Origin of the sequence: Streptomyces bugieae (assembly GCF_036352915.1) — a bacterium.
Taxonomy (GTDB): Bacteria; Actinomycetota; Actinomycetes; order Streptomycetales; family Streptomycetaceae; genus Streptomyces; species Streptomyces endophytica.
This window is the reverse complement of record NZ_JAZBJP010000002.1, coordinates 738,339-850,099: the sequence shown is the minus strand read 5'-3', so window position 1 is coordinate 850,099 and position 111,761 is coordinate 738,339. Positions and strand designations below refer to the sequence as shown.

Here is a 111,761-nt window from a genome sequence, read left to right as displayed (position 1 = left end):
GTCTTCCCGTTGAGGTCACCCATGAGTGTTGGCCTTCCGTGTACGTGAGGCGGGCATGCGGCCGCCTATGACTGTGGCATGCGGGGGATTGCAGCGGTGCCGGCTTCGCCGCGCGAAGCACGTGGCGGGTGAGCGTGTCGCTCAGTCGCGGGCGTCCAGCGCCGTCAGGGTGGTCACGAAGACCGGCTCGTCCTGCTGCGTTCCGGTGACCTGGACGGTGGTGCTGCCGGGCAGTGCCGAGGGGACGCGCCGGGCCTCGATCTCACAGGCGACGCCGTGTTCGGCGTAGCGGCGGAATTCGGTGCCGACGGCGTACGGGACGAAGCCGCCGGGCGCGGTGCGGGCGCGGGCGGCCTGTTGGGCGGCGTCGAGCAGCACCATTCCGGGGATGTGGTCGTTCGCCGGGTTGACGACGGCGGCGTGACCGGGGGCGACGCGCAGCACCCAGCGGTCGGGCCGGTCGGTGGGGGAGAGCAGGACGTCGTGCTCGGTGGCGCTGCCGGTGAGGTGCGGTGCGACGGGGGGCAGCAGGGGGCCGAGGCCGCGCCGGGCGGTGAGGCGGTCGCCGCGGATCCGGTGGTAGACACCGGGCGAGGTGACGGTCACATTGGAGTGGCCCGTCGCGACGATCCGGCCCGCCTTACGGATGGTCATGTCGAACCGGCCGCTCACCAGGGTTCCGGCCCGCATCCGCAGCTTGCTGCAGGTGACGTCGATCGTGAGGGACGTGGGTCGGTCGCCCACGGCGAGGTGTTCGGGGTCCATGGTGTAGACGAGGTCGCCGAGGATGAAGTGGTGTCCGACCGGAACGCCGAGTTCGGTGTGGCAGATCAACAGCCCCGCCTGGCGGATGGTCTCGCCGGTGAGAATGGGATGATGACGGCCGTGGGGAGTGGTGAAGTACCCGTGGTCGTGGGGCCACTCGGCGGTCAGCGAGAAGTGTGCGTCGTCCACGCGCCGCCAGGAGGTGACCAGCACGTCGTCGAGGAGGGGGCGATGGACCCATTCCCGGGGGACGAGGGTGCGGGAGGGGGGCGGAAGGGTGTCGCCGGGGTTGCGGGGGTGGTGCAGTTGCTGCGGGGTCGTGGGCTGAGCGGTGCCGCTGACGTGCATCGTGTCGCTCATGACTGCCCCCAGGCGTCTCTACGGGATGAGGTCCATCGCTGTTAAGATACGTACCATCCGGTTTTATTTTCAATGCCGGGCTGAGGGAAGGGGGAAATACGCTGGTGGCGGGGCGACTTGACGTGGTGGCCACACCGGCGGAAATGGCAGATTTCGAGAGACAGGAGGCGTCCTGTGGCACAACAGGACCGTGCGATCAGGACCCGGCGAGTGATCTTGGAGTCGGCCGCCGCGGTGTTCGACGAGCAGGGCTATGACCGCGCGACGATCGCCGAAGTCCTCGAACGCGCCGGCGTGACGAAGGGCGCCCTGTATTTCCATTTCGCTTCCAAGGAGCAGCTCGCGCTCGCCATCCTCCAGGAGCAGGTGGTCGACATCGCCGTCGAGCCGCAGCCGATCAAACTGCAGGAATTCGTCGACTCCGGTCACGTGCTGGCCTTCCGACTGCGTACCGACCCGATTCAGCGCGGGGCCGCGCGGCTGGCCGTCGAGCAGGGCTCCAATCACCTGGACCGCAGGCAGTCGATGCTCGCCTGGAGCCAGTTCGTCGAGGCGTTGTTCGACGAGGCGAAGGGGCGCGGCGAGGTGCTGGAGAGCGTTGACGTGCGGGACACCGCCGAGCTCTTCGTCGGTGCCTTCGCCGGTTTGCAGATGATGTCGCAGGCGTTTTCCAACCGGGCCGACCTCTCCCACCGGCTGACCGTTTTCTTCCAGCACACGCTGCCCAGCATCGCCGTGCCCGCCATCCTCGCCAAGCTCCATCTCGACCCAGAGCGCGGGGAGAAACTGAATGCCGAACTGCAGCAGAAGGCGCAGTCCGCGGCGGGGACCGGCACCGGACTGGATGTCGTCGCGAGCTGAGGATCGCGCCGCCGGACGATTCACGTAAAACGCGGAATTCGGGCGGGGAAACATACCGCGCACGCGGTGTTGATCGATCGAGGTCCGGAGGCATTGCGAAGACCTCGGGAAGGTGTCGCGGAAAGGCCGCGGCGCCTTCTTCGTGCGTTGGATTGTCAGTGGTGCGCGCTTCACTGGTTCTCGTCGGTCCGGTGGGCGGCGTGAGGCAGATCACCGTGTGGTGCTGCGGATGCCTCGCGACGTGCGGAATAGTCCGCCGAGTGGAAACGTTCGTCATGCACGTATCAAGGGCGCCCGCCGGGTCGGCGCCCTGCCCCGTTCTTGATGACTCCTCATGACTTCTGACGACAGTCCTTCCGCCGCCTGGAGGCCGCACGCATGACGCAGACGACGACGGATCAGCTCCCCGGAAGGGGCGTGGGTGCCGTGGGCGCCGCCGAGACCCCCGCGGTGTCCGGACCGGCCGCGGACGGAGAGCGCAGAGCCGGCGGTGCCATCGTCCCGGTCCTCGCCTTCGCCGGCATCGTCGTCGCGGTGATGCAGACGCTGCTCGTACCGGTCATCAAGGACCTGCCGGTGCTCCTCGACACCGCGCCGAGCAACGCCACCTGGGTCATGACGGCCACTCTCCTCGCCGGTGCCGTCGCGACCCCCATCATGGGGCGGCTCGGTGACCTCTACGGCAAGCGGCGGATGCTGCTGACCAGCCTCGCGGTCATGGTCGTCGGCTCGGTGGTCTGCGGGCTCACCAGCGATCTGCTCACGATGATCGTCGGCCGGGTGCTGCAGGGCTTCGCGATGGGCGCGATACCCCTCGGCATCGGCATCATGCGCGACGCGCTGCCGCGCGAACGGCTCGGCTCGGCCATGGGGCTGATGAGTTCCTCGATCGGCGTGGGCGGCGGACTCGCGCTGCCCGCGGCCGCCCTCGTCGCCCAACACGCCGACTGGCACAGCCTGTTCTTCGGCGCCGCCGGACTCGGCGTGCTCTCCATCCTGCTCACCCTGCTCCTGGTGCCCGAGACGCCGGTCCGCGCCCCGGGCCGCTTCGACGTGGCGGGCGCCGTCGGGCTGTCCGCGGGGCTGGTGGCGCTGCTGCTGCCCATCACCAAGGGCAGTGACTGGGGCTGGAGTTCACCCACCACCCTCGGGCTGTTCGGGATCGCGGTGCTGGTCCTGGTGCTGTGGGGCGTGATGGAACTGCGCATCGCCGACCCGCTGGTGGACCTGCGCACCACCGCCCGCCGCGAGGTGCTGCTGACCAACCTCGCCTCGATCACGGTCGGGGTGGCCTTCTACGCGATCTCGCTGGTGCTGCCGCAGCTGCTGCAGCTGCCCGAGTCGACCGGCTACGGCCTGGGCGAGTCCATGGTGGTCGCCGGCCTGTGCGTGGCGCCGTTGGGGCTGACCATGATGCTGGTCGCGCCGGTGTACGCGCGGATCGCGGCCCGGCGCGGCCCGAAGGCGACGCTGCTGCTGGGCATGCTGGTCATCGCCGTCGGATACGGCGCGGGCATCGGCCTGATGAACGCCGCCTGGCAGACCGTCATCATCGCCGTGGTCGTCGGCGCCGGCATCGGGCTGGCGTACTCCTCGCTGCCCGCGCTGATCATCGGCGCCGTCGACGCCTCCGAGACCGGCGCGGCCAACGGCCTGAACACCCTGATGCGTTCGATCGGCACCTCGGTCTCCAGTGCGGTGATCGGCATGGTGCTGGCCCACATGTCCCAGCGGATGGGCCCGGCCACGGTCCCCACGATGGCCGGCTTCCGGGTCTCCTTCCTGATCGCCACGGCCGCGGTCGTCCTCGGCGTGGCGCTGGCCTCCTTCCTGCCGTCGCAGCGCAAGCCGCCCCGGCCGACCCTGGTCGCGCAGAGCACCGACGACGGCGACCACGGGGCCGGTCAGGGCACGGGCGACAACAACAACGACGACGACAACGACGACAACAACGACCGCGGGATCGACCAGGGCGCCGACGCCGACCCCGCCCGCGGAACCGGCCAGGGCGGCGACGAAGGTGGGGCCGCGAGCGACCCGCGGCCCGGATTCCGGGGCCGTGTCCTCGGGTCCCACGGCGGGCCGGTCCCCGGGGCGAGCGTCACGCTGATCGACCACCAGGGGCGGCAGGCCGGCGTCGCCACCACCGTGGCCGACGGGCGGTATGCGCTCGCCGCCCCGGCGGCCGGTACGTACGTCCTGACCGCCGCCGCGCCCGGACACGCCCCGTACGCCGCCTCCGCGACCTACCGCGGTGCGGGCGCGACCGCCGAGACGGATCTGGTCCTCACCGCCGGTGGCCGGCTCCACGGCACGCTGTGCGGCGGCCCCGGGGGCACCCCGCTCGCCGGCGGCGGCATCGTCGTCACCGACGCGACGGGTGAGGTGGTGGCCCGTACGGCCTCCGGGGCCGACGGGCGGTGGGAGGTGGCCGAACTCCCGCCCGGCGGCTACACCCTGGTCCTCAGCGCCCCCGGCCACCAGCCGCAGGCCCGTGCCGTGGAGGTGTCCGGTGGCGCCGGCCAGGAGCGCCAGGACGTCCGGCTGCGGCCGGCCGCCACCGTCCGCGGCACGGTGCGCGGGCCGGGCGGCCGCCCGCTGGCCGACGCCGCGGTGACCCTCCTCGCGGACGGCACGGTCACCGGGCACACCGTCACGGGACCGGACGGCGCGTTCGCCTTCTCCGGTCTGTGCGGGAGCCGGTACACCCTCACCGCGGCCGGCTACCCGCCGCACGCCGCCCCGATATCCCTCACCGGCGGCGCCGAGGAGACCCTCGACCTGACCCTCACCCAGCCGTCAGCGGCCGATCCCCAGCCGTCCACCGCCGACCCCCGGCCCTCCGTCACAGACGGCTGAGCCGAGGGGCGCGTACGTCCGGCCCGTACGCGCCCCTCCCTTCACCGCCCCGCCAACTGCCCCAGCGTCTCGTCGAATTCCTCCCGCAGGATCCGGCTCGCCCTCGCGCCGTCGCCGTCCGCGACCGCGTCGACCAGCGCCGCGTGCCGGGCATCGCCGGGCTGCGGGTCCCGGCCGCGCAGGTCCAGCAGCTCGACGAGGTCGATCAACCCCTGGCGCAGGGCGGGCACGAACTCCGTGAAGAGATCGGTCAGTACGGGGTTGTGCGCGGCCGCGACGACGGCCGCGTGCAGGGCGATGTCCGCGTCCACGAACGCCGCGGTGCCGGACCCGGCGGCGGTACGGCGGCTCTCCAGGGCGGCGCGCAGGGCGGCGACATCGTCGTCGGTGCGCCGGACGGCGGCCAGTTGGGCGGCCTGGACCTCCACCATGGCGCGCACCTCGTAGACGTCACCGACGGCCGCGCGGCGCAGCCGGGCGGGCCAGTCCTCGGTGGGCACGGTCGCGATCACGAACACCCCGGCGCCCTGGCGCGGCTGGACCAGCCCCGCACCGGCCAGCGCCCGTAGGGCCTCGCGCACCGTCGAGCGGCCGACGCCGAGGGTCTTGGCCAGGGTGGTCTCTCCGGGAAGCCGGGTGCCCACCGGCCAGTCGCCCCCGGTGATCTGGTCCCGCAGCCGCTGGGCGGCCTGTTCGACCAGGGGGCTGGGGCGGAGCGCTTCGAGCGGCATGCCGTGGTACCTCGCACCTTCCGAACAACTCAGGTTGTCTGAGGAGTTGATGTGTGGTTACTGTACCCGGCATGACGCTGCGTGGTCTCCTTCTCGGCCGCCGCGGCGGGGCTTGACGCGACCGGCACCCCGCCGCGGGGTTCGGTGCTGCCGGTCTTTCTCCGGCTCCTGTTGAAGGAACGCGATGTCCCACGAGATCCCCCACGAGATGTCCGGCCCCGACCGCGACACCAGCAACTCCCGTACCGGCCGCACCGATACCGGCACCTCCCTCGCACTCGCCCCCGCTCCCGCCCTCCGCACGCCCACCGGTCCGGTGCCCGCCGACGCGCCGGCGTGGAACCCGCAGCGCCACAGCGCGATGCCGTCCCACCGCTACCGGCCCGCGCACCAACGCGTCGAGGTACCGGTCACCACCCGCGCCTGGCCCGCCGCCCGGATCGAGCGGGCCCCGCTGTGGGTGCCGGTCGACCTGCGCGACGGCAACCAGGCGCTCGCCGAACCGATGGACATCCCGCGCAAGCGCCGGATGTTCGATCTGCTCGTCTCCATGGGCTTCAAGGAGATCGAGGTCGCCTACCCCTCCGCCAGCCGCACCGACTTCGACTTCGTCCGCCATCTGGCCGGAAGCGGCGCGGTGCCGGACGACGTCACCGTGGTGGTCTTCACCCCGGCCCGGCGCGAGCTGATCGAGCGGACCTTCGCCGCCGTGGACGGGCTGCCGCGCACCGTCGTGCACCTCTACACGGCCACCGCGCCCACCTGGCGCGAGGTGGTCCTCGGCCGCAGCCGGACCGAGGTGCGCGACCTGGTGCGGGACGCGGCCGCCCACATGGCGCGGCTGGCCGCGGCCCGCCCGCAGGCCGACATCCGGTTCCAGTTCTCGCCCGAGGTCTTCAACCTCACCGAGCCCGATCTCGTCCTGGAGATCTGCAACGGTCTGACCGAGCTGTGGGACGCCTCCCCGGAGCGCCCGGTGACCCATAACCTCCCGGCCACGGTGGAGGTCGCCACGCCCAATGTGTACGCGGATCAGATCGAGTACCTGCACCGCCACCTGGAGCGCCGGGACGCGGTCGTGCTCTCCGTACACCCGCACAACGACCGCGGCACCGGCGTGGCGTGCGCGGAACTCGCCGTCCTGGCCGGGGCGCAGCGCGTGGAGGGGTGCCTGTTCGGGAACGGCGAGCGGACCGGGAACGTCGACCTGGTCACCCTCGCGCTCAATCTGCACACCCAGGGCGTCGACCCGATGATCGACTTCTCGGACCTCGCGACCGTGCGCCGCACCGTCGAGGACTGCATCCGGCTGCCCGTCCACCCGCGGCACCCCTACGCCGGCGCCCTGGTGCACACCGCGTTCTCCGGCACCCACCAGGACGCCATCAGCAAGGGCCTGGCCCACCACGCCCGGCGCGCCGCCGAACTGGGCGTACCGGAGTCCGAAGCGCCGTGGACGGTGCCGTACCTGCCGGTCGACCCCGCGGACCTCGGGTGCAGCTACGAGGCGGTCATCCGGGTCAACAGCCAGTCGGGCAAAGGGGGGATCGCGCATCTGCTGCGGCTGCACCACGGGCTGGACCTGCCGCAGGGGCTGCGCCCGGACTTCTCCGGTGTCGTCCAGCGGGCGACCGATGACAGCGGGCAGGAGGCGACCCCCAAGGAGCTGTGGGAGCTGTTCCGCGGCACGTACCTCGCCCCGGGGGAGGAGGGGCCGCTGACCCTGGACTCCTGGACCGCGACCGAGCCCGCGCCGGGTGAGCACCGGATCCGCTGCACGCTGGGCCACGCCGGGCGCCGTGCGGACGCACGGCAGGCCGAGGGCACCGGCAACGGTCCGCTCGCCGCGTTCACCGCGGCGCTGGCCGCCGCCGGCCACCCCGCGGAGATCCTCGACTACGCCGAACACGCCCTCACCTCCGGGCCGGACAGCGCCGCCGTCGCCTACGTCCGGTGCCGCATCGGCGGCCTGACGTACTGGGGCGCGGGCCAGGACACCTCCGTCCTGACCGCCTCCCTGCGGGCCGTGCTCGCGGCCGTCAACCGGGCGGCGCGGGACCGGGGGACCGGAAGCGGCGACTAGCCGGTCGGTGGGCGGCGGACGCCGGCGCGCGCCCGCCGCCCACGCGGTGGCACTTTCCGCGGCAACGCTTGCACTTTCCGCCGGCACGCCTTGTCCGCCCGTACCGCGTGCTCAACGATGTGGCCGCCCGCGCGCCCGATGCGCGGGCCGGCCCACGGAAGGGGAGAGACGTTGCCGGGACACCCGTGGCTCGGACGGACGCTGCCGATACCTCAACTCACCGCAGGCGTAAGGAAGAAGGCCTCCCTGGCCGCCCTGATCCTGCTCGCGGCGCCGGCCGGACCGCCCGCCGCCCAGGCCGCGCCGGTGCCCGACGCCGGCCGGCGCCCCGCCCGCCACCAGGCCGGCACCACCTACTACGTCGACTGCGCCGCCGGCTCCGACGGCGCGGCCGGCACCGCCCCCACGACCGCCTGGCGGCGGACGCGCGCCGGCGTCCGCCGCCCAGGCAGCGGCGCCGCCCCGCGTATCGCGGGCGCCGGCGCACGGGCCGCGATACTGCTGGACAACGTCGAGTACTGGGAACTGCGCGACCTGGACGTGACCAACACCGGCCCGGCCACCACCACGGACCGGCGCGCCGGGGTGCTGGTCCGGCTGCACGACTTCGGCACCGGGCACCACCGGCATCGGGACCTCGTCGACCTGGGGCCGCCGCCCCGAACATCCCGATGGACCCGGCACCACGTTCGCGCCGGTCACCGGGCTGTCCGTGCACCACCACACCGTGCGCGACGTCGGCGGCGACGGGATCGTGGCGCAGAACGCGGTCGGCGCGCGGGGCGAGCACAACCTCGTCGACAACGAGGGCGGTTTCCTGCTGATCTGCAACGGCGCCGGAATGACCTCCGACCGCAACACCGTCCGGTACAACGTCAGCGTTGACGACCGCAACACCAGTGCGCCCTACGGCGTCATTTCGGTCGTCTGCGGACCCGCCACCCGCACCCTGGTGCACAACAACACCATCAGCACCACCGCCCCGGGCACAGCCATGGTCAGCGGCAACGGCCCCGGCGGGGTCACCTTCCGTGACAACCTCTTCGCCGGGGCGGCGGCCGGCTCCCCGATCAGCGACGGGCACAACACCTACGACCACAACCTGTACGCCCGGATCTCCGGCATCCCCGCGGGCGACACCGGCGCGGTCCGCGGCGATCCGCGGTTCGTGTCCCCGACCGATACCCGGCTGCGGGCCGGCTCCCCGGCGCTGGGGGCGGGGGTAACGGTGCCGAACGGGGGTAACCGGGATTTCCACGGCAACCCGGTCGCCGATCCGCCGAACATCGGAGCCGACCAGGGACCCGGGAAGTAGGCAGAACCTGGTGGTGCCGCGTCCGCAACTCGGGGATTTTCTGCGAGCCTGAGCGACGCCCCGGAATTCCGGCTGGTCAAAGACGTGCCGGCGCTATCGGCGCGCCGCCCGGGCCGGCTCGTTAGTGGTGTGTTAGTGCCTCGTTAGCGGACCGGCAGCGCCCGGGGCCACGCTGGAAGAGCAACCGACGGACCGTACGCAACCAAACGATGAGCTCGCACCTACCAGACGAGGGGGAGACACTCATGTCGCTCACCACCAAGACACTCGGCCGTGGCCGCCGTGTCGCCGCCGGATCGCTGATCGCCGTCGCGGCGCTCGCGCTCACCGCCTGCCAGGACGGGACCGGCGCCGCCTCCCGCCCCTCGTCGGCCGCCGCATCCGCCACCTCCCAGGAGGCCGGCAGCGGTGCCAAGCCCTCCGGCGGCACCCAGCAGTCGGCCGGTGGCGAGCGGCCCTCGGCGAACGCGGCGTCCACCGGCGGCAAGGCGAAGGGCAACGTGCCGGGCACCACGGAGTCGCGCGCCTCGGCCATGACGGCGTCGGACCGCTGCACCGCCGCCAACATGTCGCTGCGGCTGGGCGCCTCCGACATCGGCGCGGGCAACATCCACTACCCCCTGGTCTTCACGAACAACGGCAAGAAGGCCTGCACGCTGCGCGGCTTCCCCGGGGTCTCGCTGATCCAGCGGGACGGCTCGCCGGTCGGCAAGCCCGCCACCCGCGAGGGCGGCCCGGGCGGCGTGGTCCGTCTCCAGCCGGGGCAGAGCGCGCACGCCGTGCTGCACACCGTCAACGAGGGCGTGTCGGACACCCCGTGCTGGAGCCGTTCGCAGATCGTCTTCGTCTACCCGCCCGGGTCCAAGGAGTCGATGACCACCGGCAGCCGCGGGCTGCGGGTGTGCGGCGGCCGGTTCGACGTGACCGCGGTGGAGGCCGGTTCGCTGGGCTGACGCCGGCACGGCTTCCGAGGGCGCCCGCTCCTCCGGGCGCCCTCGCGGCATTTCCGGGCCCGTCACCGCAATGGCCCCGGACAACCGGCCGCGCGCCGAGCGGGGTGTTACCAAGGTGAACGGAAGTCCTGTACGGGGCTTTCGTGCAGATTCACCGAGGAGACCCCATGTCCGCAGCATCGAGCGTGGCCCCCCAGTCCGCCGCGGAGGGAAAGCCGTCCGCCGAGGACCAGCCGCCGATCCACATCCTCTGGATCAACGCCGGCCTGAGTTGCGACGGTGACTCGGTGTCGCTGACGAACGCGACCCAGCCGAGCATCGAGGAGATCGCGCTCAGCGTGCTGCCCGGCCTGCCCAAGGTGGCCGTCCACTGGCCGCTGATCGACTTCGAATGCGGGCCGGTCGGCGGCGCGGACACCTTCATCGAGTGGTTCTTCAAGGGCGAGCGCGGCGAGATCGACCCGTTCGTCCTGGTCGTCGAGGGGTCCATCCCCAACGAGGCCATCAAGCCGGAGGGCTACTGGTGCGGCTTCGGCGACGACCCGGAGACCGGCCAGCCGATCACCACCAGTGAGTGGATCGACCGGCTCGCCCCCAAGGCCCTCGCCGTCGTCGCGATCGGCACCTGCGCCACGTACGGCGGGATCCACGCGATGTCCGGCAACCCGACCGGCGCCATGGGCGTGCCCGACTACCTGGGCTGGGACTGGAAGTCCAAGGCCGGCATCCCGATCGTCTGCGTGCCCGGCTGCCCGATCCAGCCGGACAACTTCGCCGAGACCCTGGTCTACCTGCTCTACCAGGCCACCGGCGCGGCCCCGATGATCCCGCTCGACGACCAGCTGCGGCCCACCTGGCTCTTCGGCGCCACCGTCCACGAGGGCTGCGACCGCGCCGGCTACTACGAGCAGGGGCAGTTCGCCACCGCCTACGACTCGCCGAAGTGCCTGGTGAAGATCGGCTGCTGGGGTCCCGTGGTCAAATGCAACGTGCCCAAGCGGGGCTGGATGGACGGCATCGGCGGCTGCCCCAACGTCGGCGGCATCTGCATCGCCTGCACCATGCCCGGCTTCCCCGACAAGTTCATGCCGTTCATGGACGAGCCGCCCGGCAGCAAGCTCTCCAGCACCGCCAGCGCCGCGTACGGCGGTGTCGTCCGCAAACTGCGCGACATCACGGCCAAGACCGTCGACCAGGAACCCAAGTGGCGGCACCGCGGCGACCAACTGACCACCGGATTCCGCAGGCCGTGGTGACCGTACGGCCCGTGGCGCGGCCGAACCGGCCCCGCTCCCCGTACGGCACCCCCGCCACCCCGTCCGACCCCACCTCCCGCCTACAGAAGGGCAACGGCACACACGATGGCACCGACGACTAAGGCGGCCGGTGACGGCAGCGGTCTGACGGAGATGTCCTGGGACCCGATCACCCGGATCGTGGGCAGCCTGGGCATCCACACCAAGATCGACTTCAAGCAGAAGCGGGTCGCGGAGTGCTACAGCACCTCGTCGGTCTTCCGCGGCTACAGCGTCTTCATGCGCGGCAAGGACCCGCGCGACGCCCACTTCATCACCAGCCGGATCTGCGGCATCTGCGGTGACAACCACGCGACCTGCTCGGTGTACACCCAGAACATGGCCTACGGGGTCAAGCCGCCGAACCTGGGGGAGTGGATCATCAACCTCGGCGAGTCCGCGGAGTTCATGTTCGACCACAACATCTTCCAGGAGAACCTGGTCGGGGTCGACTACTGCGAGAAGATGGTCCGCGAGACCAACCCGGGCGTCTGGGAACTCGCCCAGCGCACCGAGGCCCCGCACGCCGACGAGCACGGCTACCGCACCATCGCCGACATCATGAGCTCCCTCAACCCCATCGAGGGCGAGTTCTACCGCGAGGCGCTCCAGGTCAGCCGCTACACCCGGGAGATGTTCTGCCTCATGGAGGGCCGCCATGTGCACCCCTCCACGCTCTACCCGGGCGGCGTCGGCACCATCGCCAGCGTCCAGCTCTTCACCGACTACCTCAGCCGGCTGATGCGCTACGTCGAGTTCATGAAGCGGGTCGTCCCGCTCCACGACGACCTCTTCGACTTCTTCTACGAGGCCCTGCCCGGATACGAGGAGGTCGGCCGGCGGCGCGTCCTGCTCGGCTGCTGGGGCGCGTTCAACGACCCCGAGCACTGCGACTTCACCTACCGCAACATGACGGACTGGGGCCGGAAGATGTTCGTCACCCCCGGCGTCATCGTCGACGGCAAGCTCGTCACCAACGATCTCACCGAGATCAACCTCGGCATCCGCATCCTGCTGGGCAGCTCCTACTACCAGGACTGGGAAGGCCAGGAGAAGTTCGTCACCCACGACCCGCTGGGCAACCCGATCGACGCCCGCCACCCGTGGAACCAGCACACCATCCCCGCCCCGCAGAAGCGCGACTTCGCCGACAAGTACAGCTGGGTGATGTCCCCGCGCTGGTTCGACGGCAAGGAGCACCTCGCGCTGGACACCGGCGGCGGGCCGATCGCCCGGCTGTGGTCCACCGCGCTCTCCGGACTCGTCGACACCCCCTACGTCAAGGCCACCGGCCACAGCGTCGTCATCGACCTGCCGCGCAGCCTCACCCGCCCCGAGGCCCGCTTCGAGTGGCGGATCCCCAAGTGGAGCAACGCGCTGGAACGCAACCGCGCCCGCACCTACTTCCAGGCGTACACCGCCGCCATGGCGCTGCACTTCGCCGAACAGGCCCTGGAGGAGGTCCGCGCCGGACGCACCCGCACCTGGGAGAAGTTCGAGGTCCCCGACGAGTCCATCGGCGTCGGCTTCACCGAGGCGGTCCGCGGCGTCCTCTCGCACCACATGGTCATCCGGGACGGCAAGATCGCCAACTACCACCCGTACCCGCCGACACCGTGGAACGCCAGCACCCGCGACAGCTACGGGACCCCCGGCCCCTACGAGGACGCGGTGCAGAACACCCCCATCTTCGAGGAGAACCCCCCGGAGAACTTCAAGGGCATCGACATCATGCGCGCGGTGCGCAGCTTCGATCCCTGTCTGCCCTGCGGCGTCCACATGTACGTCGGCGACGGCCGGACCGTCCGGACCGAGCACGTGCCCACCGGGCTGAGCGGACTGGCCGGATGAGCGCCCCCACCGACCGCCAGGCACCGCCCGCCCCCACACCGAGCGCCGAAGAGGCCGGCCGCCGCGTCGAGGAGGTCCTCGACCGGCTCACCCGGAACGGCGACCCCGAGACCGGCGCCGCGGCCGAGGAACTGGTCCGCGTCCTGATGGACTTCTACGGGGCCGGGCTCGCCCGCGTCATGCACCACCTGGAGCGCACTCCGGACGGCACCGGACCGCACCCCGCCCTGCGCGCCGCGCTGCTCGGCGACCCCCTGGTCACCAGCCTGCTCGCGCTGCACGATCTGCACCCCGAGGACACCGAGGCCCGCATCGGGCGGGCCCTGGACAGCGTCCGCGGCCGGCACCCCGCCGAGGCCGCCGGCTTCGACCCGGACACCGGCACGCTGCGGCTGCGGGCGGCCGGCTCCGGCGGCTCCGGCGGCTGCGGCTGTTCCGGCGAGGACGGGGCCGGCCGGCAGAGCGTGGAAGCAGCGGTCAGCAGCTTCGCGCCCGAGGTCACCACCGTCGAGTGGGAGGCCGAACCGGCCGCGGCCGAGCCGGTCCTGCTGCAGATCTCCCGCCGCCCGTCGGCCCCCGCCACGGCCTCATGACCGGCCCTCAGCCGGTGGCCACGCGCCTGGGACCGCACAACGCCCACCGGGGCCTGCGCCGCTTCCGCGCACCGGCCCCGGCCGCCCCCGAACGCTGCGAACTGTGCGGCGTGGTGCTCGCCGACCACAACCACCGCCACCTCGTCGACACCGAACGCCGGGCCCTGGCCTGCGCCTGCACCCCCTGCGCCCTGCTCTTCGAACGGCCCGGCGCCGGCCACGGACGGTTCCGCACCGTCCCCGACCGCTATCTCACCGACCCCGGCCACACCCTCGACGAGGCGGCCTGGGACCTGCTGCGGATCCCGGTCGGCGTCGCCTTCTTCCTCCGCCACACCGGCCTGGACCGGCTGGTCGCGCTCTACCCCAGCCCGGCCGGCGCCACCGAGAGCGAACTCGACCCCGCCGCCTGGGAAACCGTCCTCGCGGGCAGCCGCCTCGCCCCGCTCCTCCAGCCCGACGTCGAGGCCCTGCTGCTGCGCCGCACCGACGACCGCACCGACTGCTACCTCGTACCGATCGACATCTGCTACGAACTCGTCGGCCGGATGCGGCTGTTGTGGCACGGCTTCGACGGCGGCGCCGAAGCCCGCGCCGCGCTCACCGACTTCTTCACCACGGTCGCCCGCCGGGCCCGCGCGCCGAGGGAGGACGACCGGCCGTGACCGAGCTGTCCTTCGAGTGCACCGGCGTCCGCGCCGACCGCCGCGCCGCCGCCCCCACCCTCCTCTTCCGCCTGCGCCTCACCACCGCCGACCCCGCGGACCGGGTGCACGCCGTCGCGCTGCGCTGCCAGATCCGGATCGAACCGGCCCGCCGCGACTACCGGCCCGACGAGGCCGAGGCGCTCGCCGACCTCTTCGGCGACCGCTCCCGCTGGAGCAGCACCCTGCACCCCCTCCAGTTCGCCCAGGTCTCCCACGTCGTCCCCGGCTTCACCGGCACCACCGAGATCGAACTGCCCGTCCCCTGCAGCTACGACCTCGACGTCGCGGCCGGCCGGTACTTCCACGCACTCGCCGACGGCGAGGTCCCGCTGCTGCTGCTGTTCTCCGGCACCGTCTTCGCCGGTGCCGGCGGTTTCCGGGTCCACCCCGTCCCCTGGCACAAGGAAGCGCAGGTGCGGATGCCGGTGACGGTCTGGCAGGAGATGACCGAGACCCACTTCCCGGGCTGCGGCTGGCTGCGGCTGCCCCGCACCACCCTCGACGCGCTGCTCGCCTACCGCTCCCGGCACGCCCTGCCCTCCTGGCAGCAGACCGTCGAGGCGCTGCTCGCCGCGGCCGGCGACGACCCGCCGCCCCCGCCGTCCGCCCGGCACGCCCGGCCGTTCCCCGGCACCGCCGCCCGCCCGCCCGCCGAGAGGACCGCCCCATGACGACCGGCATCCGGCCCGACGAGACGGTGGACCGCTTCGCCGCCGCCCGCCAGGTGGCGGACGCCGTGCTGTTCGAGGGCTACGTGCTCTACCCGTACCGCGCCTCCGCCGCCAAGAACCGGCTGCGCTGGCAGTTCGGCGTCCTCGTCCCGCCCGGCTGGACCGCCGCCGGCGCCGAGCACTCCCACCAGCGCACCGAATGCCTGATGGAACCGCGGTCCGGCGCCCGGCTCTCGGTCGAACTGCGGTTCCTGCACGCCCAGCGCCGTACCGTCCAACGCCTGTGCCCGGACGGGGAGTTCGAGACCGTCGACGAGCTGGAACTGCCGGACCGGGTGCTGGTTCCCTGGGACGAGGCCACCGAGGAACGCCTCACCCTCGACGCCGCCGTCACCGAACTGACCGGCGCCGGCCGCACCTTGCCGTTCACCCGGCCGGCGAGCGAGGAGACCGAGCCGGTGCACGACGCCGACGGGCGTCTCATCGGCCGGCTGGTGCGCCGCCGCGCCCGGATCGACGGCCGGATCCGGCTGACCGCGAGCCCGCTCGACGGGCCGTACGCCGCGCTGCGGCTGACCGCGACCGTCGAGAACACCGGCGACTGGGCCCCGAACGGCACCGCGGACCGCACCGAAGCCCTGCCGCACGCGCTGATCGGCGCCCACCTCTTCCTCGGCCTGAGCGCCGGCCGCTTCCTGTCCCTGACCGACCCGCCCGAATGGGCCCGGACCGCCGTCGCGTCCTGCCGCAACGAGCACACCTGGCCGGTGCTGGCCGGCGAACCGGGCCGCGCCGACGTGGTCCTGTCCTCGCCGATCATCCTGGAGGACCACCCGGCCGTCGCCCCCGAGAGCCCCGGCGCGCTCTACGACGCCCTGGAGATCGACGAGATCCTCGCCCTGCGCACCGCGGCCCTCACCGACCAGGAGAAGCGCGAGGCCCGCGGCACCGACCCGCGCGCCGCCGACGTCATCGCACTCGCCGACACCATGCCCCCCGAGGTTCTGGACCGCCTGCACGGGGCCGTACGCGCACTGCGCGAGGTCACCGGCCCCGGCCCAACGGCCCCCGGCGACCAGGCCCCCGACGTGCCCGGCACCCGCCCCGACACCCCCTGGTGGGACCCCGGCGGCGACCGCGGCGTCGACCCCGCCACCGACCAAATCACCCTCGACGGACGGCAGGTCGGCGCCGGCAGCCGGGTGCTGCTGAAGCCCGGCCGGCGCCGCACCGACGCCCAGGACCTCTTCCTGCACGGCCGCGCCGCCCTCGTCGAGGCCGTGCTGCACGACGTGGACGGCGGGGTGCACCTCGCGGTGACCCTGGAGGACGACCCGGGCGCCGACATCCGGCGCGAACAAGGCCGCTTCCTGTACTTCCAGCCCGACGAACTCGCTCCCCTGGAGGACACGTGAGCGCCCCCGCCCCCGGCGCGGTCCGGCCGCCCGCCAAGACGCTGATCGCCGGCGTGGGCAACATCTTCCTCGGCGACGACGGCTTCGGTGTCGAGGCCGTCCGCCGGCTCGGCGAACACCCCCTCCCGGACGACGTCGAGATCGTCGACACCGGCGTACGGGGCGTCCACCTCGCCTACCAGATGCTGGACGGCTACGACACCGTGCTGCTCGTCGACGCCGCCGCCCGTGGTGCCGAACCCGGGACCGTCCACCTCCTCGACGCCACCGAACCGGCCACCCCGCGCCCGCGGGCCGCCGCCCTCGACGCCCACCACATGACCCCCGACGCGGTGCTCGCCCTGCTCGACACGCTCAGCGCCGGCACCGACGGCCGCCCGCCCCGCCGCGTCCTCGTCGTCGGCTGCGAACCCGCCGACACCGCCGAAGGCATCGGCCTGAGCGACCCGGTCGAGGCCGCGGTCGACGAGGCCGTGGGACTCATCCTGCGGCTGGTCGGGGCGGACGCGAAGGCAGACGCGAAGGCAGACGCGGACGCAGACGCGGACGCAGACACGGACGCAGACACGGACACCACCGAAAGGAGCACCACCCCATGCTGAAGCTGATCCTCGGCACGGCGGCCGCCGCCGTGCTCGCCCTCGCCCTGAAGAGCACGCTGCCCGACATCAGGCGGTATCTGCGCATCCGCGCCATGTGACCGCGACGGCGCTGCACCGAACGAAGGACGCCGCGGCGCCACCCCGGCGAGGCACCCCGGCCCGCCCGTGCCCGCGCCGTCTAATGAACCAGGGCCCGGGCGGGTCCCGCGGACCCGCGGACCGGCCCGGCGGCACCCGGAAGTCCCGCACCAGAGAGGGACCGATGCACGAGATGTCCATCGCGCTCGCGGTCGTCGACCAGGTCGACGGCGCGGCCCGGCCCGCCGGGGCCACCGCGGTGCGCAGCGTCCGCCTCCAGGTCGGCGAACTGGCCGGAGTGGTCCCCGACGCACTGACCTTCTCCTTCCAGCTCGCCTGCGCGGGCACGGTGCTGGAAGGGGCGGAACTCGACATCGAACCGGTGCCGGCCCGCGCCCGCTGCGGCGCCTGCGCCCGGACCTGGTTGCCCGGCATGCCCCCGCGGCTCACCTGCCCGGGCTGCGGCGGGACGGACACCGAGCTGCTGTCCGGCCGTGAACTGCAGATCGTCCGTGTGTGCTGGCACGACACCGCGCCGCACCCACCGATTTCCCAGGAGTGCTGAACCATGTGCCGTGTCGTCGACCTGCAGCAGGCGGTTCTCGCCAAGAACGACGCCTGCGCCCACACCCTGCGCGAGGACCTCGCGGCGCGCGGCACCGCGCTGGTCAACCTGCTCTCCAGCCCCGGCAGCGGCAAGACCGCCCTCCTGGAGCGCGAACTCACCCTCGCCCGCGACCGCGGCGTCCCGGTCGCCGCGCTCACCGCCGACCTGGCCACCGAGAACGACGCGGTCCGGCTGGCCCGTTCCGGAGTACCCGTCAAACAGATCCTCACCGACGGGCTGTGCCACCTGGAGGCCGAGATGCTCGGCGGCCACCTGCACGACTGGCTCCCCGCCGAGGCCCGGCTGCTGTTCATCGAGAACGTCGGCAACCTGGTCTGCCCGGCCTCCTACGACCTCGGCGAGACCCTGCGGGTGGTGCTGGCCTCGGTGACCGAGGGCGAGGACAAACCGCTGAAGTACCCCACCGCCTTCGGCCTCGCCCACCTGGTCGTGGTCACCAAGACCGACATCGCCGAGGCGGTCTCCTTCGACGAGGAGGAGTTCCGCGCCAACGTCGAACGGGTCAACCCCGGCGTCGAGGTGCACCTCACCTCGGTGCGGCAGGGCATCGGCGAGGGGGTGCTGCTGGACCGGGCGCTGGCGGCCCGCGACGGCGCGCCGGTCCACATCCCCGTGATGACCCGCACGTCCCACCACGTCCACGACGAGAGCGAACCCCAGCCGCAAGACGAGCACTCCGCCGACCTCGACACCGTGGCGTCGAGCCGCTCATGACCACCGGGCAGGTCGACCGGGCCCCCGCGGGCGCCCCCGCGCCGGTCACCGCACGCCGCAGGATCACCGTGCGCGGCGTCGTCCAGGGCGTCGGCTTCCGCCCGTTCGTCCACGGCCTCGCCACCGAACTGGGCCTGGCCGGTCATGTGACCAACACCGGCGAGGGTGTACTCGCCGAGGTCGAGGGCCCGCCCGCCGCGCTCGCCGCCTTCGGCACCCGGATCACCGGTGAGGCGCCGCCGCTGGCCGTCGTCGACGCCGTGGAGGGCGAGGACCTCGCGGTCACCGGCGACACCGGATTCCGCATCCTGCCCTCCCGCGGTCCGGGCCCCTCCCGCACCCTGGTCGCGCCGGACGCCGCCACCTGCGACGCCTGCCTGGCCGAACTCGCCGACCCGGCCGACCGCCGCCACCGCCACCCCTTCATCACCTGCACGCACTGCGGTCCGCGCTTCACCATCGTCACCGCGCTGCCCTACGACCGGGCCCGGACGACGATGGACCGCTTCCCGATGTGCCCGCGCTGCACCCGGGAGTACGCCGACCCGGCCGACCGGCGGTTCCACGCCCAGCCGATCGCCTGCCACGACTGCGGCCCCCGGCTGCGGCTGCTGCTCGCCGACCCCGCCGACCCCACCGCCGCGCCGCGGCCGGCACCGGACCCCGACCCGGTCGACGCCACCCGGCAACTGCTCGCCGCCGGCGCGATCGTCGCCGTCAAGGGCCTCGGCGGCTACCACCTGGTCTGCGACGCCACCGACGACACCGCCGTCGCCCTGCTGCGCCGCCGCAAGGCCCGCGGCGACAAACCCTTCGCCCTGATGGTCCGTCAGGTCGACGACCTCGCACACCTGGTACGCGTCCGGCCCGCGGAACGCGCACTGCTCACCGGGTCCCAGCGCCCGATCGTCCTGCTGCGCCGCCGTCCCCACCCCACGCCCGCCCCGGACGCGCCGCTGCCGTCCCCCGCGGTCGCCCCCGGCAGCCCCGACCTGGGCGTCATGCTGCCGTACACGCCGCTGCACCACCTGCTGCTCGGGCTGCCCGGCGACCCTCCGCCACGGTCGGCCTCGCCCGAGCGGGGGGACTCCCACGGCCCCCGGCTGCTCGTGATGACCAGCGGCAACCTCGCCGGCGAGCCGATCGTCACCGACGACGAGGACGCCGTGCGGCGGCTCGCCGGACTGGCCGACGCCTGGCTCACCCACGACCGTCAGATCCGCGTCCCCTGCGACGACTCGGTGGTCCGGGTCACCGACGACGGCGAGCCGCTGTTCGTCCGCCGCTCCCGCGGCTACGCCCCGTTCCCGGTCCCGCTCCCGGTCGCGGTCCGCCCCGCGCTCGCGGCCGGCGGCGACCTGAAGAACGTGCTCTGCCTGGCCGAGGGCCGCCGCGCCTGGCTGTCGGCACACATCGGCGACATGGACGACCTCGCCACCCAGCTCGCCTTCGAGCAGGCCGAGGCACACCTGGAGACGGTCACCGGGGTCCGCCCCCAGCTCCTCGCCGCCGACCGGCACCCCGGCTACCGCTCCGGCCAGTGGGCCCAGCGGCACACCGAAGGCCGTCCGCTGGTCCGCGTCCAGCACCACCACGCGCACATCGCCGCGGCCATGGCCGAACACGGCCTCGACGGCAGCCGCCCGGTCATCGGCGTCGCCTTCGACGGCACCGGCTACGGCGACGACCAGGCCGTCTGGGGCGGCGAGATCCTGCTCGCCGACTACGACGGCTACCGCCGCTTCGGCCGCCTCGCCTACGTCCCGCTGCCCGGTGGCGACACCGCCGTACGCCGCCCCTACCGGATGGCCCTGGCCCATCTGCGCGCGGCCGGCATCGACTGGGCCGCGGACCTCCCGCCGGTCGCCTTCTGCCCGCCCGACGAACGGCGGCTGCTCGCCCGGCAGCTCGAACGCGACCTCAACTGCGTGCCCACCTCCAGCATGGGCCGCCTCTTCGACGCGGTCTCCTCACTGGCCGGGATCTGCCACCACGCCGGATACGAGGCGCAGGCCGCGCTCGCCCTCGAAGCCGCGGCCCTGACCGCCGGCGAGGACCCCGCGCCCGGCTACGGCTTCGCCCTGCGCACCGGCCCCGACGCCCCGGCGGACCGCGCGGCCGCCGACACCGTCGCCGACCCGGCGCCGCTGCTCGCGGCCGTCGTCGCGGACGTCCGGGCCGGCACCGCGCCGGCGCTGATCGCCGCCCGCTTCCACACCGCGGTCGCCGGACTCGTACGGCACTGCTGCGCGCTGGCCCGGGAGCGCGCGGGTCTGACGACCGTCGTACTGACCGGTGGGGTGTTCGCCAACACGCTGCTCTCCGAGGCCGCCGCCCGGCTGCTGCGCCAGGACGGTTTCACCGTGCTGCGGCACCGCCGGGTCCCGCCCAACGACGGGGGCCTGGCGCTCGGCCAGATCGTCGTGGCGGCGCGCACCGCACCCGTGCACGGCGGGGTGGGCGTGCCCTGAACGGCGCCGCGGCCGCGGCGGACGACGCTTGATGACGAGGAGAGGCCCATGTGCCTGGCGGTACCCGGCAAAGTACTGGACATCGAGGAACGGGACGGCACCCGGATGGCCACCGTCGACTTCGGCGGCGTGGTCAAGGAAGTGTGCCTGGAGTACGTCCCCGACCTCCAGGTCGGCGAGTACGCGATCGTCCACGTCGGCTTCGCGCTGCAGCGCCTGGACGAGGACTCGGCCCGCCAGACCCTGGCCCTCTTCGAGGAACTGGGGCTGCTCCAGGAGGAGTTCGGCGACCCCTGGGAGGCGGCCGCCGCGGAGGCGGGCGCCGCACCCGCGGCCGTCGGCGGCGACACGGCGCGGGAGGCGCGGAAATGAAGTACATCGACGAATTCCAGGACCCCGAGCTGGCCCGCCGGCTGCTGGACGACATCCGGGCCACGGCGACCCGGCCATGGGCCCTGATGGAGGTCTGCGGCGGCCAGACGCACACCATCATCCGACACGGCATCGACCAACTCCTGCCGGAACAGGTCGAGTTGATCCACGGACCGGGCTGCCCGGTATGTGTCACCCCGCTGGAGGTGATCGACAAGGCGCTGGAGATCGCCTCCCGCCCGGACGTGATCTTCTGCTCGTTCGGCGACATGCTCCGGGTCCCCGGCAGCGACCGCGATCTGTTCCAGGTGCGCGGCGAGGGCGGCGACGTACGGGTGGTGTACTCCCCGCTCGACGCGCTGAAGACCGCCCAGCAGAACCCCGACCGCGAGGTGGTGTTCTTCGGCATCGGCTTCGAGACGACCGCCCCGCCCAACGCCATGACGGTCCATCAGGCCCGCAGGCTCGGCATCCGCAACTTCAGCATGCTGGTCTCGCACGTCCGGGTCCCGCCCGCCATCGAGGCGATCATGACCTCGCCCAGCTGCCGGGTCCAGGCGTTCCTCGCCGCCGGCCATGTGTGCAGCGTGATGGGCATGGCGGAGTACCCCGCACTGGCCGAACGCTTCCGGGTGCCGATCGTGGTCACCGGCTTCGAACCGCTGGACATCCTGGAGGGCATCCGCCGCACCGTCCGCCAACTGGAGCGCGGCGAGCACACCGTGGACAACGCCTACCCGCGCGCCGTCCGCAGCGAGGGCAATCCCGCCGCGCAGGCCATGCTCGCGGACGTCTTCGAGGTCACCGACCGCGCCTGGCGGGGCATCGGCACCATCCCCGCCAGCGGCTGGCGGCTCTCCGAGCGCTACCGCGACTACGACGCCGAACACCGCTTCTCCGTCGACGGCATCGCCACCCGCGAACCGGCCGCCTGCCGCAGCGGCGAGGTCCTGCAGGGACTCATCAAGCCGCACGAGTGCGAGGCGTTCGGCACCACCTGCACCCCGCGCACCCCGCTGGGCGCCACCATGGTCTCCAGCGAGGGCGCGTGCGCCGCCTACTACCTGTACCGCCGACTCGGCACCCCGCCCACCCCGCTGGAGGCGAGCCCCGTTGCCTGACACCCCGCACACCCCGCTGACGGCGTCGAACGCGTCGAACGCCGCCGCCGGCGCCCCCACCCCGGCCGACCGCGGACTGCCCACCGTCGACATCTCCGGCTGGACCTGCCCCACCCCGCTGCGCGACCAGCCGCGGGTCGTCATGGGGCACGGCGGGGGCGGCGCGCTCTCCGCCGAACTCGTCCAGCAGATCTTCGTGCCCGCCTTCGGCGGTGAGGTCCTCGCCCAGCTCGGCGACTCCGCGGCGGTCGCGCTGGGCGGCGCCCGGCTCGCCTTCTCCACCGACTCCTTCGTGGTCCGGCCGCTGTTCTTCCCCGGCGGCAGCATCGGCGACCTCGCCGTCAACGGCACCGTCAACGACCTGGCCATGAGCGGCGCCCGAGCCGCCTACCTCTCCTGCGGCTTCATCCTGGAGGAGGGCGTGGAGATGCCGGTGGTCGCCGGGGTCGCCGACGCGATGGGCGCGGCCGCCCGGGTCGCCGGGGTCGAGGTGGCCACCGGGGACACCAAGGTCGTCGAGGCGGGCCACGGCGACGGCGTCTACATCAACACCGCCGGCATCGGGCTGATCCCGGACGGCGTCGACCTCCGCCCGCAGCGCGTCGTCCCCGGCGACGTGGTGATCGTCAGCGGCGACATCGGCGTGCACGGCGTGGCCATCATGAGCGTCCGCGAGGGCCTGGAATTCGGCGTGGAGATCGAGAGCGACTGCGCCGCGCTCGGCGGGCTCGTCGAGACCATGCTCGCGGTCACCCCCGACCTGCACGTCCTGCGCGACCCCACCCGCGGCGGCCTGGCCGCGGCCCTGTGCGAGATCGCCACCGCCTCCTGCACCGGCATCGTCATCCAGGAACGCGCCGTCCCGGTACCGCCCGCGGTCGCCAACGCCTGCGCCATCCTCGGTCTGGACCCGATGTACGTCGCCAACGAGGGCAAGCTCGTGGCGTTCGTCCCGCGCGAGCACGCCGACGCGGTACTGGCCGCGATGCGGAGGCACCCCTTGGGTGCCGGAGCGGCGGTCATCGGCGAGGCGGTGGCGACCCACCCCGGCATGGTGGTGGCCCGCACGCCGCTGGGGGGGACGCGGGTGGTTGATCTGCCGCTGGGGGAGCAGTTGCCGCGTATTTGTTGACTTCCCACGTACTTGGCCGTCCCGCCGCGGTTGTTGTTCGCCGTTGCGCCTGCGGCGTGCTGGGTTGTGGTGGGTGTGGTGACGGGCCTCCGGGGCCGGGCGTGTGGACTGCTGACGCTTTACGTCCACACAACCGGCCCCTCCGGCCCGTCCCCTCCCGTTGGGGGAGAAGGAAACGATGGTGGGGGTGCACGTGATGCCCACACGCGTGCGGTCAACAGACAACGCACGCCCCCAACTAGCTCAGTAACTCCCACTCACGGGAGGGGCTGGACCGGAGGACGAAGTCTGGAGGGCCGGCACCGCACCCGAAAACACCACGCCCGCCGCCAGGCGCAACGGCGACCAAGCCCCGCGGCGGGAGAGACGGCTACGTGCGGGGCGCCGCAAAGCGCGCAACGGCGAACAACCCCGACGGCGGGACAGACGGGTACGTGGGGGGCTAAGCCTTCTGCAGCAGGTGGGAGCCGAACCAGTCGTCCTCGTCCCGTACGCCCGGCAGGACGAAGAAGTAGCCGCCGCCGATGGGGGTGATGAAGCGCGCCAGCGGCTCGTGTTCCAGGCGGCGCTGTACGGTCGCGAACTGGCGCTCCGGGTCCTGCTGGTAGCCGCAGAAGACCAGGCCGAGGTCCATCCCGCCTTTGTGGTCGAAGCCCTCGTCGTAGTTGTAACTGCGCCGCAGGAAGCGGGAGTCGTCCGTCTTGTGGGTGCGCGGGTTGGCCAGCCGGATGTGGGAGTCGAGCGGGATGATCCGGCCGTGCGGGTCATCCCGGTAGTCCGGCGCGTCCGTCTCGTGCCGGCCGTCCAGCGGCGCACCGCTCGCCTTGTGCCGGCCGAAGATCCTCTCCTGGTGCCGCAACGGCACCTTGTCCCACTTCTCCACGTGGAAGCGGATCAGCCGCAGCACCTGGTAGCAGCCGCCCAGCGCCCAGTCCGGCTCGCCGCAGGGCGGCGTCACCCACATCAGCCGGTCCATCTCCCGGCCCGAATCGGTGTCCGGGTTGACGATGCCGTCCTTGAAGCCCAGCAGGTTGCGCCGGGCCCCGGACGGGCGGGACGGGTTGAGGAAGGCGTTGGCCCGCCAGCGCGGCCGGAGCAGGCCATCCGTTTCCCGTGCCAGGTCGCGCAGGACGTGCACGATGGCGTCCGGGTGTTCGGCGCAGATCTGCAGGGACAGGTCGCCGTGGCAGCGGGACGGCTCCAGCCGGTCGTCGGGGAACGCCGGCATCGCCTTCAGATGGCGCGGCTTGTGCCCGGACAACCCGTAACGGTCGTCGAAGAGCGAGGCGCCCACGCCGAGCGTGATCGTGAGCGAGTCCGGCGTCGGGCGCTCCGACGACACCCGCTCGTCGCGCGGCTTCACCCCGCCCGTCAGGATCCGGGACCGGTGGGTGAGCTTCTGGAACAGTTCCACCAGACCGTCCCGGTCCTCGGCCAGTACGTCGAAGCCGATGAAACCCGCGCAGAGCTGCTGCGGCGTCACCACGCCGGCCTGGTGGTGGCCGTGGAACGGCACCCGGTCGGGCAGGTCCCGGCGGCCGTCCCGCGGCCCGGCCGCCGGCCGGCCCGCGGCGACCGCCTCGCCGCCGAGGCCCCCGGCGGCCGCCACCCCCGCGACGCCGGCCGCACACCTGAGGAATTCCCGCCGCCCGTCGCCCCGCGCCGCCGCACGCCCGTCTCCGGCCTGATCACATCTCATCGTCCCACCCATCCTGACTGCGTCATCCGGCACCTGCACATACCTGTGCGTGATGCTCGCCGCCAGGGGGGCGCGCGGCGGGACCAACACGGCCTCGGCGCCGGATATCACGCCTGGGACCCCCGCCCGGTCGCCCGAACGGCGCAGCCGGCCGCCGCTGCGCGCGCGGGGGCGCCGGGGCGCTTTTAGCGTCGCCCGTGTGACCTGCCCGAACACTGCGCGGGCCGGGGCCGGCACGGCACCCGGCACGGCCGCCCCACGCGGCGGGCGGGCACCGGCCGCGCCCCGCCCCCGACTCCAGGAACCCCCGCACATGAACGCCTTCACCGACGAGAGCACCCAGACCGCCGAGAGCCCGCCGGCCGGCGCGCGGACACCCAACGGCCGGCCGCGGCCGGCCGACCTCGGCATCCCGATGGACCTGGCCACGGTGCTCGGTGCGGAGCCGCCCGAGGATCAGGGCCCGCCGGACGAAGCACCGCCCGGTCTCACCTTCCGCATCGAGCGGGGGCACGCCGAACCCGAGGAACTCGCCGCGCTCACCGTCGTGCTGGCCGCCCGGCTCGCCGGACTGCGGGCCCTCGTCGACGGTCCGGAGCCCGTGGAGGAGGAACGCCCGGCCGACCGCCGGCACGCGCGGGGACACCGTCCGGGCCGTTCCGCCTGCTGGTCCGGCTGTTGGACCTGCGCCTGAGCCGTGGCCGGGCCGGGGCCGCGGTCAGCCGAAGAAGGCCAGCAGCAGCGCCACCGCCGTGACGACGACGGCGCCGACGACGAAGCCGAGGATCACCTTGCGCTGCCAGGGCGCGACGTATCCGCCGCGCAGCGCGCTGCCCATCCTGCCGTACTGGTCGATCCGCCCCATGGGTGTCAGCGGCTCCGTCGGGCCCTGCGGCATCCCCTGCGTCCAGTCGGGGCCCGCCTGCGGGTAGCGGCGGCGCCAGCTCTCGTCCTCACGCCATGGCAGTGTCATCCGGCTGCTCCTCGCCTCGTTCGCCGGCCACGGACGATCCCCCCGTGTACCGATCATCTGTTCCCACCTCAGTTCCTACCCGTTCCCGCCGGATGATGCGCGGAATCCAGCGCGCGGCGAGCGCGGCCGCGACGAGGAACCCCGCGGCGCCGATGACCACCGAGGTGTGCAGGCCCGCCACCAGGCCGCCGGCGACCAGCGTGCCGAACAGGGCCACGCCGAGCGCGCTGCCGGTCTGCCGGGCGGCGTTGAACACCGCGGCCGCGGCGCCGCTCCGCTCGCCCGGCGCGGCCTCCATCACCGCCGCGGTGGCGGCCGGCATGGTCAGCGCGGTCCCGAACCCGGCGGCCGCCATCGGCGCCACCAGCACCGCGTACGGCGTGCCCGGGCCCGCGGCCAGCCAGCCGGCCAGCCCGGCCGCGCCCACCACCAGGCCCACCACCATGGGCAGCCGCGGACCCGTACGGGCCGTCAGCCGCCCGGCCAGCGCCGAACCGGCCGCCACCACGCCCACCGCGGGCAGCAGCGCGCACCCCGTCCGCAGCGCGCTGTAGTGGTGCAGCTGCTGGAAGTACAGCGGGGCCAGGAACAGCAGCCCGTAGAAACCGGTGTTGAGCAGCACACCGATGACCGCGGAGGCGGAGAAGGCGGGCGTGCGGAAGAGCGTGAGCGGCAGCATCGGCGCCGGCGAGCGCCGCTCCAGCACCAGGAAGGCCACCAGCCCCGCCGCCCCGCCCGCGAACCCGCCGAGGACCGCCGGACGGCCCGGGCCGGGCGCCCCGGCCTCGATGCAGCCGGTGGCCAGCCCGCCCAGGCACACCGCCGCCGCGAGCTGCGCCGGAAGGCCACCAGCCCCGGCCGGGACCGGTCCGCCGGGGGCCGCGGCACGTACCGTACGGTCAGCAGCAGCGCGGCCAGGCCCACCGGCAGGTTCAGGAAGAACACCGACCGCCAGCCGAGCCCCGCGACGAGCACCCCGCCCAGCACCGGGCCGGCCCCCGCGGCCAGGCCGGCGACCGTGCCCCACGCGCCGAAGGCCCGGGCCCGCGCCGTCCGGCCCGGGTACGCCGTCCGCAGCAGCGCCAGCGAGGCCGGCACCATCAGCGCCGCGCCCAGGCCCTGCACCAGCCGGGCGAGGACCAGCACCGCGGTCGTCGGGGCCAGCCCGCAGCCGGCCGAGGCGAGGGTGAACACCACCAGACCGCCCAGGAACACCGACTTCCCGCCCAGCCGGTCGCCCAGCCCGCCGCAGAAACGCCTTCGGCGTCGACACCGACCGGCTGCCGCGCCGCCGCCCCTCGGTCCGCTACTGCGTCGACTGGGGCGAACAGCGCCACCACCTCGCCGGCGCGCTGGGCGCCGCCCTCACCACCCGGATGTTCGCCCTGGACTGGCTGCGGCACGGCACGTACCGGCGGGTGGTCCGGCTCACCGACTCCGGCCGGGAGGGCCTGACCACGGCCTTCGGGGTGCCGGCGGACCGGCTCTCCTGACGCGCCGGGGTCCCGTACCGCGGACGCGTGATTCCTGTCCGGTGCCGGTCAAGTAGGGTCCGGCGGACCGGGACACCGGCCGGACCCGGCCGGGACAGTGCGACGAGGAGTCTTTTGTGGCGGAGCGTCAGGTATCAGCGGGGGCGGACGGGGCAGGTGCGCCGGAAGTCCAGGCCGAGGAGCGCCGGCTGCGCCGTGACCTCGGCTTCTGGGGACTGACCGGCATCGGCTTCTCCAACATCGTCGGCTCCGGCTGGCTGTTCGCGGCCCTGTACGCGGCGCAGACGGCCGGCCCGGCGGCGCTGCTGTCCTGGGTCGGCGCGGGTCTGCTGTGCGGTCTGGTCGCCCTGGTCCTGATCGAGCTCGGCGCGTCCCGGCCGGAGGGCGGCGGCACGGTCCGCTGGCCGCTGTTCGCCAGCGGCCGACTGGTCGGCACCCTGATCGGCTGGTCGACCCTGCTGTCCGTGGGCGGCACCGCCGCCGAGATCAGCGCGATCATGCAGTACACGGCGCACTACATCCCCGGCCTCTACAACGGCCACACCCTCACCCTCGGCGGGCTCGGCCTGGCCGCCGGGCTCAGCGTGCTGCTGACGGCGCTGAACTGGTTCGCGGTGCGGATGTTCGCCCGGATGAACAACCTGATCTCGGTGTTCAAGATCGCCGTACCGGTCGTCACCGTGATCGCGCTGTTCGCCTCCGGCTGGCACTCCGGCCGGCTCACCGATCACGGCGGCTTCGCCCCGTACGGCTACGTGGCTTGCCTGACCGCGCTGGCCGGCGGCGGCATCGTCTACTCCGTCAACGGCTTCCAGGCCCCGCTGGACTTCTCCGGTGAGACCCGCAACCCCCGCCGCACCATCCCCGCGGCGGTCCTCACCGGCATCGGCCTGGCCGTGGCCATGTACCTCGCGCTGCAGCTGGCGTTCCTCTTCACCGTCCCCGAGAGCCTGCTGGGCCACGGCTGGCAGGGCGTCTCCTTCGACTCGCCGTTCGGCCAGCTCGCCCTGATCCTCAACCTGCACTGGCTGTCCAGCCTGCTCTACGCGGACGCGGTCATCTCGCCCGGCGGCTCGGCCTACGTCGGCGTGGCCATCGACGCCCGGCACACCTACGCGCTCGCCAAGAACGGCACGATCCCGCGGTACTTCATGAAGGTCAACGAGCGGTTCGGCGTGCCGCGCCGGGCGCTGGCGGTCAACCTCCTGGTCATCGTGGTCTTCCTGCTGCCCTTCGGCGGCTGGCAGGACATCGTGAGCGTCATGGGCGACATGTACCTGCTGATCTACGCCGCCTCGGCGGTCGCGGTCGCGGTGTTCCGCTCCGAGCCGGGCGGCGGCACCGCCGGCTGGGTGCCCGGCCTGCGCTGGATCGCGCCGGTCAGCTTCGTCGTGTCCAGCGAGTTCGTCTACTGGTCGGGCTGGAACGACCTGCGGCTGGCCCTGCCGCTGGTCCTCGCCGGCCTGCTGATCTTCCTCGTCATGCGCCGCCCGGGCGCCCGCGGCGCCACCGCGGCCGTGGAGAGCGACGGCGCCGGGCCGCGCCGCCCGCTCTCCGCCGAACTGCGCACCGGCGCCTGGCTGGTGGTCTACCTCCTCGCCCTGACCGCCCTCTCCGGACTCGGCACCTTCGAGGGCTCCGGCCGGCTGCCCGCCCCGTACGACTCGATCACGGTGGCCGTCCTCGCCGCCGGGATCTTCTTCTGGGCCGTACGGTCCGGTGTCCGCCACCTGGCGGTGAACCGCTCCGAGGCCGGGGAGGGCCCGGCGTCGTGAAGCGGAAGTCACCCCGCAGAAATATGATGAACCGGACAGGCGGGCTCCCCTCGCGGGCCCCGTGAGCCCAGGTCAGGAGGCCCCCGCGGATCCGCCGCACGGAGCGCGCCGCCGCAGTGGCCCATGCACCGATGCACCCGGGAGCGATCCATGCTTCGGCGTCGTCCCCCGCGGTCGGCGAGCGCCGACGATCTGCTGACCACGCTCGGGCGGCTGACCGCCCAGGCGCGGGAGGGCGCCGAGAAGCAGCGGGCCCGCGTGGAGCTCGCCGAGGCGCTGCAGCGCGAGATGCTGCCGGCCCGGCTGCCGCAGCTCCCCGGGCTGCGCGCCGCCGCCACCTACGCCCCGGCCCGGCACGGCCTGGACATCGGCGGCGACTGGTACGACGGCTTCCCGCTGCCCGACGGGTCACTGGCGTTCTGCATCGGTGACGTGCAGGGCCACGACGTGGAGGCGGCGGCCTTCATGGGCCAGATCCGGCTCGGGCTGCGGGCCGTCGCCGTGCACGCCGCCGACCCCGGCGAGGTGCTCAGCCGCGCCAACGACCTGCTGCTCTCCGTCGACTACGGGCTCTTCGCCACCTGCACCTTCCTCCGCTTCGACCCGGCCGGCTGGGAGCTGACCAGCGCCCGGGCCGGCCACGTACCGGCCATCTGGGCCACCACCGACGGCCGGTTCGGCCTGGCCGACGACCCCGGGGGCCTGCCGCTGGGCATCGTGCCGGGGGAGGAGTACCCGGTCACCCGCCGCCGGCTCGCCATCTCGGGCGCCTTCGCCCTGGTCACCGACGGGGTCGTGGAGGGACCGGCGTTCCCCATGGAAGACGGGCTGACGCAGGTGATGCGGCTGGTGCGGGCCAACGCGGGCAGCGATCCGGCGGCGGTCGCCGCGGCGGCGATGAGCGTGGCGGAACTGACCGGGCACACCGACGACTCCGCGGTGCTGGTGCTGCGCTTCGACGGCGCCGGCGGCCAGGAGTGGGTGAAGCGCGAGCGGGGCGCGCGTGTCGTGGCCGGCGCCCGGCCGCCGGCATTGTCTGATGGCTGATGTGGTGCGTACCGAGCAACTCCGCCGTCTCGCACCGGCAGCCCTGACGATCCTCGTCCTCGCCGCCGTCTACTACGCGTCCGCCCGGATCGGGCTGCTGGAACAGGTGGTGGTCGCCGGTGCCGTGGTCACGCCCTTATGGCCGCCCACCGGTATCGCGCTCAGCAGCCTGCTGCTGATCGGGCTGTGGACCTGGCCGGCCTTCTTCCTCGGGACGCTCCTCGTCGTCGCCTCGATCAGCCCGCTCGACGGATCCGTCCTCGCCATCATGACCGGCAACACCCTCGCCCCGGTGTGCGCCTGCCTGATGCTGCGCAAGGTGGGGTTCCGGACCGAACTGGACCGGCTGCGGGACGGCGTCGCGCTGGTCGCCCTCGGCGCGATCGCCGGCATGGTGATCAGCGCGACGTTCGGCAGCGGCACCCAGGTCATCACCGGCGCGCTGCCGGCCGGGGACTTCTGGCGCACCTGGGCGGCGTGGTGGGTGGGCGACGCGATGGGCGTCCTCGTCGTCACCCCGCTCGTGCTGGCCGCCCGCACCCTGCGGCCGCCCCGGGACCTGCTCCTCGTCCGGTCGGCGGAGGCGGCGGCCCTGCTGGTCGCCGCGGTCCTGGTCTCCCTCGTGGCGGTGCACAGCACGCTGTCGCTGCTGTTCCTGGTCTTCCCGGTGATCGTGTGGGCGGCGCTGCGCTTCCAACTGGCCGGTGCGGCGCCCTGCGTGCTGGTGGTGTCCGTGCTGGCGATCTCGGCGGCGACCGACCGCACCGGACCGTTCGAGGGCCAGAGCCTGCTGGAGTCCATGGTCAACCTGCAGGCGCTCAACGCCTCCGCCGCGCTCACCGCGCTGCTGCTGTCGGCGATCGTCACCGAGCAGATCGCCATCCGCCGCAAGATCGAGCTGGCCTGCACCGAACTGGCCGAGGTCGTCGACCGCCTCGCGCCGGGGGAGAGCCGCCGCCGCTGGCCGCCGGAGGAGGACGGGCGCTGAAGGGGAGGAACCCCGTGGGCCCCGAGGTCAGTCCCGCAGCAGTTCCCCCAGGTCGTAGCCCACCGGCTCCTCCAGCTGGGCGTAGGTGCAGCTCTCCGGCGTACGGTCCGAGCGCCAGCGTCGGAACTGGGCGGTGTGCCGGAACCTGCTGCCTTCCATGTGGTCGTAGGCCACCTCGCACACCCGCTCCGGGCGCAGCGGCACCCACGACAGGTCCTTGCCGCCGCTCCACCGGCTCGGCCCGCCGGGCATCCGCCGGGACGCGTGTGCCTCCTCGTCCGTCCACGCGCCCCACGGGTGCTCCGCGGCATCGTCCATCCGCAGCGGCGCCAGCTCCTCGACCAGGGCGCGCCGCCGGGCCATGGGGAACGACGCGCACACCCCGACGTGCTGGAGCTGACCGGCGTCGTCGTGCAGGCCCAGCAGCAGCGAGCCGACCACCGGGCCGCTCTTGTGCAGCCGGTAGCCCGCCACGACGCAGTCGGCGGTGCGGGAGTGCTTCACCTTGAACATCACCCGGTCACCGGGCCGGTACGGCAGGTCCAGCGGTTTGGCGATCACCCCGTCCAGCCCCGCGCCCTCGAACTGTGTGAACCAGCGCTGGGCCAGCTCCTGATCGGTGGTGGCGGGCGCGGTGTACACCGGCGGCCCGGCCGTCCGCAGCGCCTTCACCAGCGCCTCCCGGCGCGCGGACTGCGGCTCGCGCATCAGCGAGTCGGAGCCCAGGGCCAGCAGGTCGAAGGCGATCAGGGAGGCCGGCGTCCGCTCGGCGAGGGTGCGGACCCGGGAGTCCGCCGGGTGGATGCGCTCCAGCAGATCCTCGAAGTGCAGCCGGCCGTCATGGGCGATGACGATCTCGCCGTCGAGGACGCAGCGCCGCGGCAGCTCGTCCCGGACCGCCGCGATGACCTCGGGGAAGTAGCGGCTGAGCGACTTCGTCGTGCGGCTGGCGATCTCGACCTCCGTACCGTCGCGGAAGACGATGACCCGGAAGCCGTCCCACTTGGCCTCGTACTGCATGCCGGCGGGGATGCCGGACACCGGCTTGGCGAGCATGGGGGAGACCGGGGGCATGACGGGCAGGTCCATGGTCCCGATCCTGAGGGCTCGGGCCGCGTCCCGCGCGCCGGGCGGAACCCCCGGGCACCCTCTAGCGTGGAGGCATGACCGGAGGTCGGGCCAACGAGGCCGTCGAGCTGGACGTCGCGGGGCGCACGGTGCGGGTGTCCCACCCGGACAAGACGTACTACCCGGAGCGCGGCTTCACGAAGTTGGACGTCGCCCGCTACTACCTCGCGGTCGCGGACGGGGTGCTGCGCGGGCTGCGCGACCGGCCCACGACGATGCAGCGCTTCCCCGACGGCGTGGAGGGCGAGTTCTTCTACCAGAAGCGGGCGCCCAAGGGCCTGCCCGACTGGCTGCCCACCGCCCGGATCGCCTTCCCCAGCGGGCGGTTCGCCGACGAGATGTGCCCCACCGAGCCCGCCGCCGTGGTCTGGGCGGCCAATCTCGGGTGCCTGACCTTCCACCCGTGGCCGGTCCGCCGCGACGACACCGAGCACCCCGACGAACTGCGGATCGACCTCGATCCGCAGCCCGGCACCGACTTCGCGGACGCCGTACGGGTCGCCCACGAGCTGCGCGCACTGCTCGACGAGCACGGGCTGCGCGGCTGGCCCAAGACCTCCGGCGGCCGGGGCGTGCACATCTACGTACCGATCCGGCCGCAGTGGACGTTCACCGAGGTCCGACGGGCCGCGATCACCGTGGCCCGGGCCATGGAACGGCGGCTGCCGGACCTGGTCACGTCGGCGTGGTGGAAGGAGGAACGCGGCGCGAAGATCTTCGTCGACTACAACCAGATGGCCCGGGACCGCACGATCGCCTCGGCCTACTCGCTGCGCGCCCGGCCGCGCGCCACGGTCTCCGCCCCGCTGCGCTGGGAGGAGCTGTCCGACGCCGTGCCGGAGGACTTCGACCTGCGCACGATGCCGCCGCGATTCGCGGAACTCGGCGATGTGCACGCCGACATGGCGGACCACGCCTTCGGGCTGGAATCCGTCTTCGACCTCGCGGACCGGCAGGCGGCCGACGAGGGGCTGGGCGATCTGCCCTATCCGCCGGACCACCCGAAGATGCCGGGCGAGCCGCCCCGGGTGCAGCCGAGCCGGGCCCGCAAGCGCTGACGGCCCCGGCCGGTCCGGGACCGGATGCCCCGGACGGCCGTACCCGACCCGGCCGGCGCACTTCCGCCGCGGCCTCGCCGTTCGCACGCGGGAGGCGGTCCGTGGTCTGTCGCCGCGTATGCGCCTCCGCCCGCCGGACGAGATCATTCCGCACGTGGCGAACGAGAATGCGGGCCGGCCGTGAGCGAGTTCCCGATCGACTATGCGGCGGTCTTCCAGGCGCTGCCGGGCGCCGTGCTGCTGCTCACGCCGGAGCTGATGATCGCCGACGCCAACGAGGCCCTGCTGCGCCGCGCCGGCCGGCAGCGGCGACAGGTGGTCGGGCACCACCTCTTCGACGTCTTCCCCGACAACCCCCGGGACCCCGACGCCACCGGTACGCGCAATCTGCGGGCGTCCCTGGAACGGGTGCTGGCCACCGGCCTGACCGACACCATGGCCCTCCAGCGCTATGACGTCGAACTGCCCGGCCGGCCGGGCGTGTTCGAGGAGCGCTACTGGAGCCCCGTCAACGCACCGGTGCTCGACGCGGACGGGCGCGTGCGGCTGATCGTGCACCGGACGGAGGAGGTCACCGAGACCCTCCGGGCCGGCGCCCCGCGGGACCACGGCGGCGCCCCGCAGCGGATGACGGCCGAACTCTACGCCCGGGCCCAGGAGCTCCAGCAGCTCAACGACCGGCTCCGCCAGGCCCACGCCCGGGAACGGCTGGTGGGGCTGGCGCTCCAGGAGGCGATGCTGCCCGCGCCCCGCCCGGTGGGGCACCACCGGGCCGCGGTGCGCTACCGGCCCGCGGTCGGGGCGCTCAACGTCTGCGGTGACTGGTACGACCTGGCGGAGCTGTCCGGGGACCGGATGGCGGTGGCGGTCGGTGACGTCGTCGGCCACGGGCTGGAGGCGGCGTGCGTCATGGGGCAGCTGCGCAGTGCGCTGAGCGCCGCCACGCTGGTCACCCCGGGGCCCGCCCGGGCACTGGAGGTGCTGGGCATCTACGCCCGCTCGGTGGAGGGCGCCGAATCCGCCACCGCGGTGGAGGCGTTCATCGACTGGTCCAGCCACACCATCGCCTACAGCAGCGCCGGCCATCCGCCGCCGGCGCTGCTGCACCCGGACGGCCGGGTGGAGCTCCTGGACGGGGCGACCGATCCGCCGCTGGGGGCCCGGCCCGAGCACGTGGACCGCCCCGAGGCCCTGGTCTCCTTCGCCGACGACGCCGTGCTGGTGCTGTACACGGACGGGCTGATCGAGCGCCGCCGCGAGGACATCGATGTCGGGCTGGCGCGGCTGGCCGCCTCGCTGACCCGGCACCGGGGCGCCGGGGCGGAGACGCTCGCCGATGCGCTGCTGGCCGAGCTGCTGCCGCCCGACGGGGCGACCGATGACACCGCGCTCGTCGTCATCCGGCTCTGAGCTGTGCGTTCCCCGCCGGGCTTTGCCTTTTCATTGCCGCGACTGGAGCAATTCTTGGGGCCGTTGGAGTGGCTCTTCGTCGCGCCTGCACGGTTTGCGATCCCGCGCGGTACTCATCGGAATGTCAGATTTCCTGCCAAACAGGAGAAACGCAATGCGCAAGATCATAGGTCGCTCTGTGGCCGCCGCGGCGATTGCCGCCGCCACCGTCGTCCCGCTCGCCGGTGTGGCCTCCGCCGCCCCCCAGAGCCCGGCGGCGTCTTCGTCGGGCCACGACCACTTCGGCCGTGGCCACCACCGTCACCACCACCACGGCTGCCACCACCACCGCGGTTTCGACCGTTTCGGCTACGGCGGCTTCGGCGGCTACGGCAACGGGTACGGCAACGGCTTCGGCTACGGCAACGGCTTCGGCTACGGCCCGTTCGGCGGGTTCGGTGGTCTTGGCCTGCTGGGTCTCATCTGACCGGCAGTAGCAAGTCGGGGCGCCGCAGCGTTCGGCTGCGGCGGCCCGACGCTGCGGTCACGCGGCGGTGCCGGCCTCCTGCTCGGCCCGGCGGCGCAGCTCCTTCTTGTCCGGCTTGCCGGCATCGGTCAGCGGCAGCGCGTCGACGAACGTGAGGTGCGCCGGCTCGTACATCGCGCCGCGCTCCGCGCACACCATCGCGCGCAGCTCCGGCCCGTCGACCGTGCTCCCCGGTGCCCGCACCACCGCGGCGTGCACCCGCTCCATGCGGTCGGCGTCCCGGACCCCGTAGACGGCGCTCTGGAGTACCTGCGGGTGCGAGTTCAGCAGGTCCTCCAGCTCGGTGGTGTACACATGGCCGCCGACCACGACGATCATGTCCTTGATCCGGTCGACGATGGTCAAGTACCCCTCGTCGTCGAGGAATCCGATGTCGCCGGTGTGCAGCCAGCCGCCCCGCAGCACCTCCGCGGTCAGCTCCGGCTGCTTCCAGTAACCCTGCATGATCATGGGCGAGCGGACACAGACCTCGCCGTGCTCGCCGTTCGGCAGGTCGCGGCCCGACTCGTCGCGGATCGCCACCTCGACGTCGGGCAGCACCTTGCCCGCGGACCGCAGCCGGTCGGGCCGGTCCGGGTCGTGGTCCTCCTGGGTGAGGACGCTGATGCCGCCGGCCTCGTTCTGCCCGTACCCCTGCATCAGCACCGGGCCGAACGTCCGTATCGCGTCGGCTATCCGCGCCGGGGACGCCTGGCAGCCGCCGTAGGCCACCATCCGCAGGCTGGAGGTGTCGGTGCGCGGCCGGTCCGGATGGTCCATCAGCTGGTAGAGCAGCGGCGGCAGCAGGAACAGGTCGGTGATGCGCTCGCGCTCGATGGCGGCGAGCACCTCGGCGGGGTCGAAGTCGTCGAGCAGGACGACCGTGCCGCCGGCGTACAGGGTGCTGTCGGCCATCGCGCCGGCCGCGTGCGCCAGCGTCGTCGCGACCAGCTGCCGGCGCTCGCCCGGCTTCTCCGGCAGTACGCCGCGGAACCAGCGGGCCTGCTCGAAGGTGGTGCAGATGCCCTTGGGGTGGCCGGTGGTGCCCCCGGTGTGGCGGATCGTGCAGACGTCCTCCGGCCGGGCCAGGCTGGCGAACGGCTCGTCGGACTGCTCGGCCGCCAGCTCCAGCAGGTCCGTGCCGAGCTTCGCCGGACCGAGGACGAGGACGTCCGGCACCGGCGCCAACTCGGCTACCTCGGCGGCCCGTTCGGCGTACCGCGGGTCGACGATCAGCGCCCGGGTCTCGACGTCGCGGACGATGTCGGCCTGGGACTCGGCGGACAGCTTGTTGTAGAGGTGGTTGACCCGGGCGCCGATCAGGTTCGCCGCGTAGCGCGCGACCAGGGCCTCGGGGAGGTTGCCGCTCAGCAGGGTGACGGTGTCCTCGCGGGCCACGCCACGGGCCCGCAGCGCCCGCGCCATCCGGTGGACCAGGGCGCGGAACTCGCCCGCCGTTACCCGGCGGCCCTGATGGACCACGGCTTCGTGCGCCGGGTCGGAGCTAAGTACATCGAGGTTCTCCTCCACGTAAGTGCGGAATGTCCGGTCAGCGTTGGACATGATGTCGGGCTTCCTCCTGACGCCGGCGGGCCCGGTCGCGGCCGCCGGGTGTGATCACCTATCTTTAGTTGCTAGAGGCAACTAAAGATTCAGGGTAGTCCCTGGTGATCGACATCTCCAACTCGGAGGTACCGGCCGGGAGGTGGCGCGGCGGCCCGCGCGCCACCACGACGGGCATGACCTGCCCGTCCCGCCGTGCCACGGGTCCGCACGACGGCCGGAACCATCGCCCCGAATATCGTCGACAAGGTCGCCGAGCGGGCACCCGCGGCGGATAATGCTCCCTCGCGCACCGGGCGCCCCGGCCCTGCCGCTCCCGCTCTCCCTGCGGGGCCGTCCCGTGGCGAGAGATGATGGAGGGCAGCGGAAACACGGCGAGAATCGGCCGATGTACGGAGAGCGCCACGGCTGTCGGTCCCAGGGGGACCGGCGGAAGGAGTGCCTGAATGGGTGCGACCGACGCGTTCCCCGAGGGTGCCGCCCCGGTCGGGGCCACACCGGGGCAGCCCGGCGGCCTGCTCGACGTACTGGGCGTGGCCGCGGTGATGCTGGACGCGGACGGCCGGATCACCCTGTGGAGCCCCCAGGCCGAGCAACTCTTCGGCTGGACCGCCAAGGAGGCGCTCGGCCGGCCCGCCGCCAAGCTGCTGGTCCCGCCGGAACACCTCGACCTCGTCCTGCAGCTGTTCTCCAAGGTCATGGCGGGCGGCGAGAGCTGGGCCGGGGTCTTCCCCGTCCGGCACAAGGACGGCAGCACCCGGCTGGTCGAATTCCGCAACATGCGCCTGCTGGACGAGCGCGGTGAGACCTACGCCCTCGGCATCGCCACCGACCAGTCCGTGCTGCGCCGGGTCGAGCGCGACCTGGCGCTGTCGGTGCGCCTGGTGGCCCAGTCACCGATCGGCCTGGCCGTCCTGGACACCCACCTGCGCTTCGTCATGGTCAACCCGGCGCTGGAGCGGATCAACGACCTGCCCGCGGACCGGCACATCGGCCGGCACGTCCGGGAGGCGCTGTCGTTCCTCGACACCGACGTCATAGTGGACCGGATGCGGGAGGTCCTGGAGACCGGGCGGCCGCTGCTGGACCAGTTCACCGTCGGCCGCACGGCCGCCGACCCGCACACCGACCAGGCGTGGTCGGTGTCGTACTACCGGCTGGAGGACCCCGGCGGCCGGGTCCTCGGGCTCGCCACCTCCGTCGTGGACGTCACCGAACAGCACAGCGCCGCCACCGAGGCCGCCCGCGCCCGGCGGCGGCTGGCCCTGATCGCCGACGCCTCGGCGACCGTCGGCACCACCCTCGACGTCGACCAGACCGCCCATGAGCTCGCCGACGTCATCGTCCCCGAGCTCGCCGACCTGGCCGCGGTCGACGTCCTCGACGCCGTCCTGGACGGCCGGCGCCCGGCCGCGCTCGCCGCGGGCGGCCCGGCCCGCTTCCGTGCCCTCGCGGTCTCCGCGGCCTACGCCACCGACGCCGTCCGCGCCGCCGACCCCACCGGCCAGATCGCCTCCTACGACGCCGACCGGCTGATCACCCGCTGCGTCACCGACGCCCGCCCGGTGCTCGTCGCCCAGGTCGCCGACGACGACCTGCCGCACATCGCCGCCGACGCCGAGGGCGCCGCCCTGCTGCGCCGGGCCGGACTCCACTCCTATCTCGCGGTGCCGCTGATCGCCCGCGGTGAGGTGCTCGGCGCGCTCTCGCTCTACCGCGTGCGCAACCAGGTGCCGTTCGACGAGGACGACGCGGTGCTCGCCGTCGAACTGGCCTCCCGGGCGGCGGTCTGCATCGACAACGCCCGCTCGTACCAGAGCGAACGCCGGACCGCGCTCACCCTCCAGCGCCACCTGATGAACCACCGGCCGCCGCAGCCCACGGCCATGGAGATCGCCTACCGCTACCAGCCCGCGCAGGCGGCCAGCGAGGTCGGCGGCGACTGGTTCGACGCGATCCCGGTGGCCGGCGGCAAGACCGCCCTGGTCGTCGGCGACGTGATGGGCAGCGGCATCAACGCCGCCGCCACCATGGGCCAGCTGCGCACCACCACCCGCGCGCTGGCCGATCTCGATCTGGACCCCGCCGAGGTCCTCAGCCACCTCGACCACATCGCCGCCGGCCTCGACCCGGCCTTCGCCACCTGCCTGTACGCGGTCTACGACCCGGAGCACGGCCGCTGCCGGATCGCCGTCGCCGGGCATCTGCCACCCGTCGTGCTCCGGGCGGGCCGCCCGCCCGAGCTGCTCGACCTGCCCACCGGCGCCCCGCTCGGCGTCGGCGGTGTCCCGTTCGAGCAGACCACGGTCCCGCTGCACGACGGAGACCTGCTGGTCCTCTACACCGACGGCCTGATCGAAACCCGCGACCAGGCCATCGACGCCCGCCTGGACACCCTGCTCACCGTGCTCGCCGAGCCCGAGGGGGACCTGGAGGGGCTGTGCGACCGCCTGCTGAGCGAGCTGCGGGACGAGCACGGCCACGACGACGTCGCCCTGCTCATCGCCCGGGTCCGCACCGACGGGGAGTGACCGGGGCGCACCGAGGACCTGCCGGGCCCGGGAGCCGGAGGAATCCTGCGCCGGTTTCCGGATGCCGGGAGCAGAATCCGTACCCATTCCCCGGAGCCGCGAAATCCGCTTCCGTACGGCTGTTAGCGCATGGATCCATGTTCCAGGGTGGTCACTGACGACGGATTTCGTCGTCTCACACTCTTAACAAGGTATTGACGGACATCGACGGCGGGGGTTTTATTCGGTCACCGAAGCGGCGTCCGTGGTCAGCCGGACGCTCCCGCTCATGGCGCTCTGCCCCCACAAGGCGCCCCTCCTGGCCCCCGCACCGATGGGACACGGATAACCGATATGCCCTACACGCCTGTTGCCCCCGCAGCGTCCGAGCGGGACACCCGCAGTGCGGCGGAAGGAACCGCCGCCGCGCCCAAGCTCACCCGGTCCATCGGTGTGGTCGGCGGCACCCTGCTCACGCTCTCCTGCCTGACCCCGGCCTCGTCGCTCTTCGTGATCGTGCCGGACTCCTTCGCCAGCCTGGGCACCGGCACCGCCGTGACCATCGCCATCGCGGGCCTGCTCTGTATCGGCGTGGCCTTCACCTACTCCGAGCTCGGCACCCTGATCCCGAGCTCCGGCGGTGAATACGCGATGGTCGGCACCCTCATGGGCCGCCTCGCCGGCTGGCTGGTCTTCATCCTCTCGTTGATCGTCGTCATGATCGTCCCACCGATCATCGCGCTGGGCACCGCCGACTATCTGGCCCCGATCGTCCATCTCGATCCGCAGTACACCGCCGCCGGCGTGATGCTGCTGGCCACCGCCATGGGCCTGCTCGACCTGCGCGCCAACGCCTGGATCACCGGCATCTTCCTGGTCCTCGAGGTCGTGGCCTGCGCGGTCGTCGCCTTCCTCGGCTTCACCCACACCCACCGCTCCGCCTCCGTGCTCATCCACCCCGTCGTGGACGCCGGACACGGACACAGCACCGCCGTCACCGCCGGACTGATCGTGACGGGACTGGCCACCGCGCTCTTCATCCTCCAGGGCTTCTCCACCGCCGTGTACCTCGCGGAGGAGATGGAGAACCCGCGCCGCAACGTCTCCCGCACGGTCCTGTGGACCCTCGCCATCGGCGCCGCGGTCGTGCTGATCCCGGTGGTCGCGATCACCCTCGGCGCACCCGACCTGAAGACCCTCGGCGCCGGTGACGTGGCCGGCATGGTGCAGAGCTGGAGCAACTCCGGCATCGGCACCTTCGTCAGCCTCTGCATCGCCCTGGCCATCATCAACGCCACCATCGTGATGGTGATCCAGAACTCCCGGGTGGTCTTCTCCTCGGCCCGCGACGCCGCCTGGCCGACCGCCGTCAACCGCGCCTTCTCGCACGTCGGCCGGCGCTTCGGCTCCCCCTGGGTGGCCACCCTCGTGGTCGGCGTCCCCGGAGCGGCGCTCTGCTTCGTCAATCTCGACACCCTGAGCGAGGTCACCGGTGTCGCCGTCGCCGCGATGTACGTCTTCGTCGCCCTCGGCGCCCTGGTCTCCCGCCGCGGTGAGCACAAGCACCGGATGGCCTGGCGGATGCCGCTGTGGCCGGTGGTCCCGGCGCTGCTGATCGTGGTGCTGGCCTGGGTGCTCTACCAGCAGAGCGCCAAGAGCCTGCTCATCACCGGCGCCATCGTCGCCGCCGCCGCGGTCTACTGGGCGGTCTACCTCCGCCCGCGCCAGGCCACGCACTGGGTCATCTCGGTCCCCGAGGACGAGCAGGCGCCCGTGGAGGAGCCGACGACCGCCCCGCTGCCCGGTGTGACGGCGTAGCGGTACACACGGCCGGCACCCGACGAGGCCCGCCCGGAGCATCGCTCCCGGGCGGGCCTCGTCGTGTGTGCTTCGAGCGGTCGTGGCTTCAGCGGTCGTGTGGGGGTCCGAGCGGCGCTGAACCGACGACGGGCCCCCAGGTGCGCGTACGAGGGGCTCGTGCGCGCGCCTGGGGGCCCGGCTGCCGGCGTCTACCGGTCGGAGGGCTCCGCGGGGCGGGACAGCGCCAGCGCGTCCAGCAGCAGGCAGACGTGGTCGACGGCGTCCCGCCCGGCGGGGCCGTCGGCCACCGGGGCGTCGTCGAGCAGCGCGGCGGTGCCGTGCAGCAGCCTCACGAGCCGCTCGTCGACCGGGTCCGCCGGTGCCGGGTGCGCCAGGGCGGACCGGATCTGCTCGCCCGTCAGCGGCAGCCCGGTCTCCAGGAAGCGGAAGAGCGCGACGGCGACCCGCCGGTCGGCGTCGTTCGGCTTCCACCGGCCGAGCGCGTGGTGGTCGATGAGGGCGGCCGCGTCGGCACGGATCTCCTCGGGAACATGCATGCCCAAGAACGTCTCATACCGGCCCGCCGGCGCGTAGGCGGCCAAGGGGGTACCCGAACCCGTCGTCGCGACCGCCGCCGGAACCCGGCGAACCGTGCTGACCAGGCAACTTGTCCCGGTCCGTCGATCACCCGGGCGTCCCGCGCCGAAGGGACGCGGGAATAAACCTGTGGGGAGAGTTACATGGACGGCCGAGAACTCGGGTGCCCGTATGTCCCCTTCGTCGAGGACGTTCGCATATGTGCGTCAGTAAAACGTACCGAGGGGTCTTCCCGCCCTCTGGCGCCCGGACCCGGATCACGGGACGATCTGCGGACAGACCGGTGCGGCTCTGTCGCGTGCCGCGGGGCCGGCCGGCGGCGGTTGCGCTCCGCAACGCGCGGCTCGCCCACCGTATGCGGGAGGTGTAGAAAGAGGACATGGCCGGACGCTACGACCGCCCGCGTTCGGTTCTCAGGATGCGAACTGTCGCAGGCCAGGTCTTTCTCCTGCAGGTGGCGATCGTGGTCCTGCTCGTCGCCGCCGCCATGGCCGCCCTCGTGCTGCAGTCCCGGACCGACTCCGAACGCGAGGCCCGCAACAGATCGGTCGCGGTCGCCCGCACCTTCGCCAGCGCTCCGGGGACGGAGGCCGCGCTCAAGAGCCCGGACCCGACCGCCGTGCTCCAGCCGCGGGCCGAGACCGCCCGCAAGCTCTCCGGCGTCGACTTCATCGTCGTGATGAACACCGACGGCATCCGCTACACCCACCCGATCGCCAACCGGATCGGCAAGAAGTTCGTCGGCACGCTGCGGCCGGCACTGGCCGGCGGGATCGTCACCGAGCGGATCACCGGCACCATCGGGCCGCTCGTCCAGGCCGTCGTCCCCGTCTTCGGCCACGACGGCAAGGTCGTCGGGCTGGTCTCGGCCGGCATCACCATCAGGAAGGTGAGCGGCGTGGTCGACCAGCAGTTCCCGCTGCTGTTCGGCGCCGCGGCCGGCGTGCTGCTCCTCACCACCGGCGGCACCGCCCTGGTCAGCAGACGGCTGCGCCGCCAGACGCACGGCCTGGGCCCCGCCGAGATGACGCGGATGTACGAGCACCACGACGCGGTGCTGCACGCCGTACGGGAAGGCGTGATCATCGTCGGGGCCGACGGGCGGCTGCTGCTCGCCAACGACGAGGCCCGCCGGCTGCTCGGTCTGGCGGCGGACGTCGAGGGACGCCCGGTCGCCGACCTGGGGCTCGACCCGGACACCGCCCGGCTGCTGTCCTCCGGCCGGACCGTCACCGACGAGGTCCACCCGGTCGGCGACCGCCTGCTGGCCGTCAACCAGCGCTCCACCGCACAGGCCGGCGGCCCGCCCGGCAGCGTCACCACACTCCGCGACACCACCGAGCTCCGGGCGCTCACCGGCCGTGCCGAGTCCGCCCGCGGCCGCCTCAAGCTGCTCTACGACGCCGGGACGGAGATCGGCACCACCCTCGACGTGGTGCGCACCTGCGAGGAACTGGCGGAGTTCGCCGCCGCCCGGTTCGCCGACATCGTCACCGTCGATCTGGCCGAGGACGTGCTGACCGGCGAGGAACCCACCGACACCGCCGGCACCGGCACGGAGATGCGGCGCACCGCGGTCAGCGGCGCACCGCCGGACAGCGGGCTGTACCCGGTCGGCCACCTCGTCCGCTTCGACCCGTCCACCTCGGTGGGCTCCGGCATCGACCGCGGCGAACCGGTCCTGGAACCGGACCTGACCGCGTTCGGGGGCTGGCACCTGCAGAATCCCCAGCGCGCCCGGAGGATCGTGGCGCACGGCATCCACTCGATGATCGCCGTCCCGCTGCGGGCCCGCGGCGCCATCCTGGGCGTGGTCCTCTTCTGGCGCTCCCAGGAACCGGAGCCCTTCGAGGAGGAGGAGCTCTCGCTCGCCGAGGAACTGGTCGCGCGGGCCGCGGTGAGCATCGACAACGCCCGCCGCTACACCCGCGAGCACACCATGGCGATCACCCTCCAGCGCAGTCTGCTGCCGCGCGGACTGCCCGAGCAGAACGCCGTGGAGGCCGCCTACCGCTATCTGCCCGCGCAGGCCGGCCGCGGCGGGCTCGGAGGCGTCGGCGGCGACTGGTTCGACATCATCCCGCTGCCCGGCGCCCGGGTCGCGCTGGTCGTCGGCGACGTCGTCGGCCACGGCCTGCACGCCGCCGCCACGATGGGCCGGCTGCGGACCGCCGTGCACAACTTCGCCAACCTCGACCTGCCGCCCGACGAGATCCTCTGGCACCTCGACGAGCTGGTCACCCGCATCGACCAGGACGAGGGCGCCGAGGAGGCCGGCGGCTCGATCACCGGCGCCACCTGCCTGTACGCCATCTACGACCCGGCGTCCGGCACCTGCACCATGGCCCGCGCCGGGCACGTCCAGCCGATGGTGCTGCGGCCCGACGGCACCGTCGAGACCGTTGAGGTGCCGGGCGGGCCGCCGCTGGGCCTGGGGGGCCTGCCGTTCGAGACCTGGCAGGGCCGGCTGCCGGAGGGCAGCCGGCTGGTGCTGTTCACCGACGGGCTCGTCGAGGACCGCGACCGGGACATCGACGAGGGCACCGCGCTGCTCGCCCGCACCCTCGCCGACCGGCCCGGACGGACCCCGGAGGAGACCTGCGAGGCCGTGCTCCGCGCGCTGCTGCCGGAGAGCCCGAGCGATGACATCGCGCTGCTCGTCGCCCGCACCCGGGTGCTGGACACCGCGCACATCGCCGACTGGGACGTCCCGCCCGACCCCTCCGCGGTGGCCCAGGTGCGCGCCGCCGCGGTGCGCAAGCTGATCGAATGGGGCCTGGCGGCCGAGGCGTTCACCACCGAGCTGATCCTGAGCGAACTGGTCACCAACTCCATCCGCTACGCCTCCGGACCCATCGGCGTGCGTCTGATCCGCGACACCGCCCTGATCTGCGAGGTCTCCGACCGCAGCAGCACCTCACCGCATCTGCGCCAGGCCGCCAGCACGGACGAGGGCGGCCGCGGGCTCTTCCTGGTCGCCCAGCTCGCCGAGCGGTGGGGGACCCGCTACACCGCCGGCGGCAAGGTCATCTGGACCGAGCAGGCGCCGGCCGACGGCGAGCCGTTCGCAGGGGCGGACGATCTGCTCGCGGGGACCGTCGAGGGCGAGGAACCCGGCGCGTGAAACGCGCCGGCGGCGGCTGATTACTCCGACTCGCCCAATTAACGATGAGTCAGGTTTTAGGAGGTTCTGTGAAGGTGATCCCTGAAAAGGTCGATATACCTCTTTGATCCTCCTGAGGAGCAGACATGCGCATTCGCGCCGCGATCGCCGCTAGCGCCCTGGCCACCAGCATCGTCATGGGCGGTGCGAGCGCCGCCATGGCTTCCGGCAAGGACCATGGCTACAAGCACCACCACAAGCGCCACCACCACTACAACCACCACCGCGGTCACGGCAACTACGGTGGCTGCTGGCTGAACGCGGGCGTCAGTGACTTCTTCGGCCCGTACTTCAGCGAGGGCTGCCAGCACGGCGGCTACGGCTGGGACGGCGACCGCGACTGGAAGTGATTCCAGCAGCTTCCGGCCGGTGCCGGTCCCCGCGACCACGGGTCGCGGGGACCGGCACCGGCTCGTGTGCTGCGGTGTCCCTAGGGTCGCTTGCGGGGCGGTCGCAGCTCGGGCATCGCCGACAAGGTCCGCAGTGCGCGGAGGAAGGCGGTGCGGTCCGCGGCCGGCAGCCGGGCCAGTAGGCGTTCCTCGTTCTCCTGGATGGCCGCCTGGGTGGCGTCGCGCACCCGCCGTCCCTCGGGGGTGAGCGACAGCAGCCGTACCCGCCGGTCCCCGGGGTCGGGCTGACGGCGGATCAGTTCCCGGGTCTCCAGGTCGTCGAGGACGGCGATGATGCGGGTCTTGTCCGCGCGGATCGCCTCGGCGAGCGCGGCCTGGGTGCGGATCGGCGTCTCGTCCAGGTGCAGCAGGACCGAGTAGCCCCACATGGTCAGACCGTGCGCGTCGAGGGCCGGCTGTTCGGCGGCCATCAGGGCGCGGCCCAACGGCACCATCATCGCCGCCAGATCGGGGCGGGTCGCCCGTTCTCCGGAGGGGGCGCCGCGGTCGGCCGGGTTCTCGGTCATGGCACGAAAATACCCGTTGACAAATTCATGTGCGTGAGCAGATCGTAAGCGTATGCATATCAATGATGGCGCGGCTGGCGGCGCGCCCAGGGACTCCCGCGTCACGGATTCCCACCCCACGGACTCCCACCCCACGGACCCCCGCGCCGCGGACTTCGGCCGGCTCAAGTGGCTGCACGCGCAGGCGGTTCGCGGCAGCGTGACGCTCGTCCGCCGGGTCCGCCCGGAGGACCTCACGCGGCCGACCCCGTGCGCCGCGTGGACGCTGGCCGATCTGCTCGCCCATATGACCGTTCAGCACCACGGGTTCGCCGCGGCCGCGCGCGGCGACGGCCGCGATCCGGTGAACTGGGCGGTCCGCCCGCTCGGCTTGGACCCGGTCGCGGCATACGGCGCGGCGGCGGAGCTGGTCATCGCCGCCTTCGCGGCCGTCGACGACCCCGACCGCGAGTGCCACCTCCCCGAATTCACCACCGCCCAGGCCTTCCCCGCGCGCCGGGCGATCGGCTTCCACCTCATCGACTACGTGGTCCACAGCTGGGACGTCGCCCGCACCCTGGGCCTCGGCTACGACCCCGGCCCCGAACTCCTGCGGGCCGCCCTGCCGATAGCCCGCGCCGTCCCGGACGACGACTCCCGGCTCGCCCCCGGCAGTGCCTTCCGGCCCGGCCTTCCCGCCGACGGCACCACGGGCGAACTGGACCGCATCCTGGCGCTGCTCGGCCGCTCCCCGTCCTGGCACGCCCCCGAGGGTCCCGCCGTCCCGGCGGCTCCCGGCGACGCGTGACGGCCGGCTCCGGAGACGGGCCGTTCCGTTTTCAGCAGAATGGTGAACCAGGTGAACCGGCGCGGCCGCACCCCGCGACCACCCCCGCGACGAAAGGGCCTCCCACGATGGGCAGCAGCGACGGGCGGACCGGTGACCGGGCCGCCGCTGACGGCGTGCTCGACGTACCCGTCATCGACATCTCCGGCTGGGAGAACGGCACCGGCGCCGCCCGCGCGGCCCTCGCCACCGAGGTCGACCGGGCCGCGCGCACGGTCGGCTTCCTGCAGGTCCGCGGCCACGGCATCCCGGAGGACGCCGCCGGAGCCTTCGCCGATGCCCTGGACGCCTTCTTCGCGCTGCCCATGGCGGAGAAGCGGCGACTACGGGCGCCGTCCCCCGACATCAACCGCGGCTACACCCCGCCACGCACCGAGAAGCTCAGCCTGAGCCTCGGTGTGCCCGCGGCCGCCGAGGACCTCTTCGAGGCGTTCAACGTCGGCGCCGAGGCCTCGTCGTTCCCCGGTCTGGACCTCCCCGAAGCGCACTACCCGGCCAACATCTGGCCGTCGCTGCCGGGCTTCCGCCCGGCCGTTGACGAGTGGTGCCGCCGGGCCGGCGGCCTGGCCCGGCGGATGACCGGGATCTTCGCGCACGCACTGGGCCTGCCGGAGGGCCACTTCGCCCCGTTCACCGACCACTCCCTCGACGTGCTGCGGATGAACCACTATCCGCTCCCGGACCGCGAACTCACGCTCGACCGGGACCGGATGGGGATGGGCGCGCACACCGACTACGGCATCGTCACCGTGCTGTGGGCCGATCGCGTCCCCGGACTGCAGATCCTCGACGGGGACGGCGGCTGGCACGACGTCCTGCCGGAGCCCGGGTGTCTGCTGGTCAACCTCGGTGATCTGCTGGCCCGTTGGACCAACGACCGCTGGCGGTCCACGATGCACCGGGTGCTGCCGCCCGCCGACGAGCGGGGACGGGTCGTCCGGCGCCGCTCCGCCGCGTACTTCCACGACGGCAACTGGGACGCGGAGATCAGCTGCCTGCCCGGTTGTGTCCCGCCGGGTACCGCACCGCGCTACCCGCCCACCACGGTCGGCCGGCACCTGGCCGAGAAACTGGCGGGCTCCCGGGCCGGCCGCCGCAACGAGAACTCACCCCGCGAGGCCGCCCGTCTGCGGGCCGCCAGGAGCGAACGACCCCTGCCCGGGACCGCCGGCGACGGCGTCAACTCCGGTCCATCGCATGTGAGTTGACGTACCGCCGATGGGCGGCCGTGATCAGGCCCGCGGTCGCGAGTACGGCCAGGCCGGCGACCGTACCCAGGCCCATGAACACCAGCGGTTTGCTGCCGGCCGCGGCCAGGGCGGGCCTCGTTGGTGGCCCGGCGGGGGAGCGCTGGGCGGCCGCGGCCGGTGCGGCGGCGGCGTACAGCAGCGCGACGAGCGTGGCCGCCGCGGCGAACCCGCGGCGGAGTCGGCGCCGTGGAGGCGGTGGGTCGGACGCGGACATGGCGGGTCTCACCCCTGTCTGGGACGGGCGCGCTCCGGTCCCGGAGCGGTCGTGCGGCTCCCAGCGTTCCCGCCCGGGGGCGGGCGGGCGTGCCGTACGAGGCAGCGGAGTGACGGCGGCCGACCGTCCGGGTGAAGAGGGCGTCCCGCACGTGTGGACCGGCGGCCAACGATGCGCCCCCGGCGCGCCCGCACGCCACGGACGCACCCTGGACGCCCCCGCGCGCCGGCCCTAGCGTCCGGCGGCGTGACCACCCTTCCGACACCGCCCGACATCCTGTCCCCGGAGTTCGCCGCGGACCCCTACCCGGCGTACCGGGTCCTGCGCGAGCACTACCCGCTGCTCCACGACAAGGGCACCGACAGCTACCTCCTCTCCCGCTACGAAGACGTCCAACGCGCCTTCAAGGAGCCGGTGTTCACCACCGACAACTACGCCTGGCAGATCGAGCCGGCCCACGGCGGCCGCACACTGCCCCAGATGAACGGCCGGGAGCACGCGGTGCGCCGCGCCCTGGTGGCGCCCGCCTTCCGCGGCCGCGAACTGCGGGAGACGTTCCTGCCGGTCATCGAGCGCAACGCCCGCGAGCTGATCGACGCCTTCCGGGACGCCGAGGAGACCGATCTGGTGGCGCGGTTCGCGACCCGCTTCCCGATCAACGTGATCGTCGACATGCTGGGCCTGGACCGGGCCGATCACGACCGCTTCCACGGCTGGTACGCCGCGGTGGTGGCCTTCCTGTCCAACCTCTCCCAGGACCCCGAGGTCGCGGCCGCCGGACGGCGCGCGGGCGAGGAGCTCGCCGATTACCTCCTGCCGATCATCCGGGAACGCCGCGCGGCCCCCGGCGACGACCTGCTGTCCCGGCTCTGCACCGCCGAGGTCGACGGCGTCCGGATGAACGACCAGGACATCACCGCGTTCGTCAGCCTGCTGCTGGCCGCGGGCGGGGAGACCACCGACAAGGCCATCGCGCTGATCTTCCGCAACCTGCTGGCCCGCCCCGAGCAGTTCGCCGCGGTGCGCGCCGACCGGTCGCTGGTCCCCGCCGCGTTCGCCGAGACGCTGCGGTACACCCCGCCGGTCCAGATGATCATGCGGCAGCCCGCCGCGGACGTGGCCGTCAGCGGCGGCACGATACCCGCCGGTGCCACGGTCACCTGCCTGATCGGCGCCGCCAACCGCGACGCGGACCACTACGACCGGCCGGAGGAGTTCGACATCTTCCGTCCCGACCTCGGCCCGGCCGGCGCCTTCACCGCCGCCGCCCAGCACGTCGCGTTCGGCCTCGGCCGGCACTTCTGCGTGGGGGCCCTGCTGGCCCGGGCGGAGGTGGAGACCGGCGTCAACCAACTCCTCGACGCCTTCCCCGACCTGGCCTTCGCGGACGGTTCGCCGCCGGCCGACGCGGGCGTCTTCACCCGCGGCCCGCGCCACCTGCGGGTACGGCTGGGACGGGGAGCAGGAGGGCGGAGGACGGCCTGAGCGCGCCCCGGGCCCGTCCGTGCCTCACCGCGGCGGGGCAGCGAGATCGACGAGGAAGCCCACGAAGTCGAGTCCGTCGCGGCCGGACGTCCACCGGCGGGCCGAGGACAGCGGGGTGAGCGTGCCGCTGCCCGGCACCGGATGGCGGGTGCGATCGGGCTCGCCGGGCAGCGGCGCGAAGCGGCAGTGCACGGCGCTGATGCCGGTGACGGTGCCGCGGACCGGCGCCGACTGCTGGGGGGAGCCGCCGTGGTGCTCCTCGACCGCGTCGACCGTGGCCGCGGTCTCCGCGCCGAGCACCTTGGTCAGCCACTCCCGGTCCGGTGCGACGACCGCCCAGGACACCTCCGCGCCGAGGGCGAAGGGCTCGCCGCAGCACTCCATCTGCCAACTGTCCATCCACACCCTGGTGTTCATGCCTGTCGATTGTGCCGTCCCGGCTCGGCCGCGCGGTCCCGGGCGTCAGTCGTCGACGGCCGGCGGGTGGCGCAGGACGTACAGGCCGACGGCCACCGCGAGCACGATGACGCAGCCGGCGAAGGTGAGGCCGGCGCCGCGCAGTCCCAGTTCCATGGTGAGCGCGCCGACCCCGACCACCGGTAGCGAGATGCCGAAGTAGGCGACGAGGAAGAACGCCGAGATGGTGCCGCCGCGGTGCTCGGCGGGTGCCGCCCGCCCCACGGCGGTCAGTCCGGCGCGGAAGGCCAGGCCCTGGCCGGTGCCGCCGCACATGGCGCCGAGGACCAGCACCGGCAGTGAGATGACGGCCAGTGAGGTGGCCACCAGGGCCAGGCCGGTCACCAGTACCAGGCAGCCGGCCGGCAGGGCCTTGCGCACCCCGATCCGCCCGGCGAGGGACTGTCCGACGGTGGAGCCGAGGAACACGGAGAACACGATCGCCCCGGCGACGGCCAGGTTCGTCACGCCCAGCGTCTGACCGACGAAGCTCGGTGCGACGGCGGTGAACAGGCCCAGCAGCGCGAAGCCGGCGAACGCGGCGACGGCCGAGGGCGTGAACACGCCCCGTACCTCGGGCGGCAGCCGGAGCCGTTGGGGGCGCAGGCGGTGCGGCCGGTGCGGATCGCGGACGGTCTCCGGCAGCAGCCAGGTCGCCACGGCCGCCACCGCCAGCAGCACCAGGTGTACCGCGAACGGCAGGACCAGCGGCCAGGGCGCGTACTGGGCGAGCAGCCCGGACAGCAGCGGGCCGCAGCCGAGCCCGCCCATGTTCGCGGCGGTCGCGGCGAACCCGGCATGCGCCTCCTGGCCCGGCTTCGCCAGTTCCAGTACGGCCGCGGTGGCGGCGCCGCTGAACAGCCCGGCGGCGAACCCGGAGAGCACCCGGCCCAGGAACAGCAGGGGCAGCCCGCCCTCGAAGATGAAGCAGAGCGCGCTGGCCGCGGAGAGCGCCAGGGCGCAGAACAGCACCGGGCGCCGGCCCACGTCGTCGGAGACGTTGCCGGCGAGCAGCAGCACGGTGATCACGCCGAGGGCGTACACGGCGAAGACCACGGTCACCATGAGCTCGGAGAATCCGATCTCCTGGCGGTAGAGCCCGTACAGCGGGGTGGGGAGGGTGGTGCCGGCCATGCCGATGGCGAACACGCCCGCCGCCACGGCGTATCCGGGACGCCGACCGGTTGCCTTGCGATCGCTGATCATGGCCTCAACGTAGGCTCCGGCCGGCCGCGGCGTCGAGGAGCGCGGCGCGGAACGGCACGGTGCCCCCGCCGGGTGGCGGGGGCACCGCTGGACGGGCGTCCGGGGCTCAGTGCTTGGCCGACGGGGTGTTGGCCGCCGTCACGTTCACCGCCGCCCAGGCCGCCTTCACCGTCTTGTACTCGGTGCTGGTGGCGCCGTACAGGTCCTTGGCCGCGTGCAGCGTCGCGGACCGGGCGTCGTGGAAGTCGGTCGTGGAGACCATGTACCGGGTGAGCGCCCGGTAGAAGATGGCGAGCGCCTTGGTGCGGCCGATCCCGGTCACCCGCGAGCCGTTGTAGGTGGGGGAGTCGTAGGCGACGCCGCCGATCGTCTTCTTGCCGCTGCCCTCGGCGAGCAGGTAGAAGGCGTGCGAGGAGACGCCGGAGCCGGCGTGCACCTCGGTGTCGTAGGACGCCTTCGACCAGTAGTCGACGGTGCCCTCCAGCTTGTCGAGCGACGGCTTGTCCAGGCGGCGCAGGAACTTCTGCTCCAGGCCCAGCTTCTCGCCCATCAGGTAGTTCGGCGGGTTCTTCGGGTTGTTGGTGGCGAATTCCACCGCGCTGCCGAAGATGTCCGCCAGCGACTCGTTGAGCGAACCGGGTTCGCCGAACTGGTTGCCCTCCTCGTCGACGCGGGTGGGCTGGAGGTTGGCGGTGGCGTCGACCACGCCGTGGGTCAGCTCGTGGCCGGTGACGTCCAGGACGACCAGCGGCTTGGCGAACGTCTTGCCGTCGCCGTCGCCGTAGAGCATGCAGCCGCAGTCCGACGACCAGAAGGCGTTGCCCACGTTCTGGCCGAAGTGCACCAGGGCGTGCGCGCCGCGGCCGTCGTTCTTGATGCCCTTGCGCCCGAACGTCTTCTTGTAGAAGTCCAGGGTGCTGGTGATGCCGTACTGGGCGTCCACGGCGGCGGTGGCCCGGTCGCTCGTGGTGCCGTTGCCCCAGCGGTTGGTGGCGGAGGTGAACGCCTTGCCGCCGGAGAACTTCTCCAGCTCCTTGTCACCGGCGTCGCGGGTCTCGGTGTTGCCGCGCGTGCTGTCCTTGAGGACGAAGGACTTCTTGGCGGTCTGCGTCGTGGACAGCGGCACGCTGCCGACGAAGAAGGACGCGCCGGTGCCCTTGGCCGCGGCGGGGTAGCCGGGGGTGGTGGCCGCCTTGTCGGTGGCCGGCGCGGCGGGGGCGAACTGCCGGGTCGCGGGGTTGAGCCGCTCGCCCCGCTTGCGCAGCTTCGCCTGGAGGGCCGGCGACAGGAACGAGTCGTTGGCGGGGGTGTTGCTCAGCACCGCACCGGTGGCCGCGTCGAGGACGACCGTACGGGCGCCGCCGGCTTCGTCGGTGCGGCTGTCCGCCACCTCGACCTGGTAGGCCAGGGTGAGCCGGTCGTCGCGGGCGTCCACGACCAGTTCGGCCGTACCGGCCTGGCCCTCGGCCACCTTGGCGGCCTTCGTCTCGGCCTGACCGGCCGACAGCTTGGGGTCGGTGTCGGAGAGGTCGACCTGGTGCCGGTAGGCCCGGGTCACGCCCTCGTACGCCGAGTGGGCGCTGAGGTGGACGACGAGGTCGCCGCCGAGAACGGGCAGACCGCGGTGGGTGCGGACGAAGCGGACGTGCTGCCGGCCGTCCGGGTCGACCATCGTGTCGACGGCCTTGAGGGTGTCCTTCTTGCCGACTCCGGTGGCCGAGCCGTGCGCGACCGCGGCGGCGCGGGCGGCTTCGACGATCTTGTCGGGGGAGGAGGTTGCGGAGGGGGCGGCGGCCGGAGCGGCCGTGTTGTGCGCGGTGGCGGCGCCCGCCACTCCGGCCGTCAGGGTCGCGGCCGTCGTCACCGCGACCGCGATGGCCAGGCGGTGGCTGCGTATGTGGGGTCTACGCACAGATGTGGGTCCTTAGCGCTGCGGGGGCGGTGGCCTCGCCAACCGCCCGTACACGCGGTGCCGTTGGGCACCGCGGGGGCCGATCGGCCCCGCGCAAACCCTGGTCTGCCTGGCATGAGCATGTAAAGCCATATGCTCGGAATGCGAGATTCGTGGTGAAAATTTGACAATTGATCACCTTTGGGTGATGGCAAGGTGACCAACGGTGCCTGTATCAGGGGAGACCCGATGCGACCGGAATTGGTTGCTCCGCCGACGCGGCAAAAAGTCCACGACCCGTCAGGTCGTGGACTCGCAATCCCGGGACGCGGCCCCGGACTTCAGTGGAGGATTCCGGCACTCACGGACGTTCCGGGCGTCGCTCGCGGACGATCCGGGCGCCCGGTGTCCGCTGCGGCGCCGGTGCCTGTCAGTGCTCCTGCCGGTGGAACAGCTCGTCGAGGGAGGCCTCGGCCCGTTCCCCGCCGCGGACCGCCTCCACCACGGCCTGGTGGAAGCTGCGGCTGGCCGCTTCGGAGTCGCAGGGCACGGGGCTGCCGGCCATCGTGTACCAGTCCGAGGACCCGGTGTACTGCACAGCTACGTGCGCCAGATTCTCCGACCAGGTCGTGTGGATGGTCAGATCGCCGTTCATCACGCCGATCTCCTCCGCGCGCACCGCGCCGGGGAGCGCGTGGATCCCGACAGTGGTCCAAGATGCCCAGGTCATGGTGTTCCCCTCGGCGGCAAGGGCACCGGCCGGCTGCCGGGCGCGGTGTCTTTCAGTTTCGCACCTGCCGTCCGGCGGCGCACCGCATGCGGGGGCACGGATTCCGCCACGGACCCGGGACGCACGGTGACCGCCCGCTCACCCCGGGACGGCCGGCGCGGCCCGCGGCGGACGGCTCCGCGCCGGTGCGGTCGGCGTCCCGGGGCGGCACTCAATCGATGACCGTATGGAAGAACGTGACCCCGGCGCCGAACGCCGCTCCGCCGACCAGGGCGGCGGACGCCAGGGTTCCGCCGTTGACACAGGTGAGCACACCGGCGCCGAGGGCGGTGAGGGCGCCGAGCAGGAAGATGACGGCGGCGCGCTGGCTCAGCAGGGCTGATCTGTTGTCGGACACATCAACTCCGATCTGCGCGGGAGCGGAGGACCGCTCGGGGCGGATGCTGATGCTCTGATCGATCTTCTCATCCCCCGCCCCGAATCCCCGGTATCACACGCTGTCGGCGCAGGTCGGACGCCCGATCCGGGGAATACGCGGTCAGCCGTCCGCCGCCCGCCGGGTGACCGCGAGCACCGCCATGTCGTCGTCGCGCGGCCCGCCGGTCCAGTCCTCGACCTCCCGCACCAGGACGTCGATCAGCTCCTGCGGACCGCCGAACGGCCCGCGGCCCGCGAGCTGCGCCGCCGGGTCGTAGAACCGCCCGCCGCGGTCCCGGGCCTCGGTCACCCCGTCGGTGATCAGCAGCACGGTGCTGTCCACCGGGAACGGCACGTCGACCGGCTCCGGCCGGGCCGCCCCCAGCCCGCCCATGCCCAGCGGCAGCCCCGGTTCACCGGTCGCGAGCGGCCGCACTGCACCGTCCCGGCACAGGTACGGCGCCGGATGGCCGCAGTTCAGCAGTCTCAACTCGCCGCTCTCCGGGTGAACTTCACCCAGCAGGGCGGTGATGAAGCCCTCCAGGCGGCTCTCCTCCGGGAGTTGCTCGCCCGCCCGGAGCACCGCCCGCTCCAGCCGCTCGGCCAGCCCGGTCAGCTCCGGCTCCTGCTCCGCCGCCTCCCGGAACGCCCCCAGCAGCACCGACACCGCGCTCACCGCGCCGAGCCCCTTGCCCCGTACGTCGGCGATCAGCAGCCGCACCCCGTACGGCGTCCGCTGCACGGCATAGGCGTCACCGCCGATCCGGGCCTCGCTCTGGGCGGCCTGGTAGCGGGCCGCGACGGCCAGCGTCCCGATCCGCTCCGGCGGGGCCGGCAGCACGGCGAGCTGCGCGGCCTCCGCCACCATCCGCACCACATCCAGGTGGCGGCCGTGCCGGGCGATCACCCGGTTCACCCCGACGCCCATCAGCGCGGCGAACAGGGTGTTGGCCAGCTCCAGATGACCCACGCTGGTACCGGCGGTGCCGTCCTTCACCGTCAGCGCGAACACCCCGAGCACCAGGACCAGCCCGACCGCGACGGTGTGCCGCAGCGAGAGCAGCGCACCCGCCGTCACACTGGCCGCCGTCAGCATCGGATCGCCCCAGTAGTCCTGCGGCGACAGCGCGTCCCAGAGGAGACCGCCGGCCAGCAGGACGGCCGGGGCCAACCGTGCGTAGCGGGGCCAGCGCACGGCCGGCGGGCGGAGGGCGGGCGCGGACGCGTGCGGATCGGCCACCGCCGACCCGGCCCGGGCGCTCAGCGGTGCTCCGGATTGGCCTGGTCCGCGCGGCAACCGGCGTCCCACTCGGTGCGCTGGTTGCCGTGCGCCGGGATGCCGCCGGCCCGCTTGAGCATCGCCGCGACATGCATCAGGTTCCAGCTCATGAACGCGGTGTTGCGGTTGGTGAAGTCGTTCTCCGGGCCGCCCGACCCCGGGTCGAGGTACGACGGCCCGGGCCCGGCCTCACCGATCCAGCCGGCGTCGGCCTGCGGCGGGACGGTGTAGCCCAGGTGCTGCAGGCTGTAGAGGACGTTCATGGCGCAGTGCTTGACGCCGTCCTCGTTTCCGGTGATCGGACAGCCGCCCGCCCGGCCGTAATAGGCGTACTGGCCACGCTCGTTGAGCACGCTGGAACAGGCGTAGAGCCGCTCGATGACCTGCTTCATCACCGAGCTGTTGTCGCCGAGCCAGATCGGCCCGCACAGCACCAGGATGTCCGCGGCCAGCACCTTGCGGTACAGCTCCGGCCAGGCGTCGGACGCCCAGCCGTGCTCCGTCATGTCCGGCCACACCCCCGTCGCGATGTCCTCGTCGACGGCCCGGATCACCTCCGTCGCGACCCCGTTGCCCTCCATGACGGCCCGGCTCCGCTCGAGCAGGCCCTCGGTGTTGCTGATCTCCGGCGTGCGCTTGAGCGTGCAGTTGATGAAGAGTGCGCTCAGGTCGTCGTAGCGGTAGACGGGGGCCATCGGAACTCCTTGCACGGTCCGGCTGCGCCTCGGGGACGTCTCCCCCGAGCCTTCAACCCGGCCGTGCCCGCGGCCACCCGGACGGCCCGAACGTGTGTCACCCCTTCGCTGCCGGCCGGGCGTAGGCCCGGACATCGGCGTCCGGGTCGTCGGCGGCCGTGGCCAGCGCGCTCCGGGCGTCCGGCCGCCCGGCGTGGGCGCGCAGTGCCAGTACCGCGGCCCGGCGCACGTCCGCCTCCGGGTCGGCCAGGGCGGAGCCCAGCGCGGGCACCGCGACGCCGGGCCCGGCGGCGGCCAGCGCCCGGGCGGCGCCGGCCCGGACCTGCCACGCCGGGTCCCCCAGCGCGCCGACCGCGGCCGCGTCGTACGGCGCCGGGCAGCCCGTGGTGGCCAGCGCCCCCAGCGCCGCGGCCCGTACCAGCGGGTCCGGGTCGGCCAGCAGCGCCGCCAGGTCGTCCGGGCCGCCGGCCGTGCCCAGCCCGTGCGCGGCCGCCACCCGTACCTCACGCGACCCGTCCCCGGCGGCCCGCCGCAGGTCCGGGACGGCGTCCAGGGACACCAGGGCGCGCACGGCCTGGATCCGGACGTCCACGGCGGGATCGTCCAGCGCACCGGCGAACAGCGCCGCATCACCCAGGCGCAGCGCTCGCAGCACCTCCACCGCGGCCGCCCGGACCGCGGCGTCGGGGCCGTCGTGCACCGCGGCGGCCAGCGGCGCGCCCAGCTCCGGTTCCGGCTCCAGCACCTCGACCAGCTCCCGTAGCGAGGCTCCGGCCGCGGCCCGTACGCCCGGGTCGGGATCGGCGAGGGCGGCCGCGAGCGCCGGGCCGGTGCCGGCCGGCACGCCCTCGGTGAGCGCGTCGACCGCGGCCCGCCGGACGGCCGGGTCGGGATCGGTCAGGTAGGGCCGCAGCGCCGCCAGATCGGGTTGCTCCTCGGCGAGGGCGAGCAGCCCGAGCAGCCGCGGCGAGGGGCCGGCCGCGGCCACCGGGTGCGCCGGCCCGCCGCCCGGTGCGCCGTCGCCGGCCGTCCGGGACCCCACCGGCGGGGTGTCGCGCGGGCCCGCGGTGGCGACCTGCTCCGGCTCGACCTCCCCGAGGAACCGGGACGGGCCGCCGGCCGGCGCGTACTCCGGCACCGGGACCACGTACGGCTCCACCGGGCGGGCGGTGAACTCCATCCGGCCCGCCGTCGACCGGCGCAGATCGAGATGGTGCAGCCAGCGGGCGTCGTCGGTGGCCGGATGGTCGGTGCGATGGTGGTACAGCCCCCAGCGCGATTCGGTACGGGCCAGCGACGACCGGGCGGCCATCTCGGCGCAGTCGCGGATGAAGTGCACCTCGGCGCAGCGCATCAGCTCGTGCGGCGTACGGGCGCCCATCCGGTCGATCTCGCCGCGCATCCGCTCGAAGTGCTCGACGGCCAGCGACAGCCGGGCGCCGCTCTTGGGCGGCGCGACGTAGTCGTTGACGAAGCGGCGCAGCTTGTACTCGACCTGTTGCTGCGGCGGGCCGTCGGGGTGGCGCAGCGGACGGTAGATCAGCTCGTGCGCGGCACGCAGCTGATCCTCGGGCAACTCGCCCTCGTAGGCGCGGTATCGGGCCGCGTCCTCGCCCGCCAGATCGCCGAAGACGAACGCGCCGATCATGTAGTTGTGCGGGACGCAGGCCAGGTCGCCGGCCGCGTACAGCCGCGGCACGGTGGTGCGGCCGTGGTCGTCGACCCGTACCCCGGACGCCGAATGGCCGCCGCACAGCCCGATCTCGGAGATGTGCATCTCCACGTCGTGGGTGCGGTAGTCGTGCCCCCGACCGGCGTGGAAGGTGCCGCGGGTGGGGCGCTCCGTGGTGTGCAGGATCGTCTCCAGGGCGGCGACCGACTCCTCGGGCAGATGACTGAGCTTCAGGTACACCGGGCCGCGGTCGGAGGCGACCTCGGCCGCGAACTCGGCCATCATCTGCCCCGACCAGTAGTCGGACGTCACGAACCGCTCGCCGTGCCGGTTGACCTGGTACCCGCCGAAGGGGTTGGCGACGTAGGCGCAGGCCGGGCCGTTGTAGTCCTTGATCAGCGGGTTGATCTGGAAGCACTCGATACCGGTCAGCTCGGCGCCCGCGTGGTACGCCATCGCATGCCCGTCACCGGCGTTGGTGGGGTTCTCGTACGTGCCGTAGAGATAGCCCGAGGCGGGCAGCCCCAGCCGGCCGCAGGCGCCGGTGGCCAGGATCACCGCGCCCGCCCGGACCGTGGTGAACCGGCCCGTACGGGTGTGGAAGCCCGCGGCCCCGACCGCCCGGCCGTCGTCGCCGGTCAGCACCCGCACCGGCATCACCCGGTTCTCGATCCGGATCTTCTCCCGCATCTCGCGCCGCCGCAGCTGCCGGTAGAGGACCTTCTTGACGTCCTTGCCCTCGGGCATCGGCAGCACGTACGAGCCGGACCGGTGCACCTGGCGGACCGCGTACGCGCCGTGCTCGTCCTTCTCGAACTTCACGCCGTACCGCTCCAGCCGCTGCACCATGGCGAAGCCGCGGGTGGCGGTCTGCCGGACGGTGGACTGGTCGACGACGCCGTCGTTGGCGCGGGTGATCTCGGCGACGTAGTCGTCGGGCTCGGCGCGGCCGGGGATGACCGCGTTGTTGACGCCGTCCATGCCCATGGCCAGCGCCCCGGAGTGGCGGACGTGCGCCTTCTCCAGCAGCAGGACGGACGCGCCGCGCCCGGCGGCGGTGAGCGCGGCCATCGTGCCGGCGGTGCCGCCGCCGATGACCAGGACGTCACAGACCAGTTCCTCGGCGTCGTCGAGTGCGGGGATGTCCATGCGGATCTGCCTTTCAGCTGCTCAGAGAGGCGAGGGCGGTACGGCGCAGATCGGCCGTGGCCGGATCGGCGTGCGCCGCGCGGTCGCGGGGGCGGGGTACGCGGACGACGCGGGGGGTCCGGCCGGTGCCGAGCAGTGCCACCCGGTCGCCGAGGAAGAGGGCCTCGTCGACGTCGTGCGTGACGAAGACGACGGTGGCGCCGGTGCCCCGCAGCACCTCGACGAGGAGTTCCTGCATCCCGGACCGGGTCCGGGCGTCCAGCGCGCCGAACGGTTCGTCCATCAGGACCGCGCGGGGCCGGCCGGCCAGCGCGCGGGCGAGCTGGGCGCGCTGCCGCTGGCCGCCGGAGACCTGGTGCGGCAGCCGGGCGGCCTGCTCGCCGAGCCCGACCCGGGCCAGCCGGCCGGCGGCCCGCGCCCGGCGCTCGGCACGCGCCAACCCCCCTATGGCCAGCGGGAGTTCGATGTTGCCCCGCAGGGTGCGCCAGGGCAGCAGGGCGTCCTCCTGGAACACCAGGGCGCGGTCGGCGGCGGGCCCGGTGAGCGGCTCGCCGTCCTGGCTCAGCCGGCCGCCCAGCGGGGGCAGCAGACCTGCGAGGGTGCGCAGCAGCGTGGACTTGCCGCAGCCGGACGGGCCGACGACGGTGAGGATCTCGCCCGGGGCGACGTCCAGGTCCAGGCTGTGCAGAACGGGCGCACCGGGCCGGCCGGGCACGGCGCCGGCGAGGGTCAGCCGCAGGCCCCGCGCGGGCGCCCCGGCGGGTGCGGTGGCGGTGAGTTCGGTGTCGGTCATGCCCGCTCCCCGGTCGTCGTCAGGCCGGTGTGCGCCGGAGCCCGTCCCACGTAAGAGGCCTCGGCCGGCAGCGCGCGCTCGGGCGCCTGGCCTCCCTCCGTACGGGGCAGCCGGCGCGTCGGCGCCTGACTTCCCTCCCGGTGGGGAAGCCAGCGCACCAGGCGCCGCCCGGCCAGTTCCACCGCCGTGGCGGTCAGCCGTCCCAGCAGCCCGATGGTGGCCATCCCGACGAAGACACCGGGGTAGTCGACGATCGTGTAGTCCTGCTAGGTGCGGTAGCCCACGCCGTACTCCCCGGAGATCATCTCCGCGGAGATCACACAGATCCACGAGACGCCGATGCCGACCAGCCGGCGAGCGCCGCCAGGACCGCCGTGGCACGCCGGGCGCGCCGGGTCCACGGCGCGCTCACCGGGCCTGCTCCAGGGCGGCGGCGTAGTCGACGGTGCGCGCGCCGGCGTGCTTGCGGGTCCAGGCGTCCGCGGTGGCCCGGGTGACGAACGGCAGCAGCCGCCCGCCGTCCCGGACCCAGACCGCCTTGTCGGCGAACCAGCGGCTGCCGGTCGTCGCATCGGCCACGTACGCGGCCCGCACCGAGCCGCGGTGCGCGGCGACGAACCGCAGCAGCGCCGCCGGATCCGCGAAGGAGTGGGTGCGGTCCTCGCCGCGCAGCCACACCTCGTCGGCGGAGGGGGGTGCGGTGGAGCGCACGGCCTTGGCGTATCCGCTGCCGTAACTCGCCTTGACGTAGCGGTCGTTGACGAAGGAGTCGACATCGACCGGCCCGGTCAGCCGGGCCGCCCGCAGCACCGGGACGTCCTTCTTCAGCGCGGCGATCAGCTGCGGCTTGAGGGTCGGGTCGAAGGTCGCGATGCCTCCGGCGCCGTTGCAGAGGTAGACCACCTCGGCCGGCAGCCCGGTGGCCCTGGCGACCCGCTCGGCGGCGTCGACCGGGTGGCGCTGCACGTACCGGGTCGCGTCCCGCTGGGCGGCGAGGAACGCCTTGACCACACCCGGGCGTTGACCGGCGAAGGCGTCCCGCACGGTCACGCCGTGGAAGGTGGGCAGACCGAGCGCGCCCCCGTCGTAGAACGCCTGCGCCTTGCCCTGGAAGGCGAGCAGCCCCGGCCAGGCGACGAACTGCGAGAGCGCGTCCGCGCTGCCCGACTGCAGCGCCGAGGCGCCCACCGCCGGCTGCTGATTGAGCTTGTGGACGCCCTGCTCCGGGTCGATGCCGGCCCGCTGCAGGGCCCGTACCAGGGTCCCGTCGGAGGCCGAGCCGACGCTGCTGGAGACGTTCTTGCCGCGCAGGTCCGACAGCGAGCGCAGCGCCGAACCGGGCTTGGTGACGATGGTGTTGAGCGCCCCGCGCAGGTTGTAGCCGGTGACCGACACCAGCCGGGTGGGGGCGTGCAGCTGCTTGCCGCGGGCGGCGTTGATGAGCAGCGGGAAGTCGCTCATCGAGCCGATGTCGACCTTCCCGGCGACCTCCCCCAAGGCCTTAAGGGCCAGGGGGGACCCCCTCGCGGTGATCGGCGCGCCGGTCGCGTAGTCCTGCCAGTCGACCTTGTACGTCTTGCCGTCGCGCGTGCCCTGCGCCCGCAGCTCCCGCTCGAAGTAGCCGAGCGAGCGCAGCAGGGTGCCGGCGGTGACGGTGTTGATGGTCTTGGACTGGTAGCCGACGGTGACGGTGACGTGCTTGCCGTCGCCCGCCTCCGCGGCGCCGCCGCAGCCGGTGAGGGCGAGGGGGAGGAGCAGGGCCGCTGCCGCGAGGGGGATCGCGCGCTTCGTGCGCTTCAGGGTGGAGTGCCGCATGGGGACGTGCCTCTCATCGCAACAAATAGGGCATGTTGACCGTGACCGCGCCGGTGGGACAGCGAGCGGCGCACGGGCCGCAGTACCAGCACTCGTCGACGTGCATGTACGCCTTGTTGCTGGCCGGATCGATGGCCAGCGAGTCCAGCGGGCACATGTCGGCGCAGAGCGTGCAGCCGTCGATGCACTTGGACTCGTCGATGGTCACGGGCACGTCGGCCCGTTGCGAGGTCAGAGGCATGGCGGTCTCCAGGAGGCGGGGAGGCTGGGGGAGCGGGAGGCGGGAGCGGGGCGCGGACCGTGTGGGGGAGCGGCGCGCCGAGTTGCCGGGGCGTTCGGCCGGTATGCGGGGACCATAGCGATGCATTCCGGCCAGTGGTGTTGCCGCAGTATTGCGCCACCCACGGACCGCGAGGCACCTACCCTGACCTGCCCTTTTGTCAGGCCGGAGGGAAGATCTGCCACCGGGCGGTCCGGGCCCGTACGGTGCCGCCGGCCGGACCGGGCCGGCCCTCGTGTCGGCAGGCCGACGGTGCCTCCTCCGGTTAGCGTCGAAGCGCTGAGGCTCCGCCGCCGTGCCCGGGAGGTTGCCGCATGGCCACATGGCCGGCCGTGCTCTTCGCCCTGCTCGCCGCGGCCAGCAACGCGCTGGCCACGGTGCTGCAGCGGCGTGCGGCCCGTACCGTCCCGCTGGCCCCCGGCCTGCGCCTGGGCCTGCTGGTCGACCTGTTGCACCGGGCCGCCTGGCTCGGCGGCATGCTCGCCGTCATCGCCGCGGCCTGCTTCCAGGCGCTGGCGCTCTCCCAGGGCGCGCTGTCCGTGGTCCAGCCGATCTTCGTCCTCGAACTCCCGCTGGCCCTGCTCATCGGCCGGCTGCTGCTCGGCGGGCGGATCTCCCGCGACGGCTGGACCGGCGTGGCGCTGATCGTCGTCGGCCTCGGCTCCGCGCTGGCCGCCGCCGCCCCCACCATCGGCACCGACCATGCCCCGCTCGACCGCTGGGTGCTCGCCCTGGCGGTCTGCGCCGCGGTGATCGGGACGGCGGTCGGGGCCGCGCTGCGCCGCGGGGCCGGCGGCGTACGGGCGGCCTGCTTCGCCGCCGCCGCGGCCGTCTCCTACGCCCTGACCGCGGCCCTGATGAAGGACGCCACGCACGCCTGGCAGACCGGCGGCCCGGCCTCCTTCTTCGCCTCCTGGCAGACCTACGGCTTCGCGGCCGTCGGCGTGGGGGCCCTCTTCCTCTTCGAGAACGCCATGCAGTCCGGGCCGCTGACCGCCTCCCAGCCGGTGCTCACCCTGGGCGATGCGCTGGTGAGCCTGTCGCTGGGCGTCACCCTCTTCGACGAACGGGTCCGCACCGGCTGGTGGCTGATCCCCGAATGCGCCGGCATCGCCCTGGTCCTGTGGGGCGCCCGGTGCCTCTCCCGGGTCGCACTGGCCAGGGACCTGGTCGCCGGTAAGGAGACCCCTTCGGCGGTAAGTGACCGGCCCGCCTGCTGATCGTTCACCGGGGATGAACCACACCGGCACCGTCAGAACCGTCCTCGCCACGGCCACCGCCGTCACGGCCCTCGCCGTCTCCCTGGTCGGCCCGGCCGCACCGGCCCGCGCCGACGGCCGCCCGATGCCCGACGTGACGGGCAAGAACCTGGTCGCCGCCTACGGGGAGCTGAACTACACCACCGCCGTCCGGTTCCGGGACGGCCGCGGAGCCGGCCGCATCGTGCTCTGGCCTGCCTCGTGGAAGGTCTGCGGCCAGGACCCGGCACCGGGCACGCCGATGGACGACCGGAAGATCACGCTGACCGTGGTCAAGGCCACCGAGGAGTGCGCGGCCCCGGCCGCGTGAGGACCACCGCGGTGCGGCCATCGCGGGCCGCCGGCCGGCCGCACCGGAAACGTATCCGCCCCCGGTGCGCGGCACCCCTTCTGAGACGCTAACCTTGCTAGGTACAAGCAATCTATTCGCCGGATCGAGCCGGCTCGATGCCGCACCGCTAAGGATCAACACGATGAGTAAGGGTCTCGTCCCGGGATGTGACCGGGCGGCCCCGCAGATCACCGTCGAGTCGGCGCTGGAAGAGGCGGCGGCCGGGCTGGGAACGGAGATCGTCCGTTTCTCCCGGCTGCTCGCGGCCTGGAAGCAGCGGGCCAAGACCGACGGCGGCGCCGCGGACCGGGTGCTGCTGGCCCGGCTGGTGGTCGGCGGGGACCAGCGGGCGACCGACCTGGCCGCCGACGCGTTCCTGGACCTGTCGACGGTCAGCCGCCAGGTGCGCTCGCTGGTCGAGCGCGGCCTGGTCGCCCGCCGTCCCGATCCGGAGGACCGCCGCGGGTCACTGCTGACCGCGACCGACGCCGGACGGGCCGCGTTCGAGAACTACCGGCGCCAGCGCGACGCCGAACTGGCCGCGCTCCTCGCACCGTGGTCGCCCCAGGACCGGGCCGACCTCATCCGGCTGCTCGGCCGGCTCAACGAGGACATGGCGACACGACAACACACACGGCTGGGTCCCGGGGGAGACCAGGGTGCCGCCGTGGAGCAGGGAGAGATACGTACATGAGCACCACCTCCCCGCCCGAGGCGGGAGCCAAGGCGATACCCGGGTCCGGAGTGCTGACCCACCGTCAGATCCTCACCATCCTCAGCGGCCTGATGCTCGGCATGTTCCTCGCCGCGCTCGACCAGACCATCGTCAGCACGTCCATCCGGACCATCGCCGACGACCTGCACGGCCTCAGCCAGCAGGCCTGGGCGACCACCGCCTACCTGATCACCTCGACGATCGCCACCCCGCTGTACGGCAAGCTGTCCGACCTGCACGGCCGCAAGCCCTACTACCTCACCGCGATCAGCATCTTCGTCGCGGGCTCGGTGCTCTGCACCTTCTCCACCTCGATGACCGAACTCGCCGCGTTCCGCGCGGTGCAGGGTCTGGGCGCCGGCGGTCTGATGTCGCTGGCGCTGGCGATCATCGGTGACATCGTTCCGCCCCGCGAACGCGCCCGCTATCAGGGCTACATGCTCGGCACCTTCGCCACCTCCAGCGTCGCCGGACCGCTGATCGGCGGCGCGCTGGCCGGCCAGGACCAGCTGCTCGGCGTCACCGGCTGGCGCTGGGTCTTCCTGGTCAACGTGCCGATCGGCATCATCGCGCTGTTCGTCGTCGCCAAGGTCCTCAACATCCCGCACACCCGGCGCGACCACCGCATCGACTGGTGGGGCGCGCTCACCATCTCCGTCGGCGTCGTCCCGCTGCTGCTCGTCGCCGAGCAGGGCCGGGAGTGGGGCTGGGACTCGTCCCGGTCGATCGCCTGTTACGTCATCGGCGCGGTCGGCATCATCGCCTGGATCTTCGTGGAGCGGTGGATCGGCGAGGACGCGCTGATCCCGATGCGACTGTTCCGCAACGGCACCTTCAGCAAGACCAGTCTGATGTCCGTGCTGATCGGCATGGGCATGTTCGGCGGGATGCTGATGATCCCGCAGTACCTCCAGATCGTGAAGGGCGCCAGCCCCACCAGGTCGGGTCTGGAGATGCTGCCGCTGATGGCGGGCATGCTGATCGCCTCGATCGCGTCCGGCCAGATCACCGCCAAGACCGGCCGCTACAAGGTTTTCCCGATCGTCGGCACCGCGCTGATGATCGCGGCGATGCTGCTCTTCCACTACCGCGTCCAGTGGGACACCCCGCTGTGGGAGACCATGGCCTACATGCTCGTCTTCGGCCTCGGCCTGGGCGGCTGTATGCAGACCCTGGTGCTGGCGGTGCAGAACGCCGTCCCGCCCAAGGACATGGGTGTGGCGACCGCGTCGTCCACCTTCTTCCGGCAGATGGGCGCCACCGCCGGTACCGCGATCTTCCTGTCGGTGCTGTTCAGCACCGTCGGCGACAAGATCGCCTCGGCGTTCCGGGACGCGGCGGGCACCCAGCGCTTCCAGGCCGCCCTGCGCGACCCCGCCGTCCTGCACGACCCGGCCAACAAGCCGGTGCTGGACATGCTCAAGCACCCGGGCAACGGCAACTCCTCGGGTGTGCTCAGCGATTCGTCGTTCATCCAGCACCTCGACCCGCGGCTCGCCGAGCCGTTCAAGCGCGGCTTCGCCGACTCGATGCACACCGTGTTCCTCATGGGCGCGGTCGTCGTGGCGCTGGCGTTCCTGCTGATGTGGTTCATCAAGGAGGTGCCGCTGCGGCAGATCTCCGGACTGCAGGCACGGGCCCAGGCGGAGGCCGAGGCCAACGGCGAGGCCTCGCCCACCGCGGAAGCCGCCGGGACACCGGCCGAAGCGGTCGCACCCGCCGAGGTCGCACCCGCCGAAGCTCCGGCCGGGAACCCCGTTCCGGTGCCGGCACAGACCCCGGCGACCGCCGCGGCCGACGCCACCGGCCCGGCCATCAGCGGCGCGGTCCGGGACGGTTCCGGGCAGCCGGTGACGGGCGCCGCGGTCACCCTGATCAGCGTCGGCGGGCGGCAGCTCGGCCGTACGCAGACCACGGACGACGGCGGCTACGCGCTGCCCACCACGGGCGCCGGCACCTATGTGCTGATCGCCTCCGCCGGTGCCCGGCAGCCGCAGGCCGTCACCGTCGTGGTCGGCGACGGACCGCTCACCTACGACCTGGTGCTCAGCGGCGCCGCCGGGCTCGCCGGCGAGGTCCGCGAGGAGAAGGGCGACGAGCCGGTGCCCGGTGCGCTGGTCGTGGCGACCGATGTGCGCGGCGAGGTCGTGGCCTCCGGCGTGGCCGGCCAGGACGGCGGCTTCGCCTTCGGGGAACTGACCCCGGGCAGCTACACCCTGGCCGTCAGCGCCGAGCAGCACCGCCCCTCCGCCCTCCAGGTGGAGGTCACCGCCGGCACCCGCAACTGGTACGAGATCCGGCTGACGCTCGGCGCCCAGGTCCGCGGCACCGTCCGCACCGCCCAGGGCGCCCCGGTGGACGACGCCCGGGTGACCCTGCTCGACCCGGCGGGCAACGTGGTCGGCACCGCCACCAGCGGCCAGGACGGCGAGTACGTCTTCACCGACCTCGACAGCGGCGAGTACACGCTGATCGCCAGCGGGTACCCGCCGGTCGCCAGTCCGCTGCGGCTCGGTGCCGCCGGGCAGGCCGACTGCGACATCGAGCTGAGCCATGACGCGGTGAACTGACGGGCCCGTCGGTGGTGTGCGGGGCCCGGTGCGCGAGCGCACCGGGCCCCGCACCGGTTTGGCGGACCCGGCCCCGGCTACGTACAGTTCCGCCGGTAGAGCAATCGAACACAGATCCAGGAAGCGGCAGCGGCGATGACGGTGACCGAAACAGGCCGGGCCGAGGGCACGGGCATCGATGCGGAGCGCATGGCCATCTGCCTGAGCGTGCTCCAAGAGCTGGACGCGCTGCCGATCGACCACCCCGACGCGGTCACCATACGCCGCGCCACCTCCGGCATCTACCGCAAGGTCAAGCAGCGCCGGCGGCAGGAATCCCGGGCGGCGAAGACGGCCAACGACCGGGCGGTCACCGCGGCCACCGCCACCGGCGCACCCGACCGGATCGACGACGAGACCCAGGGCCTGGCCCTCACCAGCTCCGTCACCACGGAGATCGCCGGCATCCTCCAGCGCCCCCGCTCCTGCTACGTCTGCAAGAGCCGCTACACCGAGGTCGACGCCTTCTACCACCAGCTGTGCCGCGACTGCGCCAAGGAGAACCGCGCCCGCCGCGACGCCCGCACCGACCTCACCGGCCGGCGCGCCCTGCTCACCGGCGGCCGCGCCAAGATCGGCATGTACATCGCGCTGCGGCTGCTGCGCGACGGCGCGCACACGACGATCACCACCCGCTTCCCCAACGACGCGATCCGCCGCTTCACGGCCATGCCGGACAGTGCCGACTGGCTGCACCGGCTGAAGATCGTCGGCATCGACCTGCGCGACCCGGCGCAGGTCCTCGCGCTCGCCGATTCGGTCGCCGCCGAAGGCCCGCTCGACATCCTCATCAACAACGCCGCACAGACCGTGCGCCGCTCACCCGAGGCGTACGGGCAGCTCGTCGCCGCCGAGTCCGCACCGCTGCCGGCCGGCGAACTGCCCGCCTCCCTGGTCCTCGGGCACTTCGGCAGCGGCGCCCCCGCGGCACTGCCCGCCGTCCCGGGCACCGCCGGCGCGCTCACCGCCGCCGACGTCACCGCGCTCGCCCTGACCACCGGCTCTGCTACCCCCGCCCGGATCGCCGCGGGCACCGCGATCGACGCCGGCGGGCTGGTGCCGGACCTGCACGCCACCAACAGCTGGATCCAGAAGGTCGACGAGGTCGACCCGGTGGAGCTGCTGGAGGTCCAGCTGTGCAACATGACCGCACCGTTCCTGCTGGTGAGCCGGTTGCGCCCGGCGCTCGCGGCGTCCGCCGCGCGCCGCAAGTACGTGGTCAACGTGTCCGCCATGGAAGGGCAGTTCAGCCGCGGCTACAAGGGCCCCGGCCACCCGCACACCAACATGGCCAAGGCCGCGCTGAACATGCTCACCCGCACCAGCGCCCGGGAGATGCTGGAGACCGACGGCATCCTCATGACCGCCGTCGACACCGGCTGGATCACCGACGAACGCCCGCACCCCGAGAAGATGCGGCTGGCCGAGGAGGGCTTCCACGCCCCGCTCGACCTGGTCGACGGCGCGGCCCGGGTCTACGACCCGATCGTCCGCGGCGAACAGGGCGAGGACCTGCACGGCTGCTTCCTCAAGGACTACGCGCCCAGCCCCTGGTGATCCCCGGCCGGCCCGCCGCCCTCCCCGCCCGCCGGCACCGGCAGGGCCCTGTGCAGCCGGTCGAGCAGCGCCCGGGCCGCGGGCGTCGGGCCGGCCGTCCGCCAGGCCAGGGCGACCCGGCCGCGCGGCCGCGGGTCGGTGAGGGCGAGCGTACGCAGCCCGTGGTCCGCCGCGGCCCCCGGCGGCAGCGCCGGGATCACCGCCACCCCGAGCCCCCGCGCGGCGAGCTGCGCCAGCGCCTCCGGGGCCGCCGCCTCGAACGCGATCCGCGGCCGGATGCCGGCCTGTGCGCAGGCCCGTTCCAGCACCCCGCGCAGGCCGGTCCCGCGCGGCAGACTGATCAGCGGACGGTCGTGGAGCTCGGCCAGCGGAACATCGGCCCGGTCCGGCGGGGTGAGCAGCGGATCGCCCGGGGCCACCGCGGCGACCAGCGGCTGGTCGACCACCAGCCGCAGTGAGATGCCCGGCGGGGCCTCCTCCTGCGCCAGGCCGATGACCGCGAGGTCGAGCTCCCCGCCGTGCAGTGCGGCCAGCATCCGTTCCGAGGTGTCCTCGGTGAGGGAGATCTCCACCTGAGGGTGGTCGTCGTGGAAGTCGGCCAGCAGGGCCGGCACCTCGAAGGCGTCGAGGGCGGCGCCCGAGACCAGGCCGAGCGCGACCCGGCCGCGCAGCAGCCCGGTGAACTCGTCGACGGTGTGCCGGATCCCGTCGACGGCGGCGAGCGCGGTCCGGGCGTACCCGAGGACCGCCGCGCCGACCTCCGTCACCGTCACCCGGCGGCCGGAACGGTCCAACAGCGGCTGCCCCAGCTCCCGTTCGAGCTGCCGGATCTGCGCGCTCACCCCCGGCTGGGACAGGTGCAGCCGGGCGGCGGCCCGGGTGAAGCCGCCCTCCTCCACGACCGCGACGAAGTACCGGAGCTGATGGAGTTCCATGCCGGCGATCCTAACCAGTCCCATAACCACTGCTTCTGGGAGGCAGAACCAACTGCTCTTGGACTTATGGCCGGTGGAACAAGATCCTTGACGGTATGGACATCAAAGCGGCGATAGCGGCCGAACGCCGGGAGCTGGCGGACCTGTTGGACGGCCTGCCGGAAGCGCGGTGGGACGCGCCGACGCTGTGCGCGGGGTGGCGGGTGCGCGAGGTCGCGGCCCATATGTCGATGGGCTTCCGCTATCCGCTGCCCAGGGTGGTGGCCGAACTCCTCAAGTCCGGCGGGAACATCAACAAGATGGCCGACCGGCTCGCCCGCAAGGACGCGGCGGCCGCCGCCCCGCGGCAGCTCGCCGGCTTCCTGCGGGAGCACGCGCACCACCCCTGGACGCCGCCGGTCGGCGGGCTGGCCTCCGCGCTGGGCCACGACGTCGTCCACGGCCTCGACATCACCGTCGCCCTGGGCATCGACCGCCGGGTCCCCGAGGACCGGCTGCGCGTCCTGCTGGACCACGTCACGCTCCGGTCCGCCAAGTTCTTCGGCGCCGACCTCCGCGGCCTCGCGCTGCACGCCGACGACCTCGACTGGTCCTTCGGCACCGGCACCCCGCTCACCGGCAGCGCCCAGGACCTGCTGCTGGTCGCCTTCGGCCGCAAGCTCCCGGCGGGCCGCCTGCACGGCGCGCAGCAGGACCGGTTCCTGGCCGCCTGAGCCGCCGGGCCTGCCGCGGATGCCGGGATTCAGATGAGCCCGGGACCGTCCGTCTCGGGACCGTCCGCCTCGGGGCCGACCAGTCCGTGCCGGGCCAGCAGCGGCTCGATGTCCGCATCGCGTCCGACCACCGCGCGGAACGCCGACATGGCGTCCACGCTGCCGCCCCGGGCGAGGAGTTCCCGGCGGAAGATCTCCCCGCTCTCGCGGACCGGTCGCCCGTTCTCCCGGAACCACCGGACGGTGTCCGCGTCCAGCACCTCGGCCCAGCGGTAGCCGTAGTAGCCGGCCGCGTAGTCGTTGGCGAAGATGTGGTTGAAGTAGCCGGTGCGGTACCGCGGTGGGATGGCCGCCGACGCCAGGCCCGCGCGCTTTAGGACGGCCGCCTCGAACGACTCGGCCTCGTCCGCGCCCGGCAGGTCGTCGCCGGCGGACAGCGAGTGCCAGGCCCAGTCCAGCACCGCGGCGGCCTGGTGCTCCACCATCCGGAAGCCCGCGCCGAAGGTCTCCGCCGCGCGCAGCCGGGCCGGCAGCTCGGCGGGCATCGGCTCGCCGGTGCGGTGGTGCCGGGCGTAGTGCGCGAGCACCTCGGGCCGGTCCGCCCACATCTCGTTGACCTGGGAGGGGAACTCCACGAAGTCCCGGGGCACATGGGTACCGGACAGCAGCGGATAGCGGACGTCCGAGAACAGCGCGTGCAGCGCATGCCCGAACTCGTGGAACAGCGTGGTGACTTCGCTCCAGGTCATGAGCACCGGTTCGCCGGCCGGCGGCTTGGCGATGTTCAGGTTGTTCACGACCACCGGCCGCCGGTCCAGCAGACGGGACTGGAGCACCAGCGAGTTCATCCAGGCACCACCCCGCTTGGACGCGCGGGAATGGAAGTCGCCGAGGTACAGCCCGAGCGGGCCGCCGTCCGCGTCGTGCACCTCGAAGACCCGGGCGTCCGGGTGGTACGCCACCAGGTCGGGCCGCTCGGTGAAGGTGATGCCGTAGACCAGCCCGGCGGCGTGGAACACCCCGTCGTGCAGCACGGTCTCCAGCTCCAGGTAGGGCCGCAGGTCGGCCGCGTCGAGGTCGAACCGCTCCTTGCGGACCCGTTCCGCGTAGTACTGCCAGTCGGCCGCGCGGATCTCCGGCACCCCGGCCGCCTCGGCCAGTGCCGCGGCCTCCCGCTCCGCGTTGGCGACCGCGGGCCCGGTCAGCCGGGCGAACATCTCCTCCACCGCGTCCGTGGTGCCGGCCGTCCGGTCGGCGACCTCCCAGGCGGCGTGGCTGGCGTGGCCGAGCAGCGCGGCGCGTTCGGCGCGCAGCCGGGCCAGGGCGACGGCGACCGGACCGTTGCTGTCGGTGCCGCGGCCCAGGGAGGCGGCGAGCAGCCGTTCCCGCAGCGCGGGGTCGTCCAGCGCGGCCAGCTCGGTCTGCTGGGTGAAGTTCTTCAGCACCAGCGCGAACCGGCCCTCGTGGCCCAGCGCCCGGGCGTTCTCGGCCGCGGCGGCGATCTGGGCCTCGGGGAGTCCGGACAGTTCCTCCGTGCTGTCCACGATCAGCGCCGCGGCGGCGGTGGCCGCCCGTACGTTCTGCTCGAACCGCGTGGACAGCGTCGCCAGCTCGGCGTTGATCTCCCGCAACCGGCGCTGCTGTTCGGCCGTGAGCCGCGCACCGGCCCGCACCCGGAGCGTGTGGTGGCGTTCCAGCAGCCGCAGTTGTTCCGGGTCCAGGCCGAGCTGCTCGCGCCGGGCGTGCAGCGCGTCCAGCCGCGCGAACAGGCCGGGGTCGAGCAGCAGCGCGTCGTCGTGGGCGGCCAGCCGGGGTGCGATCTCCGCCTCCAGCGCCTGGATCGTCTCGTCGGTGTCCGCGCCGGCCTTGTTGAAGAACACCCGGTGCACCCGGTCCAGCAGCGCGCCGCTGCGTTCCAGTGCCTCCACGGTGTTCCCGAAGGTCGGGGGCGCGGCCCGGCCGGCGATCGCCGCGACCTCGTCCAGCTGCTCGGCCATGCCGCGTGCGAAGGCGGGGAGATAGTGATCGGTGCGGATCCGCGCGAAGGGCGGCAGCTCGTAGGGAAGATCACTCGGCTCGAAGAAGGGATTCGACGTCACGGGCTCCGACCCTACGCCCGGGGCGGCGCGGCCGGGCCCGATCCCGGGAAGCGTCGGGGGGCCTTTCGTGGTGTGATCGAAGGGCGAGGCAAGCAACGCTCCTGAGACGGGAGGAATCATGGCCGGCAAGCTGCGAGCCCGAGAGATCATGACCGGCGGTGTGCGCTGTATCGGCGCGCACGAATCACTTCAGGACGCGGCCAAGATGATGCGCGACCTGGAGGTCGGGGCCCTGCCCATCTGCGGTGACAACAACCGGCTCATGGGCATGATCACCGACCGCGACATCGTCATCACCTGCTGTGCCGAAGGCGTGGATCCGGCGAAAGTGCAGGCCGGTTCGCTGGGCGGGGAACTGCACTGGATCGATGCCAACGCGGACGCCAACGAGGTCCTGCAGACCATGGAGAGCCACCACATCAAGCGTCTGCCGGTGATCGACGTCGACGGCGGCCACCGTCTGGTGGGCATGATCACCGAACAGAACCTCGCCAAGAACCTCAGCGACCGGCAGATCGCCGAGTTCGCCACCCGCGTGTACGCGACGGCCTGAGGGGAGCGCCCCCGGCGCGGCCCGTACGGTCCGCCTGCCGGCCCGGCCCCCGGCCGGGCATGCGGGCAGGCCGTCCGCGGCGCCACGGACGGCCTGCAACCCTCACCGTGCGTCATCCGGACACCCGGTCGGCCGGGTCAGCCGGATGATCCGGTACGCCGGGAATCCAGGAATTCCCCACGCCCTTCGGTGGATTCCGAATTCACTCGGCGGAGCCGGAGTGTGAGCGTGGTACGGCGAGCCGGATGCCCGGGAAAATGAGATCCGGATTCGCGCCGATCACCTTGCGGTTGGCCCGGTAGAATTCCTGCCAGCGGAATCCGTGGGCGGCGGCGATACCGCTCACCGTGTCGCCGGAATTGACGACGATCGTGCCGCGGGTACTCCGGTGCCGAATGGCCTTGTAGCGCTTTTCGTGGAACTGCGGGTGCCGGACCCGGGCACGGTCCGGGGCCTGGACGTGCCGCCGCGGCGCGGTGTGCGCGGTGCCGGCCCGTGGAGTGCCGTGCCGGGCCGCCGAGTTGAGCCCGAGCCGGGCCGAGCAGGCGGGCCAGGCCCCCCAGCCCTGGCGCGCCAACACCCGTTCCGCCACCTGGATCTGCTGTGCGCGGGAGGCCCGCGCGGCCCGCGAGCCGTACGTCTGGCCGCCGAACGAGCGCCAGGTGTGGTGGGAGAACTGCAGCCCTCCGGAGAATCCGTTGCCCGTGTCGATCCGCCAGTTCCCTCCGCTCTCGCACCCGGCCAGCCGGTCCCAGGTGCCGCCGCTCGCCGCGTCGGCGGGCTGCTCGGCCGCCACGTTCAGCGCCCCGGCCGCCAGCAGGACGGCCGCCGCCGTGATGCCCCGGACCCCATTGCCCCGGAACTCGCCCCGGGCGGTCGATTCCGATACCTGAGGAAATTCCATGCGTTGCTCCCTCGCTCGCCGCGCAGTTCCCTGGCGGCTCTTCAGGAAACCGACGCCGTATCGGATTTCGCGGCGAGTGCGGTGGTGCGGGGTGCTCGTGCACTCGTCGGCGAATTCCGGTGCGGCGCCATGAATTCGACGGGCAAGAGACAACCACGCACCGAGTTCGGCTGGGGAGAGCGCGCGGTAGCGCCGCCGCGGCCCGCCCTGCCCCCTTGTCGTGGCGGCGCGGCCGTGCCTGCGCAGGGTGCACCCGCCGTGACCGGCAGGGGCGCACCCCCCGTGCCGTGGCGCATCGCTCCAGGGCCGCCGGCGATCACTCACCCGCCGCGGGGGGTGTCCGCCGAGCGCATCCGGAGCTCTTGGTGCATGCGCTGCGCAGGCACGCACGCACCGCGCACGGACCTCTGGCCAGTGCATCGGCTCGTCGGGCCGTGGGGTGTGCCGGCCACCGCCGGTATCGGCGGTCAGGGGCGGTGCTGCTGACGCACCGTCGCGTTCGGCGCGAACCCAACCACCAGGTTTCGAACGCTAGTTACCGGTGATTAAACCTCGCGTCAATGTGGCATTGATCACGCCGCATGAACAAAAGTGCAGGTCGGGAGCACAGTGTGCAATTGATCGATCACTTTCTGCTGATTCTGTGCGAAGCCTGATTAACCCTGAGGGCCCCTCCCATCGGTGAGAGGGACAGGAACGCCTTTCCGTTCCGCCCCCTCCGCAACGACGCGGAGCGGGGCTGCACCTCACAAGAAGGGAGGGCTCGTGGAGCACTTGCGGCACGAATGGCCCTGGTACGCGCTGGCACTGGTCGGCGTCTACCGGTTGACCGCCACAGGACTCGACGCCCTTGTCCGCCGCGTGGTCCGCGCCGCCGCACAGGCACGCGCGGAGCACCCGTACGCCCCCGCCCGTCCGTACGCCGGGCCGGCCCCGCGCGGCCCCCTCGGCCCGTACCGCCCGCGCCCCGGCGCGTTCCCGGACGTCATCCCGCCGCCGCTGCGGCCACCGGCCGGCTCCCGCTGCGAGGAGAGCCGGTGAACGAGCACTCTCCCCTGGCCAGCCCCACCGATCTGCCACTGGACTTCGAGGTCTTCTTCCAGCGCGAGCAGAAGGCCCTCCTCGCCGTCGCCGCGTCCCGGCTCAGGGACCGCCGGGACGCCGAGGAGGCCACGCTGGAAGCCGGCCGCCGCATGTACGTCAAATGGGAACGCATCCTCGCCCACGTCAACCCCAAGGCCATGACCTACACGATCCTGCGCGGCGTGATCTCCGACTTCTACCGCCGCGAGATCCGCAACAGCCGGGTCCAGCCCTACGCCGACCCGCCGGACACCGCTTACCTCCAGGAGCTGCGCAGTTGCGAACCGCTCGACCGCGCCCTGGACGAACTGGAGGCCACCGCCCCGCTGCAGGCCAACTCCGTGCGCCTGCGCCACCTCGCGGGCCTTTCCTACGAGCAGATCGCCGAGCGGCTCCACACCACCCCGGGTGCCGCCAAGGTCAGCACCAGCATCGGCCTGCAACGACTCAAAGAGCTCATGACGAACGGTTCCTGCGGGACCGGAGAGGACGCGTGATGCCCGACGACCCGCTCATGGACCTGTTGCACCGTCAGGCCGAGGCCATCGGCCGGGAGTTCGCCGACCACGACCCGGTGGCCTTCACCCAGCGGCTGGCCGCCCGCATCGCCGACGGCACCGGCCGCGAACCCGACCCCGTCACCCGCGCCCCGGTCGGCGGCATCCGCCCCACCCCGGTACGCCCGGCGGCCGCCCGCGGCCGCTGGCGCCGCCGGCCCACCCCCCTCCTCGACCCGGACGTGCCTCCCGCGGCGGTCCTCGCGGAGGCCCGGCGGCTGTGCCACGTCGTGCTCCGTTCCAAGGACATCGACACCCTGGGCGCCTTCGCGGCCGACTACGACGCGGCCGGCGCACGCACCTTCGCCTGCCTCCTCTACACGCTCGACAAGTGGGACAGCGCCCTGTACTGGTGGCGGTTCGCGGCCGGCGCGGGCGACGAACTCGCCGCCCATCTGCTCGCCGTGCACCACGCCGCGGTCGGCCGCAGCACCGACGCCCGGCTCTGGCGCGCCGTCGCCCGCATGATGGGCTTCGCCGCCGAACGGCACCTCCCGCTCCCGGTCCGCGGCACGACCGATCTCGCCCTGGGCTTCGCCCGTACCTGGGACCGCACCCTGCAGTCCTTCCTCCAGCACCACCACCTCCCGCGCGAACTCGCCGCCCTCTGACGACCCGCGCCCACCGCCCGGCAGGCACACCATGCCTGCCGGGCCTCGCCCATGAAGCGCAAGAGCGCTCAGCACGGAGCCCCCCAGGTGAATCCGCCCCGAGGAGGGGTACGGGCAGGGCGGGACCGGCAAGGCTCGCCACACGGGCGACCAGCACGGTCTCCACCCCGATCACCAGGAGGAGCGGCGGACATGCACACCGGAGAGAGCGACCACAGCAGCGCGGCCGACCGGGCCGGGACCGCCGCACCGCCCGGTGCCGCCGGCCGCGCACCCCTGGCCGGCACCGTGGCACTGGTGACCGGCGCCTCCAGCGGCATCGGCGCGGCCACCGCGCTCGCGCTGGCCCGCGAGGGCGCCTCCGTCGCGCTGGTCGCCCGCCGCCGCGCACGGCTGACGGAACTGACCGCGGCCATCGACGAGCTGGGCGGCCCGTCCCTGGCGGTGACCGCGGACCTGACCGACCCGGCCCGGCCGCAGCGCATCGTCGACGAGACCGTCGCCCGCTTCGGGCGGCTCGACGTCCTGGTCAACAACGCCGGCTACGGCGCACGCAACCCGGTGGAGCAGAGCGACCCCGAGGAGTGGGACCGGATGGTCGACCTCAACCTCCGGGCGGTGCTGCGGATGTCGCACGCCGCGCTGCCGCATCTGCTCCGCGCCGCGGCCGACGGCCCGCGCGGCGTCGCCGACCTGGTGACCGTCAGCTCGGTCGCCGGCCGGGTGCCCCGGAAGGACAACAGCGTCTACTCCGCCACCAAGCACGCGGTGTGCTCCTTCAGCGAGGCGATGCGGCAGGAGGTGACCGGACGCGGCGTCCGGGTCGGCCTGGTCGAACCGGGCATGACCACGACGGAGATGACGCTCGGCGGCCAGGCCGGGGCGGCCCACGGAATTCCGCAGGAATGCTGGCTGCGGGCCGAGGACATCGCCCGCTCCGTCACCTTCATGGTGACCCAGCCGGCCCATGTCGCGATCAACGAGATCACGGTCCGCCCCACCGCACAGGAACGCTGACCCGGAACGCACGGGGGAAGGGGCGCACACCGAGCAGGGGAGGGGCGCACGCCGAGGTGCCGGGCGGCCGGGGGAGGGCTACCGTCGGGGCCGTGCGACTGCTGCTCCTGTCCGACACCCATCTGCCCAAGCGCGCCAAGGCCCTGCCGCCCCAGCTGCTCGACGAGGTACCGCGCGCCGACGCCGTCCTGCACGCCGGGGACTGGGTCGACACCGCCACCCTGGACCTGCTCCAGACCCGTGCCCGGCGGCTGATCGGGGTGTACGGCAACAACGACGGCCCGGAACTGCGGGCCCGGCTGCCCGAGGTGGCCTACGCCGAGCTGGCCGGCCTGCGGTTCGGCGTGGTGCACGAAACCGGCCCCGCCCAGGGCCGGGAGCGCCGCTGCGCCGCCCGCTTCCCCGACCTCGACGTCCTGGTCTTCGGGCACAGCCACATCCCCTGGGACTCGGTCGCCGACGGCCGGCTGCGCCTGCTCAACCCCGGCTCCCCGACCGACCGGCGACGCCAGCCGTACTGCACGTACATGACCGCACGGATCGCGTCCGGCCGGCTGACCGGGGTCGAGCTGCACCGCCTGCCCCCGAGGACCTGATCCCCGAGGGCCCGAGCCCCGTCGGCGGCGTCCCTCAGTACCCGAGCAGCCCCCGCACGTACGCCGCCTGGCCGGCGTGCTGCAGACCGTCGGCGATCACGCTGACGAGGCGGACGCCCATGGTGACCGGCGGGGTCCAGGCCCGGTCGACGACGCGCTTGAGGTCCTTGTCGGCGATGCCGGCGAGGTACTGCACCGTGTTGTCGTGGACGGCCTCGTGGTAGCCGGTCAGCAGCTCCTCGCCGAGGTCCTTCACCGCCGCCACCTCCTTGCGGGAGTGGCCGTAACCGTGGTCGTCGGCGGAGAACGGCAGGCCGAAGCGCTCGTACCAGCCGTCCGACGTCCACAGCTGCTCGGTGCCGGCCACCCCGGCCAGGTGATCGTCCTGGATCCTGGTCAGATGCCAGACCAGCCAGCCGATCGAGTTGGCGTCCTCCTCGGGACGGGTGCTGAGCTCGTCCGGACCGAGTCCGGTGACCGCCTCCTCGACGGCCTCCCGGATACGGCCGAAGGCATCGACGAGCAGGTCCGTGCTGGCGGTCATGACAGCCTCCTTGGCGGCGACACGGTTCCCCCGCGGCGGGCCCATCGTCGCAAGCCCGGCGCACGAATCGTGGGAGGCCGGTCCGTCCGCGTCACCACCACGGAGGCCACCGGCGGCCGGATCCGACGTATCCGATATTCCGGGTCGGTCACGGCTGCAACCAGCGGGTGGGGCAAACAGTCCTACCGGGCATGAAAAGACGTTTCTCGCTGCGCATACCCCGGGGCATACCGCGGTGGTCCGGTGCCGGCCGCCGGGCCGCCGCCGCGCTCGCCCTCACCACGCTGACCGTTCCGCTGACCGTCGCCCTCGGCTCCCCGGCCCAGGCCGCCGCGGCCTCGGCCTGCACCGCGTCCCGCGGCCCCTACCAGAAGCAGGCCGAGCGCTTCCTCGGACTGCCCGTGGACGGCCGGCAGTCGGCCGCCGACTGCCGCGCGATCCGGGCCTTCCAGACCAGCCACGGCATCACCCCGAACATCGGCTACGCCGGGCCCGTCACCTGGGGCGTGATGAGCCTGGTCGCCCAGCAGCGGGCGGCCGGCCACAACCCGAACAAGGCCCACCACTGCCCGACGAACAAGGGCCGCATCGCCTGCGTCGACCTCACCCGTCAGCTCAGCTGGATCCAGGACGGCTCCCGGCTGGTCTACGGGCCGGTGCCGATCCGCAGCGGCCGGGACGGGTACGAGACCCGCACCGGCGCCAAGAAGATCTACTGGCGCCATCTGCACCACGTCTCGACGCTGTACCACGTGGCCATGCCGTACAGCCAGTTCTTCGACGGTGGCCAGGCCTTCCACTCCATCAGCGGCAGCGTCTGGTCGGCCCCCGGCTCGCACGGCTGCGTCAACATGCGCAGCGGCGACGCCGCGAAGTACTGGTCCCTGCTGCGCACCGGCGACGACGTCCACGTCTACGGACGCAAGCCCGGCACCTGACGGGACCGGGCGACGCGGCCGGGCGACGGCCGGGGGGCGAGGTGCCGCGGAACGGACCGTCCCCCCGGCCTGCCGGTCGGCTCGCTCAGTCGGTGGCCAGCAGCGTGTACAGCGCCATCGGCGTCACATAGCCGGACCAGCGGCCGTCCGCGAAGAGGTGCACCCCGCCGTCCTGGTAGCACTGGTCGACGAGCTGGGAGCAGATCATGTGCCGGGTGCTGGCGACGTAGCGGCGCAGGCCCGGAACGGGAACGTGGAACCGGTGCGTGGCGATCGCGAGGTAGTCGAGGAAGCTGTAGGGCACGCCGACATAGCGCGTGGCGGCCCGGCAGATGGCCGAGCGCTGCGCTTCGGTGAGCCCTTCCGGGCAGACGTAGAGCACCTCGGCGCCGTCGTACTCGGCGAGCGGCCGGATGCGCGCCCCGCCCGGCTCGGCCTCCAGCAGCCGGTCGTCGGGCAGGACCAGGAAGGCGTGTTCGTAGTCGGCGAAGCCGTCGCCGTTGATCCACTGTCCGAAGCGGATCAGCCGGCCGCTGACGCCGTTGATGCGGGTGAGCCCGATGTCGCCGGGCTGGGGGTGGGTGTGCTTCATGAGCGGCTCCCGGGAGCGCGAAGGGGTGAGGCGCGAAGGGGGAGAAGGAGAAGAGGGGGATGGTGCGGAGAAGTGGCGCGGAGGGGTGATACCCGCTGTGCGTGTCCGTGCACCCTGGGTGAAGGCTCGTATTTGGCTCAGGCCCGCACGGGTGTCGGATCGATGCTGATGCCGGGCTGTGATGACGACGCGTCAGATATGTTGCTACTTCCGCGAGTTACGGCCCTTCGCCGCTTCCCCGATGGCCGTGAGGATGTCGCGGGCCCACTGGGCGGGCGGCGGATCGTCGAGCAGCGCCGCCAGGCGGCCGAGGTGGGCGGTGCGTTCGCCGGGCGTCATGGTCAGCGACCGGTGCAGCGTGTCGACGAGGTCCTGTGGTGAGCGCGGGTCGGTGAGCAGTGCCGCGGTGCCGAGCTGGGCGGCCGCGCCGGTGTGCCGGGAGAGGATGAGGACCCCGCGGCGGCCGGTCGCGGCGTGGCTGGCGATGAACTCCTTCGCGGTGAGGTTCATCCCGTCCTGGAGGGAGGTCACCCAGAACACCTCCGCCGCGAGGTACTGGTCGACCACCTCGGCGAACGGCAGGGCCCGCGGCAGATAGTCGATCGGACGCCAACTCCCGTAGCTCCAGCGCCCGTTGACCTCGTCGACGGCCTGCTCCAGCGCCGCCCGGGTGGTGTCGTGGATCCGGATCCCCGGCTCCGGCGGCGGACACACCAAGCGGAACACCAACTCGCCACGCAAAGAGGGGCGTTGAGCGAGCAGGGCGTCGATCGCCCGGACCTTCTCCAGCGGTGCCTTGGCATAGTCGAGCCGTTCCACCGACAGGACCAGGGCCGGCCGGCCGCGGTCCGTACCGGCGCGGACGCTGCGCGCGCGGGCCAGTTCCTCGACGGCCCGGCGGTCGATGCCCAGCGGATGCACCCCCATACGGGGCATCCGCGCGGCGCCGGCGAGCACCTGCCGGAAGTGGCCGGCGAACGCCTCGGTGTGGAACCCGGCCCAGTCCAGGCAGGCGAGCGAGTCGCGCAGCTGCCCCGCGGTCGGCAGCCGGCCGAAGGCGTCCGCCGGGGGAAAGGGCGTGTGGTGGAACAGCCCCAGCCGCAGGTCCGGGCGCGCGGCACGCAGCATCCCGGGCACCAGCCACAGGTTGTAGTCGTGCAGCCAGACCGTGGCGTCACGGGCCGCATGGGTGCTCAGGTGGTCGGCGAAGCGGGCGTTGAACCGTTCGTAGTGACGCCAGGCCGAGGCGCGGTACCGCATCCGGCCGGGCTGTGACATCAGCACCGGCCACAGCGTCTCCTTGCAGGCACGGTGGAAGTACTCCGTCCACTGCACGCCGTCCACCGGCAGGAACGCCAGCGGAAGGCCCGTGCGGTGCGGACGGCCGGGCTCCGGAGCGGCCTGCGGTGCGGTGCCGTCCTCGACCAGCGCGGTGGCCCACACCCCGTCCGGCCCGTCGGCGCCGAACAGGCCCTGCAGGGTGGGCAGTACGCCGTTGGGACTCACCGGCCGCCGCCACCGTCCGTCGGCCCAGCGCACCGGCGGCCGGTGGTACCCGACCACCACGGCGTGCGGACGCTCGATCCAGCCGAGACCCTCCAGGGCGGCGAGGATGCCGGCCGCACCGGCCCGGTCCGGCCGGTACACCTCGGCACGGTCCGCGGTCCGCTCCCGCAGGGCCGGCTCCGCCCCGCTCATCAGGACGCCGTGGCAGCCGAGCTCGAACAGCGACAGGTCGTTGAGCGAGTCGCCCGCCACCAGCACCGACTCCATGGACCACTGGAGCTTGCGGGCGAGCAGGGCGAGCGCCCGGCCCTTGCTCGCCGGTGCGGGGAGCACGTCGAAGTACCGCCCCGCCGAGTACGTCCAGCCGCAGCCCAACTCCCTTACGGCGGCGGTGATGTCGTCGGAGAGCCGCCCGGGTCGCAGGAAGAACGAGCAGCGGCCCTCCTGGACCACCCCCTCCTGGTACTCCAGCTCCGGGAACCGTGCCATCCGCTCACGCACCCGCCGGTGTCCCGGCCAGCCTTCGCGCAGCTGGTTCTGCACCACGTCGACACGGCTCCGGTCCGATCCGTCGATCACGCTCGCCCCGACGTCGGCGATGATCCACCGGGGCCGGGGGACCAGCGGGTCCCGGTCCAGGATCCGCTCGACGGACGCCAGCGAGCGGCCGGTGGCGAACACCACGGTCACCTCGGGATGCCGGTCCAGCGCCGCCCGCAGCCGCCCGCGGTCCGCGCGGTCACCACCGAGCAGGGTGCCGTCCAGGTCGGTGACGAGCACCCTCGGCGCGGGGGCGGGCCGCTCTCCCGGTCGCAGCGATGTCATGGAGCCCCCGTTGTCCTCGGATGCCGTGGGTGGGTGGAACGCGGAAGACGCTCAGCAGTGGTGCGCGAGGGCGCGCCCGGTCATCCGGGGAGACGCGCGAGCCAGCGTTCCAGGCCCGCCGCGTCCGGTGCGGCGGCCGAACCCGCGGCCGTGACGGCCGCCGCGCCGCAGGCGACGCCGGCGGCCAGGCACCGGGCGAGCGTCCCGCCCGCCAGTCGCCGGTGCACGAAGCCCACGTTGAAGCAGTCTCCCGCCCCCGTGGTGTCCACGACCTCCACCGGCACCGACGGCTGTGCGATCCGTACACCGTCCGCGGCGGCCAGGGCGCCCGCGGCGTCCTGCTTGACCACGACGGTGCGCACCAGCCCGGCCAGCACCTCGACCGCCTCCGCCACGGAACCGGCCCCCGTCACCCGGAGCGCCTCAGCCGCGTTGGGAGCGAACACGGCCACCCGGCCGAGCACCTTCGCCACCTCCGGCATGTCCACCGTGCCCGGGAAGTCCTGGCAGTCCATGAACACCTCCGCCCCGATGCGGTCGGCAACGTCCAGCGCCTCGGACACCTCGGGTCCGTACCGGAGGTGCGGCAGCATCACCACCGCCGGCCGGTGGATCTCGATCAGCTCGGCCAACGGGCGGACCGCGACCGGGTCTTCGTAGGACACCATCGCACGGTCGTCCGGCCGGGACAGGGCGACGGTCACCCTGCGCACGGGGCCCGGATGGTGCCGGAAGCCCCGCTCGTCCAGCCCCTCGTGGCGCGCGGCGGCCAGCACCTCCCGGCTGAACGGGTCGGTGCCGAAGTCCGTCGCCCAGACGACCTCCCGGCCCAGCCGCCGCAGCCCCATGGCGAGGGTGTACGCCCCACCGGGTGCCGTCCCGAAGCCGTCGGCCCACACTTCCGTCCCGTACGCGACGGGTTCCGCCGGCCCCCGGAACACCAGATCCACCGAGTAGGCCCCGGCCACCAGCACCCGGCCGTCCACCGCGCCACGCCCATGCGTCATGGCGGGACTGTAGGCAACCACGCGGCGCAACAAACTGTTGAGAAGCAGAGTTGGCCGAAATGGCGGCCTTTCCCGGCCGGTGCGGCCCGAAGTGCGTTCTTGGGCAACCGCCTTGCGTCATGCCCCCGCCGGCACGCGGGCGGCGAGTGCGCGGCGCGGCCCTCGTCGGTGAGGGACAGGGCGGGACGTCCTCGCGCGGATCCGCGGCTTCCGCTGCCGGATCATCGCCGAGTCCACCGCCGGCTGGTCCACCGCGGACCGTGCCGACCTGGCCCGCCTGCTGACCCGGTTCGTCCGCGACGTCGAGGCCACCACTACGGGGACGTGACCTGCTGCCGTGCGCGGGCCGCCCCCGTGGCGAACCGTGCCGGCGTCGTCCCCACGTGGCGGGTGAAGTGCCGGTTCAGATGCGCCTGGTCGTGGAATCCGACCGCCGCCGCGACCGCGGCCGGCCGCCGGCCGTCGAGCAGCAGCCGGCGCGCCGACTCGATCCGCTTCCCGGTCAGATAGGTGTGCGGCGGCAGCCCGTAGGCCTGTTTGAAGCAGCGGATCAGATGCGTGGGATGGGCGTGCAGGGTGGCGGCGGCCTCCTGCAGTGAGAGGCCGGTCGTGACGCGTGCGTCGAGCAGCTCCCGCAACTCGGCGGCCAGCCGGCTTCCCTCGCGGCCGGGCGGGCGCGGCGCCCAGGTGGCGAGGTGCCCGTGCAGCCGCTCCCGTATGAACGCCAGCCGGGACTCGGCCTCGAACCCGTCGCCCGCGTCTCCGAGGGCCGTGTGCAGCTGGTGGACGCGGCGGCGCAGCGGGGCGTCGTCGAGCAGCGGCCGGTCCACCGCGCGGCCGGTCAGCCGCTCGGGAAGCACGGACGTGTCGAGGTAGAGCACCCGCTTGCGGAACCCGGTCGCGGTGACCGTCCGGCCGTCGTGGGGGACACCGGGAGGCAGCAGGACGACCGTGCCCGTGCCGGTCGCACCGTGACGGTCGCGGTCGAGCGCGAAGTCGACCGCTCCGTCGTCGAGGATCATCAGGTCCCAGGTGTCATGGGTGTGCGCCGGGTAGGCGTGGTCGGTGAAGTGTGCGTGCAGGACCTCGGAGATGCCCGGCACGGAGGGCCGCCAGGCCGTGACCGACGTACGGGGTGGGACGACCGGCGTACCCGGCGGGTTGACCGGCGTACGGGGCCGGGGCGCGGACGGGGGCCGGTCTGCAGTCATGCCAGGAACGTACAAGACCGGCGAACACGGCGTCCGGGAGGCTGTCACCAGCCCGGACGCGAACGGTCCGGGCCGACGTGCGGTAAGGAAGGACCGGTATGCCCCAGGCTCCCGTCGCGATCAATCTCGCCGACAAACTCGCGCAGTTCTCCGACCTGTGGTCGCAGAAGAAGGTGGCCGGCCTCAATGACTACGAGGTCAAACTCGCCAAGGTGAAGGGGGAGTTCGTCTGGCACACCCACGAGGACACCGACGAGCTGTTCCTGGTGATCAGCGGCCGGCTGACCATCCAGCTGCGGGACGGCGATGTGGCCCTCGGCCCCGGCGAGTTGTTCGTCGTGCCCCGGGGCGTCGAGCACTGCCCGGTGGCGGACGAGGAGACCGCCATCCTGCTGCTCGAACCGGCCGGCACGCTCAACACCGGTGACGCCGGAGGCCCGCGGACGAAGGCGGCCGAGGTCCTGGGCTAGCCCAAGGACGCCGGCCGCTTCAGGTCGCGGTGCCGCCTCCCGTCACGCGGGAGGCGGCACCGGCGGATGCGTCAGTGCTGGACCACGAACGCCCGCCCGCGCTTGGCGCCGGCCCCGCACGACGCCTTCTCGGCGGCGGTCATCTTGCGGGTCTTGACCGTCACCGCGTTGCTCTGCCCGTCCGTCCCGTTGGTCGCGGGACCGGTCACGGTGTCCGGCACGAACCAGTAGTAGTGGCCCCACTTCGGGCTGTCGTAGTGCGTCTGCCAGGTGCCGGAGACGGTCTGCATGACCTGCGCGCGGGAGATCCAGCCGACCTCGCCGGGCTTGACGGTCATGGTGAGGGAGCTGTTCTCGGTGTGCGAACTGGACCAGGTGTGGCTGTACGTCGCGGTGACGCTCAGGTCGATCAGGTCGGCGATCTTGCCGCCGACGGTCACCGAGACGCCCGCGGAGTCCGTCGAACCCACCGTGTCCGACCAGCCCATCGACTGGGTGGCGTCCGAAGTGCTGCAGTTGAAGAGCGAGTCGGAGACCTGGTGGAAGTTCCCGAGGTACGCCTTGCCGAGCACCGGCTCGTTGAAGCTGCACTTGCCCTCGCCGGAGGCGCAGTCCGCCATGAGCTGCTCGCGCGTCGGGTCGTCCGCCGCGACGGCCGGTGCGGCCATCGCGGTCACGAGTCCCAGCGCCACCGCGGACAGCACCGCTCCCCGGCCCGCCGACCGTATGCCGCCGCTCGTCCGCGCTCTCTTCTGCCGGTTCGTCGTGCTCATGCGCGCCCGCTCCTCGTGTCTTTCGTCCGTGTCCGTCGCTGTTGCGTCTGAGACTGGTGTGAAAACTGATTCAACTACACCAAGAATTCGTAAAGTTGTAGTTGAGGGCGCAACAGACCATTTAGGGGGCGTCCGGAGTGCCTGCCCCTTTGAGGACGGTGCGGACGGCGTGGGACACGAAGTCCTGGTCCAGCGGGAGTTGACGTAGCGTCAGGCGGAACCAGGCGGCGCCGGCCAGCAAGTCCACCAGCAGCGTGGGATCGGCGTCCGGTGCGAGTTCGCCGCGGGCGACGGCCCGTTCGAAGACCGGCAGCTCACGCGCGAGCCGGTCGGCGAAGAACTCCCTCATGTGGCCCGCGAGTTCGGGGCTGTGGGTGACGGCACCCAGCGTCGCCACCGCGATGTCGCAGGACGGCGGTGCGGTGAGGAGGGTGACGATCGCCCCCAGCAGGGCCTCCAGGTCGCCCTGGAGGCTGCCGGTGTCGGGCAGTTCGAAGTCGAGCCGCCGCGCCCCGATGAGCGCGGCACCCAGGAGGGCACCCTTGGACGGCCACCAGCGGTAGATCGTGGTCTTGTTGACACCGGACCGCTGGGCGACGCCCTCGATGGTCAACCCCTCGTAGCCGTGGGCCGCGAGCAGGTCCAGCGTCGCGTCGAAGATCTCCTGCGCCTTCCGCGGCCCGCCGGCCCGCCTCCCGTCGGGGTGCCCGCTGCGCTCATCCCCTCCGGTCCGCCACCCACGTCCGCCCTGCCGCTCGCTTCCGCTCATGGGGGAAGCCTAGCAGTGAAAAACAACGCAACGTTGCGTTGCATTTCCTGTTAGCGTGCCGGGCATGAAACCACCCTCGGAAGCCGGGCTGCCCCTCGTCTTCGTCCACGGCATGCGCGTCAGCGGCACGATGTGGCACCCCGTGATCCACGCCATCGGCACCCGCCATCCCGCGGTCGCACCCGACCTGCCGGGCCACGGCTCCCGGCGCGGCGAACCGTTCACCCTGCCCGGCGCCGTGGCGGCGGTCGCCGACGCCATCGACGAGGTCGGCGGCCGGGCGATGCTCATCGGCCTGTCCCTGGGCGGCTACGTCGCGACGGCCACCGCCGCCCGCCACCCGGAACGCGTCAGCGGGCTGATGGCGATGGGCTGCACCGCCGTACCCCGAGGGGTGCTCCGCACCGCCTACCGCGGAGCGGCACGCCTCGGGGGCAGGCACCCCGAGGCGGCCAACCGGCTGAGCGCCTACGCCTTCCGCCGTGCGCTCCCCGCCCCGCTGGCCGAGGCCATGGTCGCCGGCGGTCTGAGCAGCGAGCTGATGCCGAGCATCATCGAGACCGTCTGCGGGATGGACCCGGTGTCCCTGCTCTCGGCCTATCCCGGCCCGGTCTGGCTGGTGAACGGGGCCCGCGATCAGCTCCGCCGCGACGAGCGCCGCTTCCTCGCGGCATGCCGGGACGGCCGCCTCGTCGTCCGGCCGGGCTGCGGACATCTCTCCGTCCTGTCCGACACGGCCGCCGTCACCCGCCAGATCCTCGACGCCGCCACGGTCGTGGCCGCCCGCACCGACGCCCCCACCACCGCAGCCGGTACTGCGCACGAAGGAGCCGCACGATGACCGCACGGGAATGGACCGCAGAGGAGTCCCTGGAGTGCGCCGCCCCGCCGCACGTCCTCTACCAGGCCGTATCGGACCTCCGCCGGATGAAGGAGTGGAGTCCGGAAGTCATCGGGGTGTGGCGGCACGGCGACCGGTTCGTGGGCTTCAACCGCCGGGCCTTCTGGGTGTGGTTCACCCAGTGCCGGATCGTCGTCGACGAACCCGGCCGGGAGTTCGCCTTCGACGTCGCCACCTTCGGCCTGCCGGTGGCCCGTTGGGGCTACCGCTTCGCCCCGGCGGCGGACGGCGGCGGAACCCGGGTCACCGAGTACTGGATCGACCACCGGCGCGGCGGATGGCGCTCCCGGATCGCCGAAACGCTCGGACTGCTCTTCACCGGCACCCCGGCCGGCCGGCGCGCCACACGCAACCGCGCCGGTATGCGGTCCACGCTGCGACGGCTGTGCGCGGCCTGTCAACTCCCTTGATCCTGCGGACAGTTCCGGGCCGGGTGCGGGCCGTCACACCGCCTCGGCCCGGGTGGCCACCACGAGCCGGCACCGGGGGCTGCCGTCCGGGCGCCGGCCGAGCTCCGGCAGGGCGTGCAGCCGTACGGCGAAGCCGGCGCGCGCCAGTTCCGCACGGACGTCACTCAGCCGGAACGGCCGGTAGTACATGACGAACGGTGGGTGCCACAGCGCGTTGCGGACCCGCATCACCGCGTCGAACCCCGCCAGCATCCAGTACGCGGCCGACCCCGGCCGGGACGGCGCCGCGATCGGGAACGCGAACCGGCCGCCCGGCCGCAACACGGAGCGGACCTGCGCGAACAGCCCGGGGCGCTCACCCGGCAGGAAGTGCCCGAACGCCCCGAAGCTCACCACGAGGTCGAAGACCGGCCCGAACGGCAGGGCCCGCGCATCCGCGCGCACCCACTCCATCCGTGGCGCCCGGGCGGGCACCGTCTCCCGGGCGCGGCCCACCGCGAGCATCCCGGCGCTGATGTCGACGCCGGTCACCCGCTCGCGGCACACCTGCCGCAGGACGTCCATGCCCGCGCCCGTACCGCAGCACAGATCGAGGCCGCTCCCGAACGGGCCGAGCTCGCGCAGCGCCCGCGACACCGGAGCCAGCACCGACTCCGGCGTCCGGAACGGCGTGTGGTCGAACTTCGGGGCGAGCAGGTCATAGCCGTGCTCGACGGACGACAGCGCCTGCACGGCGAGTTCACGGAACGTGGGACCTTCGGGTGCGAACATCCGCCTCAGCATAGGTCCGTCCACGGTCGGCGGGGCCGGTCCGGCCCGGCGTCACAGGCCCAGGAGCTGTACGAGTGCGGCGCCCAGGCCACCCACCCCCAGGGCGAAGGCCGCACAGCCGAGACCACCGTCCCGCCACCGGAACGGCCGGTCCAGTGCGAAACGCCCCGGCCCGATCGCGGCGATCGAGAGTGCGACCGCACCGAGGCACAGCGGGTACTCGATGCCGCCGTCGGTCGTCCAGAGCCCGTGCGGAACGCCGAGGATCATCGCGTTGATCATCACGCCGATGACGGCGGCCGCGGCGAGGGGGGTGAACAGACCGGCCGCGAGCCCGAGGCCGCCGAGGAATTCGGAGGCGCCGGCCAGGCCCGCGTAGAACCTGCCCGGGTGGAAGCCGAGGGCGGCGAAGGCCCTGCCGGTTCCGCCGAGCCCGTAGCCGTCGTAGAAGCCGAAGAGCTTCTGGGCGCCGTGGCCGGCCATGAGGAGGCCGACGGTCAGGCGCAGGAGGAGCAGACCGAGGTCCGCGCCGAGCGGGGGAGAGCGAAGGGCGTCGGACCGGGCCTGTACGTCCGGCCGCCGCTCAGCGAGCAGTCTCATGATGGTCTCGATTCCGGCACCGGCGCGTCGGGTGCCGCGGTGTCGAACACCGGCGCCGGTGCGCTCACAGTGGGAACGTCGAGATAGGTGGAGCCACGTCGGTCTGTGCCGACCTGTCGAGTGCTGTGTCCGGAGGAGGCCGGGCGGGTTCGGGCCCGGGCCCCTACGGCCGATGGTGCTACGCCCGGCGGCCCCTGCCTAGAGGCTCAGGAAAATTTCCTTTCCTGTTCAAGAGCGCCGCCCGGCCCCGGCAGCGCGGCCCCGGAATCGATGCCCAGCCGTGCGTCGAGCCAGTCGAAGACGCGCTGCTCGAAGCGGGCGCGGCCGATCGGTTCGCAGTGCAGGTGGGCGCCCTCGGCCTCGGTGAAGCGGATCAGTTCCCTGGGGCCCGGCAGGGCGTCGAAGAGGCGTGCGGACGCGCCGGGCCAGAAGTGCTCGCCCTCGGGGTCCGTGATGAGCAGCGGGGTGGTGATCCGGTGGACCACCGGCAGCACGGTGTACCGGGAGACCTCGGTGAGCAGGTCGAAGGGCGACTCGACGCCGTACGGTTTCGCCCGCCGGCGCCACCTGGCGGCCAGCTCGGGGGACTCCGCCATGGCCTCGCGCAGCACGCGGTCGAAGGTCTCGCGGTCGCCGGATTCCCACAGTACGCGCAGGTCAGGGCCCAGATTCGGCCACCAGCTCGCCACCACCTCGACGACCCCGGGATCGGCGACCGCGGCGGCGATGCGGTGCTCGAAGGCGAGCGCCCGGGGCACCCAGTAACCGCCCTGGCTGATCCCGGCGAGGACGAGCCGCTCGGCGTCGACGTCGGCCCGCGCGGTCAGGAAGTCGACGACCGGCGTGATCACCTGCTCCCAGTCGGGGCGGAAGGTGACCCCGTGCTCGAACAGCAGGGACTGCTGGCCCGGCCCGTCGAAGAGCAGGGTGCGGTACCCGCGCTCCACCGCGGGCGCCCCGAGCAGCGTCCAGGCGGCCGAGACCGGGCCGTCGCTGCCGTTGTTGACGATCACCGTCGGCAGCCTTCCCGTACGGTCCGGCGGGCCGAACAGGTAGCCCGGCAGCGTGCGGTCCTCGTAGGGGATCGTGACGCGCTCGGCCGGCGGGTCCCCTGCGGCCGCGAAGCGGTCGAAGCAGATGCGGTGCTCCGCGAAGAGCTCGCGGAGCCGGGCTTCGGGGTCCGGGCAGGCATCGACGGCCACCAGCGCCATGCCGAAGTATCCGGCCGCCCGGAGGTACGCGTCCCGGGCGCTGACCGCCCGCCCCTGGGCGGCGCACTTCTCGGCCCGCTCGCGGACCCTGCGGCCGAGACCGCCCCAAGCCCGTACCCAGGCCTCCCCGTCGCCCCGGGTGAGGGTCGCGGCGGTGGACAGCACCTCACCCACGTCCGCACCCCGCCGCCATGCCGAGCCCAGCGCGAGCAGGATCTCGTAGTTGAACTGGTCGTTCGCGCCGAAGCGGTACGTCATGGGGCTCTCCCGTGACGGAGGCATCCGTTCCACCCAGCCTAGGAGCGGCCATCGCACCGCGCCCGGCGTCGCCCGCGGAGCGCTCACCGCAGCCCGGACGACTTCGCCCCACGGCCCCTGACCTGGCATGATCGCGGGCATGGCTGAACGCGTGATCGCCGCATGTGACGGCGCCTCCAAAGGAAACCCCGGGCCCGCGGGCTGGGCCTGGGTCCTCGCCGATGCCGGGGAGACCGTCGTCCGCTGGGAGGCCGGTCCGCTGGGCACCGCCACCAACAACGTCGCGGAGCTCACGGCGCTGGAACGCCTGCTCACGGCCACCGACCCGGCCCTGCCGATGGAGATCCGGATGGACTCCCAGTACGCGATGAAGGCCGTCACCACCTGGCTGCCCGGCTGGAAGCGCAAGGGCTGGAAGACCGCCGCCGGCAAGCCCGTCGCCAACCAGGAACTCGTCGTCCGCATCGACGAACTGCTCGCCGGCCGCACGGTGGAATTCCGCTATGTGCCCGCGCACCAGGTGGACGGCGACCGGCTCAACGACTTCGCCGACCGCGCCGCCAGCCAGGCCGCGACCGTCCAGGAAGCCGCCGGCAGCGCCCTCGGGTCGCCGGAGCCGCCGGCCGCCGCGGACAGCGCCCGACCGGCCGGCACCCGACGCCGCGCCACCGCCGGCCCCACGGCGAAGACGGCCTCCACACCGCGCCGCCGTACGTCCGGGAATTCCGGCCGCACGCTCAACGCCAAGTTCCCCGGCCGCTGCCGCTGCGGGCGTTCGTACGCGGCCGGCGAACCCATCGCGAAGAACCCGGACGGCTGGGGTCACCCGGACTGCCGCGACGGCGTCGGCGCGGCCGCGGACTGACCGGGCCGCCTTCGGCGGGGCTCCGGTAGACGAACCGGGGCAGGAAGAACTGGGTCGTCGGGCCGACCGCGAGCGCGTACAGCACGGTGCCGGCACCGACGCTTCCGCCGAGCAGCCGGCCCACGACGAGCACGCTGATCTCGATCAGTGTCCGGACCAGCCGGAGCGAACGCCCGGTGGCGGCGGACGCGCCGGTCATCAGCCCGTCCCGGGGGCCGGGGCCGCACCGCGCGCCGACGTAGACGGCGATGGCGAACGCGTTGAGGAGAACGCCGCCGGTGAGCAGGCCGATCCGGGCGGGGAGCCCGAGGTGCCGGGGGAGGAGCCAGAGGCCGAGGTCGGAGGAGCCCGCCAGGACCACGATGTTGGCGAAGGTCCCGAAGGTGGGCCGCTGCCGCAGGGGGATCCACAGGAGCAGGACGAGCGCCCCCACGAGGCCGGTGAGGGTGCCGAAGCTCAGGCCGGTGCGCTCCGCCAGCCCCTCGTTCAGCACGCTCCAGGGACTGAGCCCCAGCCCGGCCCGCACCATGAGCGAGAGACTGCATCCGTAGAGGGTGAGGCCGGCGAACAGTTGGAGCAGCCGCCGCAACGGGTGTTCGGCGAGGGGGAGGTGGGTGAGCGGGGGAGGGGCGGGAACCGTGGCCTTCCCAGGGCGACGATCCCGGTCCGTCGTGGTGATGTCCTGCCGCATGGGCGGTTGCCTCCTGCCGTACGTGACGCCGTACGTCTCCACGTACGGCGTCACCTCCGTCTGCACAGTTGCCTTCCAGGCCCGCTTTCCAGGCCAATGCGGCCACTCTGTAGAGTGATTGGCCCGGACGACACGGCCAATCGCAGGAGAATGGTGTGGTGGACGCAGCTCCGTCCCTGCCCGCGGACCGGGCACCCCGCCCGGGCCGGACCGTGGGGGCCCGGCAGCTCGCCGCGTTGCTGCCCGACCCCGCGGGGGCCCGGCCCGCCTACCGCCATCTCGCCCAGGCCCTCAGCACGTTGATCCTCGACGGCCGCATCGCGCTGCACGCCACCCTCCCCGCCGAGCGGGAACTGGCCGTCGCACTCGGCACGAGCCGGACCACCATCACCGCCGTGTACGACCTGCTGCGCGAGAGCGGCTACGCGCACAGCCGGCAGGGCTCCGGTACCTGGACGGACCTGCCCGAGGGCCGTACCCCGCGCGGCATTTCACGGCTCATCGGCCCGCAGGACACCGCGATCGACCTGGCCAGAGCCGCCCCGGGGCTGCCGCAGCGGACGCTCGTCGACGCCCTCACCCAGATCGCCCCGCAACTGGCCGAGCACGCCCCCACCCCCGGCTACCACCCCTACGGCCTGCCGGACCTGCGCGCCGCCCTGGCCGAACGCTTCACCCGGCGCGGCCTGCCCACCCTCCCCGAACAGATCCTGGTGACCTCCGGCGCCCAGCACGCCCTCACCCTCGTCATCGGACTGCTCTGCCGCCCCGGCGACCGGGTCATGGTGGAGAACCCGTCCTACCCGAACGCCCTGGAGGCCCTGCGCCGCGCCCAGCTCCGTGCCGTGTCGGTCCCGGTGACGGACGAGGGCTGGGACATCGAGATCATCGAGTCCACTCTGCGCCAGGTCGTGCCCCAACTGGCCTATCTGATACCGGACTTCCACAATCCGACCGGCTGCCTGATGCCCGAGCGGGAACGCGTGCGCACCCTGCGCGCGGCCGGGCGCTCCGGCACCTGGCTGGTCATCGACGAGACCCTGGCCGACCTCGCCCTCGACGTCCCCGCCCCGCCCCCGTTCGCCTCGCACGCCACCCCCGGCGGCACCGGGCAGGTCATCACCATCGGCTCGATGAGCAAGACCCACTGGGGCGGTCTGCGCATCGGCTGGCTGCGGGCCCCCGCCCGGCTCGTCACCGAACTCGCCGGCCAGCGCGTCGCCACCGACATGGGCGGCTCCGTCGTGGACCAGCTGCTGGCCCTCACCCTGCTGGCGCAGGCCGGCGACCTGCTGCCGGCCCGCCTGGAACAGCTGCGCCGGCAACGCGCCGCCCTCGCCGAGGCCCTGGCCGAGCACACCCCGCAGTGGACCTGGCGGCTGCCGCCGGGCGGGCTGTCGCTCTGGGTCGACCTGGGCGAGCCGGTCGCCTCGGCGCTGGCGGAACGGGCGCTGGAGCACGGCGTACGGATCGAGAGCGGCGCCTACTTCGCCACCGACCCGGGCCTCTTCGAACAGCGCCTGCGCATTCCCTACACCACGCCGGTGGACACCCTGCGCGAGGCGGTGCAGCGCATGGCCACCGCCCTCGCCGCCGACCTCACGGTCCCGTCCGCCGCCCGTCGGCCCCACTGGGTGGCGTGAGAGCTGCCGCGGTGGCCCGTACGAAGCCCGCCGGATTGTCGAGCATGATGTTGTGCCCGCAGTCCGGGACGGCCACGACCTGCACCCCCGCCCGGACGAGGGCCTCGGCGCCGGGGAGCGGACCGTCGGCCTCCGGCAGCAGGTAGGTGCGCGGGACCGTCAGCTCCAGCAGCAGCTCCCGCATCGTCGGCGAGGTGCCGCGTACGAGGTGGGTGGCACTGCGGTGCAGCGCCTCCCGGCCGGCCAGGCGCATGGTGGACCACCAGTGCGCCCCGGCCCGCTCGCCCACCTCCTCCCAGCCGCCGGAGCGGAACTCCTCCTCGGAGTACGCGGCGATGCCGCGGCTGCCGCCGGTCCCGGGCGCCGGGGTGAGCGGATCGAGGTTGGCGTCGACGAGCACCAGGCGGGACACCAGCCGCGGATGCCGGGCGGCCAGGACGATGGCCACCGAACCGCCCATGCTGTGCGCGATCAGCTCGGCCCCGGCGACCCCGGCCGACTCCAGGGCGGCGGCCAGGGCATCGGCGTGCGCTTCCAGGGTGTAGTCGAAGTCCGTGGGGCGGTCGCTGATGCCGTGCCCGAGCAGATCGACGAGCAGGGAGCGGTGGCCGGCCAGCCGGGGGTGCACCGCCACCTCGGTGAAGTACGGGAGCGACGCGGCGCCGAGCCCGTGCACGTACACCCGGCAGGGCTCGGCCCCCGGCAGCTCCACCCACCGCATCCGGTCGCCCCCGGGCGTCACCGTGGCACTTCGCACGACCTGCTCCCCTCGCAGTGTTCCTCTGGCCCATGTCGGTCCACGCGGCGTGCACGGGATGACACCGCACGCCCGTGCGCACGGTCATTCTCCCGGTCCCCTCCCGCGGCGTTTCCGGAAGGTCCCCGGAACGCCCCGGCTGGGCCGATTCGGCCAGTTCCGGGCGAAGCGCCTGCTGAACCGCGTCCGCGCCGGGGACGATGGTCATCAGCGACGATGTTCCCGGCACCAGGAGCCCTCCATGACCACGGACCGCCACGGGCACGTGATGAGCGACACCAGTTCCGAAGCCCTCGGTCACTACGAACAGGCGCTGGACGACCTGCTCTTCTTCCGGCCGCGGGTGGTGGACTCGGCCCGGGCCGTGCTCGCCGACTCGCCGCGGTCGGTCATGGGCCGGGCCCTCGCCGCGTATCTGGGCGTGCTCGGCACCGAGGAGAAGGACGCGGCCGAGGCCCGCACGGCCTTCCACGGCTTCCTCGCCGATCTGGACGAGGGGAAACTGACGCCCCGTGAGCGGATGCACCTCGCCGCCGCGACGACCTGGCTGGACGGCGATCTGCACGGTGCCGGGCGCATCCTCGGCGACCTCACCGTGGCCTTCCCCCGCGACGTGCTCGCCCTCATCGCCGGGCACCAGCACGACTTCCTCACCGGCGACGCCCAGCGGCTGCGCGACCGGGTCGGCGGGGCCCTGGACGCCTGGGACGCACACGATCCGCACCACGGCCCGCTGCTCGGCATGTACGCCTTCGGCCTGGAGGAGTCCGGCCACTACGAGCGCGCGGAGGAGACCGGCCTGGCCGCCCTCGCGCAGCACCCGGACGACGTCTGGGGCATCCACGGCGTCGCGCACACCTACGAGATGCGCGGACGCTTCACCGACGGCATCCGCTTCCTGGACGACCGCACCGGCAACTGGTCCGGCGACACCCTCCTCACCGTGCACAACTGGTGGCACTACGCCCTCTTCACCCTGGAGACCGGCAACACCGCCCGGGTCCTGGAGATCTACGACGCGTCCCTGCACCGCGACGGGTCCCCGGGCGCGGCGATGGAACTGCTGGACGCCGCCGCCCTGTTGTGGCGGCTCCATCTGGCCGGCGACGACCAGGGCACCCGCTGGGCCCGGCTCGCCGACGCCTGGGAGCGCCGGGCCGACGGCCCGCACTACGCCTTCAACGACGCCCACGCCGTCATGGCCTACGTCGGCGCCGACCGCATCGACCGGGCGGAGCGCCTCGTCAAGGACCGGGAGAACTGGGTGACTTCGGCCCCCGCGGTCTCCAACCGGTGGATGACCGCGGAGATCGGCCTGCCGGTCTGCCGCGCCCTGATCGCCTACGGCCGGCACGACCACGCCGCGGCCGTCGAGCATCTGCTGCCGGTCCGCCACCGCCTCAACGACTTCGGCGGCAGCCATGCCCAGCGGGACGCCCTCCAGCGCACCCTCGTCGAGGCCGCCCTCCGCGCGGGCCGGACGGACCTGGCCCGCACCCTGCTCAGCGAACGCGGCAACCTGCGCCCGGTGTGCCCGTACAACTGGTTCGCCAAGGCCCGGCTCGCCGACCTGCTCGGCGACCCCGCCGGGGCCGCCGCCGCCCGCCGGCGCGCCACCGACCAGGCCACGGCCTGAGCCGCACGAGACGAAGGGGGTAACGGTCATGGATCGAGCGCTCAAGTGGCTGGTGTGGGCCATGGGAATCGCCTGTGTGGCGATCGGGGCGTTCCATCTGGTGCTGGGCATCGCCTCGGTACCGGGCGAGGGATCGGCCGGTGCGACCGTGGACAGCCGGGAGCGGTTCTACAACGCGATCTTCCTCGGGTACGGACTGGCCTGGATCTGGACGGCCCGGCAGGCACCGATCCCGGCGAAGGCGGTGCGCGCGCTCGCCGGGATCTTCCTGCTCGGCGGGATCGGCCGGCTGCTCTCGCTGGCGGTGCACGGTCCGCCGCAGTGGTTCCAGGTCCCGTTGACCGTCCTGGAGCTCGTGCTGCCGCCGGTGTACTTCTGGCTGGCGGACGCGGACGAGCGGACCCGGGCGGCGACCGCGGAGCCCTGATCAGTGACCCGGCCGGACGGGTGGCAGAACAGATTTTCGAATCTCTCGGTAGGCTGGAGGCATGGGCACGCAACTCCAGGGCTCGCTCTTCGACCAGACCGACGAGATCCGTCTCGGCCCGCTGCGCGGCATACGCCGGACCGAGCTCGGTGACGGGGCCTGGATCGATCTGCTGCCCGGCTGGCTGAGCGGCGCGGACGCGCTGTTCGTACGGCTCGCCGCGGACGTCCCCTGGCAGGCCGAGCGCCGCCAGATGTACGACCACGTCGTGGACGTCCCGCGGCTGCTCGCCTTCTACCAGGCCGACGACCCCCTGCCGCACCCCGTCCTCACGGAGGCCAGGGCGGCGCTCTGCGCCCACTACGCCGACGAGCTGGGCGAACCGTTCACCACGGCCGGGCTCTGCTACTACCGCGACGGCCGGGACAGCGTGGCCTGGCACGGCGATCGCACCGGCCGCGGCCGCCGGGCGGACACCATGGTCGCCATCCTGTCCGTGGGCGTGCCCCGGGACCTGCTGCTGCGGCCGCGCCGCGGCGGCGGCACCGTACGGCGGCCGCTCGGGCACGGCGATCTGATCGTCATGGGCGGCTCCTGCCAGCGGACGTGGGAGCACGCCATACCCAAGAGCACCCGGGCGGCCGGACCGCGGATCAGCATCCAGTTCCGGCCACACGGCGTGCGCTGACCGGCGGCCCGTCCGATGACCCGCGACACGGCTCCGCACCCGGCCGGCGACCCCGTTTTCACGACAACTTCCGCCGCGCGCTGACCGGAATGCGTCCCTGGGGCAACGTCCGTGCCGTCCCGTCGGTCCTACCGCGCGGACTTCATCCATCACCTTCCTTTGGGGGCAGAAATGCGACGGTTGGCGACAGCGGCCACGGTGGTCGTCCTGACGGGCGCCGGGGTGCTCGGGACGGCCGGAATGGCCGGCGCCGCGACCGGCCCGGTGGGCACGCACGGCACGGTCACCGCCTGCACGACGAACTGGGGGAGCCTCGACAAGACCGCGACCGAGGCGAACGCCCAGCCGCTGAAGAACATCACCACCAGCCAGAACACCTGCTACGACCGCATGGTGTTCGACATCGGCGGCGCCACCGGCAAGGTCGGCTACCACGTCGGCTATGTCGACGCCTTCCACCAGGACGGCTCCGGCGAGCAGATACCGGTCCAGGGCGGTGCCATCCTGCAGGTCTACGTCTCCGCCCCGAGCTACGACCCGGCGACCGGCAAGCAGACCTACGCCGGGACGGCCGGTAAGCCGCTGCCGGGCGTGAACATCAGCGGATACCGGACCTTCAAGGACACCCGCTTCGGGGCGAGCTTCGAGGGCCAGACGCAGATCGGCCTGGGCGTGCGGGCCAAGCTGCCGTTCCGGGTGCAGCAGTCCGGCAACCAGCTGATCGTGGACGTCGCCCACACCTGGTGAGCCGGCCTCCCGCGGTGAAGCGGTAAACCACGCTCCGGCACGGCGGACCCCGGGGCCGGCCCGGCCCCGGGTCTGGCCACCGGGGCGTCCGGGCATATATGCCTGTGCCGATGCCCGTGCGCAGTCTGGTGCGGGTGTGGCGGACCCGGGAATTCCGCGGAAGGAGCGGTGCGATGGAACGGACCACGTGCTGTGTGGTGGGCGGCGGCCCCGCCGGAATGGTCCTCGGCCTGCTGCTGGCCCGGGCCGGCGTGGAGGTCACCGTCCTGGAGAAGCACGGCGACTTCCTGCGCGACTTCCGCGGCGACACCGTGCACCCCTCGACGCTGGCGCTGCTGGACGACCTCGGCCTGGGCAAGCGGTTCGCGGCCCTGCCGCAGCGGCGGGTGACGACCGTTCAGCTGCCGCTCGGGCCGGGCCGTTCGCTGGTCACCGTCGGCGACATCGGGGCACTGCCGGGCAGATTCAACTACATCGCGATGGTGCCGCAGTGGGACCTCCTCGACCTCCTGGCCGACGAGGCCCGGCAGGAGCCGTCGTTCTCCGTCCGCATGAGCACGGAGGCGACGTCGTTCCTCATGGAAGGGGGCCGGGTGTCCGGGGTGCGGTACCGCACCTCCGACGGGCGGACCGGGGAACTGCGGGCCACCCTCACCGTGGCCTGCGACGGCCGCGGCTCGCTGGCCCGGACGCTGCCCGAACTGGGACGTGAGGAGTTCGCCTGCCCGATGGACGCCTGGTGGTTCCGGCTGCCGCGGCGGGACGGCGATCCGCACGGGCTCGTGGGCGGCGTCGGCGACCGCTTCCTCACCGCCATGATCGACCGCGGCGACTACTGGCAGTGCGCCGGGCTGATCCCCAAGGGGACCGACACCGAACGCCGTGCCGCCGGCCTCGACGCGTTCATGGACCAGTTCACCGCCGCCGTTCCCTGGCTCGCCGACCGGGCGCACGCCGTGCGGTCCTGGGACGAGGTCAAACTCCTCGATGTGCGCCTCGACCGGCTCCGGCGCTGGCACCGGCCGGGGCTGCTGTGCATCGGTGACGCCGCGCACGCGATGTCACCGGTCTTCGGCATCGGCATCAACCTCGCCGTCGAGGACGCGGTGGCCGCCGCCCGCTACCTCGTCGAACCGCTGCGCGCCGGGACGGTGGGCCTGTCGGACGTCCGCGGTGTCCAGCGCCGCCGGTGGCCGACGACGGTGCTCACCCAGGGTCTGCAACGGGTGGCGCACGCCCGGGTCATCGAGCCGGTGCTGACCGGCCGGCCCCCGTTCGGCCATCCGCGGCGCGCCGAGCGGCTGGCCGAACTGCTCACCCGGTCCCGGTGGTTGAACCGGGTGCCGGCGTACTTCCTCGCCTACGGCGCCCTGCGCGAACGCCCGCCGGCCGCCTCGGTGCGCTGACCGGCGCGCCGCACCGACCGCATCGCCGGCCGCGGCGAGGTCCTCCCGAAAAGCGTTTGACGCCCGCCGCTGTCCGGCGGTCGGATGGCGTCCCATGAGCAGCACAGGGCAGAGGCGCCCCGGCCCGTACCCCCTCGACGACGACCTCGTACGGCGGCTGATCGCCGGGCAGTTCCCGCACTGGGCGGAGCTGCCGGTGGAACGGTTTCCGTCCGGCGGCACGGTCAACGCCATGTACCGGCTGGGCGACGACCTGGTCGTACGGCTGCCGCTGGTGGAGGGCGGGGCCCCGGACATCTCGCTGGAGCAGGAGTGGCTGCCCCGTCTCGCGCCGCGGCTGCCCATGGCCGTCCCCGAGGTGCTCGCGGCCGGGGAGCCCGCCGAGGGGTATCCGTGGCCGTGGTCGGTGTACCGGTGGCTGGCGGGGGAGAACCCGCAGGCGGGCGCGTTGGGCGAGCCGGTTCTGTTGGCCAAGGATCTGGCCGGGTTCGTGACGGCGATGCGGAGCCTCACCCTCCGCGGGGCGCCGGCGGCCTACCGCGGCGGGCCGCTCGCCTCGCTCGACACGGCGACCCGGGCGGCCGTCGAGGAACTGCGCGGGATCCCGGAGGAGGCCGTGGACTGCGACGCCGTGGCCGCCGTGTGGGAGGACGCGCTGTGCACCCCCGGCTGGGACGGGCCCCCGGTCTGGCTGCACGCCGATCTGATGCCGGGCAATCTGCTGGTGGACGGCGGCCGGCTGACCTCGGTGATCGACTTCGGGTGCATGGGGGTGGGCGATCCGGCCTGCGACCTGTTCCCGGCGTGGAACCTGCTGCCGGCCGACGCCCGGAAGGTGTTCCGCGAGGCGCTGGACGTGGACGACGCGACCTGGACCCGCGGCCGGGCGCGGACGCTCTCCCAGGCGCTGATCGCGCTGCCGTACCACCGGCGGACCAACCCGACGATGGCGCACAACGCCCGGCATGTGATCCGGGCGGTGCTGGCGGAGGGCTGAGGTGCCGGGGGAGGGCTGAGGCCACCGGCGGAGGATCGAGGTTCCTCAGCCCTCGTCCGTGTCGTCGTCGGGCACCCAGCGCAGCACGTCGCCCGGCTGGCAGCGGAGCGTGCGGCAGATCGCGTCGAGCGTGGTGAACCGCACCGCCTTGGCGCGGCCGTTCTTCAACACGGCGACGTTGGCGGGCGTGATGCCGACGGCGGCGGCGAACTCGCCCACCGACATGTGGTGTCGGGCGAGCTGCACATCGAGGTCGACGACGATCGCCATCAGACCACCTCGGCCATCTCGGTCTGCAGATCCGTCGCCTTGCGCAGGAGGCCGCGCATGACGACGACGAGCATGGCGAACGCCGCTCCCACGCCGACGCTCGCGAGCGCGGCACCCAGGGCGCCGATGACCTGCATGCCGTCGCCGGGCGAAGGGATCTCGGCCAGCGCCAGATGCCCGGTGACCCCGAGCGCCAGCAGCGTCGCCACGACCGAGGCCCCGATCAGGGTGTCGACCCAGCGGAAGGCGCGCGGGCTGAAGAGCGCGTCGCGCCGGACCATGGCGAGCAGCATCCACACCGCGACGAGCGCGACCTGGACGCAGGCGACGCCGACGACGGCGACCGTCACATACGGCGCGGCGAACGGGGCGTAGGGCGGGAAGCGGTCGACCTGATCGGCCGCCGTCGTCGGGATGACCACGATCTGGCCGAAGAGGCCGACCAGGATCGCCGCGACGATGCCGGCCCGGAGCGCGAGGATGAAAAAGCGATGCATCGATCGATTGTCGATAGATTTCGATCGAAAATCAATCGGCGAGGGCCCCGACGCCGTCGAGGACGCACCGCAGGCCGAACTCGAAGCCCTCGTCCGGCCCGGTGTCCTCCGCCTCGATCACCCGGCGGGCCGGCTGCGGGTACCCGCCGCCCTCGATGACCTCGCGCATGTACGGGCCGACGCTGGCCCCTCCAACGGCCCCGCTCCACCTGCCCCGCTCCGCGACGCGCGGTAGACAGGGACGACGAGCCAACGCCCACCGCGCGCATGCGGACGTGCCGGGACTACGGGGTGAGAGGAGTGGCAGCGGACCGATGAACGTCGTCGTCGACCTCAATCGCTGTCAGGGGTACGCGCAGTGCGCCTTCCTCGCCCCCGAGGTGTTCGCCATGCACGGCGAGGAAGCCCTGCTGTACCACCCGGTCGTCCCGGACGGGCAGCAGGAACGCGTGCTGCGGGCGGTCGCCGCGTGCCCGGTGCAGGCCATCCTCGTGGGAGAGGAGGCCGGTACCGGTGAACGGTGACCCCCGCGACGGCCGGATCGTCATCGTCGGTGCCTCGCTCGCCGGGCTGCGGGCCGCCGAGACGCTGCGCGACGAGGGCTTCGCCGGCTCGCTGACCCTGATCGGCGACGAGGCCCAGCCGCCGTACGACCGGCCGCCGCTGTCCAAGCAGGTCCTGCTCGGCCGGGTCTCCGCGGGCGACACCGGGCTGCCGCGGCGCCGCCCGGTGGACGCCCACTGGCGGCTCGGCGTACGGGCCACCGGGCTCGACCCGCTGGGCAAGCGCGTGCTGCTCGCCGACGGCACGGAGGAGCCCTACGACCGGCTGCTGATCGCCACCGGAACCCGGGCCCGGCCCTGGCCGAACCCGGAAGAGGCCGCCCTGGAGGGGGTGTTCACCCTCCGCACGAGCGGGGACGCGGCCGGGCTCGCCGCGCGGCTGGACGCCGGGCCGCGCCGCGTCCTGGTCATCGGCGCCGGCTTCACCGGCTCGGAGATCGCCTCCGGCTGCATCGAGCGGGGCCTCGCGGTGACCGTCGCCGAACGCGGACCGGCGCCGCTCGTCGGTGCGCTCGGTGGCACGCTGGGCGCCCTCGCCGCCAAACTGCAGCGCGCGCACGGCGTCGACCTGCGCTGCGGGGTGACGGTCACCGCCCTGGAGGGCGACCGCGCCGGGCGGCTCATCGGCGCCCGGTTCTCCGACGGCACGCGGATCGACGCCGATGTCGCCGTGGTCGCCCTGGGCGCGGTCCGCAACACCGAGTGGGTGGCCGAATCCGGCATTGCCGCCGGGCCGCGCGGGGTCACCTGCGACGCGGGCTGCCGGGCGTTCGACATGTACGGGATCGTGACCGACGACGTCTTCGCGGCCGGCGACGTGGCGCGGTTCCCGCACCCGCTCTTCGAGTACCAGCTGCTGTCCCTGGAGCACTGGGGCAACGCGGTCGCCCAGGCCGAGGTGGCCGCCCACAACATGGTCAACCCCGGGCCGCGCCGGCGCCCGCACCTGACCGTACCGGCCTTCTGGTCCAGCCAGTTCGGCCTGAACATCAAGTCCGTCGGCGTCCCCACCTTCTCCGACCAGGTGGTCATCGCCCAGGGCTCCCTCAAGGAGCTCCGGCTGGTCGCCGTCTACGGCTACCGGGGGCGGGTCACCGCGGCGGTGAGCGTCAACCAGGCCAAATCTCTGGAGTACTACCAGCGCCTGATCGAGACCGCGGCGCCGTTCCCGCCCGCGCCGGGCGCCGCCGACCAGGGCGAGTCCCCGGCCCCGGTCCCCTCCGACGTCCCGGACCCCAAGGTGCTCTCGCACGGCCCGACCGTCGCCCTCACCGGCCATCTGCCCGACCGTCGCCTGACCCTGGTCCAACCGGGCCGCTGAGACCACGGACGGACCACCGTCCCCCACCGCGTGAGGAGCCCCGCCCATGGCCGCGGACCCCGAGACCCTCATCGAGCGGATCACGGACTACGCCAGCCGGCCCGATCCGTACCCGCTCTACGCCGAACTGCGCGAGCACGGAGTGGCCCGGCAGCAGAACGGCAGCTACCTGGTCGGGACGTACCACGAGATCACTGCCCTGCTGCACGACCCGCGGATCAGTTCCGACCGCCGCAACCGCACCGAACCCGACGAGGCGGGCGACGAGGAGCAGGGCATCCCGCCGTCCTTCATCGGCCTGGACGACCCCGAACACCACCGGCTGCGCAGCCTCGCCATGCGCTCCTTCGGGCCGCCCCACAATCCCGGCCGGATCGACGCCCTGCACGGCGAGATCACCCGCATCGTCCAGGACCTGCTCGCCCAGCTCCGGACCAGGGACCGCATCGACCTCGTCGACGAGTTCGCCTACCCGCTGCCGGTGACCGTGATCTGCCGGCTGCTGGGCGTACCGACCGAGGACGAGCCGACGTTCCGCGGCTGGTCGGACACGATCGTGTCGGGGCTCGACCCCGCCCGGGGCGCGGATCCCACCGAACGGCAGCGCGCGGCCGCCGACGCCCGCCGGGCGATGGGCATCTACCTCGGCGAACTCGCCGCATCACGCCGCGGCGACCCCGGCGCCGACATGCTCTCCGCGTTCGCCACCGACCCGGGACCCGACCACGGCGGCTTCAACCAGATCGAAATCATGACGACCGCCGTGCTGCTGCTGATCGCCGGCCACGAGACGACCGTCAACCTGATCACCAACGGCATGCTCACCCTGCTGCGCCACCCCGAGGCGCTGGAGCGCCTGCGCAACGAGCCGGCGCTGATGCCGCGGGCGGTCGAGGAACTCCTGCGCTACGAGCCGCCGGTGCAGATGCTGCCGCAGCGCACCCCGCTCGCCGACATCGAGATCAACGGCGTCACCGTCCCGCGCGGCGCCCCGCTGATCCTCGTGCTGGCGTCCGGCAGCCGCGACCCACGGCGGTTCCCCGAACCGGACCGGTTCGACCCGGGGCGCGAGGACAACCAGCACCTCGGCTTCGGCGGCGGCGTCCACAGCTGCTTCGGCGCCCCGCTGGCCCGGCTGGAGACCCAGGCCGCGCTCACCGCCCTCATCCAGCACCTCGACGCCCCCCGGCTCGTCGAGGACCCGCCCCCGTACCGCCGCAGCCCCGTCCTGCGCGGCCCCCGGCACCTGCTGATCGATCACGACCGGGCGGGTGGCTGAGGACCGCGCGGAACGCGGCGGAACATCGGAACGGCGAGACCTGGGACCGGAGGAATTCAGCCGGCCGTCATCCGGCCGTTCCGGGACTGCCTCATCCGGCCCTGCTGGGACTGCCGCATCCGGCCGTTCCGGGACTGCCTCATCCGGCCGTGCCGAAGTCCTGTGTCCAGTAATCCCCGGGCTGGGCGAGGCCGACACCGAGCTCCTTGAAGGAGCAGTCGAGGATATTGCGCTTGTGGCCGGGGCTGTCCATCCAGCCCTTCATCACGCTCTGCGGCGAGGAATATCCGTAGGCGACATTCTCGCCGTACGCGCTCCACCGGTACCCGGCGCGGGTGATCCGCTGGCCGGGGTCCGACCCGTCGGAACCGGTGTGGGACATGTTCCGGTGCGCGGCCATGTCCTTGCTGTGGTCCTGCGCCGCCTTCGTCAGCTTCGCATTGAGCTTCAGCGGGGAACAACCGGCCTTGCTGCGCTCGCTGTTGACCAGCTTCAGGATGCTGGCCGCGGTGCCGGAGGCCGGCGCGCCGCTCGCCGTCGCGCTCGGCGTCGCGGCGGCCTTCCGGGTGGTCCCCGCGCTCGGCTTCGCGTGCGATCCGGCGCTTCCCCAGTGGTGGTGGCGGTGGGCGTTCCCGTGCCATTTCCCGTGGCCCCAATGGCCTTCACCCGGTCCGTTCAGGCATGCCATGGCGGCGGTCGGCACGGCGAGCGCGCTGACGGCCAGGGCGCCGATGGCTATTTTCCGGTAATGCCTCGTCCGGCGGTGCTTCGTCATCGATGACCTCATTCGGTAATGGGGGTCGTCATTTTTGGAAAGCCCCGGCGCATAAGGCAAGGAAAGCGGGAGGTGGTATCTACTAATGCGTTTAGTAGTGCGAGTCGGCCCTTGTCGCCGGCGGTGAGGTGTGCTGCCGGGTGCGGCCAATTCCCGGGAATGCCTGTCACCCCGTCAGAAGGGCCGTCATGCTCGTCTCGTGGGGACGAAAGGCCGTCGGGCCGCAGGCCGTCCGCGCATCCATGGGGAATCGCCGCCTCAAGGCGGACAAATCCCCTATGTCGGTGGAAGGGATTGCTACTAGCCGGCTTAGTGGCGGCCGGGGGAGGTTATGGCGGATGTCACAGGGAGGTGTCGGCGAAGGCCGCGGTCAGCTCCTCGGTGACCGCCCGGGCGCCCGGCGAGAGCCACCGCCTGCGATGACGGACGAGCTGCACGGGCACGGGCGGCGCCTCCGGTCCGTACACGGCGGCGAGTCGGCCGTCCGCCAGCTGCCCCTCCACCGTCACTTCCGGCAGCAGGGTCAGTCCCAGGCCCGCCGCCACGCACGAGCGGGCGGCATCGATGCTGCCGAATCGGGTGATTCCAGGACGAGTTCCCGGCACGCCCTGCAGGGCACGGACCAGCCGGTCACTGTAGGAACAGCCCTCCTCGTGGACGAAGAAGCTCTCCCGGGCCAGCTCCTCCCAGCCGGCCGTCCGCCCGGCGAGCGGATGGTCCGGCGCCGCGACGTACGTCAACGGCAGTTCGGCGATCCGGAGGGCCGGCAGATCGCTCTCGTCCACCTCCGGCTCCAGTACCAGAGCCAGATCGAGCCGGCCGCTGCGCAGCCCGTCCACCGCCGCCGCCGTGCCGACGGCGTTCAGATGGACCTCCAGCCCGGGATGGGTGCGCCGCAGGGCGGCGATCACCGACGGCAGCCGCGAGGCGCACAGCGAGTCCGCCGCCCCGATCGTGACCTGGCCCGCCACCGTCCCGCCCGCCGCGTCGCCGTGCCAGCCCGAGGCCGTCGCCCGCAGCCGGGCCACCGCGTCGAGCACCGCCTCGGCCTCCTCCAGCAGTCGCAGCCCGGCGGCGGTCGGGACCGTCCCCGACGGCAGTCGGTCGAACAGCGGCGTCCCCAACTCCTTCTCCAGCGTGCGGATCTGGACGGTGACGGTGGACTGCGCGAGATGCAGGGTGCGGGCCGCGGCGGTGAAGCTGCCCGCTCGCGCGAGCGCCACGAACGATTCCAGAAGCCGGGTCTCCATTCCTCCACGCTATCGCGATGTCCGATGGACATCAGCAAGATTTATCGTTGGACGCGATGGCCGTGCGGTGACACGGTGAACCCATGACGAACCACACGACATCCTCCCCCGACTCCTCCACCCACCTCGTCGCGCACGCGGACGCGGACGTCGAGGTGCTGCGCTACTCCGCCTTCACCACCGACCCCGCGGGCGGCAACCCGGCCGGTGTGGTGCTCGACGCCGAGGCCCTCGACGACACCCGCATGCTGGCCATCGCCGCCGAGGTCGGGTACTCCGAAACCGCCTTCGTCACCGCGCACGACACCGCCGCCCGCCGCTACCGGCTGCGCTACTTCAGCCCCCTCGCCGAGGTCGCCTTCTGCGGCCACGCCACCATCGCCACCGCGGTCGCCCTCGCTTCCCGGACCGGCACCGGAGAGCTGGTCTTCGACACCCCGGCGGGCGAGATCAGGGTGTCCACCACCCGCCAGGACGGCAGCCTGCGGGCCACGCTCACCAGCGTGCCCGCGCACTCCCGCCCGGCCGGCGCCGCCCTCGTCGACACCGTGCTCCGGGCGCTGGACTGGAGCCGGGACGACCTGGACCCCCAACTGCCGCCGCACATCGCCTTCGCCGGCAACGACCACCTCGTCCTGGCCGTCCGCAGCCGGGAGCGGCTGGCCGCCCTCGACTACGACTTCGACGCCCTGCACGCCCTCATGCGGGAGCACGGCTGGACCACCGTGCACCTCGTCCAGCGCCAGGCGCCGGACCGCCTGGACTTCCACGCCCGGGACCCCTTCCCGGTCGGTGGCGTCGTCGAAGACCCGGCGACCGGCGCCGCCGCCGCGGCCTTCGGTGGCTATCTGCGCACCCTCGGTCTGGTCACCGAGCCGGTGCGGGCCCACCTCCGCCAGGGCGAGGACATGGGCCGCCCCAGCGACCTGTACGTCGACATCGACCCCGACGACGCACGGATCAGGGTGACCGGCGCGGCCGTTCCGCTCGCGAACTAGCCGGGGACCCGGGCCGGAATGCGCCCCGGCACACCGGTGTTACGGATCATGCGGACGGCCTCCCGCCGTCCGCACCGTCGCCCCGGCGGCGTCCCTGCAAGCGAAAGGCAGTCATGAGCGCATCCTCGTCGTCCGGTGGAGTCACCGTCCGGTATGTGGGCGGCCCCACGGCACTCCTGGAGATCGCCGGGGTGCGGCTGCTGACCGATCCCACCTTCGACCCGCCCGGCGACTACCCCATAGGCGAGCGGAAGCTGGTCAAGACGGCGGGCGCCGCGCTCACCCCGGAGGAGGTCGGCCCGGTCGACGCGGTGCTGCTCTCCCACGACCACCACCCGGACAATCTCGACCGCGCCGGCCGGGCGTACACCGCCGAGGCCCCGCTGGTCCTGTCCACCGCCGCCGCGCGCGAACGGCTCGGCGGCACGGTCCGGGCGCTGGCCGACGGCGAACAGTTCACCCTGCCCCGCCCGGACGGCGGCACCCTCACCGTCACCGGAGTCCCCGCGCAGCACGGCCCCGACGGCACCGAGCACCTGGTCGGCGAGGTCACCGGCTTCGTGCTGTCCGGCGCCGGCCTGCCGACGGTGTACATCAGCGGCGACAACGCCTCGCTCGACGTGGTCCGGGCGATCGCCGAACGGTTCGGACCGTTCGACGTGGCGCTGCTGTTCGCCGGCGGCGCGCAGACCCCACTGCTCGGCGACGCGTACCTCACCCTCCCCAGCGACCGGGCCGCCGAGGCCGCCGGCCTCCTCGGCGCCCGCCAGGTCGTACCCCTGCACTTCGAGCACTGGGGCCACTTCACGCAGGGCAGCGACTCGCTGGTCGAGGCCTTCCGGCGGGCCGGCCGCGAGGACCGGCTGCGGCTGCTGAAGCCGGGGGAGCAGATCGCGTTGTGACCGCCCGGGCCGGCCGGCGGGTCAGGCCCGCGGGCCGGCGTTCCGGCCGGCCACCGGCACGTCCAGCGGCCGGGCGATGCCCACCACGTTCTCGTCCAGCCGCTGCAGATGCCGCAGCACGCGGAAGGTGACGGTTCCCGACCGCAGCGCCGGGGAGTCGCTCGCCTCCAGCATCGCGGCGATGCTGGCCCCGGCCTCCACCTCGCCCTCGGCCGGCTCGTCCCGCACCCGCGCGGCGATCAGATCCAGGTTCCGCGCGATGCGCTTCCCGGCGAGCGAGAGCCGCGGATCGGCCGCGATCGTCCTGCTGTACGGCACGAGTTCGGCCGTCGCCGCCAGCGACCGGGCGTGATAGGCGCAGGTCTCCAGCAGCGCCACCAGATACTGCGCGGTCTGCCGCCGCACCCGCAGCGGCGTGATCGGATGCGTCAACGGCCGGGTGGAGGCCCGCAGTTCGTCCAGGGCGGTGTCCAGATCACGGGCCAGGCCCAGCAGGTCGACGGCGGGCCCGCCGCTCAGCTGCTCGACCGCCGCGGCCACCACCTCCCGCAGCCGCACCAGCACGGTGTCCAGGTGCTCGTCCGTACGCCGGTCGGTGTGCACCGGCAGCACCAGCGCCGCGGCGATGATCCCGCAGGCGGCGCCCAGCGCCGTCTCCTCGATGCGCAGCACCAGCACGGACAGGCTGTAGGTGTCGAGGAGGGTGTAGAGCAGACCGAGCATCGCCGTGACGAAGAACGACATCAGCGCGTACGACAGCGGCGCGGTGAAGAACATGCCGAAGACGCACACCAGCACCAGGGCGAACGCGGTCCAGGTGTGGTTGCCGACCAGTCCCGCCAGCCCGACACCGGCGACCACCCCGAACACCGTCCCCACCAGCCTGCGGTAGCCCTTCACCAGGATCTCGCCGGTCGACGAGGTGTTGAGGAAGACCACCCAGCAGGTCAGCACCGCCCAGTACCAGCGCTGGCTGGACAGGAACTCCCCGCCGACGATGGCCAGCGCCGAGCCCACCGCGACCTGGAAGGCGGCCCGGGTGGTGGGCCGCTGCAGCCCGGTGCGGTCGTCCTCGGACCCGGCGCCCTCCTCGTCCGTCCCGGCCCCGACGATCGCGAGGTCCTCGGCGTCGAACTCCTCCCGGGACCGCGTGGTGGCCGGCGAGTCGTCGGACTCGTCCTGCGGCCCGTCCAGCGCCAGCCGCAGACCCAGGACGGCGCGCGCGGCCTCACCGATACCGCGGAAGGCGTCCTGGACGGCCGGCGAGGCCGGCGGCAGCTTGTCCTCGTCGCGGTAGCCGAGCAGCCGGTTGCGCACGTGCGCCAGCGCCGTGCCGCGGTCGTCCGGCGCCCGCCGCGCCACCAGCAGGTTCAGCGCCTCCAGGTCCCGCCGCAGCCTGGTGTGCACATCGCCACCGGTCTCCAGCACGCTCGTGGTGGTGGGCACCGGGGCGTGCGGGAGGTGCAGGGTGAGGGTGTCCGCGCGTTCGGCGCTGCGGGCGTTGAGCAGCAGCATCCCCAGCCGCTCGGCGGCGATCTCGGCATCCGCGACCCGGCGCTGCAGCAGCCCGGCCGTGGCCTCGTCCGGGGTGCCCTCCTCCAGGCGGCCCTGGATCATCAGCGCCGCCTCGTGCAGCCGCGCGGTGTCCCGGCGCAGATCGTCCAGGACGTCGTCCAGCTGCCCCGGCTCCGCGTCCATGAGGGCGAGGTGGGTGGCCACCAGCTGCGCCAGCCGCGCCCGGAAGGCGGCGCGCAGCCGGGCGAGGGTGCGCTGCGGGGTCTCCGGGACGACGGTGAACCGTACGACCGCGCTGCCCGCGAAGGCGACGGCCAGGGTCAGCGCCACCTGGGGCAGCGCCGGCACGGTGGCCCGCACGAACAGCGACACGAAGTAGACCTGGAACCCGATCAGTCCGAGCGCCGTGCCGCGGTCACCGAACCGGCGGGAGTACACGGCACCGAAGATCAGCGCCAGGAAGAACAGATCGCCGGCGATGACGCTGGCGTGCAGCAGCGCCCCGAGGGACATCGCGGCGAGCGCGACGGGCAGGCCCAGCGCCAGCGTGATCGCCTGGCCCCGGACCTCCTTCTCCCGGATCGCGAAGGTCGACACCATCGCCGTCATCGCGCCCGCGACCATCAGGGTGACGCCGGTGTGCAGCAGCGCCAGGACGACGAGCGTGACCAGGATCGCCCCCACCGTCCGCAGTCCCGCCATCAACCGCAGCAGACCGGGATCGGAGGCCGCGAAGCGGTCCCAGGTACCGGTCACAGCCCGTCGTATCGCTGACATCACGCCGCTCTACACTCCCGATTCTCGCCCTGAGCAGGGACGTCTCAGCATCCCATGGCGGCTTTCCGGGGCCGCGACCGGTCGGCCGCCGGATCCGGAAGACGGAGAAACGGGCGAATTGCCCTGTCCGGCGCGTTATTACGGTACGGCGCAGAATGCCGCCCGGTGCCGTGGAATTCCGCGGCGCGGCATTGTCCCGATGGGCATTGCCCACCCGTTCAACTGCCCAAAGATTCAATACCCAGAAGACCGCGCAATCGGAAAACTCTTCACCAGTCGATCGGAACTTCCGGTCCAGGTAAGGCCGCTTCCGGACCCCCTGCGGGTACGGCCGTGCCCCCCAGTTGATTTGAGGAGTCTTCATGCGCAACAAGATGCGAATAACCGCAGCAGCCCTGACCGCCGCCGTGGCCCTCGGCGTCGCCGCGCCGGCCGCCTCCGCCGCCACCGAGGCGCCGGCCCGCACCGCCGCGGTGCAGACCCTCACCGTCGACCAGGCCCGCACCGTCCTCCCGGCGAACCTGTCGCAGCAGCTCGCGGACGCCGCGGCCAAGACCGGTGGCGCCAGCACCGCCGCGCAGACCGGCGCGAACCAGGTCGCCCCCCACGGCATCATCGACAAGCTGAAGAAGAAGGCCCTGAAGGCCGCCTTCAAGCGCCTGCCGAAGAGCTGGCAGATCAAGCTCACCAAGTGGGCCAAGAAGGGCAAGGGCTACTTCACCAAGCAGTGGAACAAGCTTCCGAAGTGGCTCCGCAAGACGCTGACGCTGGGCGGCGTGATCTCCACGAAGGTCGCCATCGAGTGGCTGATCGACATCATCCTGTGAATTCCCGCCGCTAGCGGAATCCCAGGCTGAACGACGTGCGCCCCTGGTACGCTCCGGCGACCCGGGGCGCACGCCGTATATCCAGCAATTTCCGTTGCACCGCGGCGAGTTACCGGCCGATCGCCGGGTCCACCTTCGACGGGCCTTTCCCGGGCTCGCCGCCGACCCCGGGACACCGGCCGCCCGTCCCCCCGCACAACCGAGGAGCAACCATGGCGCACGAGACACAGCAGGCTTCCGGAACC

General features: G+C 73.1%; 106 protein-coding genes and 3 pseudogenes (2 of these 109 cut by a window edge). 64 read left to right on the top strand and 45 right to left on the bottom strand.

The features are described 5' to 3' along the window. Positions 1-23, bottom strand: partial view of an SDR family oxidoreductase gene (locus tag V2J85_RS08940; RefSeq protein WP_261954198.1) — the 5' end (the start) only. The gene continues 742 nt to the left of window position 1, outside the view; only the first 23 of its 765 coding nucleotides appear in the window; the start codon lies at positions 21-23; its stop codon lies beyond the left edge, outside the window. Between the two features lie 118 nt (positions 24-141). Beyond that, positions 142-1,125, bottom strand: a complete 984-nt coding sequence (locus V2J85_RS08935) for a ScbA/BarX family gamma-butyrolactone biosynthesis protein (protein ID WP_261954197.1) — start codon at positions 1,123-1,125, stop codon at positions 142-144. 174 nt (positions 1,126-1,299) lie between these two features. Between V2J85_RS08935 and V2J85_RS08930 the strand changes: the two genes are divergently transcribed. Then, on the top strand, positions 1,300-1,986 hold the full coding sequence (locus V2J85_RS08930) for a ScbR family autoregulator-binding transcription factor (protein WP_261954196.1): 687 nt from the start codon (positions 1,300-1,302) through the stop codon (positions 1,984-1,986). Positions 1,987-2,364: 378 nt separating this feature from the next. Then, the gene (locus V2J85_RS08925; RefSeq protein ID WP_330821137.1) at positions 2,365-4,845 is read left to right on the top strand and encodes an MFS transporter; all 2,481 of its coding nucleotides are present in this window, start codon (positions 2,365-2,367) and stop codon (positions 4,843-4,845) included. A 41-nt stretch (positions 4,846-4,886) separates the two neighbouring features. On the opposite strand, the gene V2J85_RS08920 is transcribed toward V2J85_RS08925, so the two are convergent. Continuing rightward, a complete protein-coding gene (locus tag V2J85_RS08920; protein WP_330821136.1) occupies positions 4,887-5,576 on the bottom strand; it encodes a FadR/GntR family transcriptional regulator in 690 nt (229 codons plus the stop codon). A 361-nt stretch (positions 5,577-5,937) separates the two neighbouring features. Between V2J85_RS08920 and leuA the strand changes: the two genes are divergently transcribed. From leuA to hypE, 17 genes are all read left to right on the top strand, one after another. Further along, on the top strand, positions 5,938-7,659 hold the full coding sequence (leuA, locus tag V2J85_RS08915) for a 2-isopropylmalate synthase (protein ID WP_330821426.1): 1,722 nt from the start codon (positions 5,938-5,940) through the stop codon (positions 7,657-7,659). Between the two features lie 712 nt (positions 7,660-8,371). Continuing rightward, positions 8,372-8,974 (top strand): hypothetical protein, encoded by a 603-nt coding sequence (locus V2J85_RS08910; protein ID WP_330821135.1) that lies wholly within the window; start codon positions 8,372-8,374, stop codon positions 8,972-8,974. A 245-nt stretch (positions 8,975-9,219) separates the two neighbouring features. Then, complete coding sequence (locus V2J85_RS08905) at positions 9,220-9,927, top strand: DUF4232 domain-containing protein (protein WP_330821134.1); 708 nt, start codon at positions 9,220-9,222, stop codon at positions 9,925-9,927. 167 nt (positions 9,928-10,094) lie between these two features. After that, positions 10,095-11,183, top strand: a complete 1,089-nt coding sequence (locus tag V2J85_RS08900) for an NADH-quinone oxidoreductase subunit B family protein (RefSeq protein ID WP_261954191.1) — start codon at positions 10,095-10,097, stop codon at positions 11,181-11,183. A 105-nt stretch (positions 11,184-11,288) separates the two neighbouring features. Beyond that, positions 11,289-13,073 carry a nickel-dependent hydrogenase large subunit gene (locus V2J85_RS08895; RefSeq protein ID WP_261954190.1) on the top strand — a complete coding sequence of 595 codons (1,785 nt, stop codon included), beginning with the start codon at positions 11,289-11,291 and terminating at the stop codon, positions 13,071-13,073. After that, a complete protein-coding gene (locus V2J85_RS08890) occupies positions 13,070-13,666 on the top strand; it encodes a hypothetical protein (RefSeq protein WP_261954189.1) in 597 nt (198 codons plus the stop codon). The genes V2J85_RS08895 and V2J85_RS08890 overlap by 4 nt, the downstream gene beginning before the upstream one ends. Then, complete coding sequence (locus V2J85_RS08885; protein ID WP_261954188.1) at positions 13,663-14,331, top strand: DUF5947 family protein; 669 nt, start codon at positions 13,663-13,665, stop codon at positions 14,329-14,331. The genes V2J85_RS08890 and V2J85_RS08885 overlap by 4 nt, the downstream gene beginning before the upstream one ends. Next, positions 14,328-15,044 (top strand): DUF6084 family protein, encoded by a 717-nt coding sequence (locus tag V2J85_RS08880; protein WP_261954187.1) that lies wholly within the window; start codon positions 14,328-14,330, stop codon positions 15,042-15,044. Before V2J85_RS08885 ends, V2J85_RS08880 begins: the two co-directional genes overlap by 4 nt. Further along, positions 15,041-16,459 carry a hypothetical protein gene (locus V2J85_RS08875; protein ID WP_261954186.1) on the top strand — a complete coding sequence of 473 codons (1,419 nt, stop codon included), beginning with the start codon at positions 15,041-15,043 and terminating at the stop codon, positions 16,457-16,459. The genes V2J85_RS08880 and V2J85_RS08875 overlap by 4 nt, the downstream gene beginning before the upstream one ends. Beyond that, on the top strand, positions 16,456-17,061 hold the full coding sequence (locus tag V2J85_RS08870; protein WP_261954185.1) for a hydrogenase maturation protease: 606 nt from the start codon (positions 16,456-16,458) through the stop codon (positions 17,059-17,061). The genes V2J85_RS08875 and V2J85_RS08870 overlap by 4 nt, the downstream gene beginning before the upstream one ends. Then, positions 17,055-17,159, top strand: coding sequence for a DUF6893 family small protein (locus V2J85_RS41250; RefSeq protein WP_410011216.1), 105 nt, complete (start codon positions 17,055-17,057; stop codon positions 17,157-17,159). The genes V2J85_RS08870 and V2J85_RS41250 overlap by 7 nt, the downstream gene beginning before the upstream one ends. Positions 17,160-17,323: 164 nt before the next feature. Further along, positions 17,324-17,704, top strand: coding sequence for a hydrogenase maturation nickel metallochaperone HypA (gene hypA, locus V2J85_RS08865; protein WP_261954184.1), 381 nt, complete (start codon positions 17,324-17,326; stop codon positions 17,702-17,704). Between the two features lie 3 nt (positions 17,705-17,707). Continuing rightward, on the top strand, positions 17,708-18,481 hold the full coding sequence (gene hypB, locus V2J85_RS08860) for a hydrogenase nickel incorporation protein HypB (RefSeq protein WP_261954183.1): 774 nt from the start codon (positions 17,708-17,710) through the stop codon (positions 18,479-18,481). Next, the gene (gene hypF / locus V2J85_RS08855; protein WP_261954182.1) at positions 18,478-20,952 is read left to right on the top strand and encodes a carbamoyltransferase HypF; all 2,475 of its coding nucleotides are present in this window, start codon (positions 18,478-18,480) and stop codon (positions 20,950-20,952) included. The genes hypB and hypF overlap by 4 nt, the downstream gene beginning before the upstream one ends. Before the next feature lie 48 nt (positions 20,953-21,000). Continuing rightward, complete coding sequence (locus tag V2J85_RS08850; RefSeq protein ID WP_201811825.1) at positions 21,001-21,324, top strand: HypC/HybG/HupF family hydrogenase formation chaperone; 324 nt, start codon at positions 21,001-21,003, stop codon at positions 21,322-21,324. Next, complete coding sequence (gene hypD, locus V2J85_RS08845; protein WP_261954181.1) at positions 21,321-22,445, top strand: hydrogenase formation protein HypD; 1,125 nt, start codon at positions 21,321-21,323, stop codon at positions 22,443-22,445. The genes V2J85_RS08850 and hypD overlap by 4 nt, the downstream gene beginning before the upstream one ends. Before the next feature lie 76 nt (positions 22,446-22,521). Further along, positions 22,522-23,577, top strand: a complete 1,056-nt coding sequence (hypE, locus tag V2J85_RS08840) for a hydrogenase expression/formation protein HypE (RefSeq protein ID WP_261957298.1) — start codon at positions 22,522-22,524, stop codon at positions 23,575-23,577. A 442-nt stretch (positions 23,578-24,019) separates the two neighbouring features. Here hypE and efeB read toward each other — a convergent pair whose 3' ends face one another. Further along, positions 24,020-25,276 (bottom strand): iron uptake transporter deferrochelatase/peroxidase subunit, encoded by a 1,257-nt coding sequence (gene efeB / locus V2J85_RS08835; protein ID WP_330821131.1) that lies wholly within the window; start codon positions 25,274-25,276, stop codon positions 24,020-24,022. 313 nt (positions 25,277-25,589) lie between these two features. Here efeB and V2J85_RS08830 point away from each other — a divergent pair, with 313 nt between their 5' ends. Then, positions 25,590-25,970: an acyl-CoA carboxylase subunit epsilon gene (locus V2J85_RS08830; protein ID WP_261954179.1), complete on the top strand. Its 381-nt coding sequence runs from the start codon at positions 25,590-25,592 to the stop codon at positions 25,968-25,970. A 24-nt stretch (positions 25,971-25,994) separates the two neighbouring features. Here the strand turns inward: V2J85_RS08830 and V2J85_RS08825 are convergent, their stop codons facing one another. The 3 genes and pseudogenes from V2J85_RS08825 to V2J85_RS08815 form a co-directional block, all read right to left on the bottom strand. Then, complete coding sequence (locus V2J85_RS08825) at positions 25,995-26,249, bottom strand: hypothetical protein (RefSeq protein ID WP_261954178.1); 255 nt, start codon at positions 26,247-26,249, stop codon at positions 25,995-25,997. Then, the gene (locus V2J85_RS08820) at positions 26,230-27,069 is read right to left on the bottom strand and encodes an MFS transporter (RefSeq protein WP_261954177.1); all 840 of its coding nucleotides are present in this window, start codon (positions 27,067-27,069) and stop codon (positions 26,230-26,232) included. The genes V2J85_RS08825 and V2J85_RS08820 overlap by 20 nt, the downstream gene beginning before the upstream one ends. 161 nt (positions 27,070-27,230) lie before the next feature. Further along, a pseudogene (locus tag V2J85_RS08815) lies at positions 27,231-27,443 on the bottom strand (MFS transporter); the annotation flags it as partial. Positions 27,444-27,930: 487 nt separating this feature from the next. Between V2J85_RS08815 and V2J85_RS08805 the strand changes: the two are divergent. The 3 genes from V2J85_RS08805 (at position 27,931) to V2J85_RS08795 (ending at position 31,552) form a co-directional block, all read left to right on the top strand. Continuing rightward, on the top strand, positions 27,931-29,517 hold the full coding sequence (locus V2J85_RS08805; protein ID WP_261957297.1) for an APC family permease: 1,587 nt from the start codon (positions 27,931-27,933) through the stop codon (positions 29,515-29,517). A 150-nt stretch (positions 29,518-29,667) separates the two neighbouring features. Then, positions 29,668-30,564, top strand: a complete 897-nt coding sequence (locus tag V2J85_RS08800) for a PP2C family protein-serine/threonine phosphatase (protein WP_261954176.1) — start codon at positions 29,668-29,670, stop codon at positions 30,562-30,564. A 1-nt stretch (position 30,565) separates the two neighbouring features. Further along, on the top strand, positions 30,566-31,552 hold the full coding sequence (locus tag V2J85_RS08795) for an MASE1 domain-containing protein (RefSeq protein WP_261957296.1): 987 nt from the start codon (positions 30,566-30,568) through the stop codon (positions 31,550-31,552). Between the two features lie 27 nt (positions 31,553-31,579). Here V2J85_RS08795 and V2J85_RS08790 read toward each other — a convergent pair whose 3' ends face one another. Further along, positions 31,580-32,641, bottom strand: a complete 1,062-nt coding sequence (locus tag V2J85_RS08790) for an ATP-dependent DNA ligase (protein WP_330821129.1) — start codon at positions 32,639-32,641, stop codon at positions 31,580-31,582. A gap of 74 nt (positions 32,642-32,715) precedes the next feature. Here V2J85_RS08790 and ligD point away from each other — a divergent pair, with 74 nt between their 5' ends. The 3 genes from ligD (at position 32,716) to V2J85_RS08775 (ending at position 35,614) form a co-directional block, all read left to right on the top strand. Then, complete coding sequence (gene ligD, locus V2J85_RS08785) at positions 32,716-33,738, top strand: non-homologous end-joining DNA ligase (RefSeq protein WP_261954174.1); 1,023 nt, start codon at positions 32,716-32,718, stop codon at positions 33,736-33,738. A gap of 180 nt (positions 33,739-33,918) precedes the next feature. Further along, positions 33,919-35,148 carry a PP2C family protein-serine/threonine phosphatase gene (locus V2J85_RS08780; RefSeq protein ID WP_330821128.1) on the top strand — a complete coding sequence of 410 codons (1,230 nt, stop codon included), beginning with the start codon at positions 33,919-33,921 and terminating at the stop codon, positions 35,146-35,148. 154 nt (positions 35,149-35,302) lie between these two features. Next, a complete protein-coding gene (locus V2J85_RS08775; protein ID WP_261954172.1) occupies positions 35,303-35,614 on the top strand; it encodes a hypothetical protein in 312 nt (103 codons plus the stop codon). A 57-nt stretch (positions 35,615-35,671) separates the two neighbouring features. Here V2J85_RS08775 and V2J85_RS08770 read toward each other — a convergent pair whose 3' ends face one another. Further along, the gene (locus V2J85_RS08770; protein ID WP_330821127.1) at positions 35,672-37,216 is read right to left on the bottom strand and encodes an AMP-binding protein; all 1,545 of its coding nucleotides are present in this window, start codon (positions 37,214-37,216) and stop codon (positions 35,672-35,674) included. Positions 37,217-37,662: 446 nt separating this feature from the next. Here V2J85_RS08770 and V2J85_RS08765 point away from each other — a divergent pair, with 446 nt between their 5' ends. Both V2J85_RS08765 and V2J85_RS08760 read left to right on the top strand, forming a co-directional pair. After that, a complete protein-coding gene (locus tag V2J85_RS08765) occupies positions 37,663-39,747 on the top strand; it encodes a SpoIIE family protein phosphatase (protein WP_261954170.1) in 2,085 nt (694 codons plus the stop codon). A gap of 333 nt (positions 39,748-40,080) precedes the next feature. Next, a complete protein-coding gene (locus tag V2J85_RS08760; protein WP_261954169.1) occupies positions 40,081-41,544 on the top strand; it encodes an APC family permease in 1,464 nt (487 codons plus the stop codon). Between the two features lie 191 nt (positions 41,545-41,735). Here V2J85_RS08760 and V2J85_RS08755 read toward each other — a convergent pair whose 3' ends face one another. Then, entirely contained in the window at positions 41,736-42,083 is a 348-nt protein-coding gene (locus V2J85_RS08755; protein WP_261954168.1) for a hypothetical protein, read from the bottom strand. A 419-nt stretch (positions 42,084-42,502) separates the two neighbouring features. On the opposite strand from V2J85_RS08755, the gene V2J85_RS08750 reads away from it, so the two are divergent. Both V2J85_RS08750 and V2J85_RS08745 read left to right on the top strand, forming a co-directional pair. After that, the gene (locus tag V2J85_RS08750) at positions 42,503-45,247 is read left to right on the top strand and encodes a SpoIIE family protein phosphatase (RefSeq protein ID WP_261954167.1); all 2,745 of its coding nucleotides are present in this window, start codon (positions 42,503-42,505) and stop codon (positions 45,245-45,247) included. A gap of 125 nt (positions 45,248-45,372) precedes the next feature. Then, complete coding sequence (locus V2J85_RS08745; protein ID WP_261954166.1) at positions 45,373-45,636, top strand: hypothetical protein; 264 nt, start codon at positions 45,373-45,375, stop codon at positions 45,634-45,636. A gap of 80 nt (positions 45,637-45,716) precedes the next feature. Here V2J85_RS08745 and V2J85_RS08740 read toward each other — a convergent pair whose 3' ends face one another. After that, complete coding sequence (locus V2J85_RS08740) at positions 45,717-46,202, bottom strand: MarR family winged helix-turn-helix transcriptional regulator (protein WP_261954165.1); 486 nt, start codon at positions 46,200-46,202, stop codon at positions 45,717-45,719. A 52-nt stretch (positions 46,203-46,254) separates the two neighbouring features. Between V2J85_RS08740 and V2J85_RS08735 the strand changes: the two genes are divergently transcribed. Next, complete coding sequence (locus tag V2J85_RS08735) at positions 46,255-46,989, top strand: TIGR03086 family metal-binding protein (protein WP_330821126.1); 735 nt, start codon at positions 46,255-46,257, stop codon at positions 46,987-46,989. 107 nt (positions 46,990-47,096) lie between these two features. Next, positions 47,097-48,236, top strand: a complete 1,140-nt coding sequence (locus V2J85_RS08730) for an isopenicillin N synthase family dioxygenase (protein ID WP_330821125.1) — start codon at positions 47,097-47,099, stop codon at positions 48,234-48,236. Here V2J85_RS08730 and V2J85_RS08725 read toward each other — a convergent pair. Next, positions 48,208-48,492: a hypothetical protein gene (locus V2J85_RS08725; RefSeq protein WP_330821124.1), complete on the bottom strand. Its 285-nt coding sequence runs from the start codon at positions 48,490-48,492 to the stop codon at positions 48,208-48,210. The two genes, V2J85_RS08730 and V2J85_RS08725, sit on opposite strands and share 29 nt — an antisense overlap. A 246-nt stretch (positions 48,493-48,738) precedes the next feature. Between V2J85_RS08725 and V2J85_RS08720 the strand changes: the two genes are divergently transcribed. Continuing rightward, entirely contained in the window at positions 48,739-49,977 is a 1,239-nt protein-coding gene (locus tag V2J85_RS08720) for a cytochrome P450 (RefSeq protein ID WP_330821123.1), read from the top strand. 24 nt (positions 49,978-50,001) lie between these two features. Here the strand turns inward: V2J85_RS08720 and V2J85_RS08715 are convergent, their stop codons facing one another. From V2J85_RS08715 to V2J85_RS08660, 12 genes and pseudogenes are all read right to left on the bottom strand, one after another. Next, positions 50,002-50,394 carry a DUF6578 domain-containing protein gene (locus V2J85_RS08715; RefSeq protein WP_330821122.1) on the bottom strand — a complete coding sequence of 131 codons (393 nt, stop codon included), beginning with the start codon at positions 50,392-50,394 and terminating at the stop codon, positions 50,002-50,004. Between the two features lie 45 nt (positions 50,395-50,439). Beyond that, positions 50,440-51,639 carry an MFS transporter gene (locus V2J85_RS08710; protein ID WP_330821121.1) on the bottom strand — a complete coding sequence of 400 codons (1,200 nt, stop codon included), beginning with the start codon at positions 51,637-51,639 and terminating at the stop codon, positions 50,440-50,442. Between the two features lie 106 nt (positions 51,640-51,745). Continuing rightward, positions 51,746-53,551, bottom strand: a complete 1,806-nt coding sequence (locus tag V2J85_RS08705) for a M4 family metallopeptidase (protein WP_261954158.1) — start codon at positions 53,549-53,551, stop codon at positions 51,746-51,748. Between the two features lie 409 nt (positions 53,552-53,960). Next, positions 53,961-54,260: a hypothetical protein gene (locus tag V2J85_RS08700; protein WP_261954157.1), complete on the bottom strand. Its 300-nt coding sequence runs from the start codon at positions 54,258-54,260 to the stop codon at positions 53,961-53,963. A gap of 211 nt (positions 54,261-54,471) precedes the next feature. Further along, entirely contained in the window at positions 54,472-54,657 is a 186-nt protein-coding gene (locus V2J85_RS08695; protein ID WP_261954156.1) for a hypothetical protein, read from the bottom strand. Between the two features lie 141 nt (positions 54,658-54,798). After that, positions 54,799-55,917 carry a PP2C family protein-serine/threonine phosphatase gene (locus V2J85_RS08690; protein ID WP_261954155.1) on the bottom strand — a complete coding sequence of 373 codons (1,119 nt, stop codon included), beginning with the start codon at positions 55,915-55,917 and terminating at the stop codon, positions 54,799-54,801. A gap of 20 nt (positions 55,918-55,937) precedes the next feature. Continuing rightward, on the bottom strand, positions 55,938-56,651 hold the full coding sequence (locus V2J85_RS08685) for a flavodoxin family protein (protein WP_330821120.1): 714 nt from the start codon (positions 56,649-56,651) through the stop codon (positions 55,938-55,940). 97 nt (positions 56,652-56,748) lie between these two features. Next, on the bottom strand, positions 56,749-59,472 hold the full coding sequence (locus tag V2J85_RS08680; protein WP_261954153.1) for a fumarate reductase/succinate dehydrogenase flavoprotein subunit: 2,724 nt from the start codon (positions 59,470-59,472) through the stop codon (positions 56,749-56,751). A gap of 13 nt (positions 59,473-59,485) precedes the next feature. Beyond that, on the bottom strand, positions 59,486-60,265 hold the full coding sequence (locus tag V2J85_RS08675) for an ABC transporter ATP-binding protein (RefSeq protein ID WP_261954152.1): 780 nt from the start codon (positions 60,263-60,265) through the stop codon (positions 59,486-59,488). Continuing rightward, a pseudogene (locus tag V2J85_RS08670) lies at positions 60,262-60,612 on the bottom strand (ABC transporter permease); the annotation flags it as partial. The pseudogene V2J85_RS08670 and the gene V2J85_RS08675, both read right to left, overlap by 4 nt. A 61-nt stretch (positions 60,613-60,673) precedes the next feature. Next, the gene (locus tag V2J85_RS08665) at positions 60,674-62,080 is read right to left on the bottom strand and encodes an ABC transporter substrate-binding protein (protein WP_330821119.1); all 1,407 of its coding nucleotides are present in this window, start codon (positions 62,078-62,080) and stop codon (positions 60,674-60,676) included. Between the two features lie 13 nt (positions 62,081-62,093). Then, positions 62,094-62,321 carry a 4Fe-4S dicluster domain-containing protein gene (locus V2J85_RS08660; protein ID WP_330821118.1) on the bottom strand — a complete coding sequence of 76 codons (228 nt, stop codon included), beginning with the start codon at positions 62,319-62,321 and terminating at the stop codon, positions 62,094-62,096. 353 nt (positions 62,322-62,674) lie between these two features. Between V2J85_RS08660 and V2J85_RS08655 the strand changes: the two genes are divergently transcribed. The 5 genes from V2J85_RS08655 (at position 62,675) to V2J85_RS08635 (ending at position 68,831) form a co-directional block, all read left to right on the top strand. Continuing rightward, complete coding sequence (locus V2J85_RS08655; protein ID WP_330821116.1) at positions 62,675-63,580, top strand: DMT family transporter; 906 nt, start codon at positions 62,675-62,677, stop codon at positions 63,578-63,580. Between the two features lie 13 nt (positions 63,581-63,593). Further along, positions 63,594-63,929: a PASTA domain-containing protein gene (locus V2J85_RS08650; protein ID WP_261954149.1), complete on the top strand. Its 336-nt coding sequence runs from the start codon at positions 63,594-63,596 to the stop codon at positions 63,927-63,929. Between the two features lie 163 nt (positions 63,930-64,092). After that, positions 64,093-64,644, top strand: a complete 552-nt coding sequence (locus V2J85_RS08645; RefSeq protein WP_261954148.1) for a MarR family winged helix-turn-helix transcriptional regulator — start codon at positions 64,093-64,095, stop codon at positions 64,642-64,644. Then, positions 64,641-67,235: an MFS transporter gene (locus tag V2J85_RS08640; RefSeq protein ID WP_330821115.1), complete on the top strand. Its 2,595-nt coding sequence runs from the start codon at positions 64,641-64,643 to the stop codon at positions 67,233-67,235. Before V2J85_RS08645 ends, V2J85_RS08640 begins: the two co-directional genes overlap by 4 nt. 135 nt (positions 67,236-67,370) lie before the next feature. Beyond that, a complete protein-coding gene (locus V2J85_RS08635; RefSeq protein WP_261954146.1) occupies positions 67,371-68,831 on the top strand; it encodes an SDR family oxidoreductase in 1,461 nt (486 codons plus the stop codon). On the opposite strand, the gene V2J85_RS08630 is transcribed toward V2J85_RS08635, so the two are convergent. Beyond that, entirely contained in the window at positions 68,810-69,766 is a 957-nt protein-coding gene (locus V2J85_RS08630; RefSeq protein WP_261954145.1) for a LysR family transcriptional regulator, read from the bottom strand. The two genes, V2J85_RS08635 and V2J85_RS08630, sit on opposite strands and share 22 nt — an antisense overlap. A gap of 95 nt (positions 69,767-69,861) precedes the next feature. On the opposite strand from V2J85_RS08630, the gene V2J85_RS08625 reads away from it, so the two are divergent. Continuing rightward, on the top strand, positions 69,862-70,479 hold the full coding sequence (locus V2J85_RS08625) for a maleylpyruvate isomerase family mycothiol-dependent enzyme (RefSeq protein WP_261954144.1): 618 nt from the start codon (positions 69,862-69,864) through the stop codon (positions 70,477-70,479). A gap of 29 nt (positions 70,480-70,508) precedes the next feature. Here V2J85_RS08625 and V2J85_RS08620 read toward each other — a convergent pair whose 3' ends face one another. Further along, positions 70,509-72,578 (bottom strand): M3 family metallopeptidase, encoded by a 2,070-nt coding sequence (locus tag V2J85_RS08620; protein ID WP_330821114.1) that lies wholly within the window; start codon positions 72,576-72,578, stop codon positions 70,509-70,511. A 118-nt stretch (positions 72,579-72,696) separates the two neighbouring features. Between V2J85_RS08620 and V2J85_RS08615 the strand changes: the two genes are divergently transcribed. Beyond that, positions 72,697-73,131, top strand: coding sequence for a CBS domain-containing protein (locus tag V2J85_RS08615; protein WP_261954142.1), 435 nt, complete (start codon positions 72,697-72,699; stop codon positions 73,129-73,131). 202 nt (positions 73,132-73,333) lie between these two features. On the opposite strand, the gene V2J85_RS08610 is transcribed toward V2J85_RS08615, so the two are convergent. After that, positions 73,334-74,035, bottom strand: a complete 702-nt coding sequence (locus tag V2J85_RS08610) for a LysM peptidoglycan-binding domain-containing protein (protein ID WP_261954141.1) — start codon at positions 74,033-74,035, stop codon at positions 73,334-73,336. Between the two features lie 765 nt (positions 74,036-74,800). On the opposite strand from V2J85_RS08610, the gene V2J85_RS08605 reads away from it, so the two are divergent. The 5 genes from V2J85_RS08605 (at position 74,801) to V2J85_RS08585 (ending at position 77,899) form a co-directional block, all read left to right on the top strand. Then, positions 74,801-75,076, top strand: a complete 276-nt coding sequence (locus tag V2J85_RS08605) for a hypothetical protein (protein ID WP_261954140.1) — start codon at positions 74,801-74,803, stop codon at positions 75,074-75,076. Beyond that, a complete protein-coding gene (locus V2J85_RS08600; RefSeq protein ID WP_330821113.1) occupies positions 75,073-75,615 on the top strand; it encodes an RNA polymerase sigma factor in 543 nt (180 codons plus the stop codon). Before V2J85_RS08605 ends, V2J85_RS08600 begins: the two co-directional genes overlap by 4 nt. Further along, positions 75,615-76,286, top strand: coding sequence for a hypothetical protein (locus V2J85_RS08595; protein WP_330821112.1), 672 nt, complete (start codon positions 75,615-75,617; stop codon positions 76,284-76,286). Before V2J85_RS08600 ends, V2J85_RS08595 begins: the two co-directional genes overlap by 1 nt. A 192-nt stretch (positions 76,287-76,478) precedes the next feature. Further along, positions 76,479-77,303 carry an SDR family oxidoreductase gene (locus tag V2J85_RS08590; RefSeq protein WP_330821111.1) on the top strand — a complete coding sequence of 275 codons (825 nt, stop codon included), beginning with the start codon at positions 76,479-76,481 and terminating at the stop codon, positions 77,301-77,303. Positions 77,304-77,395: 92 nt separating this feature from the next. Further along, positions 77,396-77,899: a metallophosphoesterase family protein gene (locus V2J85_RS08585; RefSeq protein ID WP_261954137.1), complete on the top strand. Its 504-nt coding sequence runs from the start codon at positions 77,396-77,398 to the stop codon at positions 77,897-77,899. Positions 77,900-77,933: 34 nt separating this feature from the next. On the opposite strand, the gene V2J85_RS08580 is transcribed toward V2J85_RS08585, so the two are convergent. Beyond that, the gene (locus V2J85_RS08580; RefSeq protein WP_261954136.1) at positions 77,934-78,443 is read right to left on the bottom strand and encodes a mycothiol transferase; all 510 of its coding nucleotides are present in this window, start codon (positions 78,441-78,443) and stop codon (positions 77,934-77,936) included. 191 nt (positions 78,444-78,634) lie between these two features. On the opposite strand from V2J85_RS08580, the gene V2J85_RS08575 reads away from it, so the two are divergent. After that, on the top strand, positions 78,635-79,381 hold the full coding sequence (locus V2J85_RS08575) for a L,D-transpeptidase family protein (protein ID WP_261954135.1): 747 nt from the start codon (positions 78,635-78,637) through the stop codon (positions 79,379-79,381). Positions 79,382-79,466: 85 nt separating this feature from the next. On the opposite strand, the gene V2J85_RS08570 is transcribed toward V2J85_RS08575, so the two are convergent. The 4 genes from V2J85_RS08570 to V2J85_RS08555 all read right to left on the bottom strand — a co-directional run bounded on the left by V2J85_RS08570 (position 79,467) and on the right by V2J85_RS08555 (position 84,522). Continuing rightward, positions 79,467-79,973, bottom strand: a complete 507-nt coding sequence (locus V2J85_RS08570; protein WP_330821110.1) for a hypothetical protein — start codon at positions 79,971-79,973, stop codon at positions 79,467-79,469. Between the two features lie 204 nt (positions 79,974-80,177). Further along, positions 80,178-82,304, bottom strand: coding sequence for a trehalose-6-phosphate synthase (locus V2J85_RS08565; RefSeq protein WP_330821109.1), 2,127 nt, complete (start codon positions 82,302-82,304; stop codon positions 80,178-80,180). An 80-nt stretch (positions 82,305-82,384) separates the two neighbouring features. Next, positions 82,385-83,311 carry a carbohydrate kinase family protein gene (locus tag V2J85_RS08560; protein ID WP_261954132.1) on the bottom strand — a complete coding sequence of 309 codons (927 nt, stop codon included), beginning with the start codon at positions 83,309-83,311 and terminating at the stop codon, positions 82,385-82,387. Between the two features lie 314 nt (positions 83,312-83,625). Continuing rightward, the gene (locus V2J85_RS08555; protein WP_261954131.1) at positions 83,626-84,522 is read right to left on the bottom strand and encodes an AraC family transcriptional regulator; all 897 of its coding nucleotides are present in this window, start codon (positions 84,520-84,522) and stop codon (positions 83,626-83,628) included. A gap of 98 nt (positions 84,523-84,620) precedes the next feature. Between V2J85_RS08555 and V2J85_RS08550 the strand changes: the two genes are divergently transcribed. Further along, on the top strand, positions 84,621-84,992 hold the full coding sequence (locus tag V2J85_RS08550; protein ID WP_261954130.1) for a cupin domain-containing protein: 372 nt from the start codon (positions 84,621-84,623) through the stop codon (positions 84,990-84,992). 71 nt (positions 84,993-85,063) lie between these two features. Here V2J85_RS08550 and V2J85_RS08545 read toward each other — a convergent pair whose 3' ends face one another. Then, the gene (locus V2J85_RS08545; protein WP_330821108.1) at positions 85,064-85,765 is read right to left on the bottom strand and encodes a hypothetical protein; all 702 of its coding nucleotides are present in this window, start codon (positions 85,763-85,765) and stop codon (positions 85,064-85,066) included. A 121-nt stretch (positions 85,766-85,886) separates the two neighbouring features. After that, positions 85,887-86,534, bottom strand: coding sequence for a TetR/AcrR family transcriptional regulator (locus tag V2J85_RS08540; protein ID WP_330821107.1), 648 nt, complete (start codon positions 86,532-86,534; stop codon positions 85,887-85,889). A 64-nt stretch (positions 86,535-86,598) separates the two neighbouring features. On the opposite strand from V2J85_RS08540, the gene V2J85_RS08535 reads away from it, so the two are divergent. Together V2J85_RS08535 and V2J85_RS08530 are read left to right on the top strand one after the other, a co-directional pair. Beyond that, a complete protein-coding gene (locus V2J85_RS08535) occupies positions 86,599-87,375 on the top strand; it encodes an alpha/beta fold hydrolase (RefSeq protein ID WP_330821106.1) in 777 nt (258 codons plus the stop codon). Further along, positions 87,372-87,845: an SRPBCC family protein gene (locus tag V2J85_RS08530; RefSeq protein ID WP_261954126.1), complete on the top strand. Its 474-nt coding sequence runs from the start codon at positions 87,372-87,374 to the stop codon at positions 87,843-87,845. Before V2J85_RS08535 ends, V2J85_RS08530 begins: the two co-directional genes overlap by 4 nt. 33 nt (positions 87,846-87,878) lie before the next feature. Here the strand turns inward: V2J85_RS08530 and V2J85_RS08525 are convergent, their stop codons facing one another. The 3 genes from V2J85_RS08525 to V2J85_RS08515 form a co-directional block, all read right to left on the bottom strand. Next, complete coding sequence (locus tag V2J85_RS08525) at positions 87,879-88,616, bottom strand: class I SAM-dependent methyltransferase (protein ID WP_261954125.1); 738 nt, start codon at positions 88,614-88,616, stop codon at positions 87,879-87,881. Between the two features lie 51 nt (positions 88,617-88,667). Next, positions 88,668-89,216 carry a DoxX family protein gene (locus tag V2J85_RS08520; RefSeq protein WP_261954124.1) on the bottom strand — a complete coding sequence of 183 codons (549 nt, stop codon included), beginning with the start codon at positions 89,214-89,216 and terminating at the stop codon, positions 88,668-88,670. Between the two features lie 206 nt (positions 89,217-89,422). Then, positions 89,423-90,685, bottom strand: coding sequence for an alpha/beta hydrolase family protein (locus V2J85_RS08515; protein ID WP_330821104.1), 1,263 nt, complete (start codon positions 90,683-90,685; stop codon positions 89,423-89,425). 127 nt (positions 90,686-90,812) lie between these two features. On the opposite strand from V2J85_RS08515, the gene V2J85_RS08510 reads away from it, so the two are divergent. Beyond that, positions 90,813-91,550, top strand: coding sequence for a ribonuclease H family protein (locus V2J85_RS08510; RefSeq protein ID WP_315975425.1), 738 nt, complete (start codon positions 90,813-90,815; stop codon positions 91,548-91,550). Here the strand turns inward: V2J85_RS08510 and yczE are convergent. After that, positions 91,549-92,241: pseudogene (gene yczE, locus V2J85_RS41610) on the bottom strand (membrane protein YczE); the annotation flags it as partial. The gene V2J85_RS08510 and the pseudogene yczE overlap by 2 nt on opposite strands. A 155-nt stretch (positions 92,242-92,396) precedes the next feature. On the opposite strand from yczE, the gene yczR reads away from it, so the two are divergent. Continuing rightward, complete coding sequence (gene yczR / locus V2J85_RS08500; protein ID WP_330821103.1) at positions 92,397-93,884, top strand: MocR-like transcription factor YczR; 1,488 nt, start codon at positions 92,397-92,399, stop codon at positions 93,882-93,884. Here the strand turns inward: yczR and V2J85_RS08495 are convergent. Next, positions 93,841-94,641, bottom strand: a complete 801-nt coding sequence (locus tag V2J85_RS08495) for an alpha/beta fold hydrolase (protein WP_261954120.1) — start codon at positions 94,639-94,641, stop codon at positions 93,841-93,843. The two genes, yczR and V2J85_RS08495, sit on opposite strands and share 44 nt — an antisense overlap. Positions 94,642-94,882: 241 nt before the next feature. Between V2J85_RS08495 and V2J85_RS08490 the strand changes: the two genes are divergently transcribed. The 6 genes from V2J85_RS08490 to V2J85_RS08465 all read left to right on the top strand — a co-directional run bounded on the left by V2J85_RS08490 (position 94,883) and on the right by V2J85_RS08465 (position 100,542). Next, positions 94,883-96,277 (top strand): tetratricopeptide repeat protein, encoded by a 1,395-nt coding sequence (locus V2J85_RS08490; RefSeq protein ID WP_261954119.1) that lies wholly within the window; start codon positions 94,883-94,885, stop codon positions 96,275-96,277. Between the two features lie 28 nt (positions 96,278-96,305). Beyond that, entirely contained in the window at positions 96,306-96,704 is a 399-nt protein-coding gene (locus V2J85_RS08485) for a DUF4345 domain-containing protein (protein WP_261954118.1), read from the top strand. Positions 96,705-96,765: 61 nt separating this feature from the next. Next, on the top strand, positions 96,766-97,392 hold the full coding sequence (locus V2J85_RS08480) for an alpha-ketoglutarate-dependent dioxygenase AlkB (protein ID WP_330821102.1): 627 nt from the start codon (positions 96,766-96,768) through the stop codon (positions 97,390-97,392). A gap of 171 nt (positions 97,393-97,563) precedes the next feature. Further along, positions 97,564-98,139 (top strand): AMIN-like domain-containing (lipo)protein, encoded by a 576-nt coding sequence (locus V2J85_RS08475; RefSeq protein WP_261954116.1) that lies wholly within the window; start codon positions 97,564-97,566, stop codon positions 98,137-98,139. 173 nt (positions 98,140-98,312) lie between these two features. Beyond that, on the top strand, positions 98,313-99,545 hold the full coding sequence (locus tag V2J85_RS08470) for an FAD-dependent oxidoreductase (RefSeq protein WP_330821101.1): 1,233 nt from the start codon (positions 98,313-98,315) through the stop codon (positions 99,543-99,545). Positions 99,546-99,639: 94 nt separating this feature from the next. Then, positions 99,640-100,542, top strand: coding sequence for an aminoglycoside phosphotransferase family protein (locus V2J85_RS08465; protein ID WP_261954114.1), 903 nt, complete (start codon positions 99,640-99,642; stop codon positions 100,540-100,542). 45 nt (positions 100,543-100,587) lie between these two features. Here the strand turns inward: V2J85_RS08465 and V2J85_RS08460 are convergent, their stop codons facing one another. Genes V2J85_RS08460 through V2J85_RS08450 form a run of 3 tightly spaced genes read right to left on the bottom strand, consistent with a single transcriptional unit; the run spans position 100,588 to position 101,478 of the window. Next, positions 100,588-100,812: a helix-turn-helix domain-containing protein gene (locus V2J85_RS08460; protein WP_261954113.1), complete on the bottom strand. Its 225-nt coding sequence runs from the start codon at positions 100,810-100,812 to the stop codon at positions 100,588-100,590. After that, entirely contained in the window at positions 100,812-101,309 is a 498-nt protein-coding gene (locus V2J85_RS08455) for a DUF2975 domain-containing protein (protein WP_330821099.1), read from the bottom strand. Before V2J85_RS08455 ends, V2J85_RS08460 begins: the two co-directional genes overlap by 1 nt. A gap of 31 nt (positions 101,310-101,340) precedes the next feature. Beyond that, positions 101,341-101,478, bottom strand: a complete 138-nt coding sequence (locus V2J85_RS08450; RefSeq protein ID WP_261954111.1) for a hypothetical protein — start codon at positions 101,476-101,478, stop codon at positions 101,341-101,343. A gap of 145 nt (positions 101,479-101,623) precedes the next feature. Here V2J85_RS08450 and V2J85_RS08445 point away from each other — a divergent pair, with 145 nt between their 5' ends. From V2J85_RS08445 to V2J85_RS08435, 3 genes are read left to right on the top strand one after another with little or no spacing between them, the layout of a single operon-like run. Next, positions 101,624-101,833: a ferredoxin gene (locus V2J85_RS08445; RefSeq protein WP_261954110.1), complete on the top strand. Its 210-nt coding sequence runs from the start codon at positions 101,624-101,626 to the stop codon at positions 101,831-101,833. Then, positions 101,823-103,193: an NAD(P)/FAD-dependent oxidoreductase gene (locus tag V2J85_RS08440; RefSeq protein WP_261954109.1), complete on the top strand. Its 1,371-nt coding sequence runs from the start codon at positions 101,823-101,825 to the stop codon at positions 103,191-103,193. Before V2J85_RS08445 ends, V2J85_RS08440 begins: the two co-directional genes overlap by 11 nt. 46 nt (positions 103,194-103,239) lie before the next feature. Continuing rightward, complete coding sequence (locus V2J85_RS08435; RefSeq protein WP_330821098.1) at positions 103,240-104,472, top strand: cytochrome P450; 1,233 nt, start codon at positions 103,240-103,242, stop codon at positions 104,470-104,472. A 139-nt stretch (positions 104,473-104,611) separates the two neighbouring features. Here V2J85_RS08435 and V2J85_RS08430 read toward each other — a convergent pair whose 3' ends face one another. Both V2J85_RS08430 and V2J85_RS08425 read right to left on the bottom strand, forming a co-directional pair. Then, entirely contained in the window at positions 104,612-105,247 is a 636-nt protein-coding gene (locus tag V2J85_RS08430; RefSeq protein WP_261954107.1) for a CAP domain-containing protein, read from the bottom strand. Positions 105,248-105,588: 341 nt separating this feature from the next. Then, complete coding sequence (locus V2J85_RS08425) at positions 105,589-106,497, bottom strand: LysR family transcriptional regulator (RefSeq protein WP_261954106.1); 909 nt, start codon at positions 106,495-106,497, stop codon at positions 105,589-105,591. Positions 106,498-106,580: 83 nt separating this feature from the next. Here V2J85_RS08425 and V2J85_RS08420 point away from each other — a divergent pair, with 83 nt between their 5' ends. Next, a complete protein-coding gene (locus V2J85_RS08420) occupies positions 106,581-107,495 on the top strand; it encodes a PhzF family phenazine biosynthesis protein (RefSeq protein ID WP_261954105.1) in 915 nt (304 codons plus the stop codon). Positions 107,496-107,608: 113 nt separating this feature from the next. Beyond that, on the top strand, positions 107,609-108,397 hold the full coding sequence (locus V2J85_RS08415) for an MBL fold metallo-hydrolase (RefSeq protein ID WP_330821097.1): 789 nt from the start codon (positions 107,609-107,611) through the stop codon (positions 108,395-108,397). Between the two features lie 21 nt (positions 108,398-108,418). Here the strand turns inward: V2J85_RS08415 and V2J85_RS08410 are convergent, their stop codons facing one another. Next, positions 108,419-110,689 (bottom strand): FUSC family protein, encoded by a 2,271-nt coding sequence (locus V2J85_RS08410; RefSeq protein WP_261954103.1) that lies wholly within the window; start codon positions 110,687-110,689, stop codon positions 108,419-108,421. A gap of 362 nt (positions 110,690-111,051) precedes the next feature. Here V2J85_RS08410 and V2J85_RS08405 point away from each other — a divergent pair, with 362 nt between their 5' ends. Beyond that, positions 111,052-111,516 (top strand): hypothetical protein, encoded by a 465-nt coding sequence (locus tag V2J85_RS08405; protein WP_261954102.1) that lies wholly within the window; start codon positions 111,052-111,054, stop codon positions 111,514-111,516. Positions 111,517-111,728: 212 nt separating this feature from the next. Next, positions 111,729-111,761, top strand: partial view of a hypothetical protein gene (locus tag V2J85_RS08400; protein ID WP_261954101.1) — the 5' portion only. It continues 258 nt past the right edge of the window; only the first 33 of its 291 coding nucleotides appear in the window; it begins with the start codon at positions 111,729-111,731; the stop codon falls past the right edge of the window.

Excerpts from the sequence above, each read along its gene's own strand:
- V2J85_RS08935 (WP_261954197.1), bottom strand. The coding sequence starts at position 1,125 with ATGAGCGACACGATGCACGTCAGCGGCACCGCTCAGCCCACGACCCCG.
- V2J85_RS08925 (WP_330821137.1), top strand. The coding sequence starts at position 2,365 with ATGACGCAGACGACGACGGATCAGCTCCCCGGAAGGGGCGTGGGTGCC.
- V2J85_RS08920 (WP_330821136.1), bottom strand. The coding sequence starts at position 5,576 with ATGCCGCTCGAAGCGCTCCGCCCCAGCCCCCTGGTCGAACAGGCCGCC.
- leuA (WP_330821426.1), top strand. The coding sequence starts at position 5,938 with ATGCCGTCCCACCGCTACCGGCCCGCGCACCAACGCGTCGAGGTACCG.
- V2J85_RS08905 (WP_330821134.1), top strand. The coding sequence starts at position 9,220 with ATGTCGCTCACCACCAAGACACTCGGCCGTGGCCGCCGTGTCGCCGCC.
- V2J85_RS08900 (WP_261954191.1), top strand. The coding sequence starts at position 10,095 with ATGTCCGCAGCATCGAGCGTGGCCCCCCAGTCCGCCGCGGAGGGAAAG.
- V2J85_RS08895 (WP_261954190.1), top strand. The coding sequence starts at position 11,289 with ATGGCACCGACGACTAAGGCGGCCGGTGACGGCAGCGGTCTGACGGAG.
- V2J85_RS08890 (WP_261954189.1), top strand. The coding sequence starts at position 13,070 with ATGAGCGCCCCCACCGACCGCCAGGCACCGCCCGCCCCCACACCGAGC.
- V2J85_RS08885 (WP_261954188.1), top strand. The coding sequence starts at position 13,663 with ATGACCGGCCCTCAGCCGGTGGCCACGCGCCTGGGACCGCACAACGCC.
- V2J85_RS08875 (WP_261954186.1), top strand. The coding sequence starts at position 15,041 with ATGACGACCGGCATCCGGCCCGACGAGACGGTGGACCGCTTCGCCGCC.
- V2J85_RS41250 (WP_410011216.1), top strand. The coding sequence starts at position 17,055 with ATGCTGAAGCTGATCCTCGGCACGGCGGCCGCCGCCGTGCTCGCCCTC.
- hypA (WP_261954184.1), top strand. The coding sequence starts at position 17,324 with ATGCACGAGATGTCCATCGCGCTCGCGGTCGTCGACCAGGTCGACGGC.
- hypB (WP_261954183.1), top strand. The coding sequence starts at position 17,708 with ATGTGCCGTGTCGTCGACCTGCAGCAGGCGGTTCTCGCCAAGAACGAC.
- hypF (WP_261954182.1), top strand. The coding sequence starts at position 18,478 with ATGACCACCGGGCAGGTCGACCGGGCCCCCGCGGGCGCCCCCGCGCCG.
- V2J85_RS08850 (WP_201811825.1), top strand. The coding sequence starts at position 21,001 with ATGTGCCTGGCGGTACCCGGCAAAGTACTGGACATCGAGGAACGGGAC.
- hypD (WP_261954181.1), top strand. The coding sequence starts at position 21,321 with ATGAAGTACATCGACGAATTCCAGGACCCCGAGCTGGCCCGCCGGCTG.
- efeB (WP_330821131.1), bottom strand. The coding sequence starts at position 25,276 with ATGAGATGTGATCAGGCCGGAGACGGGCGTGCGGCGGCGCGGGGCGAC.
- V2J85_RS08830 (WP_261954179.1), top strand. The coding sequence starts at position 25,590 with ATGAACGCCTTCACCGACGAGAGCACCCAGACCGCCGAGAGCCCGCCG.
- V2J85_RS08825 (WP_261954178.1), bottom strand. The coding sequence starts at position 26,249 with ATGACACTGCCATGGCGTGAGGACGAGAGCTGGCGCCGCCGCTACCCG.
- V2J85_RS08800 (WP_261954176.1), top strand. The coding sequence starts at position 29,668 with ATGCTTCGGCGTCGTCCCCCGCGGTCGGCGAGCGCCGACGATCTGCTG.
- V2J85_RS08790 (WP_330821129.1), bottom strand. The coding sequence starts at position 32,641 with ATGGACCTGCCCGTCATGCCCCCGGTCTCCCCCATGCTCGCCAAGCCG.
- ligD (WP_261954174.1), top strand. The coding sequence starts at position 32,716 with ATGACCGGAGGTCGGGCCAACGAGGCCGTCGAGCTGGACGTCGCGGGG.
- V2J85_RS08775 (WP_261954172.1), top strand. The coding sequence starts at position 35,303 with ATGCGCAAGATCATAGGTCGCTCTGTGGCCGCCGCGGCGATTGCCGCC.
- V2J85_RS08770 (WP_330821127.1), bottom strand. The coding sequence starts at position 37,216 with ATGTCCAACGCTGACCGGACATTCCGCACTTACGTGGAGGAGAACCTC.
- V2J85_RS08765 (WP_261954170.1), top strand. The coding sequence starts at position 37,663 with ATGGGTGCGACCGACGCGTTCCCCGAGGGTGCCGCCCCGGTCGGGGCC.
- V2J85_RS08760 (WP_261954169.1), top strand. The coding sequence starts at position 40,081 with ATGCCCTACACGCCTGTTGCCCCCGCAGCGTCCGAGCGGGACACCCGC.
- V2J85_RS08755 (WP_261954168.1), bottom strand. The coding sequence starts at position 42,083 with ATGCATGTTCCCGAGGAGATCCGTGCCGACGCGGCCGCCCTCATCGAC.
- V2J85_RS08750 (WP_261954167.1), top strand. The coding sequence starts at position 42,503 with ATGGCCGGACGCTACGACCGCCCGCGTTCGGTTCTCAGGATGCGAACT.
- V2J85_RS08745 (WP_261954166.1), top strand. The coding sequence starts at position 45,373 with ATGCGCATTCGCGCCGCGATCGCCGCTAGCGCCCTGGCCACCAGCATC.
- V2J85_RS08740 (WP_261954165.1), bottom strand. The coding sequence starts at position 46,202 with ATGACCGAGAACCCGGCCGACCGCGGCGCCCCCTCCGGAGAACGGGCG.
- V2J85_RS08735 (WP_330821126.1), top strand. The coding sequence starts at position 46,255 with ATGCATATCAATGATGGCGCGGCTGGCGGCGCGCCCAGGGACTCCCGC.
- V2J85_RS08730 (WP_330821125.1), top strand. The coding sequence starts at position 47,097 with ATGGGCAGCAGCGACGGGCGGACCGGTGACCGGGCCGCCGCTGACGGC.
- V2J85_RS08725 (WP_330821124.1), bottom strand. The coding sequence starts at position 48,492 with ATGTCCGCGTCCGACCCACCGCCTCCACGGCGCCGACTCCGCCGCGGG.
- V2J85_RS08715 (WP_330821122.1), bottom strand. The coding sequence starts at position 50,394 with ATGAACACCAGGGTGTGGATGGACAGTTGGCAGATGGAGTGCTGCGGC.
- V2J85_RS08710 (WP_330821121.1), bottom strand. The coding sequence starts at position 51,639 with ATGATCAGCGATCGCAAGGCAACCGGTCGGCGTCCCGGATACGCCGTG.
- V2J85_RS08700 (WP_261954157.1), bottom strand. The coding sequence starts at position 54,260 with ATGACCTGGGCATCTTGGACCACTGTCGGGATCCACGCGCTCCCCGGC.
- V2J85_RS08685 (WP_330821120.1), bottom strand. The coding sequence starts at position 56,651 with ATGGCCCCCGTCTACCGCTACGACGACCTGAGCGCACTCTTCATCAAC.
- V2J85_RS08680 (WP_261954153.1), bottom strand. The coding sequence starts at position 59,472 with ATGGACATCCCCGCACTCGACGACGCCGAGGAACTGGTCTGTGACGTC.
- V2J85_RS08675 (WP_261954152.1), bottom strand. The coding sequence starts at position 60,265 with ATGACCGACACCGAACTCACCGCCACCGCACCCGCCGGGGCGCCCGCG.
- V2J85_RS08665 (WP_330821119.1), bottom strand. The coding sequence starts at position 62,080 with ATGCGGCACTCCACCCTGAAGCGCACGAAGCGCGCGATCCCCCTCGCG.
- V2J85_RS08660 (WP_330821118.1), bottom strand. The coding sequence starts at position 62,321 with ATGCCTCTGACCTCGCAACGGGCCGACGTGCCCGTGACCATCGACGAG.
- V2J85_RS08655 (WP_330821116.1), top strand. The coding sequence starts at position 62,675 with ATGGCCACATGGCCGGCCGTGCTCTTCGCCCTGCTCGCCGCGGCCAGC.
- V2J85_RS08650 (WP_261954149.1), top strand. The coding sequence starts at position 63,594 with ATGAACCACACCGGCACCGTCAGAACCGTCCTCGCCACGGCCACCGCC.
- V2J85_RS08645 (WP_261954148.1), top strand. The coding sequence starts at position 64,093 with ATGAGTAAGGGTCTCGTCCCGGGATGTGACCGGGCGGCCCCGCAGATC.
- V2J85_RS08640 (WP_330821115.1), top strand. The coding sequence starts at position 64,641 with ATGAGCACCACCTCCCCGCCCGAGGCGGGAGCCAAGGCGATACCCGGG.
- V2J85_RS08635 (WP_261954146.1), top strand. The coding sequence starts at position 67,371 with ATGACGGTGACCGAAACAGGCCGGGCCGAGGGCACGGGCATCGATGCG.
- V2J85_RS08630 (WP_261954145.1), bottom strand. The coding sequence starts at position 69,766 with ATGGAACTCCATCAGCTCCGGTACTTCGTCGCGGTCGTGGAGGAGGGC.
- V2J85_RS08625 (WP_261954144.1), top strand. The coding sequence starts at position 69,862 with ATGGACATCAAAGCGGCGATAGCGGCCGAACGCCGGGAGCTGGCGGAC.
- V2J85_RS08615 (WP_261954142.1), top strand. The coding sequence starts at position 72,697 with ATGGCCGGCAAGCTGCGAGCCCGAGAGATCATGACCGGCGGTGTGCGC.
- V2J85_RS08610 (WP_261954141.1), bottom strand. The coding sequence starts at position 74,035 with ATGGAATTTCCTCAGGTATCGGAATCGACCGCCCGGGGCGAGTTCCGG.
- V2J85_RS08595 (WP_330821112.1), top strand. The coding sequence starts at position 75,615 with ATGCCCGACGACCCGCTCATGGACCTGTTGCACCGTCAGGCCGAGGCC.
- V2J85_RS08590 (WP_330821111.1), top strand. The coding sequence starts at position 76,479 with ATGCACACCGGAGAGAGCGACCACAGCAGCGCGGCCGACCGGGCCGGG.
- V2J85_RS08580 (WP_261954136.1), bottom strand. The coding sequence starts at position 78,443 with ATGACCGCCAGCACGGACCTGCTCGTCGATGCCTTCGGCCGTATCCGG.
- V2J85_RS08575 (WP_261954135.1), top strand. The coding sequence starts at position 78,635 with ATGAAAAGACGTTTCTCGCTGCGCATACCCCGGGGCATACCGCGGTGG.
- V2J85_RS08570 (WP_330821110.1), bottom strand. The coding sequence starts at position 79,973 with ATGAAGCACACCCACCCCCAGCCCGGCGACATCGGGCTCACCCGCATC.
- V2J85_RS08565 (WP_330821109.1), bottom strand. The coding sequence starts at position 82,304 with ATGACATCGCTGCGACCGGGAGAGCGGCCCGCCCCCGCGCCGAGGGTG.
- V2J85_RS08560 (WP_261954132.1), bottom strand. The coding sequence starts at position 83,311 with ATGACGCATGGGCGTGGCGCGGTGGACGGCCGGGTGCTGGTGGCCGGG.
- V2J85_RS08555 (WP_261954131.1), bottom strand. The coding sequence starts at position 84,522 with ATGACTGCAGACCGGCCCCCGTCCGCGCCCCGGCCCCGTACGCCGGTC.
- V2J85_RS08550 (WP_261954130.1), top strand. The coding sequence starts at position 84,621 with ATGCCCCAGGCTCCCGTCGCGATCAATCTCGCCGACAAACTCGCGCAG.
- V2J85_RS08545 (WP_330821108.1), bottom strand. The coding sequence starts at position 85,765 with ATGAGCACGACGAACCGGCAGAAGAGAGCGCGGACGAGCGGCGGCATA.
- V2J85_RS08540 (WP_330821107.1), bottom strand. The coding sequence starts at position 86,534 with ATGAGCGGAAGCGAGCGGCAGGGCGGACGTGGGTGGCGGACCGGAGGG.
- V2J85_RS08535 (WP_330821106.1), top strand. The coding sequence starts at position 86,599 with ATGAAACCACCCTCGGAAGCCGGGCTGCCCCTCGTCTTCGTCCACGGC.
- V2J85_RS08530 (WP_261954126.1), top strand. The coding sequence starts at position 87,372 with ATGACCGCACGGGAATGGACCGCAGAGGAGTCCCTGGAGTGCGCCGCC.
- V2J85_RS08525 (WP_261954125.1), bottom strand. The coding sequence starts at position 88,616 with ATGTTCGCACCCGAAGGTCCCACGTTCCGTGAACTCGCCGTGCAGGCG.
- V2J85_RS08520 (WP_261954124.1), bottom strand. The coding sequence starts at position 89,216 with ATGAGACTGCTCGCTGAGCGGCGGCCGGACGTACAGGCCCGGTCCGAC.
- V2J85_RS08515 (WP_330821104.1), bottom strand. The coding sequence starts at position 90,685 with ATGACGTACCGCTTCGGCGCGAACGACCAGTTCAACTACGAGATCCTG.
- V2J85_RS08510 (WP_315975425.1), top strand. The coding sequence starts at position 90,813 with ATGATCGCGGGCATGGCTGAACGCGTGATCGCCGCATGTGACGGCGCC.
- V2J85_RS08490 (WP_261954119.1), top strand. The coding sequence starts at position 94,883 with ATGACCACGGACCGCCACGGGCACGTGATGAGCGACACCAGTTCCGAA.
- V2J85_RS08485 (WP_261954118.1), top strand. The coding sequence starts at position 96,306 with ATGGATCGAGCGCTCAAGTGGCTGGTGTGGGCCATGGGAATCGCCTGT.
- V2J85_RS08480 (WP_330821102.1), top strand. The coding sequence starts at position 96,766 with ATGGGCACGCAACTCCAGGGCTCGCTCTTCGACCAGACCGACGAGATC.
- V2J85_RS08475 (WP_261954116.1), top strand. The coding sequence starts at position 97,564 with ATGCGACGGTTGGCGACAGCGGCCACGGTGGTCGTCCTGACGGGCGCC.
- V2J85_RS08470 (WP_330821101.1), top strand. The coding sequence starts at position 98,313 with ATGGAACGGACCACGTGCTGTGTGGTGGGCGGCGGCCCCGCCGGAATG.
- V2J85_RS08465 (WP_261954114.1), top strand. The coding sequence starts at position 99,640 with ATGAGCAGCACAGGGCAGAGGCGCCCCGGCCCGTACCCCCTCGACGAC.
- V2J85_RS08460 (WP_261954113.1), bottom strand. The coding sequence starts at position 100,812 with ATGGCGATCGTCGTCGACCTCGATGTGCAGCTCGCCCGACACCACATG.
- V2J85_RS08455 (WP_330821099.1), bottom strand. The coding sequence starts at position 101,309 with ATGCATCGCTTTTTCATCCTCGCGCTCCGGGCCGGCATCGTCGCGGCG.
- V2J85_RS08450 (WP_261954111.1), bottom strand. The coding sequence starts at position 101,478 with ATGCGCGAGGTCATCGAGGGCGGCGGGTACCCGCAGCCGGCCCGCCGG.
- V2J85_RS08445 (WP_261954110.1), top strand. The coding sequence starts at position 101,624 with ATGAACGTCGTCGTCGACCTCAATCGCTGTCAGGGGTACGCGCAGTGC.
- V2J85_RS08435 (WP_330821098.1), top strand. The coding sequence starts at position 103,240 with ATGGCCGCGGACCCCGAGACCCTCATCGAGCGGATCACGGACTACGCC.
- V2J85_RS08430 (WP_261954107.1), bottom strand. The coding sequence starts at position 105,247 with ATGACGAAGCACCGCCGGACGAGGCATTACCGGAAAATAGCCATCGGC.
- V2J85_RS08425 (WP_261954106.1), bottom strand. The coding sequence starts at position 106,497 with ATGGAGACCCGGCTTCTGGAATCGTTCGTGGCGCTCGCGCGAGCGGGC.
- V2J85_RS08420 (WP_261954105.1), top strand. The coding sequence starts at position 106,581 with ATGACGAACCACACGACATCCTCCCCCGACTCCTCCACCCACCTCGTC.
- V2J85_RS08415 (WP_330821097.1), top strand. The coding sequence starts at position 107,609 with ATGAGCGCATCCTCGTCGTCCGGTGGAGTCACCGTCCGGTATGTGGGC.
- V2J85_RS08410 (WP_261954103.1), bottom strand. The coding sequence starts at position 110,689 with ATGTCAGCGATACGACGGGCTGTGACCGGTACCTGGGACCGCTTCGCG.
- V2J85_RS08405 (WP_261954102.1), top strand. The coding sequence starts at position 111,052 with ATGCGCAACAAGATGCGAATAACCGCAGCAGCCCTGACCGCCGCCGTG.